Genomic DNA, 115,343 nt, shown 5'->3' with positions numbered 1-115,343 from the left:
CCCCAACTTTGCAACATCAATTCGAAAACGAGTTGGAATTCAAAACTTAAACAATTAAATATTACAATTATGAACGCAGTAAAATTAATCGGAAACGTAGGACAAGATGTAAACGTGATGAACTTTGAAAATGGCAAAAAAGCAAGTTTCAGCCTGGCCACCAATGAAAGTTACAAAGACAAAAACAATCAGGAAGTAAAGAATACCACCTGGCACAATGTAATAGCCTGGGGCAAAACCGCCGACGTATGTCAGAGCCTGCTTTCGAAAGGCAAGCTGGTGCAAATTGAAGGTAAAATCAGCTACCGTCAGTACATCAATGCTCAGAATTTCAAGGTAAACGTAACCGAGATCGTCGCTTTCAAAGTGGAAGAGTTTAAACCCGAGAAAAAATAAGATAACTGCCAGCAATCAGCTGCAAAATTGCACATTATCACATTAATCATTAGCATATTATTAATTAACACATTAGCACATTAGAATCATGAATCAGGTAAAATTAATCGGCAACGTGGGCAGTACCCCCACCATCAAGGTATTCGAAAATTCAAAACTGGCGAGCTTTAGTCTCGCTACTAAAAACACCTTCCAGACCCGAAATCAGGAAGAGAAAACCACCACCCAATGGCACAAGATTGTGGCCTGGGGCGAAAATGCCAAAAAGGCTGAGGAACTAATCGAAAAAGGAAAGTTGGTAGAAATCGAGGGCAGCCTCCAGACCCGCAACTATGTGAATCAGTACAATCAGAAGGTGTATATTACAGAAGTGGTGGCCTACAAGATTACTGAGAAGGCTTCTGAAAAGAAAGAAAGGAAGTTTTTTCTCTGAAACAAAAAAAGAAAGTCTTCGTGCTTCATTCTGTGCTGGTCCGAAAAATGGGCTTTACCGGAATGGCACGGAGATTTTTCTTTAGGTAGAGTATATTGTGTAAGAAGTTACACAAAAAGCACAAAGATTACATTGGTTTTTTTGGAAGGAATTCTTGTTGGTAATGTGCTAATTAATAATGGGTTAATGTGCTAATAAATAATGTGCTAATGTGCTAATGGGTTTTTGGAATCGTAGGTTGGAATCCCAACTTAATGTTCTTCATTTCTTAATTTACATTAATATTTCAGAAAAATAGGAGAATTGTTTTAACATGAAGGGCATTAAGGGATAAGATCATTAAGAAATATGTCTTTGAGTAATAACTGGAACCCCAGCAATGCTCTTCATTTCTTAATCTATCTTAATGTTTCAGAATAATTGGAGAATAAATTAACCATGAAGGGATTAAACTCATGAAAGAAAATGCCTTTGCGAATCTTCGTGGCTCCTTTGCGTTTTTTGTGGTTTTATTGTTACGCAAAAGACACAAAGAAGACGCAAAAGGCACAAAGATTACATTGGTTTTTTTGGAAAGAATTCTTGTTGGTAATGTGCTAATTAATAATGTGCTAATGTGCTAATGGGTTTTTGGAATCGTAGGTTGGAATCCCAACTTAATGTTCTTCATTTCTTAATTTACCTTAATATTTCAGAAAAATAGGAGAATTGTTTTAACATGAAGGGCATTAAGGGATTAAGATCATTAAGAAATATGTCTTTGAGAAATAACTGGAACCCCAGCTTAATGCTCTTCATTTCTTAATCTATCTTAATGTTTCAGAATAATTGGAGAATAAATTAACCATGAAGGGATTAAACTCATGAAAGAAAATGCCTTTGCGAATCTTCGTGGCTTCTTGGCGTTCTTTGTGGTTTTATTGTTACGCAAAAGACACAAAGAAGACGCAAAAGGCACAAAAATTTAATTGGTTTTTTTGGAAAGAATTCCTACTGGTAATGTGCTAATTAATAATGTGGTAATGTGCCAATGGGTTTTTGGAATCGTAGGTTGGAATCCCAACTTAATGATCTTCCTTTCTTAATCTATCTTAATATTTCAGAAAAATAGGTGAATTGTTTTAACATGAAGGGCATTAAGGGATTAAGATCATTAAGAAATATGTCTTTGAGAAATAACTGGAACCCCAGCTTAATGTTCTTCACTTCTTAATCTATCTTAATGTTTCAGAATAATTGGAGAATAAATAAACCATGAAGGAATTAAGGGCATGAAGGAAAATGCCTTTGCGAATCTTTGTGGCTCCTTGGCGTTTTTTGTGGTTACTCTTTATTCTCGCAAAGACGCTAAGACGCAGAGTTTATTATAGTAAGTAACCGAGGAAATGCATATTCCCGGTTTTTATAAGATGAAAATACCAAATCGTAAATCCAAAATCAAATCAATCGTAAATCGTTAATCGTAAATCGTTAATCGTTAATCGTAAATCCCAAATCGTAAATCTTTCTTTTTTTAAAAAACATAAAATATTCTCCCTCATTTTTCCGTTAAGAAGGCACTATAAACTATTACAAAAAAACGACACACCATGCGAAAACACCACGCTTTGCTTTTGCTATGTTTATTTTTTATCCAGGCAAAACTTTCGGCACAAACCAACGCCACCATTAGCGGCTATGTCCGTGAAAAAGGTTCAAAAGAATTACTCATCGGGGTAAATGTGTATGTTCCCAGCCTTTCAACGGGCATCAGCACCAATACTTACGGGTTTTATTCCCTCACTTTACCCAAAACAGACTCTCTAACCCTGGTTTTTTCATTTGTGGGTTATTCCAAAAAAAATGTAAAACTACCTTTTAACCGCAATCAGGAATTTAATGTAGAGCTGGAATCAGACCTCGTGCTTGACGAGCTCATCGTCAATGCCCAAAGACAGGAAAATGCACTTTCAGAAACTCCTCAGATGAGTAAGATTGATATTCCTGTCAATCAAATCAAGAAGATTCCAACCTTGTTGGGAGAAAAAGATGTGCTGAAGGTGATTCAGTTGATGCCCGGCGTGCAAAAAGGCTCGGAGGGCTCCTCCGGATTGTATGTACGTGGGGGTGGCCCCGACCAGAATCTGATCATACTCGACGACGCCAACGTATATAATGCCAGCCATTTGTTTGGGTTTTTCTCTACTTTCAACGGCGATGCCATCAAAAGTGTGGAGCTCACCAAAGGCGGATTCCCTGCACGATATGGTGGCCGGCTGTCGTCAGTAGTCGAAATGAACATGAAAGATGGCAACAAACAAAAGCTAAGCGGGGAAGGTGGAATTGGCCTGATCTCCTCCAGATTGGTGTTGGAAGGCCCCATAAGATTAAACAAAAACAAACCGGTGAAAGCTTCCTATATTGTTTCGGGCCGAAGAACCTATCTTGATATTGTTTCCAGACCCTTCATTGCTGCCCAAAATAAAAAATCGGGTATAGATGGAACAGGAGGTTATTTCTTTTATGATTTGAATGCAAAACTAAACTTTGAGCTGGGTAGTAAGGACAAATTGTATCTGAGTGGATATTTTGGCAGAGATATTTTTTCTATCAAATCCAATTCAAGCACCGAGACTTTCAAAAACGGAATCAACTGGGGCAATGCTACGAGTACGCTCCGATGGAACCATCAGTTTAATCAAAAACTTTTTGCCAATACTTCCCTGATATTCAGTGACTATCGGTTTAATATTTCGGGAGAAGAAAAAATAAAAGACACAGAAAACGACAGAGAATCCAGCTTTCTGATCAATTATCAGTCTGCCATAAGGGATTTTTCATTGAAATATGATCTTGACTTTTTCCTCAATCGCTATCATACTATTCGCTTCGGTCTGCAAACCACCGCTCACCATTTTACACCTGAGGCCAGCATCCTGAAAGACTCCCAAAGCAATCTAAATTTTGAAAATAAAAAAACGCTCAACACCATAGAATCAGGAATTTATATCGAAGACACCTGGCATCCGGTGGAAAATATCAAAGTAAATGCCGGGCTTAGATTTTCACATTATCTCACCGACGGCAAGCAGTACTTCAAACCGGAACCCAGAATATCAGCTTCTTATAAGTTAAGCAAAGACATGGCCCTGAAGGCATCGTATGCCGAAATGAACCAATATTTACATTTGCTTTCCAATACGGGCATCGGATTGCCCACCGACCTGTGGGTGCCATCGACTACCAAAACTCCGCCCCAACATTCACGGCAGTTTGCTATGGGATTGGCCAAGGACCTCAATGAAGCCAAAGGCATCAGCATCACGCTGGAGGGGTATTATAAAAACATGAACCGGATCATCAACTATAAAGAAGGGGCCAGCTTCCTGGAAATAGGTTCACCCGAAGTCACCGATAAAAATAGCTGGGAAGACAAGATTACCTCCGGCAACGGGGAATCTTACGGGATAGAGTTTTTGCTCCAGAAAAAGATCGGTAAGTTTTCGGGCTGGGCGGGATATACGCTTTCCAAGACAGTCTGGAAGTTCCCTGAGCTCAACTTCGGGCAGGAGTTTTTCCCGAAATACGACAGACGGCATGATATCTCTCTTGTGGGAATCTATGAAGTCAGCAAACGCATTACACTATCTTCCACATGGGTTTATGGTACAGGAAATGCCCTCACGGTGCCAATTTCTGAATATTCGGCTTATGTTAATGGGGGTAGTTCTAACCCCGGATGGACCAGTAATGGCGTTTTTCCTTACCAAGTGAATGAATACGGCGGAAAAAACAGTTTCAGAGCAGAACCTTACCATCGTCTGGATTTTGGGATTCAGTTTCATAAACAGAAAAGACGGCATGAACGCACCTGGGACTTTAGTTTGTATAATGTCTATAATCGCAAGAATCCGTTTTTCTATACGGTCGGCTCCAATCTGTCCAATAATTTCTTTGGAGGAAATAATTTCCAGAATATTGACCAAAAAATGGTCTTGAAACGCTATTCTTTGTTTCCGATCGTACCTTCTTTCAGCTATAACTTTAAATTCTAAATTCCCATGAAATCAAAATATTTTTCTTTCGTAAATATTATAAAGGTACGTTTCCTGAAAGTACTCTTTCCTGTCTTTTTGGGCAGTTTGCTTTTTTCTTGTGAAACTATCATTGACGAGATCGACCCTTCGAAGTTTCCAGGTCTGGAACAAAAACTCGTGATGGCTTCATTTATTTGTCCGCAGGATACCGTTCTGAGAGTTTTTTTAAGCAAATCTTTGCCTATTTATTCAGAGATTCCGAAATATGAGCCCGTGAAAGTGCTAGGTTCTTCCGGTGATTCCATGTTGTACTACAGAAATATTATTTATGTAAAAAATGCTTTGGTAGAGATCAGTGATGGGGTAACGAAAGGGACTTTTACGATGAATCCCACAAACTATGAGTATGAATTGAGAGGTTACAAGATTGTACCGGGAAAAACATATACCCTGAAAGCAACTGTTGAAAACTTTAAAGTAGAAGCGACTGCAACTGTGCCAAAGGAAGTACCCGAGATAGAAAATCTAAAGATTACGCAATTTACAAATTACAATCAAGGCTTTCGTGCCGATACAGTAAATGGATTTAAAATGACTTTCGATTGGAAAGACCTTCCTAATCAGGAAAATTATTACAAGCTTTTTGCCGAATACAGTAATTATCAGAAATATCCTAAAGAGTTTGCTGCCGTTACTAATCATATAGGAATAATAAAAAACTACAGTTCTTTTTTCTGGAATAAAAGTGAGTTAAACGATGAAGAAGACCTTATAAGCGACAACCTGGTGGATGGGAAAACGATATATAGCCCTACAGGTCAGGGATATGAAGGATTTAGTACTTATTGTAACAATAATGGGTGCTTTAAATCTGAAATTTTAAAAAACATGCCTCAGCTATTTGATATTCAGCTATGGAATATCAGCAAAGAAATGTATTTGTATATGAAGTCGGTACGGCAGTCTTCGGGAGCGTCGGACAATCCTTTTTCTGAGCCTGTGCCGGTGTTTACCAATGTCAAAAATGGTTTGGGGTGCTTTGCTGCTTACAATAAAAGGGTGATTGTGATGGAAAATAAGTTTTGAACCGGGCTTTGGAGGAGAGTGAAAAGGTTTGGGAAAATTCAATTCCGGAAAAATCTTTTTCTCTTTTCATAATCTGGAAGAACTATTTTTGTAAAGTCCTACCAAAACCTCACCCCAACCCTCTCCAAAGGGAGAGGGAGCTCATTCTGCAAATGAATATAATTGCAGTTTAAAAACGGTCAATGTTATTTTGGATTAGATAATTAATTAATAGTAAATTCCAAAAGAACTATTTATGTAAAAACCTACCAAAACCTCACCCCAACCCTCTCCAAAGGGAGAGGGAGCTCATTCTGCAAATGAATATAATTGCAGTTTAAAAACGGTCAATGTTATTTTGGATTAGGTAATTAATTAATAGTGAATTTCAAAAGGGCTATTTATGTAAAATCCTACCAAAACCTCACCCCGACCCTCTCCAAAGGGAGAGGGAGCTCATTCTACAAATGAATATAATTGTAGTTTTAAAACTGTCAATGTTATTTTGGACTAGGCAATTAATTAATAGGGAATTCCAAAAGGACTATTTATGTAAAATCCTACCAAAACCTCACCCCAACCCTCTCCAAAGGGAGAGGGAGCTCATTCTGCATATGAAAAAAATTGGAGTTTAAAAACGGTCAAAGATAATTAGGAATTGACAAATCGTCAATCAAACAAATCCTGCCCCTACCCCAAAGGGGGAATGGTTTATTGAAAAATCGTAAATCGTAAATCCAAAATCGTAAATCAAATGCCTTTGGGAATCTTCGTGGTTCCTTTGCGTTTTTTGTGGTTTATCTTTATTCTCGCAAAGACGCTAAGACGCAGAGTTTATAATAGTAAGTAACCTGGGAAATTCTCATGCTTGGGTATTTATAATGTGAAATCAAAAATCGTTAATCGAATCAATCGTAAATCAAATCAATCGTAAATCCCAAATCAAAAACCATAAATCTACTCAAATTATGCTTCCTAGCCCCTCTCCTCTGGAGAGGGGTACCCGAAGGGTGGGGTGAGGTTCAATCAAAATATTTCTCCCTTCCACCTCCCATTCATTCGGCAGAATATTTAATTTTGAGAAAAAACTATCAATCGATGAAACTCTTCTCAACCGAAACTTATATCAACAGACGTTCCGCCCTGAAAAACGCCGTGGGCTCAGGCCAGATATTGATTCTGGGCAACAACGAGTCGCCCATGAATTATACCGACAATACCTACCGCTTCCGGCAGGACAGCAACTTCCTGTATTTCTTCGGTATCAGCCTTCCCGGTCTGGCGGCTTGGATTGATATTGACAAAAACGAGGAGATCATCTTTGGGCACGAATACACCATCGACGACATCATCTGGATAGGCCGGCAGGAGCCGCTGCATGTTTTGGCCAATAAGGTAGGCGTCAACACGGTGTTTGAGCCGGAAAAACTCGCAACTAAAATCAGTCCGGCGGTGATGTACCTCCCACCCTACCGTCATGACAATAAGATATTGCTCAGCAATTTATTGAATATAAGTTTGGGCCAGCTGGCTCCTTCGGAATCGCTGACCAAGGCCGTCATCAGCCTCAGGATGCACAAAGCCCCTGAGGAGATCGCCGAAATGGAAAAGGCCGTCAACATCACCCGCGAGATGCATCTGGCCGCCATGCGTGCCACCAAAGGCGGGAAATATGAATACGAGGCCGTGGCCAAAATCATGGAGACCATGCACCGCCACCATGCCGAGCTCAGCTATCCTGTGATATTCTCAGTCAACGGACAGACCCTCCACAACCATTACCACGGCAACCTCATGGAGAAAGGGCAACTGGCCCTCAACGACTCAGGTTGCGAGACCGACATGTGCTATGCCGGCGACATCACCCGCACGTTTCCTGTGAACGGGAAGTTTAGCGAGGCCCAAAAAGAAATATATACTGCCGTGCTCGATATGCTCGAAAGCAGCACTGCCCTGCTCAAACCCGGCCTGATGTACCGCGACGTGCATATCAATGCCAACCGCATCCTGCTGGGGCATCTGAAAAACATTGGTCTGGTCCATGGCGACGTTGAAGAAATGCTGGCTGCCGGTGTGGGCGGGCTATTTATGCCGCATGGCCTGGGGCACAACATCGGTCTGGATGTACACGACATGGAAGACCTCGGCGAAAACCTCGTGGGCTACCGCGAAGGCCTCGCCCGCAGCACCCAGTTGGGCTTACGATCGCTCAGGATGGCCCGTGAGCTCGAAACCGGCAATGTGATCACCGTGGAGCCGGGCTGCTATTTCATACCCGAGTTGATAGAAAAATACAAAGCCGAGGGCATATTTAAGGAATATGTAAACTATGCCCAGCTGGAAGCCTACTATGACTTTGGAGGCGTGCGTATCGAAGACAATGTGCTCATCACCGACACCGGCCACCGGGTATTGGGTGAGCGTATCGCCAAGACTATCGCAGAAGTCGAAGCCGTAATGGCCGGGGGATTTTAAGGATTTCTTTGTGTTTATTTTGTGCAGGTTTTTAATACCGCAAAGCACCCAAAGAAAATATCTTAATGCCCTAATGGTAATAATATTATGGGCACACGGTTAAACACCAATGAGACACAGATAACTTTGTGTCTTTTGTGCCTGCTTTGTGGTTTTTGTGTTAGGCTTTATTTTACCACTATTCTTAATGCCCTTTATTCCTTAATGGTAATGGCACACGGATGAGCACGGATATGACACGGATTACTTTTAACCACCATGTCAGCCTGACCACATTATGGCGTGGCGAAGACCACGATAGTTAAAATTCGAAAAAGAAGGAAAAAAAATTATATTTTTGAAGAGAAAATCCCAAAACCGCTTCTTAAAGAAGGGGTGAAGAATGCTTCTATCGTTTCAAAAAAAATATCATCGCAAAATATGAAATAATTAATAAAAAACTTTGCGGCTAAATGGAAGAACTTCAAAATTTTTTCTTGTTATAAATTTAATAAGTTTAATTTACTAAAAATAAAATGGTAAAAAAAGTCATAATCATACTTAAATTTTCTTTAATTTCAGTTCATTGCTTTTCTCAAAATATGGATCTAAATTTTTTTTTAAAAGAGGTGATAACCAAAGATTTTGGTAAGATTAAATTGATGAAAATAAATAAAAAAGATATTTTAATTGATTACCAAACATGGATAAGTCACGGAAAAATTACGAATAATTCAAAGGTTTCCTCCATAGAAGTAACAAATTTTCAAAATTTTACAATTAATAAAGAATCATTGACTAAAGAGTTTAAACTTATTGAAATTATTAATTCTTACCCTCCTATCAATGAAAAAATAACTATAATCAATTCTAAGGAAAAAGAGGTTTTTCATACCTATGTAAAATATACTTTTATGTTCAACAAATATCCTGGCATCCTCCTATTTAAAATAACTAATCCACTTTTCAAATCAGATATAGTTAAAACTTTTAACGATAAACCATATATCGATTTTGCCGGAAAAAACGGATATCTTGTAAAAATAAAAATTGAAAATGATGAAAATATGGCTCACTTGGCTGAAAATCCTGATGAAAACAATTCTCTTGTTGACCCACTTTACAGAGTAAAAAAATTATTGGATAACAATAGGCTAGATGAAGCAGAACAGGAACTTATAAGATTGAATCTAAAAGAAGGAAACGAATACTTAGTTGAAATTTGGAATATACAAAATAAACCAGAAAAGGTAATTGAATTATTGAATAATGCTAAATTTTTGACGCCAAGAGAAAAAATAAATTTGTTACAATCATATATTTTAACCAATACTATTGATTATAAATTTGCTTTTGAGGAAAACTATAGAACAATACAAGGAGCAGAAGAGAGGTTTATTTATAAATTCTATTGGACTATATTAAATTTAGAAAATGATGCTAATCCAAATTTAACATCATTTTTTGAAGTTACACCTTATATTGAAAATCGCAAATATAGATTGCATAATGACAAAATGACTGATTATATAAGAAGTCGTCTGATAACAAATGATGAAACAAAATATAAATTATTACAAATTTTACGAGTAATTAGAAAAAGATGAAAAATACAACTTTACTATTTTTGTGCTTATTAACTTTCAAAGGCTATTCCCAGTTTATTAATAAAAAAACACCTGATGGTTATTACATTGAAGCCTCCAATGGACATTCAATGATTTATAATAGTGACTTTCACCCACATTTAGATAGGAAGTTTAAGTATGTCTCCTTATCATTTGACTACAATGAAAAATTTAATTTCATTAATTTTTCAAATGATGGTGTAAAAAGAGGTGTTTTAGATAAATCAGGTAAAGAAATAATTCCACCTGTAAATGGTAAAATAGTCCCATCTGCATCTGTAATTAAAGAATGTTTTATTTACAGTAATGAAAAAGGGAAAGTAGGAATTGTCGATAGAAATTTTAAATATCTTGTACCTGGAATTTACAGTCGTATTTACGATTTTTATGATAAAAAATACTTTAGCTCTGAAGGTGAATTTAAATACAAATATAACCAAATTGGCTATGTAGTAGATATTAATCAAAAAGTTGGACTATTGGACCCCAATTTCAAAGAAATTCTAAAACCTGATTATCAGGAAATAATAAGTTACAATAATCAATTAATATTGAAAAAGGACAATAAACATGCGATTTGTGAATATGATGGCAAAATTCTTACTGATTTCAAATATGAAGAGATAAATATTATAGGTCATAATTACTACATCGTTGGGGTAGAAAACAAAAAAGGAATTGTAAATACAAAGGGAGAATATTTACTGCCGCCAGTTTATGATAAAATTACTCCTAATTTTCATTTGGAATATCAACGAATTAAAAACGATAAATTGAAAGATTCAATTGTAAGTAATGAATTTACTTTAATTCAGCGAGATAAGCAATTCGGCTTATTAATCAATAACACTGAATTCTTAAAATGTCAATATGATTCAATCTGGAAGTTTAATAATGCAAATTTATTGGGATTTTCTAAAGACTTTAAGCTAGGATTTGTTAATCTGGCAAATAATGAAATCTTCCAAACTAATTATTACCAAATTAAAGAACTTAATACCTATAAAGACCCTTTAATATCAGTTAAACAAGGTAATAAATTTGGTTTGATTAATTATAAAAATGAGATTGTTCTAAAACCCATTTATGACTCAATTGAAATCTCAAGGACAGGGTATTTGTTAAAACTAAATGGCAAATTTGGAAAATTTGATGATGCACTAAATCAAAAAATTGAATTTAACTACGATAAAATTATTGAATGGAATGATAGTTTGTACACAGCTTACGATGAGCAAAAATCTTATATTTTTTTGAACAAAATAAAAATTTTCGAAACTGAAAGATATGATGAAATTATTCCGAATTTCTCCAATTTTCATTATCAAAATATAGAAACATTAAAATTTATTGATATTAAAATAAATAATCTGGTTGGAAGAATGAAAACAGATGGTAAAACAATGTTCAAGCCAAAGTTTCAGTATGTATATTTTGGAACTGGTCATAATGGAATTGAATGCTTTGCAGAAAACGGGAAATATGGGTTAATTGATTCATTAGGAAATATTTTAGTACCACCAATTTCAGATGACATAATCTATGGTCGCGAAAAAAATGTTACAATTATTTCACAAAACAGTAAACAGATATTATATAACTTCAATAATGGGAAAATTTCAAAAAATAAGTACGATAAAATTGAATATTCTTACCCTCATCATATTATTCAAAATGGAAACAAAAAAGGCATAATTGATAACAATGGAGATGAAATTCTTCCACCTTCCATGGAGGATGTTAATATTTATGAATGGTACTCAATTATTAAAAAAAATGGAAAGTATGCTTATCGAAATCATAATGGGACAATGATTACAGATTTTGAATTTGATGATGGTTATACGTTTTACAAAAACCTTTGCCCAGTGCTTAAAAACCAGAAATTTGGATTAATTGATTCTACTGGTAAATATTTGGTCGATTTCATTTATGATAAAATGGAAAATTTAGGAAACAATTACTTTAAAGTAAGTCAAGATGGTAAATGGGGTGTAATTAATACCGAAGGCAAACTTATTTTAAATTTAAATTACTCAGAATACATAGAGCCTATATGTAGGAGTGGAAATTGCTATCCAAATAAAGACATAAAATATTTGACAGTAATTAATTTGAATACTTCGAAAACAGGTTTGTTTGATTTAAATGGGAAAGAACTTCTTCCAAGTGAATTTGAAAATATATACTATTTCAATAATGGTTTTATAGTAGATTCTGAATTAAAATCTAGTTATTATGATTTCAATTTAAACCCAATCTTCAATAAAAATGAAGAAATAAAAATAAATAGGATTGACGAAACTTATCTAGCAATTTCGAAAAACAATAGTTCACTTAAAATATATGATGCTTCTAAAAAGAGGTACGTTTCAAATACTGAATATAATGATGTTCGTTCAGTTTATTTATCGCAATATACCAAAGTCATTTTTTATTTAATACAAGATAAATGGGGTTTAATGAATTCAGCCGGTGACCTCATTACTAATCCAATTTTTGATGATTTTAACATCAAGGAAGAAACTATACTAGTAACAAAAAATGGGGTAAAAGGAAAAGTCGATTTGAAAGGTAATTTTACTAAGTTTGAATAAATAATTTTATATCGGTTAAAGATTCAATGTCTAAAAATAACATTTAACAATTAGCCTGATTATCGGGTGGCTAAATCACATGCCATATAGTATTCTTTTTTTGACAAATATGAAATTTCACATTATTTATTAATTAATAAAATTTTTCTAGTAATTATTCCCTTAGTCCAATCCCAAAATCAACTCTCTTTATAATTGCAACAAGAGACCCAAAAATGAAATCATATGAGGGTAATTTGAATTCAAATTTGGGTAAAATGAAGTTAAATTCGAGAAAATTGAAGTCAAATTCGTGGAATTCGATGTTAAATTCGTGGAATTCGAGATCAAATTCGTGAAATTCGAGATCAAATTCGTGAAATTCGAGATCAAATTCGTGGAATTCGAGATCAAATTCGTGGAATTCGATGTTAAATTCGTCGAATTCGATGTTAAATTCGGCGATTTCAATGTTAAAATCGACGAATTCGATGTTAAATCCGTGAAATTTGAATTCAAATTCGACGAATTCGATGTTAAATTCGTCGAATTCGATGTTAATTTAGCACAATTACCACTCCTTTTTAGGTTAATTGAGAACAATTTGTGCTGTATTACCCTTAGGATTTGTCGTTAAGAAAGTAAATTAGACGCTAATAGTCAGCATTTTAGCAGAAAAAATATTTAAACTTCAGGCCTAAATGCAGATTTTGGCCTCTTTTTCTTTTACCTATTTAAGTCAATTCATTGATAGAGACCCAAAAATTAAATAACCGGCTATTTGTCCAGTTTAAATGGTGCCAGGGCTTCTTTGGCGATATCGAGGGTCAACTGGGTGGGGGAATTGCAGTCACAATTGCTCAACCCAAGCACATAAAGGTCTTTTTCGGGGATATAAACACCCATAGTTTTAAATCCAAACACACTGCCGCCATGCTCGTAGCTTGTAAATCCGGCTAATTCTCTAATATGCCAGCCATACCCATAGGTAAATTCCTCACCGTTGTTGAGTCTATTCCTGGAAAAAACCTTTTTCATGGTACTTTCACTCAGCACTTTGTATTGTTTGAGGGTGTTTTGCCATTTCAGCATATCTTCGGCGGTGGCCATGAGGGCTCCTGAGGCATAGGGAACACTGAAATGTATGGCGGTCTTGTTTACATAACCGGTTTCTTTCTTATGGTAGCCATAAGCACGGTTTTTTATTATTTTGCGGTCACTGGCATAACCCGATTGCTCCATCCCGATCTTCCTGAACAGGTGCTCTGTAACAAAATCCTCATAAGTCTGCCCTGAAACCACCTCGATGATGTGCCCCAGTATCACATACCCTGAATTGTTGTACTCAAATTTTTCGCCGGGAGAAAACTCCACAGGTTCGTTTTTAAAGAAATCGAGCAACATGGCAGGGCTCATTTCCTTTTGGGCTATGTCTTTGATGGTTTTCATTTTGGTGAAGTCTTTGATACCTGATGTGTGCGTCAACAAATGATGGATACTGATGGCGGAGCCGTTGGGAAAGTCGGGAATATACTTCGAAATCGTATCTTCGGTACTGAGTTTTCCCTGCTCCTGAAGCATCATAATGGCCACAGCTGTAAACTGCTTGGTCATAGAACCCAACTGAAACACATTCCCGGTATGCATCTCACTTTCTGTTTCGAGGTTGGCCATGCCGAAGCCTTTCAGATAAACAGGCTTCCCATTTTTTGCAATCATAAATACTCCGCCGGGTCCGGCAGGATCTTTAAATACCGTTTTAATCATGCTGTCCACCTTTGCTTCGAGGCCCTGGGCATTAGTATGTGGACTCAATCCAACTGTTATCATCAACAAAAGGGCGGCCCGGGAAATTTTAAATAGCTTTTTCATAAGGTATTGTTTTAAATAATGCTTTTCGGCACAAAGATAGATGTGAAACCATGTACTATGCAATACACTATACTAAATTTATTATAGATGGCCGAAATACCTGATGAAAAGAGGAGCTTATATAATTTTTAATTATTGAAAAGAATTGAAAGCTAAAATAAGATAAGTTTTCATTTCTAAAAACAAACATTATGAATTGAAAAAATATCCGGATTCCCAATCTGTAAGAAATTCTTTTACCCTTCCGGATAATCAAAATCTAAATTGATGAATAGTTATGCCGGTTTTTCTAGCAAGAGTCTGCCGGTTTTAAAACTATATCATCTTCAATATTTTGAGAATTGGTAATTTTCTAATAATTTTAGATTGATTCTTTCAGGAAATTTGTGAAAGAAGAAAATTATTAAATTTACCAAAACAAATAAACTATGAAATCTTACAAACTCATTTACATGCTCAGCCTTATTTTCCTGACGACTTCCATTTATTTAATCATTCAATATCCTGACTCGGGCAGAACTTATCTTATCGCCGGACTTTTGGCATTGATTGGTTTTGTGGCTAATATTTTTGGCTATGCTTTGAAGAAGGCTTGAGTAGCAATTGAAATATTTGTCAAGTATTAGTTTAATCTGTAAACTTTGACTGTTACGATGAATTTTAATCACTTTATAAATAATACTTTTTTCATCATATTAATCTGTTAGGTAAAATTGAATAAATATTAAAGCGAGTTATCAAATCACAATTTTCAAAATGTTATACGTATTTTGGGGTTTATTAAATTTAAGTATCTTTTTGATATTCATTACTTTATGCTTTGAAGCTACGAAAGCCATAAGTGCAAAGAAAGGAAACGGAATAGCCTTTGTATTTGTATTGGGTCTGCTCTCATTGGCAGGGGGGCCAAATGTGGAGGATAATAATTTGGAACCCAACACCAACAAAATAAAAACCTGGGAATTTATATCGGAAGATAGTTTGAAAAAAATTACCTCTTCCCAGTTAATTATAGTCTTGGAAAACAACATTATTTCAAAAATTGAATTGGGAATCAAATACGGCAAAGAAGGTCTAACAAACATTCCGATAAGTGCCTATTCCATCACCAACGGTTTTATAAGTGGCACCAAATGGAAACCTGAAGCAATCCATTTGATGAAAACCGAGGATAATAATAAATTTGAATATGAAGTAGCTGGAATTTTAGATTGGAAAATCCTGGGAACTACCATCTATTCGCAATGGAAAGAATATAAAGGTGTTTCGGTGGTGAATTAATATATTTTATTTAACATTAAATCCCTTCTAAAAACTTCCATATTTCTATAATATAAAATTTTCCATATCTTCGCAACCGGCACTGTGGCTTATTTGAGCTACGGTTAAACTTCGGCCAATACTATTCAACATGAGAGCAATTTGGTTTATATTCTTTTTTTGGGTTTCCGTCAATGCCATGGGGCAAACTAAAGTTTACACTGATGACATCCGCCATTTTTATGAGGCGTTTGACAGCGTCAATCTCCAAACCGATAAAGCCTTGCAACTGAAAACGGTGCAGACCCTGTATGTAGATCGTGCCAGCCAGGGTCTCAAAGATTTTATGGCCCTGGGCGGGGGAAATACCCAAAGATGGCTCAACTACATGATTTACAATAAAAAGTATTTGCAGGAAATCCGGCCCAATCTCGAAAGTATCTCCGGGCAGATACCCGAAATCCAATCCCGCCTGAGCCAGGTAAAAGCGGTTTATCCCGGCTTTAAAGACGGCAACATCTATTTCATAGTAGGCTGTGGCCTGGTGGGGGGTAGCCCAAGTAAATCTACCCACAGCCTGATACTTGGTGCTGAGGTATTGGTTAAAAAGAACGCCCAATGGGCCATACCTTCGGCCATTCATGAGTTTATCCATTTGCAGCAAAAAGATGGTAACGGGCAGTTGCTGACCCAGACCCTCAATGAAGGCGTGGCGGAGTTTCTTTCAGAGCTGTTTTTTGAGCAGGAGCTGGCCGGCAATGGCTACGCACCGCACATTGTTTTTGGCAAAAGTCATGAAGCAGAGGTATGGAAACAATTCAAAGCCGATATGTTTGTAAAAAACCGGGGATTTATGGGCTGGCTCTATGGCTCAAAGGCCATCGGAGGCAAGGAAGTACAAGACCTGGGCTATTTTGTAGGTTATAAAATCTGTAAAGCTTTTTATGAAAAATCCTTAGATAAAGCCACTGCCATCAGGACCTTACTTGAGCTGGATCTGAGCTCTGACGAAAGTATCCGGGCATTTGTGCTAAATTCGGGCTACGGTAGCCCGGCAGACAGGGAATATATAGAAAAGGGCGGCTTTACCGAACAAAAGGAGGAAAGCAAAATCGAGAAAAAATTGTACGGCTACCAAATCAAAGGAAAGCAGGTGATATTTCAATTCAGCCCTCCGCAGGTATTTCTGGACAGATTCAAGGGCGATATCGGAAGGGTGTCGGTGGCGGGGAGTTTTAACGACTGGAATCCCGGAGCAGAGCAATTCAGATTGAAACGCATGGTGGGAAACAGATTTGAGTTGGTACTGCCCAAAGAAAAGCTGAAATTGGAGAGCCGGCCACAGTTTAAATTTGTGATCAATGAAGACATCTGGATGCCGACACCGGAAACGGCTCTGAATGTAGATGAAAGCTCCGGGAATCTAGTGATTGAGCAATGATAGGTAAATTTGATTTAGCGTTTTATTAACTTTTTATTTTTCCTAATAAATCCTAAATTCGAATATTAAAAACTTTACATCAGAAGTTGTAATTGCATTTATCACTATGAAGAATCACATTTGGATACTTATTGGTTTTTTTTTCACATTTATTTCCTGTAAAAAAAGAGAGGATAAGTCCTTTGGTGAACCCTGCTCAATAGTGCTCAATAATGTGGCATTTACCCGTTCACTAAACGGTGCTATGAATGTCAGCCGGGCAGAGAAGAGCAGACTGATAATGAACGCCATCGAAAAAACTGACTATTTCAATGAACCCGATGGCTCCAATAATTATGGCAACGCCCCTGTTTTACTGACAAAAGTAGATAACCAAAAGCCCTTTACATTTACGGCTAAAATCTCCCCTACCTGGCAGGAAACTTATGATGCCGGAGCCTTGTATGTTTTTCTGAACGAAAAACGCTGGTTTAAATTTGCCTTTGAACGCGACGAACGCAAGCTCAGGAGAATGGTCACCGTCAAGACCACCGAAACCTCCGACGACAACAACCATGATGTGGTGGACAGCACGAGTGTATATATGAAAATGTCATCTGACAACAAAACCATAGGTTTTTATTATTCTACCGACAAAGCCAACTGGCAGCTGGTACGCTTATTCAGGAATGAATATCCGGCCGAAACCTGGATTGGCATCAGCAGCCAGTCGCCCATGGGAAAAGGTAACCAGACTGTCTTTGAGGATTGTTCCCTTACCCAAACCAGCATTAAAGATTTCAGGATGGGGATTTGAGTTAAAATGTTTTGGGATACCTAAGAGGACACGGCTTTTTGTTGTGTCTTTTTTAACACAAAGCTTATTAAAACTTTATTCTTGATATAAAAAGCCTTTCAACCTCCTGTGTACCTTATGCAGTATTTCCTAATGTGAGACCCCGATATCCTTTTAAAAATCTTAATTCATTTGTTTACCTTATTACCAAAACTTACTTTAGCAAAAATTTAGCTACAAGGATGAAAAAAATCTTTTTTGCCTTATTTTTAGGCCTGAACCTAATTGGAATCGCCCAAACCGAAATTGTCATGAACCCATCAAATACTTCCGAAAAACAAAAATCGGCTGAGATTTACATCACCCAGTTAATATATGTAATTCCCGGCCAGGAAAAAGTTTTTAATCAGTTTGAGGATATTGCCATCCCTCAAATATCCAAATACAATGGCAAACTGCTGTTACGGACACGTGTTGAGCAAAAGGCTGTCATCGAGCAAAATATGGAAACGCCTTATGAGATTCATCTGGTGGTGTTTGCTTCGCAGCAAGATTTTGAAAACTACATGAAAGATGAAGAAAGAAAGAAATTTCTGCATCTCAAAAACCAATCGATCAAAGCAGCAGTTTTGATTCAGGGAATTAAACTTTGAAAATACCGGGCTGGTAAGCAGTGATAAAAAAATCTGTAGAAAAATCCTATTTTTGTAATAAATCTAAAACCTTAATTAAAAAATGCTTAAAAAGCTTCTGACCTTCTCAATTGTTGTGTTTTTCATTTTTGCATGTGGTAAGTCTGACCAACCTTGTTCTCAGAAAGTCTGGTATCTAGACCTGGATAAAGATGGTCTTGGCGATAAAAACAAAACTTATAAGGATTGCGAGCAACCTATTGGATATGTCGATAATGCCAACGATGACAATGATCAACCCATTACCACCCCCATGAAAGAATTTCCGGAAAAAGGATACACTACTCCGAAAACTTATGCGGGCATGGAATTGGTATGGGCCGATGAGTTTGAGGGAACGAGTCTTGACGAAAAATACTGGAACTATGAAACAGGTGACGGCTGCCCCGGCAACTGTGGCTGGGGAAACAATGAACTGGAATATTACAGAAAAGAAAATACTACTTTGAAAGACGGCCATCTTTTTATTACGGCCAAAAACGAGACTTTTAACGGAAAACAATATACTTCTTCCCGACTTACCACTCAAAACAAAGTGAATGTAAAATACGGAAGGATTGACATCAGGGCAGCCCTACCCAAAGGAAAAGGAATATGGCCTGCTTTATGGATGCTGGGCAAGAATATCAATACGGTAGGTTGGCCAAAATGCGGTGAAATTGACATCATGGAAATGGTGGGTGGGACAGCTACTGATAATGAAACTCATGGCACTGTACACTGGGACAATAGTGGCAGCCATGCCCAATACGGAGGAAGTACAAAACTTCCTTCAGGAATATTTAACGATGAATTCCATGTTTTTTCTATCACCTGGGATCAAAAGTTCATCAAATGGTACCTCGACGACAAGCAGTTTCATGTAATCGACATTAGTCCGGCAGGACTAAGCGAATTGCAGGAAGAGTCTTTCCTGATTTTTAATGTGGCAGTTGGCGGAAATTGGCCCGGTAGCCCGGATGCCAATACCACTTTTCCACAAAAAATGATTGTAGATTATGTAAGGGTTTTTAAATAATAAAATCCTTGATATGTCTTATCTAGAAAAAGAGACTGTATTTGCATTAAACTTTCTAACAGTTTAATATTTTATAAATAAAAATAGGCCTTTAATCTACCTTTAGAGGTTATTTTGTTAAAAAAACACCCAATTACATTCTTTGTGTCGGCTGCCGCCTGGGCCTTCATTTTTTTTCGAAAAAAAACGAAGCAAAAAAAACTGCACCCTGCAAACTCACACACTCAAAATTCTCATAAACATTTATTTATATAATTTTACTTTCTCCAATTGAGAATTCTGATTGTGTTCAAACAGTGCAGGCTGTTATAAGGTCACATTTTTTTTAATTTATCCGTTTGAAAGTAAGAAAAACAATTCTGCTTATGATTTCCGATTTTTATTTTCATAAAAAAACAAAGAATCAGCTCAGACTCAATGGCAGCTTTCTTTCTCTTTTTCCGGTAAGATTAAAAATGGCATTGCCCAGGGCCGGTGCAATCGGAGGAAGGCCCGGCTCACCAACACCTCCGGGTTTTTCACGGTTTTCTATGATGTGAACTTCCATTTCGGGCGTTTCGCTGTTTCTGAGAATCAGATAATCATGATAGTTGCTCTGTACACATTGATTATTTTCAAATCTGATTCCCGGCTTGGTAGCAGCCTGAATTCCCATAATGATATTGCCTTCGGTTTGTGCCACAACATTATCGGGGTTTACATACATGCCGCAATCAATCACTGAAACCACTTTCTTTACTTTTATTCCTTCATCTGTTTTTACCACCGTCACACAAGCAGCCGAAATACTGTCGAAAGACCTGAAAATGGCGATTCCTTTTGCTGTACCCGGAGCTGAAGGGGTTTTATAAGCTGATTTCTCCACCAATACATTCAGGACATTGGTAAACCTCGGAGCATTTTTCAATAAACCCAATCTGAAATCCAATGGGTCCTTACCGGCAGCCAGTGCCATTTCGTCGATAAAACATTCCTGGCCCCAACCAAAATTGGAAGCATAAACACTTCTCCACCATACAATAGGAATACTGGTTTTAACCCTACTATAGGATACTTTATTTACATCTATACTATATTCATGATTTTCCTGGCTTAGCTCACCGCTTAGCCATGGATCAGCCTGGGTAGAAGGTAAGCCATTATAAACCTGACCTAAAATTGATTCTCCGATTGCCTGATGATGAAAAGCGGTTGCCTGACCATTTTCGATAACCCCCTGCATTTTGCTTAACATTCCAGGACGAAAGGGTCCCTGAGAGATGTCATCTTCTTTACTCCAAATCAATTTAACAGGTTTTTTGATTTTTCGGGCTATGTCACAGGCTTCCATTAAAAAGTCCATGTAAGCTTTTCTGCCAAAAGAACCTCCCAAAAGCGTTACGTTGATTTTTACTTTTTCGGGTGAAACCCCCAAATAACGGGAAACTTCGGAAAGAGCTCCATCAGGTCCCTGAATCGGTGCCCACACTTCCACACTACCGTCATCTTTGATGTGTACGGTGGCATTTTCAGCTTCAATGGCCGCATGAGCAAGAAATGGAGTCTCATACACGGCTTCCAGTTTATTTTTTGCTTCGCTGAAAATCGCATCAAAATCACCATGCTCTTCTGCCCTTATCCCGGGTTTATTGGCGGCAGCATAGGCTGCTTCAAAATATTCATCTGTATTTTGATTCAGATATTTATCGCGGTTGGCTTTCCAGTCCACCAATACTTCTTTGGCGGCCTTCATGGCTGCCCATTGATTGCCGGCGATCACAGCAACTGCCTCTGATTTGCTATGAGGCATAGCCCGCTCGATTTTAATAATATCCAGCACTCCGGCGATTTTGCGGGCGTTGGTATCATCCATTTTATTGATAATATCATGAATTCGCGGCGAATGGATCACTTTTGCATAGACCATGCCGGGTATTACGGCATCAATACCAAATACGGCTTTTCCACTTACTCTGTCAGGTACGTCAAGGCGTTTATTGTATTTACCCAGAATCTTAAATTCCTCAGGTGATTTTAGCTTAGGGTTTTTAGGTACTTCATAAGTTGCTGCCAGATCGGCGAGTTCGCCAAAACTAAATTTCTTCCCGGTCGATTTCTGAATTATTTGACCATCCTCAGCATAAAAATCGCTGATTTGACCTTTAGCTTTTTCGGCGGCAGCTTTGATCAGCATTTCTTTGGCTGCGGCTCCTGCTTTCCTTAAATGCATCCACAATCCACGTACGGTGCTACTTCCGCCCGATTGTTGAGAACCATATTTTTGCCTGCCGTCAGACTGAATAACTTTAACTTTTTCAAGGCTAACTTCAAGTTCTTCAGCTATCAACGAAGGTACCGCCTGAGTTGAACCCTGCCCCATGTCGGGACGACTATTGACCAGGGTAATGAGTCCGGTATTATCAATGATGATAAATGGGTTGATTTCCAGCGAAAAACTAGCCGGATTCACTTTCTTTAAAAGGGTTTCTTTGGCAAAGGTATCCAGACCAATACTAAGGCCGAATCCCGCTAAACCCAATGTTTTTATAAAATCTCTTCTGGCTTTCATAGTTTAATTTCACCCCGTTACTTGTAGAAAGGAGGCGTTTTATATTTAAATGTTTTTTAACCTCGAAAATGAAAAATTAATTAACACCTGCTGCTCTTTTTATGGCTTTGTTGATTCGCTGATAAGTTCCGCACCGGCAAAGGTTTCCTTCCATTGCAGCTTCGATGTCTTCATCATTAGGTTTCGGGTTGCTGTTGAGCAAAGCAACTGCCGACATAATCTGACCCGATTGACAGTACCCACATTGTGGAACCTGCTCCTCAATCCAGGCTTCCTGCACAGCATTTAAAACCGGCTCTGCAATACCCTCAATAGTAGTAATTTTAGCTTTTTTCGGGATTGAACTAAGCGGCAACTGACAAGAGCGAACGGCCTGACCGTCGAGATGGACAGTACAGGCACCACATTGGGCCATTCCACATCCAAACTTTGTACCTTTCAGATTTACCAGATCTCTGATAGCCCAAACCAAAGGCATATCGGCTTCAGCATTGAGCTTATAGACTTTTTTATTGATATTAAGATTGTAGGTTGGCATTTGAGGTTGAATTGTTTTGAGTAAAAATAAAGAGAATTTTAATTTAAATGAAATTTATCACATAAGTTTTAAATTAGAACTTACTATTTAGAACTAAAATCAAAATATTCCTGTAGTTTAATTGTTACAATTTAAATTTGCATTTACCACTTAATATTTTTTGAAAAAGATCATAAATGATACATTCGGCGGCCTTTCCCGCGAAGTTTGGTTGTTGTCAGCGGTTATGTTTATTAACCGTAGCGGCACCATGGTCATTGCTTTTATGAGTGTTTATCTGACTCAGGAGCTGCATTTTAGTCTTACCGATGCCGGATTTATTTTGGCCGCTTATGGCGTCGGTTCTCTCACCGGTACATGGCTTGGAGGCAAACTGACAGATATTTTCGGAAATTTTCCTGTCCAGTTTTTTAGCCTTTTAATTGGAGGAATCATGTTTTTGGTGACTGTCCAGACCCAACATTTCCCAACATTAATTATTCTGGCTTTTTTGCTTAGCGTAACGGGTGAAGCCTATCGGCCCGCAAACAATGCATCTATCGCAGAGTTTTCCAATCATCAAAATTTTACCCGATCGGTTTCTTTGGTTAGGTTGGCGATTAATCTGGGTTGGTCAATTGGTCCGGCATTGGGTGGTTTTTTGGCAGCAATAAATTATAAATGGCTGTTTTATGTGGATGGCTTTACCAATATTATGGCAGCAGGTCTGGTACTATTATTTTTAAGAAAATCTCATAAAAAGCGGGAGCGAAAAAAAATTAAAGATGCTGCCCGGGAATCTGTTTTAAAAGATCGGGTGTTTGTGGTTTTTATTGTTTTCGTAACACTCTATGCAATAGCATTTTTCCAGATATTCACCATTGGCCCTTTGTTTTTTAAGCGGGATTGTGGCTTTTCAGAACAAGAAATTGGATTACTTTTGGGAATTAATGGTCTTTTGGTTGTTTTGATAGAAATGTTTTTAATCACAAAAATCGACGGAAAATATCAGAAACTCAGGCTAATCAGTTTTGGGGTATTTTTGGTTGTTATCAATTTTGTTTTTTTTGCATTTACCCATAATTACTGGTTGCTAATGCTTGGAATCGTCTTTGCCACTTTCTCAGAGATATTTGCCATGCCTTACATGAATACTTTTAGTCTGGAAAGGGCAACGCCTCAAAACAGAGGAGCTTATTCCGGACTATATTCTATGACCTGGGCCATTGCAAGCGTGTTTTCACCATTTTTGAGTACCCAGGTTATTGACAAGTTCGGTTTCCGATCTTTATGGTTAGTACTCGGAAGCATCAGTTTGGTGTCTATGATTGGATTTGTTTTTATTGGGAGATATTTGAGAAGAAACAAATAGATGAGCTTTTATTTTTCAACCTTGAAAAAATCCCTTTTTTCACTAATTCTCTTTTTTATGATATTACCTGAAATTGTATCAATTTCAATTTGTGATACTATTTTATAATTATAAAAGGTAGTATCCATAGTTTCAATATCATTATAATAAGCATCAATGTTAGTAAGTCTAAATTTTGTGCTACTAATTTTCTGAGGAGTTATTTCCCAAAAATCTTCTGCATCACCACCTATTGAATATAACAAAAAACTAGAGATGGGGGTGTATTCAGGTTTTTTAAAATTTATAACATGAATTGCATCCTTGTATGTATAAATATCAGTAAAAGCTATGGAAACAACTCTTTCGTTTTCAAACATTTTACATAAGGTTTTTAATTGATCAGCTCTTTCAAAGTATGTACTGTCGATAGTTTTAGAATATAGCCATTTGTAATTACCTACTTTTAAGAAGTTGATATTTGGATTATTGTTCTGTATTGTTTTGTATAGATTATTAAAGTCAAAATCACATAGAGGCAAACCCTTCCAGGTATTTACTAATTCGCCTTTTCTTTTGTCTTTAAATTTGACTTTATTTTCTTTATTTAATGATTCAGTTTTTTCAGAATAATTAATATTGTTACAGCTAAAAATTAGGGCTAAAATTATGACTGGAAAAAGAGACTTTAATTTCATTTTGTCATTGTTAGATTAGTATTTTTTTAATTATCAAATTTATGATAATATGTAGTTATTTTTTCCATTTTAATCTAAAAGGACTCTTTTATTTAATTTCTTTATTCCAGTTTATTGAAATCCTAAAAAATTATTCATCCATAAGAAAATCAAGTTATTTTCTTTAGTTTTTATGCTTTCAGAAATGAATGCCCAATTTCATATTAAAACCATCACTATTTTAGAGAAAAAATGGCGGTATTAATCCTATAATACCTCCTAATCTTTCACAAAAACGGTGCAATTACCAGAGCTATCACCGAAATAAGTTTAAGCAGAATATTAAGCGAAGGACCAGAAGTATCTTTGAATGGGTCCCCAACGGTATCACCTACCACCCCGGCTTTATGGGGTTCTGATCCTTTAAAATATTTTTTGCCATCTATCTCAAATCCTTCTTCAAAAAGCTTTTTGGCGTTGTCCCAGGCACCTCCTGCATTAGATTGGAAAATAGCCATCAATACACCGCTGGCAGTTACACCTGCCAGCAAGCCACCCAACATTTCCTTTCCACCTAAAAAACCAACCAAAACCGGCGAGACCACTGCGATTAGGCCGGGCAATATCATTTCTCTGATTGAAGCCTTTGTTGATATTTCCACACATTTACTATAATCGGCTTGACCATGGGCATCATCAAAAATCTTTTGGTCAGAAGGATTCCAGTCTGAATATTCTGTTTCACCATTCCTTCTGATGACCTCCAGAGCAGCTTTCAATGGGGGAATTTCAGCAAACTGTCTTCTGACTTCTTTGATCATATCCATCGCTGCTTTTCCAACTGCATTCATTGATAATGAAGAAAAAAGATAAGGTAACATGCTTCCTAAAAACAATCCTACGGTAACCATAGGTTTTGAAACATCAATACTTGAAATATGGGCAGTTTGCATAAAAGCTGCAAACAATGCCAGGGCAGTAAGAGCGGCAGATCCTATTGCGAAACCTTTTCCAATTGCAGCCGTTGTATTTCCAACAGCATCAAGTTTATCAGTACGATGACGCACTTCTTTGGGCAATTCGCTCATTTCAGCGATACCACCGGCATTATCTGAAATGGGACCATAAGCGTCAACTGCAAGCTGAATACCTGTATTGGAAAGCATACCCACCGCTGCAATAGCGATTCCATAAAGTCCTGCAAAATGATGAGCACCAAGAATGGCTATCGACAAAACCACAATAGGCAAAGCGGTTGATTGCATACCTAAACCCAGGCCTGCAATAATATTAGTAGCCGATCCTGTAATAGATTGACGGGCCAAAGCTTTCACCTGGCGGGAGTCAGAACCGGTGTAGAATTCGGTAATAATACCAATGAGCAATCCCCCACCCAATCCAAAAATCACAGCCCAGAAAACCCCTGTATTGGTAAACGTAAGCCCGGCAGCATCAACCCATTTGTCTGGCAACATGGCCTTTGTAATAAAATAAGTTGCTATCAACATTACCGCTGAAGAGAGGAATTCTCCGGTATTTAAAGCTTTTTGAGGATCGCCCCCTTCTTTTACTCTTACAAAGAAAGTACCTGCCACTGAGGTTAAAATACCAACACCACCCAAAACCAGTGGTAACAAAACAGCATTGAGGCCTCCGTAATCATTGGTATTTTCAAAACCGGTCAAACCTACAAATGCTGCTCCCAATACCATTGTACCTACAATTGCCCCCACAAAGGATTCAAAAAGGTCAGCACCCATTCCGGCAATATCGCCGACATTGTCACCAACGTTATCAGCAATCGTGGCTGGATTCAGAGGGTGGTCTTCAGGAATACCCGCTTCTATTTTTCCTACAAGGTCAGCACCAACATCAGCGGCTTTTGTATAAATCCCACCTCCCACTCTCGCAAAAAGTGCAATCGATGAGGCTCCGAATGAAAACCCGGTGATAACATTAATAACTTTCAAGGGCTCCCAGCCCAAATCAGAAAAAATAATAAATAGTGTGCCCAAACCCAGAATCCCCAAACTTACTACTCCTATTCCCATCACACTGCCTCCCGCGAAAGCAATTTCCAGTGCCTTTCCCAGACTATCACGTGCTGCATTGGTAGTTCTGACATTGGCTTTAGTAGCAATCCTCATTCCGATAAAACCTGCGGTACCCGAACAGGCCGCTCCAATCAAAAAAGAAAGAGCTATCAAATAATGCGTGCTTTCCTGATTGACTGCACTCCAGGCCAAAAGGGCTCCAACCACCAAAACAAAAACAACCAAAACACGGTATTGAGCTTTTAGAAATGCCATCGCACCTGTTTCTATTGCCAGAGCGATAGTTTTCATGGTGTCAGTGCCGGCATCCTGTTTTATAATCCAAAATGATTTTATAAGGACGAAAAGTAAACCCAGAACACCAAAAATGGGAATGAGATAGATGAGCGATTGTGCCATAAAATTATTCAGTTATTGATGAAGAAAATAAAAGATTTATCAGGGTTAAGAAAACCCTTGGTGATGATTTGGGAATCTGATTTTGATCCCTGTCTCATAGATTTATTATTGGTATTTATTTGTATTTCCGGTACGAATATAACATGAATATTTACAGAAAAAATGAAATAAGAACACGTATAAAGATGATTTTAATCGTGTTTTTAAAATACAAATTCAGGAAATGAATAATGGATTTTGATCCTGATATTATCAAATTCGAAATAGAAAAAATTGGTAGAAAAATTTTCTTCACATTTAATTAAAAATCTTTTAGTCTGACCAGCTTCCTTTATTTTAAATCTTACAAAAGGAAAGCCTTATACAGTAGTTTTTAAGACAATTAGTATTTCGGTAAAATGTAAAAAAACTTGTTGGAGACATTACAAAAGAAATGCTTCTCGTGTTTTCATAAATGCCTGATATAGAACAATAAAATATTAAAGATTTTCTTGGATTTTAATATTTACAAGTGTATATTTTGGAATAAAACTTTTGCTTTAAAAAGTATTTTCAGAAAAAATTTAAAATTAAACCTTTACAAAAAATGGATAATCATGAAGATGAATGTTGTCCTAAATTTGATGTAGAAAAATGGGACAGGAAAACATTTGAATGGAAAAACAAACCTTTTATTAAAGAAACAATTCCTGCTTTCTTTCATATACCTTTTCCCTGTATGATTGGGAAAAAGATAAGGAAAATGTACGCATTGGTGGAAAACGCCGGAGCATCTATTCCCGATGTACACGATGCATTAATTTTATTCAGGGACCCCACCGCCTTCAAATCTGAGATTTATTATGCTGTTACCAAGTCGGTTGATGGTGCCAATAATACCGATATATCTGGGACCTTTGAGGCAAGGGTTTTTGATGGCCCCTATCAGGCAGCACCCAGGTTTATTTCGGAAATGGAAATATATTTGAAGGAAAAAAATCTACAGGCAAAAGACTATTATATGCATTATGCCTATTGCCCAAAATGTGCGAAGAAATTTGGTCACAATTATATGATTTTGTTTGCTTTAGTTTAATATCAACATAAATTGTGAAAAATAAAAAAATCCCTGGAGATCATATCTGGCGGTAATATTTGTATGTTTTTTTAAAAGTAAAAAAGCGGCAACATTTTTGATTTCATATTTTTAAAAGTCAAAATAAAATCATGCAAAAAATTCTCCCACTCATCTTTATCCTGGTAATTTCTATATTAAAAGTCTCCGGTCAAAAAGTAATCACAAAAGGATATTTTATCAAAGAAAACGATGAAAAGATAAATTGCTGGATAATAAATCGGGACTGGAACAGTAATCCCGTTGAATTTGAATATAAACTCATCGAAAATGGGAATTTCCAAAAAGGAAGTATTAATGATATAAAAGAATTTGGTTCTCCGGGAGTTTTCAGATACATCAAGGCTAATGTAGATGTAGATGTATCAAGCAATGATATAGATAAGTTGACCGAAACCCGTGACCCTGTTTTTGAAAAGAGACAGGTCTTTCTTAAAGTATTGGTGGAAGGCAAGTACCACCTTTATTCTTATATCGATGGCCCTCTGAAAAAGTTTTTCTATACCGAAAAAGAAAATGGCATTCAGTCACTGATTTATAAACAATATTATTTGAGCTCAAATAATCTGGTAAAAACAAATGCTTTTTTCAGACAACAACTTTTTTTGAATGTGAACAGTGCTAATAAACCCATTGATAAGTTTGCAAAAATTGAATATAAACTTCCGGATTTAATTCGATATTTCGAAGTTGAAAATAGGCTTTCAGATGGTACAAGCCAAAATTATGAACCGGCATCAAAAAGAGATTTGTTTAATTTGACCCTTAGACCAGGGATAAATTATAATTCGCTTTCATTTTCAGGTATCCTTTTTTTCAATGACAAACTCAATTTACATGCAAAACCGGTATTCAGAATAGGTGCTGAAACAGAATATATTTTCCCATATTTCAATGGAAAAGGAAGTGTAATTTTTGAACCTGCCTTTCAAAGGTTTCATGCAAAAGGCAACTTTAAAAAAGGCTACCCTTATGCCGCAGGCCAAATCAAATACCAATCTATTGAATCATCAGTCGGTTTAAGGTATTATTACTTTCTAAATAATGGTTCAAAACTCTATGCGAATGCCTCAATAGTTTATGATACCCCAATAGGAGTTTCGAAATTGTATTTTTCGACCATTAATGGATCCGAGGTAAATAATCTGTATCTTGAAAAATCAATTCATTACAGCATTGGGGTAGGCATAAAAACTAAAAAGAGGTTGGTTTTCGAATTAAAATATCACACTCCCCGTGATGTAGTAAAATCATATTTTTATTGGAAATCCGGGTATTCCGGAATTTCGCTTGTTGCCGGGTTTAACCTGATCTAAGTTTACGAAGGATTTTAAAAGTAAAATATTATTGGGTGAAAACAAGGATTCTAAATTTGTCTGAATAGTATTTCATAATTTCGAAAGAAATTTATGATTTTTAGTCAGTTGCGTGTACATTTGGATACAAAACTGTTAATTATGAGACTATTACTTTATCTTCTTATTTTAATTCCGGGATTGGTCAGGGCACAGGTATCGCTCGAAGAAAAAATCGGGGAAGTCATGACCAAATACAAAGCTGTGGGCCTTTCAGTTGCAGTGGTAAAAGACAATAAGCCTTTTTACCAAAAAGCTTTCGGTAAGCAAAGTCTCGAAACCGGACAGGCCTTGAAGGAGAATAGTATTTTCAGAATTGCATCTATCTCCAAGTCATTTTCTGCAACTTCTGTAATGCAGATGGTAGAAGATGGCAAACTTTCTCTCAACGACGACATGTCAAAACTCATGGGTTTCCCTGTAAGAAATCCCAAATATCCGTTTGCGGTAATTACCCTCAAAATGGTACTGTCTCACACTTCTTCTATCAACGATTCGCAGGGATATTTTCAGCTAGACGTCATCAACCCTGATAAAAACCCAAATTGGGAAAAATGTTACAATAATTATGCTCCGGGTATGGGGTATGAGTATTGCAATCTTAATTTTAACATGGTGGGCTCCATCATAGAAAAAACATCAGGCCTGCGTTTTGACCAATATGTAGTAAAAAACATTCTGAATCCACTGAATATTTATGGTGGATATTGCGTGGATTCCTTAGACCAGAAACTCATTGCCAGTATTTACAATTACGATACCCTTTCCCAGAAATATATATTGTCAGATGGTGCATATAATCCGCGAAGGGAAGAAATCCGAAATTATGTTTTTGGTTACTCCACTCCTATTTTCTCTCCAACCGGTGGCATGAAAATCTCAGCACCTGACCTGGCACGCTACATGACCATGCATATGAATTATGGAAAGTTGGGTAAAGTAAAAATCATAAGTAAAAAAAGCTCAAAAATTATGCAAACCCCGGTTAGCGATATTGAAAGTTACGGGTTGGCATTATGGAAAACTGCAAAATTCATTGAAGGCGAGTCACTCGTGGGGCATACCGGTTCGGCTTATGGCTTGTATAGTTGTATGTTTTTTAATCCCAAAAAGAAATTCGGAATTGTGGCGATTACCAATGGCTGTAAGGAACCAGAAACCGATAGTTATAACCAGTTTCTGAAAGAAATCGCCAATATATTATATCAAGATTTGGTTAAATGATTTATTAAAATCAGAAAAATCAAAGCCTAATTTTTCCAAAAACCGGCAGGTGATCAGAAAACTGGTTTTTAAATACTTTTATTTCATCTACTTTCCATTTGTTGTTTTTTGAAAGAAAAATAAAGTCAATTCTGGTATCAGGGCTATCAGCAGGAAAGGTATTTTGAGGTTTTCCAAATTGAACAGCAGCATCATTAAAAAAGCCGGTTATATATTGATATTCAGGAGAATCCGGAGAAAAATTAAAATCTCCGGCAAGAATCATGGGTTTATTTTTTTGAACATAATATTCTACAATTGTCTTTAGTTGGGCCATTCGGTTTTCGGAATATTGATGGCATAGGTGTGTCCCCAGCAGTATGACCGATTTTTTTCCAACATTTTCTTCGGTAGCAATCATCGACCGCACTTCTCCTCCTTTTGGATTAGGAAGTTTTTGCCTGAAAACAACATTGGGTTTTCTTAATAGCAGAGCTTCACCATAACTGCCTCCACTAAAATCTATGGCTTTTGAGAAATAAGAAACTCTTTGAGTCAAAGTACCCAAATCTGCTGAATTATCCACCTTTTTTCCGAATACCCCGGCTGATCGATTAGTCATACTATCCACTTCCTGCAAAAACACCACATCGGGATGGGTCTCTTTAATTAATTCTGAAATATCACTTACGTTACTTTGTCCTTTTTTATAAGGATTTTCATTATGGTAAATATTGTAAGTCAGGACCTTGATGCTTGGTTTTATGCAAGAAATGGAAAGAAAAAATAATGAAGGAAAAAGTAAAAATCGCATTAAATAAAGGTTATTTTTGAAACAATTTAAAAAGATAAAATCATAATCTCTCATTTTTCGAAAATAAAAAATGAAGAAATTCCTTATAGCCATTTTGTTTTTGATTTCGATACATTCTTACGGCCAATCCTTATTGTTTAATCCCACTTTTTCCAATTCCGACTACAACCATTTTAAAAATCCAATCGGTTTAGAAATCGCATACTTTCATCCCATAAAAAAAAGGGCTCAAATGGGTATATCTTTCAATCAAAACTTCTTTCATAAAACCTTTTCATACAATTACTCATCCTTAAACGATGGAAAATCATACCAAAGAACTGTAAAAGCAAAAAATAACATTAGCAGTATTGCTTTGTCGTTTGAAATAGACTTACTCCAAAAAAAGAACTCAACTTTGTTTTTAGGACCTATGATTTCATTGAATAATCTGGAAAGAGATGAGCTGATCCTTGATGTTTTAAGTGAAAAAATTTCAAATACAATTTCTGCTTCTACCATAAATAAGACAAAACCCAACAGATTGGGTACCGGCCTAAATTTCAAATTTCACCAAAGACTCAACAAACAATTTGGGATATTTGCAAAAATTAATCCGGCAGTTATATTTTACCGGAATCCGGATTTGGTTGGAACACCAGACCCGTCAATAATTTCTTTAACAAACTTTGGTATCGGGATAAATTATAATTTTCAAAGAAAATAATATGGAAAAATTTGAATACAAAATACTGAATATCAGCCGTCAACATTTAAAGAGAGAAAAATTCCAGGAAGAGTTAATTGGTCGCTTAAACGACCTGGGAGAATTGGGCTGGGAAGTAATAACCATTGAAGGCCTCACCGAAGCCTCATTGCTGATGCAGGCCGGTCACACAGGTGAAATATTGTTTATTCTGAAAAGAAAGAAGGTTTTCTAACAAAAAAAGGACGTTATTAATTTTTAACGTCACTGAATTTCTGATTCTTGATTTTTTCCTGAAGTTTGATAATTCCTCCCAAAAGAGCTTCGGGACGGGGTGGACAACCCGGAACATACACATCTACCGGTATGATACGATCGACACCCTTCACAACATGATAACCATGCTCCCAATAAGGACCGCCACAGTTGGAGCAGCTTCCCATTGAGATCACATACTTGGGATCGGCCATTTGTTCATATAGCCTTTTGATACGGTCGGCCATTTTAAATGTAACCGTTCCTGAAATAATCATTAAATCTGACTGGCGGGGTGAGTTTCTTGGAAATATGCCAAACCTTTCCAAGTCATAATTTGATGCAAATGTTGCCATCATTTCTATAGCACAGCAAGCCAAACCAAAACCCATAGGCCAGAGACTATTGGCTCTGGCCCAGTTGGTTAGCTCGTCTAGAGAGGTAAGAATCACCTCCCCTTCGCCGGTTTTTATTCTTTCGTGAGCCTCAAGTGTTTGTAAATCCATCAGTACTTTTCATTTAGTTTTCGGTACATTTCTTCACTCACCGGTGACTTAAATCTATTCTCTTTTTGTCGGGGCGAAATCCAGTCCAAATGGCCTTTTTTCCAGGCATAAACCAAACCCAAAGCCAAAATCAAAACAAAAATAAGCATCTCCACGCCTGCATATAAAGCCCACAGTCCATTAGATTCAGTGATAAGACGGGCATCGCCAAATACTGTTGCCCATGGGAACAGCAATACCAATTCCACTTCGAAAAGCAGGAATACAAGGGCGACAATATAAAAACGGATATTAAATGAAACGTGTGCTGTCCCTTCGGTTTCTTCACCGGATTCATAAATTGCATTTTTCTCGGGGTTTGGACGGGAAGGACGCAATATCCTCGACACACCCAAAACCAACACTACCAATAATAGTGATGCCAGAAAAAACAGCAATACAAACCCAAACTGTGAAATCATAAACCGATTTTTTACAAAATTATAGTATTAATGCCTGTTCCCATAATTTATAGGCATTTTCATACTTTTCTTTTTCAGTACTTACTGGCTCTATCGTTTTCAATATTTTCAAACCGCTCATAGCTTCTTTGATATCAGCATACACTTTGGCACCCACTCCGGCACCCAATGCTGCACCTTTAGCTCCATGGGTATCGTACATTTCGACAGGAACCTGAGTTGTATTAACCAAAGTTTGAGTAAACACATCACTTAAAAACATGTTGGCTTGCCCTGCTCTGATCACATTTGGCACTACACCCAGGCTCAGCATAATATCAAAACCATATTTAAATGAGAACACAATACCTTCCTGTGCCGCCCTGAAAATATGAGCTTGCTTGTGGGTATTAAAATCCAGACCGAGCATCTGAGCACCCATGAGTTTATTTTGAAGCATCCGCTCGGCTCCGTTACCAAAAGGCATCACAATCAGGCCATCGGAGCCTACAGATATTTTGCGTGCATCTTCGTTCATTTCCTGATATGATTTACCCCCTGCAACCTGTTCTTTTATCCAGCGGTTCAAAATACCTGTACCATTGATACAAAGCAAAATACCAATTCTTGAAAGGTCATTATCGCCATGATTTACATGGGCAAAGGAGTTGATTCTTGAAAGCGGATCATAGCTGATTTTGTCACTAACTGCATAAACAACACCTGAAGTACCGGCAGTAGCGGCAATCTCGCCCGGATTTACCACGTTTAATGAAAATGCATTATTGGGCTGGTCACCCGCTTTATAGGCTACAACCGCTTCTGGACTTAAGCCCAAACTTTCAGCGATGTCAGCTTTGATATTTCCATGGGAAGCAAAAACCGGAAGAATAGTTGGGATAATATCTTTTGTAAATCCAAAAGCTTTCAATACATCCTCTGAAACCTGATTTTTAGGAAAATCCCAGAAAATACCTTCAGAAAGACCCGAGGCGGTAGTTGTTATTTCTCCTGTAAGCTTCATAGCGAGAAAATCACCAGGAAGCATAATTTTATCACATTTTTCGAAAACATCAGGCTCATTCTCTTTAACCCATGCCAATTTAGCTGCCGTAAAGTTACCCGGAGAGTTGAGCAAAGAACCCAGGGCTTTTTCTTTACCAATGGCCTCAAACGCACTTTCACCGTATTTGATGGCCCGACTATCGCACCAAATGATTGAGTGCCTTAATACTTCCTGATTTTTATCGACCATAACCAGGCCGTGCATTTGGTATGAGATACCGATTGCTGTAATTTTCTTTCCATCAATTTTTGCTGATGCTATTGCTTTTTTGATGGCTTGCTGAGAATATTCCCACCAGGTTTGAGGGTCTTGTTCGGCCCATCCTTTCTGGTGTGCGATTATTTCTGCTTCGATTTCAGGATATTGTGCCGAGGCTACTTCCTGGCCGGTAGCACTTTCAACGATGGAGGCTTTTATAGACGAAGTTCCGAGGTCTATACCTAGTAAAAACATTATTTTTTATATTTTAGAATAAATGAAATGGTAAATTCAATTTAAAAAAAATCAATCAGGAAAACCACTTTTATCGATTCCCGGGATAATTTTTATTGCGTTTTTATAATATATTTTCTTTAATACATCGTCAGAAAGCCCAATGCCATACATAGGCCAGAACGCATGATATTTTTTATGATATTGAAAATATTCGTCCTGAGTTTCCAGAACTCTAAAATAGGTGGCGTATTCTGAAGGCACCCATGAATCTTTTCCAAAGAGAATCTTATCCTGCCATTTGGTAAAAAACTTATTGGCAGTATGGGGCTGGCGACCAATTTCAGCAATCACCGCTCCAATTTCAACATACATATTGGGCATTGCTGTTAAGAGGCTGTCAAGTTTTCCCAAGTCATTGGGGTACCAACCCATGTGAGCAGATATAAAAGTGGTTTTTGGATTCCTTTTGATAATATTATGCTGCTGCTCAATAATTTGCTCAAAACTAAAATCCCCTTTTTCCACATCTCTTTTTCTACCTGGATGTGTTTTTAGCTCCAACCAACGTTCATTAAACTGATTTAAAGGCTGCCAAAAAGATGCGGGGTCACCCGAATGAATCAAAACAGGAATCCCAAGCTCACCGGCTTTTTTCCAAACCGCATCAATCCTCGGATCATCTATTTTTACCAGACTTCCATCTGTATTTTTTACACTAAAGCCTAGATTCTTATAGATTTTCAGTCCTTTGGCACCTCTAATTTTTACATCATCTTCCAATAATTTTGCTGCTTTTTCCGACCAGCCAGCTTCATTTATCGTATTGAAATCTACATTTGTAAAAATCACAAATCTCCCGGGATACAATTCAGCATTTTTAATATTATCAACTAAGGATTGTGTCGATTTTTTCTCATCATTGGTCCAGCCCCTACCACTCAGATTTACCATGATTTTCATATTGAGGGCATCCATATCCGGCAACAACTTATCGGTGTTTTCTCTGGCCTCACCCATTGCAAACTGGTGATTATGAACATCGATGAAGGGAAATTTTGATTTATTTTTTGGGTTTTTCTCAACTATCAATGTTGACTTGGGGTCATATTCTTCAAAAGTGAGCTGCCCTTTATTGTCTCCAATGGAAATCTGCTGAGCATTTGAAAAATTAACTATAAGTATAAAAGAAAAGACTAATTTCAATATTTTCATATTTGAATGGTTGAATTTCCTGTAAATATAATCAATGATAATTTTTTTGAACCAGTTTTGTATATCCAAAAAAAAGAAAACCGATATTATTTCCTGAAATAAATCTATTATTTTGAATAAAAATCAAATACTTGATTCCGAAATTTTTTAGTAAAAAATGAGTAAGGTTTATTTGTAAAAACATTCTTTCAAAATCAACCACAGCATGAAAAACATTTATTCTATATTTTTTTTATTTCTATTTACAAATTCTCAATTAATAGCTCAAAAAAACTACTTATTTACCTATTTTATTGGAAATGGCGAAGATGGCCTGCATCTGGCCCACAGTACTGATGGGTTCAATTGGACAGCCCTCAACCAGGGGAAATCTGTTTTGAAGCCAGAAATTGGAAAAGACAAACAAATGAGGGATCCATGTGTGATAAAAGGTGCCGACGGCAGGTTTCACATGGTCTGGACCAGCGGATGGCATGATCAGATAATCGGCTATGCAAGCACCAATGACATGATAAATTGGTCAGAACAAAAACAAATACCGGTCATGAGCCATGAACCCACCTCCAAAAACGCCTGGGCACCTGAAATATTTTATGACAATAAACGAAAGAAATATCTGATATTGTGGGCAAGTACCATTCCGGGAAAGTTTAATTCTATACAAGAATCAGAAAAAGAAAAAGGATGGAATCATAAAATGTATTTTTACCGAAACTACTGACTTTAATGTATTTACACCTACGAAACTATTCTTTAACCCTGATTTCAGTGTGATTGATGCCACGATTTTAAAAAAGGTAAGAAAATTTTGGATGATTCTAAAAAATGAAAACCCCAACCCACCGGAAAAAAATCTTAGATTAAGTAAAAGCAATAAAGCCAATGGTCACTATTCAACAAAAGTATCAGAAAAAATCACAGGCGATTACTGGGCGGAAGGCCCTACCACCTTACAAATAGATGGTTATATTTATGTGTATTTTGATAAATATATTAACCATAAGTATGGCTGCATTAGGTCCAAAGATATGAAAACCTGGGAAGATGTTTCTGAAAAATTAAACATGCCCAAAGGAATCCGCCATGGCACTGCCATTGAATTGTCAAAAAAAGAAACAGACAAAATTTTGAAACAATACCCATAAAAAAAGGCTCGAAAAGAGCCTTTTTTATATTAAATGTTTTTTTATCTCAAGCCACTGTTTATTTTCTCCAAAATATCCAACCCGGGACATAATTCTGCTTCGGTAAGCGTGTTTAGTGGTTTCTCTGTAGTATTTATCAATTCATTTAATTCAATAGAATCATTATCAATATATAATAACCCTGTCAGGATTTCATTTTTATCATGAGCCACCTGTAGAGCACTAATAATGGAAAGTTTATCTTTTGGATCCCAACTTTGGTTGAGTTTGTTTAATTTCAGAAAAGTACCATCGTGTAACTCAACCATATCCTCGCCTTCATAGCTGGCTGTAATTTCCTCTTTAACAGGCACAAAATCAATACTTGAAAGTGCCTCATTGTGCTCCCTTACATAATCATATGATTTAGTAGATCCGGTATTGTTGTTGAAGGTGACACATGGCGACATCACATTGATAAATGAAAACCCTTTATGATTAAGAGCTGCTTTGATAAGTGGCACCAATTGCGACTTGTCTCCACTAAAACTCTGAGCCACATAGCTTGCTCCCAACTGTATTGCCAATGCACACATATCTATACCTTCAAATGTGTTGGGAATACCACCTTTTGAGATAGAACCATGATCTGCAGTGGCAGAATCCTGTCCTTTGGTGAGACCATAACATCCATTGTTCATCACGATGTAGGTCATATTTAAATTTCGTCTTACAGCATGAGCAAATTGTCCAAATCCAATTGAAGCTGAGTCACCATCGCCGGAAACACCGAGATAAATCAGGTCGCGGTTAGCCAGATTGGCTCCGGTTGCCACTGAAGGCATGCGGCCATGAACCGAATTGAAACCATGTGAGTTGTTCAGAAAATAGGCCGGAGTTTTTGAAGAACAACCTATTCCCGAAAGCTTGGCCACTTTATGAGGCTCAATGGACAATTCATAACAAGCATCAATGATGGCTGCAGATATTGAATCATGACCGCAACCCGCACAAAGTGTTGACAATGAACCTTCGTAGTATTGTCTTGAATATCCCAGTTTGTTTTTGGGAGACCTGGGATGGATAAACTTTGGTTTTATATATGACATTTCAATCTCAATTCAAAAGTTAAACAATTTGATCAATAATAAGGTGAGCAGTGATAGGAGTCCCATCATAATTGAGCACCCTTCGCAGCTTTTTAGGATTTTCTTCCAGTTCATTGATTAACAATGTCCGCATCTGAGCATCACGGTTTTGCTCAACTACATACACTATTTCGTGATTCTCCACAAACTGAGCTACTTCGTCAATAAAAGGAAAACCTCTCAAACGCATAGCATTTACATTCTTGCCGGCAGCTTTTAATTCATCAATTGCTTCTTCGGCAGCATATTTTGAGGTGCCAAAATAAATTAAACCAATATCTGATTTCTCTTCACAATTGTAGTATTCGGGCAATGGAAGCATTTTGGTAGCCGTTTTTATTTTTCTGACCAGCCTATCCATTATTTTCACATAAGTGGGAGAATCTTCAGAATATGCAGCTTTTTCATCATGAGATGAACCACGGGTAAAATACGCCCCTTTTGATGGATGGGTTCCCGGAAGGGTCCGGTAAGGTATTCCATCGCCATCATCGTCCTGATATCTTCCCCAATCTTTATATTCTTCCAATTGCCCGGCATTTAGCACTTTTCCCCTGTTATATTTTCGGTCAGGATTCCATTTGAAAGGTGACGTCATGTGTTCGTTCATCCCCAAATCAAGGTCGGTAAGCATCAAAACAGGTGACTGTATTTGTTCTGCAATATCGAAACAGTCTGCCATCATCTCAAAGCATTCGGTTGGCGTTGAGGGAATTAACAATACATGTTTGGTATCCCCATGAGAAGCATAAGCTGCCATTAATAAATCAGACTGCTGTGTACGGGTAGGCATACCTGTCGAAGGACCTGCACGCTGAACATCAACCAAAACTACAGGGATTTCTGAATAATACGCCAAACCCAAAAACTCGTTCATTAAAGACAGACCAGGCCCGCTGGTTGCCGTAAATGCTCTTGCACCGTTCCAATTGGCTCCAATGGCCATTCCGATTGCAGAAAGTTCGTCTTCAGCCTGTACCACCGAAAAGTTATTTTTACCGGTTTCAGGATCTTTTCTGAACTTATGGGCATATTTTTCAAAAGAGCTAATCACCGAAGTAGATGGAGTAATAGGATACCAACTCACCACAGAGGCACCGCCGTAAACTGCTCCCAGACCAGTTGCTGCATTGCCATCAATCATGATTGCATCTTTTACCAAATCTCTTTTTTCTACCTTAAATGGCAATGGAAAACTAAAATTTTGTTCAACATAATCACTACCCAATTTTAAGGCTTTCATGTTGAGTGAAACAAGCTTTTCTTTTCCTTTAAATTGTTCAGAAAGCAAAACTTCAATCGCTTCCAGACTGATATCAAGTAGCTTAGCCAAAGCACCCACATACATGATGTTTTTGAGCAGTTGTTTTTGACGGGGATCAGAGAACTCGCGGTCACAGGTTTCCATCAAAGGGATACCTAAAAAATGTATATCTGCTCTCCAATGACTTTCGGGCAAACTCTTAGTGCTGTCAAATATCAGATATCCACCAGATTTTACACTTTCTATATCTTTTTTCAAACTTTGTGGATTGACACTCACCATGAGATCAATTCCGTCTTTTCTTCCCAAATATCCTTTCTCGCTTACCCTAACTTCATACCAGGTGGGTAATCCCTGAATATTTGACGGGAAAATATTTTTTCCGGAAACCGGCACACCCATTCTGAAAATTGCTTTGCCAAGTAAGTTGTTGGCACTTGCCGAACCCGTACCATTGACGTTGGCAAATCTTACTACAAAATCATTAATTCCACTCATATCATCAAGCCGAAACTCCGGCTTTTGCAGTTTTATAAATAAATTTCTTCATATCCCAGGCCGCTGTTGGGCATCTTTCAGCACAAAGACCGCAATGCAAACAAACATCTTCGTCTTTTACCATCACTCTTCCTGTTTTTAGTATATCTGATACCAAAATATCCTGAGAATCATTTATCGCAGGTATTATCAATTTGTTTCTTAATGCGGATTCTTCTTCCTCATTATCTATAAAATTGATACATTTTGTAGGACATATATCGCGGCATGCATCACATTCAATGCATTTGTCTTCTGTAAAAACAGTCTGAATATCACAATTCAGGCATCTTTCAGCTTCTTTCAGTGCAGTGTCGAGATCAAAGCCCAATTCCACCTCTTTTTTGAGGTTGGAGAGTGTCAATTTTTTATCGGCCATTGGCACAATAAAACGCTGGTCATGATTGATATCATTTCCATAGCTCCACTCATGAATTCCCATCTTGGTACTCATCAGATTTACATGAGGCAATGGTCTTTCATTTAAACTTTTACCCTGACAAAATAAATCAATAGATATTGCGGCCTGATGACCTTGTGCTACTGCAGTAATTACATTTTTTGGACCAAATGCTGCATCTCCACCGAAAAATACGCCCGGAATAGTTGAGGAAAGTGTGTTTTCATCCAATACCGGCAATCCCCATTTATCAAATTCAAGACCCAAATCATTCTCAATCCATTCGAATCGATTATCCTGTCCAATGGCAATGATTACATCGTCAGCTTCAAAAAATGCATCGGGTTCACCGGTAGGAACCAGGGTGCGTTTTCCTTTGGCATCATATTCGGCTTTAACCAGCTCAAAATACATTCCTTTAAGTTTTCCGTTTTCTGTCACGAAACTTTTAGGGACGTGATTCTCAAAAATTGGAATATCTTCATGCATAGCATCTTCGATTTCCCAAGGAGAAGCTTTCATGGTTTTAAAAGGGCTTCTTACCAACACTTTTACTTCGCCTCCACCCAATCGGCGGGAAGTACGGCAACAGTCCATCGCGGTATTTCCTCCACCCAGAACCAGGACTTTACGACCTATTTTACTAATATGTTCAAATGTGACATTGGCTAGCCATTCGATACCTACGTGGATATTGGCTTTTGCATCCCATCTTCCTGGCAAATCAGGCAAATCCTTTCCTTTTGGAGCACCTGAAGCCACAAAAACGGCATCGTATTTTTTCTCCAGCATTTCTTTCAAACTGGTCACATAGTTGTTGAAATGCTTGACAATACCCATATTTAGAATCAGGTCCACTTCTGAGTCCAGCACTTCATCTGGCAAACGGAAAGAGGGAATTTGAGTTCGCATCATGCCACCACCTTTGGAATGGTCATCATAGATATGGATTTCATATCCTAAGGGTGCCAAATCTCTGGCAACGGTTAACCCGGCAGGACCTGCACCAATAATGGCAACTTTTTTTCCGTTTTTCTGTTCGGGAATTTCGGGAATGTATTGAGAAATATCATCTTTGAAGTCTGCCGCAACTCTCTTGAGGCGGCAAATGGCAACAGGCTCCTCTTCAACCCTACCTCTTCGACAGGCAGGCTCACATGGGCGGTCACAGGTACGACCCAGAATTCCGGGAAATACATTGGATTCCCAATTGACCATATAAGCCTCGGTGTATTTTCCGGCAGCAATAAGTCTGATATAATGAGGAACCGGCGTGTGTGCCGGGCAAGCATATTGACAATCAACTACTTTGTGATAATATTCAGGATTCTGAACGTCGGTTGGTTTCATGTACCGAAAAATATAATTTTTTGTTTAAAGTTTTGTTGTTTTCCAAGTAGCCTCAAATATAGAAGGCAAGTCGAAATAAAAAAATATTAATGATCAATTATTCATATTTTTAACGCAAAAAAGTCAATATTGTATAATTAATTGCCTGACTAATTATTAAGGTTGGAAAAAAGTGTTTTGAATTGAAATAATTTTCCATTAGTCCTTATAATTTATTTATTCTAAAACTCAAATTTTGGACCAGACTCAATGTTTCAATAAAATATAAAAAAACTACGGATAATATTCAATTGATTTCCTGTTTTATTGGGTTTTTTATAAATACGAATAATTTCCACATGATTCAATTTTTATAAATTCTGAATTTTTTTTGGATTTGGTCTATGGAATGTTTTATCTGACAAACCAAAACATAAAACCAAAAATCCCTATTTTTGCATTTTCCAAAAAAACAGAATGATTGATCTACGAAGCGATACCATCACAAAACCAACACCAGAAATGCTCGAAGCCATGTTTTCGGCTGAAGTAGGTGACGATGTGTTTGGTGATGACCCCACTGTTAAAAAACTCGAACAAAAAGCTGCCGAAATGTTTGGTATGGAAGCCGCAATGTTTGCAACTTCCGGGACTATGACCAACCAAATTGCAATCAAAGCTCAGACTTTCCCAGGTTCTGAGGTGATTTGTGATAAAAACTCTCACATATATCTGTATGAAGGTGGTGGTGTTGCTCAAAACAGCCTTTCGTCGGTAAAACTTTTGGATGGGCAACGTGGACGAATTACGGCTGGACAGGTTTTGGCGGCGGTCAATAATCCGGAAGATATTCATTTGCCCCTAAGTACACTTGTTTCTCTTGAAAACACCATGAACAAAGGTGGCGGGGCTATTTATGATTTTTCTGAAATAAAAAAAATTAAAGAAGTTTGTATAGAAAAGCAACTCAAACTTCACCTTGACGGTGCCCGGCTGTTTAATGCACTAGTGGAAACTCCTGAAAGCCCAATTGAATATGGTCAGGTTTTTGACACCATTTCAATATGCCTTTCAAAGGGGCTCGGAGCACCAATAGGTTCTTTGCTTTTGGCTAATGTAGGCACGATTAAAAAAGCCCGGCGAATCAGGAAATCGATGGGAGGAGGCTGGCGTCAGGCGGGTTATTTGGCAGCTGCAGGTATTTTTGCTTTAGAAAATAACATCAGTAGGCTAAAGACCGACCATGAAAATGCCCGAAAATTGGGTGAAATACTTAAAAGATGTCCTTTTGTCAAAGATATTTTGCCCATAGATACCAATATTGTAATATTTGAATTAGAACCTGCGTTTACACCTGCAGAAGTGCTGAAAAGAATGTCAGAAAATGGTATTTCTGCCGTTCAGTTTGGTCCAGGTCATATTCGTTTGGTGACTCATTTAGAATTTAAAACTGAATTTCTAGAAATTTTTGAAAAAGTTGTAACCCAAAAAATCTCCTGAATGCTACGTAAAATCCTTTTTTTATCTTTGATAACTTTCAGTATTGCAGAGGCTCAATCTGAATATAAAAATTCGATTAAATTCAATACTTTAGGGCCATTGTCACAATTATATTCGGCCCAATATGAGTTAGCATTAGGCAATCACCTGGCTTTTGCCAATACTTTTTTTTACCGACCCAAAAAGTTAATTCCAATAGGTGAAACTGTCGATAATCTCGCCAAAAAACATGGTTTGGGAATCACAGGCATCAAGTTTGAAAATATATTCATGGACGAAGCCAAGCTGGGTATCAAAGGATATTCGCCTGAAATGAGATTTTATTTTGGAAAAAAGAAAAACAGGGTCTTTGCTTCGGTAATTGGTCAATATGAAGATTTTGATATGACTGTTCCGGCAAATTTAGCCGTAAAATATAAAGGGATTACCGCCGACCTCAAGGTGCCTGTTGACTTTACTTTCAAAACCTATTCTGCGGGTATTTTGATTGGGAAACAATTTAACTGGCGTCGTTTGGGGATTGACCTGGTGGTAATTGGACCACATTTTGGAAAAGCAAAAGACTTTTATGCCGTTGCAAGTAATGCTGCCCTGGCTCAACTCAATGATGAAGAAAAACAATATATTCTGGACAAAATAAAGGAACGATTCGGGCTATCTGATACCTATTTTTCCAGATCATTAATTGATGACAAAGCAGAAATAAAATCAATAAAACCAATACCTTATTTGGGGATAAGAGGCCTGGGATTAAATTTATTTTATAGATTTTAAATTATCCTTTTTAACTTAAAATAAGCAAAATTAAGAGCGACACCCCGCCGGTAAAATATCTCAATTTCGGTTCCTTCCTTTTTGCTCAACAAGCGGTATATATCGTTGATTGTCTGTGTTTTGGCGTGCTTGTTATTGATAAAAATAATCTCGTCATTTTCTTGCAAGCCAGCCAAATAAGCCTGTGATCCCGGCGTAACAAAAGTAATAACAAATTTATCGAGATTTTCGCCTTTAACTCTAACCTCAAGGCCACTCATATCATGTTCAAAAGTCTCACGATATTTTGATTTCAGAGGTTTCATTATCAGGTATCCCTTTTGATAATTGAAAGTCAGAATAAATCGTCGTAAAAATTCACCTCCGATACTTCCCTGGCGGTTATTGATTTCATCTCCAAATTTCATGCTGAAAGCCAGGCTATCAGGAAAGGAGGCCAAAACATCACTGAATTCAAAATTTCCGATTTTAAATTTCCCTATTCTGCCTATGTGACCGTCAATGTTACCATTGAGTCCACGACCTAAATTGGCACGTATAACTTTATCGGGAAGGTAAATGGGAGGATTATCCTGTGTATTAAGAAGTAGTGCATGACCGGCTCCTGTATCAACTAACAGTCGCAATTTTTGAAAATCATGGCCATTTTGAGCTATTTGAAGATCCTCCAGGTATGGTTTGGACTGGGTTACAATCAATGGATATACATCGCCCATTGATTTTCTTATTTTAAATCTGGAAGGTTCTTCAAACCAAATATTCTTACTTCCAAAATCTATTTTGACAACAAACCGCTCAAAAAGGTCATGTCCGAATATACCATGTACGGTGATTCCCATGTATTCTGATAACTTGAGAAGATCCTCATTGAGTACAACCATATTTTGCTTGATGGCCTGTATCTCTCCAATATCTATTTTATGACCCAGAGAGACTTTGCCTTCCAGATAGTCCTTTTCACCTGCACCATTTATTCTGACGGTACGTGTAACATTTAATTTTAGTTTTTTGGCAATGGTTTGGTCTGTAATAATAAAGGAGCTTACTCCTGTGTCAAATATAAAATTGAGTGTATCTGATTCATCAACACGAACTTTTATAATTATAAGATTGGAATAGATTTCAAATGGAATACGGGCAGTTACTTGCCTTTTTCCTTTAAAATGAAAGCCAAATAGCTCATTTCTTTGTTTTTTCTGGGCAAACACCTCCATGCTCAAAATCATTAAGATTACAAGCCAAAAAAACATGGGGTATTTTATTTTCCTGAAATTCATATTTTCATGAGAAAAATACAATTAATAATCAGAATAAACAAGTTTTTTGATTTAAAAGGTGCATTTTATGGAAATTATTTTATTTGAATAATTTTTGAAAATATTATTCAGAAATTTGCATAAATATTTGATGAATGAAAGCAGATTTAAGAAAGTTAACAAAACAGGAACTGGAAGGATGGCTTAAAGAAAAAAACGAGCCCAAATTCAGAGCCAAACAAATCATGGAATGGCTATGGCAAAAATCTGTAACTGAGATCTCTGCCATGACCAATCTTTCTCAAAAACTGAGAGAAATGATGTCTGAGGAATTTGAAATAAGGCCGGTTACTACTTATAAATCACAGTTTTCCAGCGACGGAACCATAAAGTCAGGATTTAAACTATATGACAAAAATTTGGTTGAAGGTGTTTTGATTCCTACCGATACCCGTATGACCGCTTGTATATCTTCACAGGTGGGTTGCTCGCTTACCTGTAAATTTTGTGCAACCGGATATATGAAAAGAGAACGGAATCTTGATGCTGCCGAAATCTATGATCAGGTGATTTTGATAAAAAATCAGGCTCAGGAACATTTTAATGCACCTTTGACAAATATTGTATATATGGGAATGGGTGAACCATTACTCAATTATGAGGCAATGATTCAGTCGGTCAATTATATTACATCACCAGATGGGCTCAACTGGTCTCCGAAACGCATCACCGTCTCCACCGCCGGCATTGCCAAAATGATCAAAAAACTTGGAGATGACGAAGTGAAATTTAATCTAGCTCTATCGCTTCATGCAGCTAATGACGAAAAGCGTAACCAGATTATGCCCATCAATGAATCAAACTCGCTAAAAAACCTTGCCGAAGCTTTAAATTATTTTTATAAAAAAACAGGAAACATTATTACTTTCGAATACATCGTATTTAACGGTTTCAATGATAGCCTTGATGATGCCAATGATTTGTTGAAATTTTGGAAAAAAGTACCCGCAAAGGTCAATATAATAGAGTACAACCCTATTTCAGAGGCCGACTTTAAAAACGCTGAAAAAGACAAAATTGAAGAATTTGCGGCCTTTTTGGAGAAAAACAGAGTAAATGTTCACATACGCAGGAGTCGCGGAAAAGACATTGATGCAGCATGCGGGCAGTTGGCAATTAAAGAAACTTAACAATTTGGTAACATTGGGAAACGAAAATCGTTGGTTTGCTTCAAAAATTATTCAGACATTTGCACCACCAATATGAAATAGTAAAACCTCTTTAAATAAACTACTTATGTTTGGATTAGAAACCGACGTTTTTTTACTTTTATTTTTTGCACTTTTAGCTGCCAGTTTTTTCGAATTTATCAATGGTTTTCACGATACTGCCAATGCAGTTGCCACTGTGATTTATACCAATTCCCTCAAACCCACCCAAGCAGTAGTTTGGTCGGGACTAATGAACTTCATCGGGGTTATAACCGGTGGTGTCGGAGTTGGAATGAGTATTGTCAATCTATTGCCTGTAGAGTTATTAATAGACCAAAATGTCTATCATTCGCTTTCTATGGTCATGGCAATGCTGTTCAGTGCCATCATCTGGAATTTCGGAACCTGGTATTTTGGTTTGCCCTCTTCGAGTTCTCATACTTTGATTGGTGCAATTATGGGAGTTGGACTTGGATATGCTTTATTACCAGGGAATGCTACCGGTGCCGCAGCCATTAACTGGGATAAAGTTAGAGATATTTTCACAGGTCTGTTAATGGCACCATTGATTGGTTTTACATTGGCTGTGGTATTGATGTTTATTTTGCGAAGATCAGTAAATAAAGACGTAAGAAACCAGATATTTTCAGAACCGAAGAAAAATCAGGCTCCTCCTTCATGGATCAGAGGTGTTTTGATTTCAACTTGTACATTGGTGAGTTTTTTCCATGGAAAAAATGACGGACAGAAAGGTATTGGTCTGATGATGTTGATATTGATTGGTGTTTTACCTTCATATTTTGCCATTACAAGTGCAAAAAAACTAAAAGAAATTGAGCCTGATTTGGTTAAAATAGAAACCATTGTTTCAAAAATAGATACCGTTGGTTTGGGAGTTTCTGAAATGAAACACATCAATGAAATCAAATCCAATGTGGCTTATTTGATGCCCGTCGTGAATCAGACTTCAAATGACACGCTGGGAAAACTCGAGTTACGTGGAGCCATTTTGAAAGTTTCGAGCAACACAAAAAAACTGCTTTCAGATGAAAGTGTGAAACTAAGCAAGGAAGACAGGGAATCACTTTCAAAAGCCGCCGTTAAAGAAGAAAAAGGAATTAGAAAAGCTACTGATTTTGCTCCATTCTGGGTTATTTTACTTATTTCCATTTCATTGGGACTTGGTACTATGATAGGCTGGAAAAGGATTGTGGTTACGGTGGGTGAAAAAATCGGAAAATCTCATTTAACTTATGCACAAGGTGCGTCTGCAGAGTTGGTTGCTGCCATTACCATTGGTTTAGCTTCCGGTTTTAAATTGCCGGTAAGTACCACGCATACTTTATCTTCGGGTATTGCAGGATCGATGGTGGCATCGAAAGGTATCAAAAATCTTCAGCCCGGAACCATCAAGAATATTGCCATAGCCTGGCTTTTAACCTTGCCAGTTTCGATGATTCTTTCAGCAGCTTTGTTCTTGTTATTTAGAATGTTTGCAGGATAATTTCTCAAAAAGTAATAATAAAAGCCACTTTTAGGAGTGGCTTTTTTCGTTTTATATCATTCCTGAAAATATCATTAGACAATATGGTTTTGAAAATGAAACCGCATATTGATTTTTTTAAGTTTTTTTTGACTTTAGAGATAAAAAAAAAATAAGAAACTTGATGCTATTTCTTTTGATGACTTATTTTTGAAAATCTTAAATCAAATAATTGAAACTCGCCGATATACATATCCTTGATTCTATCAGCCCTTTGGCACTTGACCAATATCTCGAAAAAGGGTGGTTTAGGTTAGGTCAAAATATGTTCACCACCAATTTCCTTACTTTTGATCAAAAACAATTTAGTGCTCTTTGGCTCAGAGTAAAACTTAGAGAATTTGAATTGTCTCCAACTCAACAAAAAATCATTAAAAATTGCAAAAATTTTGAAGTTAGGTTCTCCGAATTTGTCCTTACCTCAGAACTCGAAAACCTTTATTATAACTACCGAAATTCAGTATCTTTTACGGCGGTGAGTTCTTTGCAAACCTTACTTTTGGATCAGCAACTTTTTAATATTTTTCAAAGTATGCAGATTCAGGTCTTTGATAAGGGCAAGCTTATTGCAGCCGGGGTGTTTGACATGGGTGAAAAAACGGCCCAGGGAATTGTAAGTTTTTATAATCCTGAATATAAGAAATATAGTCTTGGGAAATTTCTATTATTGCAAAAAGTACTTTTCCTGAAATCCAAAAATTACGATTTTTTTTATCCGGGATATTTTGCTCCGGGCTTCAAATCATTTGATTATAAACTTGATATTGCTCCATCGGCTTCAGAATATCTGGATTTGGAAAACGGGAAATGGACTTCTCTAATGGATTTTAATCCGGTGTCATTACCACTGAGAAAAATCGAGAAAAAGTTAAAATTGCTTTCAATAGAGTTGGGATTGCTAGGGGTTCAGCATGATTTGTTGAAATATGATTTTTTTGATCTCAACATGACCAGAGAATACAAAGAGTATAAGTTGCTTGATACCCCGAGAATCCTGCTGCTGCCCTCATTTCCGATGCATGAGGAATGGTTGGTAACTTATAGTATTGTAAATAAAAAATATGAGTTTGTGGTCGCTCAAAAGGCCTTTCAAACCAATTTGGAAATGCAGGAGGGTGTTTATAACAAATTCCTGCTGAGACCCGTCAGAATATTATTTTCAGACCCTGAAATACATGGATTCCTTGAAAAATGGATCGATGCTTTTTCCTGATCAGAAATTGAAAAATTTTAAGGATTTTTAGATTTATATACAAAAAAGATAACGGCCACAAAAAATAAAGCAATTTTATAGAATGTAGAAATGTCTGCTTTCTGGTAAAACTTCCTATTTTCTCTCAAAAAATATATAATTTCACTTATCTGAGAATCACTCAACCAAGATGGTAAAGAGAGTGTTTTAAATCCAAGGTTGTTGCTATTTATTCGATAATATTTAATGGTTACATCTGGCATAATGCCCAATTTTTCTACTCCAAATTTATCCAATAAGTCTTCAAGTTTTTCTTCGTTTACCGATGGAATCGAAAGCTGATTTTTTGAAAATTTAAAATATGGAAATATGGATACCACCAATAAGGCACAGGAAATTAGTAGAAACAGTTTATTGTCCCAGTTACCAATCGTTATCAAAATAAAGAGTGGTAAAGAGCTTGCCAAAAAAGTATTTTTTGCGAAGGCAATTTTCTTATTTGAAATGTCTCTGACGATATGAAAAATTGAAAAAATTATTACCAAAAAAAGTAATGTAGTTATCCGAATATCTAATAAAGCCATCTATAAATTTTATTTTTTCAAAACTAATTACTAAAACCCTAACTTTCAACTTACTGAAATAAAAATCAATTCTAAATCAAACTAAAACATGACCAAAACTATTTTATTTTGCTATTCTATAAATCTACATTTATATTAATAAAATGCAAGAAATCAGACCCTTTTCCTTTTATTTTATATTGAATTGTGAAGATTGCTTCGTTTTTGTAAATTATTGATAACCAGAAAAATATTATAATTATGGCAGCATTTGATACCAACCATGTACGCAACATCGCCTTGCTTGGGCATGCCGGCTCAGGTAAAACTACCTTTGCCGAAAGCATGCTTTTCGAATCAGGAACCATCACCCGCAGAGGGTCAGTGTCCCAAAACAATACCGTAAGTGACTACCACGAACTGGAACAAAAACGCGGTAGCTCGGTTTTTGCCTCTTTAATGCATACTACATGGCATGACTATAAAATCAATATTCTCGATACTCCCGGTTACGACGACTTTGTGGGTGAGGTAATAAGTGCCCTCAGAGTGGCCGATACAGGCGTGATGCTGCTAAACGCCGAAATGGGAGTAGAAGTAGGAACTGATATTATTTGGGAATATACAGAGAAATTTAAAACACCGATGCTCTTTGTGGTTAATCATATCGACAAAGCCAATGCCGATTTTGACCGCACACTCGCCGAGGCTAAAGCTCACTTCGGACCTAACGTAGTGGCTGTGCAATATCCTGTAAAACCAGGTCCCGATTATCATCAGATGATTGATGTACTCAATATGGTAATGTATGAATACAAACCAGGCGGAGGAAAACCAGAGAAAAAAGCAATTCCGGCAGATGAAAAAGAAAAAGCCGAAAAATTACATCAGGAGTTGGTGGAAGCTATCGCTGCCAACGACGAAGGTTTGATGGAAAAATACTTTGATCAGGGAGAATTATCAGAGGAAGAAATGAAAAATGGCCTTCATACTTCTATGATCAAGCATGACATCTTCCCGGTTTTCTGTACTTCTGCCGAGCAAAATATGGGTGTTGGACGAGTTATGAGTTATATCGACAACGTGTGCCCTTCTGCCAGCGAAATGCCACCTCAAATCACGAAATCAGGAAAAGAATTAAAATGTGATCCCAATGGCCCTGCTTGCATATTTATTTTCAAAACTATCATAGAGCCACATATTGGCGAGTTGAGCTTATTTAAAGTTTTCTCAGGAAAAGTAAAAACCGGCTCAGAGTTGGTAAATGAAAATACCGGCGTAACCGAAAAACTCAATCAGCTGCTTTTGGTCGAAGGTCACAACAGGATACAAGTAGATGAATTGGTTGCCGGTGACATAGGGGCTACCATCAAACTCAAATCTACCCATGTCAACAATACTTTGCACGAAAAAGGTGCGAACCTGGAATTGGAACCAATACAGTTTCCTTACCCTAACATGACTTTGGCGATTTCAACTGTCAATCCAAGAGATGAAGAAAAATTGTCAAATGCCCTCCATGTGATGATTGAAGAAGACGCCTCATTTTTCTACGAAGTTTCTCCAGAGTTAAAACAAACTTTGATTCATGTGCAGGGAGATCTTCATCTTAGAATGGTAGAATGGAAAATTCAGAATATCCATAAACTCGAAATCCATCTCGAAAATCCCAAAATCCCTTATCGTGAAACTATCCAGGCTCCAGCGGAGGCTGTATATCGCCATAAAAAACAAAGTGGTGGTGCCGGACAGTTTGGTGAAGTTTCCATAAAAATCGAGCCCTGGTATGAAGGCATGCCTGACCCTAAAGGACTGAATGTAAGAGGCAGAGAAGAAATAGAACTAGATTGGGGCGGTAAACTTGTATTCTTTAACTGTATTGTGGGTGGAGCCATTGATGCCCGTTTCTTACCGGCCATTTTGAAAGGTATAATGGAAAAAATGCACAATGGACCATTGACCGGCTCTTACGCCCGCGATGTACGTGTAAGTGTTTTTGATGGTAAAATGCACCCGGTAGATAGCAATGATATTTCATTCAAAATCGCCGGTTCACAAGCATTCCGTCAGGCATTTATTGATGCTCAACCTCAGCTTCTGGAGCCAATGTATAAATTGGAAACAATATGCCCTGCTGACTATGTTGGAGCAGTGATGGGTGATATTCAGGTTAGAATGGGTATCGTTGAAGGTATTGATGCTGAAGGTAAATTCCAGAAAATTACCGCCAAAGTACCCCTTTCCAATATGCACGATTATTCTTCTACATTGAGAGGTATCAGTCAGGGACGTGCCAAATACAGTATTGAGTTTTCTGAATATGCACCTGTTGCTTATGATATTCAGAAAAAACTTACTGATGAGTACAATAAAAAACACTCTGAAGATTCAGAATAATATTTTAGAAATTGTCTGAAAAATATGATTGACCTACTTCCATTTAATAATTTGGAAGTAGGTTTTTTTAAAAAGTTTCTGAAACTATTTTTTTGAAGAATATTAAAATAAAAAACAACATTTTCAGATCTCTAATAAAATCCATCATCAATTTTCAAAAACCCAATTTCAAAAAAACAGCCAGGATATTTTTCCTCTGGTAATTAAAAAACGGTTCAATTTTCCGGAAATCACAATGAACCAATCTTGTACAACTTCGCCCACTATTTTAGGCACAGTTATTTATTCTTGATTTTACTTAAAAAAATTTGAATCTTAGATGGCAATTTTGAATATATTCAAATTTTATAATTTTTTGAGCTTATTAAAGACCTTCATTTATGCATTTTTGTCCTACCTATCATCACTTTCTCAATCTCTTTGCGGTTCATGAGTTCTTTTCTGGATTGTGAGTTGGCAAACATCCAGGCCTGATCATCATAATGTTTATTCATGAAATAGCCCGATTGTCCTGTTGGATTGATACTTGTACCACTCTCCGGATTTCCAAAATCTACAATTCTTCTTAAAGCCGGTCCATATACTATATTATACAATCCGGTTGAATCAACCCTGAAATCAAGATTATTGATGGTATTTTTGCCTCCCGGTGCAGGAATTGGACCCACATTAAAGAATTTTCCTACCACAGGCAAAATACCCATCGGATGAGGCTGTGTCAGGGTATGGATTTTTTTCCATTTCCAAGCATTCATATCGTTCCCCAACTGTTTTTCAAGGTCGTCAACGGCCTTATTAAATGCACCGGAAAGTATTTCTTTTCTGCTCTCTTTTTGCGAGGTATTGCGGTTATCCCACCATTTGGAAACATCATTTTTATATAATCCTACCCTACCGTGTTCCCAAAGCATATTTAATCTTAGCAAATCAAAATACTGCTCTCCTATTTCATCTTTCATCAAATATTCATCAACCCTATAAACAAATCTGTAATAAATAGCCGGTTCAATATCCTCTTTATCATGTGAGCCATCCCATTTTTTCAATATTGCCAAAGCTTTTTTAGCACTTTCTGATTTAATATCACCTTCAAAAACGGGAATTATCTCTTTCAACAAATCCACATCAACCGGATTGGTCACATCGTTGATTACTTTTCTTACTTCGGGTTCAGTCCAGTTATTTTTATCGGTATAAATCAGACTTTTGATTCGGGCAGCTCTGTCAACCGGAACATAGTATCCCGGATAATAACTTCCATTTCGGGCTTCGGGTTGATTATTGGCCGAATAAAGCACCCCACTGTCAGGGTTTAATATCTGGGGATTTTCAGTAAAATCATGCCATCCAAGCGGTTCATCTTTGCCACTGCTACCATCTAAAACAAGTTTTGAATTGACATGAGGTGCCCTCTTTATAAGTTTTGCGGTAGCCCACCAGGCAATATTGCCTTCGGTATCGCCCCACATCACATTGAGCCCGGGTGAATGAATCAATTTCACCGACTGTTCGACTTCTTTAGCATTTTTTGATTTTGCCATTCCATAGCATGCCTCCATATTTCTGGAAGGAAATTTATGATAAGTCCAGAATACAGAAATGGGTGATTTTTCATCAGTAAATGGTGCCGCCACTTCTTTGTTGGTCATCACATCACTGATAAGCACACCATGACGTGACTCCCTGACTGAAATAGCCACATCGGCTTCTCCTTTTACCTTTATGGTTTCATTTCTGGTTTGTAAATTCTCCCATTTATCTTTAAACCACACCTGATTGGCATTTTGTGGATTTACTTTCTCTCTGTAAAAATCCATTTCATCATTCAAAAACATCGTTAAACCCCAGCCACCATGGTCGTTATGACCCAGAAATGCAAAAGGAACACCTGCCACGAAATTTCCATAAAACTTAAATCCGGGGCATTCCAAATGTGCCTCATACCAAACCGAAGGTTGGGAAAAAGCAATATGCGTGTCATTGGAAAGTATAGGTTTGCCTGATTTAGTTTTTTTACCTGAAATCACCCAGCCATTGGAGCCATGAAGAGGTGGAGCAGGTACTTTTTTCTCTATTTTAGCTAGGAAATTATTTAGATCCAAAAAACTATTTTGAGCTATTTTGTCAACAGGGATTTTTGGATTGTCAACTGTTGAATTTATCCCCAAATCAGAAAGATAATCGCCACCAAGTTTTTGATTTACATAATCTGTTATTGCTTCTCCACGAAATGCTTCCATGAAAGTATATGACATATAACCCACAATGATTTCACAATCTTCGAGGGTAAATTCTGCTTTTTCAATGCCTGCCAAAGTAAACTCCACAGGCGTTTTGCCCGATTTTATAAATTGATTGATTCCTTTTACATAAGCATTTGCATTCTTAACAAAGCCTGCATCGGGATGCGATTTATATACTGAGTCTATCGTTTTTTTAGCATAATTTCTAAGTCCAAGTGACCTGAAAAACTTATCTACATCGACTACTTCTTTTCCAAAAATCTCTGCAAGCCGACCATCACCCACTCTTCTAAGCACTTCCATTTGAAATAATCGGTCCTGAGCATGCACATAGCCAAGAGCATACCAAAGGTCTTCCTCGTTTTGAGCATAAATATGCGGAATGGCATAGTCGTCATACAAAACTTCAACTTCAGACTTTAGACCGGGCATATTCACTTCAGCATTGTAGTCGGGTTGTAGTGATTTTAAAAAGAAATAAATTCCGGTTACGGAAGCAATAATAACAAAAAGTAGCATCCAAAGGAGGCGTTTGATCCATTTCATGGTATTCAGTTTTACAGGTTGATATAGCAAAGTACACCATGTTTAAAATGATTACAAAAAAAATATCTCGAATTTTGTAATTTGCTACCATAATTTTGGAATAAATAGCTGATTCCATTCACAAATCTTCGAAAATTTAATGAAAGACGTGAAACTTCTTGTAAAAAGTGGCTATGATAATTTGGGAAATCAATACAGAGAACACTTTGAAAAAGAGAAGAATATTCATTATCAAAAATGGTTGGGTATTATTAAAAATAGCATCCAACCAGGAAACCGAATTATTGAATTAGGCTGTGCCGACGGCATTCCAACAGCTAAATTTTTAAGTCAATATTATCAATATTTGGGAATTGATATTTCTTCCAAACAAATTGAAATAGCAAAAAATAATGTACCAAATGGAGATTTCATGGAGGCTGATATGTCTAATCTGGAATTTCCAAATAATGAATTTTCAGGAATCATTGCTCTTTATTCTATCATTCATTTGCCAATTTCTGAACAACCAAATTTGTTACGTTCAATATATAGTTGGCTAAAACCACAAGGTATTTTTATGAGTATTTTAGGTGCTGAAAGCTGGACTGGCACTGAAGAAGACTGGATAAAACCTGGTGTAAAAATGTATTGGAGCCATGCTGATGCAAGTACCTACAAAAATTGGTTTAATGAACTGGGGTTCATCCTGTTAGAGAGTTATTTTGTTCCGGAAGGCAATTTGGGGCATACATTTTTTCTCTTAAAAAAACCATAAAAAAATAATTAAACCGAATATGAAAATTTAGATTTTGGCATGAAAAAGCTATTTTAAAACTTAAAAGCATTTTAGTAAAAAAAGAATTACTATATAATATAAATTTCACTATTTTTGGTAAAAAAAATTACCATGAAAAAACTAATCTTTTCAATTACAATCATCTCATTATTAAGTATTTTCAAAGCTTCTTACGCTCAGGAATTTACTGATGTGCTTGAAAACAAAGCCGTAAATATTGATGGCGTGGACTATTTTTATGTAATCACCAATGAAAGTAAAGTCAAAGAATATAACCGCTTTGAAGTTACAATTTCGGCCAAAAATGTGAGCGGTTGCCAACTTATTTATATCAATCAAAACAAAATATTGTCTTTTTTTGAAGGCGACCCCTCGGCAATTGCCCGATTTGAATGTATCAATGCAAATGGAAAAAGACTAACATCAAAAGGTGGAAATTTAAAGGCAAAACCTTTCTATGTACCCTATTCAAGAACTGAAAAAACTGCCGATGGTAAGACCAGAACCATTAACGAAAATATTCAGGGCGGGTATATCTTCCCGCATGGCAGAACAATTTCGAATAGCTTCATAATACTTACAGATGAGGGTCGTCCAAGGTTCAAGGTCAGAACACAGAATTTCACTGACCTTACCAACACTGCCAACTGAATTCCTTAATTTTTTGTCTTTTTTGTAAAGTTTGGTGAATCTTAATATCTTTGGTTCTCAACCTTTTATTAACACTTGTATCTCAACAGACGAAACTTCCTTAAAATCAGCGGAGCGAGCTCCTTGTTACAACCCATGCCTGGTCTAAGCTTTGGCAAAAATGATGAAATAATTATAGGTCACAATAGCCACAAATACAAAGTAAAGATAGGCTGGGGTATATTGGATGCAGGTAAAAACCCCGTGAACGACTGCCATGAGATGGTTGAAGATGCGAAAGGCAGGCTTATTATGTGTACCAATGAGACCAAAAACAATATTTTGATTTATGATAAATCGGGAAAATTGCTTGAAACCTGGGGCAATAGTTATCCCGGAGCTCATGGCCTTACGATTTTTAATCAGGGTAGCGAGCAGTTTCTTTTGATTTGTGACAATGCAAGAAATCAGGTCATTAAAACTGACCTAAAAGGACGTGAAATTTTCAAAATAGAATATCCAAAGGAAACCGGCGAATACCAATATCCGGGGCAGTTTGTCCCTACAGAATCGGCAGTAAATCCAGTGAATGGCGATATATTTGTGGTAGATGGTTATGGTAAAAACTTTGTGATTCAGTACAATTCCAAAGGAAAATATATCCGTCATTTTGGTGGCAATGGTGACGCCCCAGGCCAGTTTAAATGCAATCACGGCATTCTGTTTGATACCCGCATCAAAAATAAAACCACCCTTATTATCACTTCCAGACAGCAGCAGTGCTGGAAACAGTTTGACCTCAATGGCAACTTCCTTTCGCAGATTGACCTACCCGGTTCCTTCATTTGCAGGCCGGTATTAAAGGGTCAAAATCTCTATGGTGCGGTTTATCGCTCCACTTCGGAGAGTATTGCTGACTCGGGATACATTCAGATTCTGGATAAAAACAATAAGGTCATCTCCTCACCAGGTGCCACAGAGCCAAGCTATGTCAACGGCAAACTGCAAACTCAAAGCAAGCAAGACCCCGCCCGTGTATTCCTTCATCCCCATGATGTGTGTGTTGACTCTGACGAAAATCTGTATATTCCGCAGTGGGCCTCTAAGAAAACCTACCCTATTAAGTTGGAAAGAATATAAGTAGTTTTCGCAGCTTTTCACTGAGTTCGTAGTATGGATTTAGGCCAATAAGTTCCTGAATTCTAGGTTATTGTTTATATTTATGCCTTTTAGGTTCTAAAAAGATTTTCTATTCCTCCAGAAAAAATAAAAAGGTGTTCCCGAAAAAATCAGAAATAATCCAAAAAGTGCCTCTTTGGGTTGATTAAAAATGGTGATTATCAAAAGTATAATGCAGAAAATCACAAAGATGGCAGGAATGAAAGGATATAAAGGAACCCGATAATTTCTTTCCTCATCAGGAGCTTTAATCCTTAAAATAATAACCCCGAGAGCAGTGGCTCCATAATAAATAAAGGATGCAAACACCAGCATATCAGTGAGTTGATCAAAACTACCTGACCACACCAATAGCACGGACCAAAACGCCTGCAACCATAAGGCCACATCGGGCGTATGATAATTTTTATGCACGGAATCTGCCTTTTTGAAAAACAAACCGTCTCTGGCCATGGCGTACAAGATCCTTGCCGACATTAGTATGGAGCTATTGGTGGAATTAAGCGTAGTAACCACTATCAATCCTGCAATGAAGACTCCGCCAACGCCCACCCAAAGCGTATTGGCCACTTCTATTGCGGCTATTTTATTGGGGGAATCATTCAAGCCAATGAAATAATCGATTGGAAGGGTGTAGGCAAATACTACATTCAGCATCACGTAAATCAAAATAACTATCAAAGTGCCAAAAGTCAGAGCCAGCGGAAGGTTCTTCTTAGGATTTTTAACCTCCTCACCTATGTAACCAATGTGATTCCAGCCTTCGTAGCCCCAAAAAGCACCCAAACTCGCAATAGTCATGGCTTTCAGTATTCCCCAACCTTCCAGTTTCGAATGGTCAAAATTTAGGCTTTTTTGAGTTAGATTTGTCCAGCTTCCGATTCCTGAGCTTAATCCAAAACTATAAAAATCAGAACCGCGGCAAACATGAGATAGGTCAAGCCATTACTTAGTTTTTCGGCTACGGTAACTCCACGGAAATTGAACCAGGTCAAAACTAAAATCAATCCTGAAGCAAGGATTTTTATGGAAGCATTTTCAAGAAAATTTATTCCAAAAAGATTAATCTCATAAGCAATTACCGGAAAGTGTACCAGACTATTGAGAGATTCTGCGAAAATATAGGCCAATGCAGCAATGGCTGCTGATTTCATGACCGTAAAATTGCCCCAGCCATAAGTAAACGCAAAAAAACGACCGTAAATCTTTTGAAAATATTGATATTCGCCTCCGCTATTGGGATACATACTGGCCATTTCGGCGGTAGAGAGTGCTCCAAACAGACTAATAATCCCGGCCAAAACCCAGCATAGAATCAACAGAATAGGTGAACCCAGCTCAGCTGACATCGGGGCTATTTTCTTAAAAACCCCCGATCCCACAATCACACTCACCACCAAAATACTGGCAGACCTTAATCCTATTTTTGCTTCGAGTTTAGTCATTTTATTTCTAATTGGCTATATACTTTCTGCCGGCGGCATTTCATTTGTTTTTCTCAAATCCAAATCCAGGCTTTTTATTGATTCTTAAATACCCGTCATCTATGCTAAAACCACCATTCACCAAGTCCTCAGCAAGATCAAAACTTCCGTCAAGGTCAATGTACTTGGTATTAGGACAACAATAGGCAGCATGTAGTGCCGCTGTAATGCTGACTATACTTTCATCATTACAACCCCAAAACAAATCTATGCCCGCATTTTGGGCAATGTTGGCGATTTCAAATGCACCTATTAAGCCTCCGCACTTCATAAGTTTGATGTTGTAAATCCCAAATGGTTTTGGCTCGGAGGCAAACATCAAAGCATATTTGGGGTTTTTCATCGACTCGTCACCACACAAAATCTGCCTGATTTCGTTGTCGATTTTCATCAAATCTTTTTCTCTGCCTACTGGAACAGGCTGCTCTATCAATTCCAAACCCAGTTTTTCGGTATTTCTTACAAACTTTAAAAGTTCATTTACATTGTAACCCTGGTTGGCATCAACTCTCACTTTAAAGCTATTGCCGTATTTTTCATGGATTTTTTTCAAACGCTCAATGTCTTCTTCAACATTGTGACCGGTTTTTACTTTCAAAATTCTAAAACCCAGATTTTTAAACTTCTCGGCTTCTTTCAGGGTTTCTACCACATTCATAATGCCAATGGTGACCGATGTGGGCAGGGATTCTATTTTTTGTCCATAAAAGTCAGATATAGAAATACCCAGAAATTTCCCGAAAGTATCATGAAGGGCAATATCAATGGCAGCCTGCGTACCAGGTAAATTTGGAAAATGTTGATGCGTTTCAAAAATTATTTGTTTAAAATGTCGGATATCCCGGCCAATAAGGTTTGGAACAAACTCTGTATTTAAGTTACCCAAAGTTTGAGCTGACGTCTCCCCAACTACTTCTTCAGCAGGACTTGCAGAACCAATTCCAATGATTCCATTTTCAAGCTCAATTTCTAAAAAAACCAGCTCTACATCTGTAAAAGTGTTATAAGCGATAGTGTAAGGCTTGGTAAGTGGAAGGTGTTTTAGATAGGGTTTTATGTTTTTTATTTTCATTTTTTACCTCACCGATACGTCGGACCGCCCCACCCACTCTCCAAATGGAATGCTGAGGATATTTAATAAATTTATTTCAAAGCTTTCAATACGGGCAATAGTTTTTCTACCCCTTCCTGAATGGGTAAAAGTACAGGTATTTTTAGCTTTTCCTCATAATACTTCTGAAAATCTATTGCTTCGGCATCACTACATTTTTCAGTATGAAGAGCCAGGGCAATCACTTTTGAGCCAAGTTTTTCTATCAATTCTATTTCCGATTCAACAGAGGGTATTTCGCCCCAATGCTCATCATCGTCAAAATATTTACGTTTGGGTGAATGTAGCAAAACCACAAATTTAGCATTTCCTGATATAAGATATTCAAAACCACACGGCCCGCTTGGGTTTCGCAGAGAAGATTGGCCTTCCAGAAAAATAAAATCAGCTTCGGTTTCTTTCCAGGCAGATACTATTGCATTTTCGAGTTCACCCGACACAAAGTCATTGAGGGTAGCGTCAAAAATAAATCCGTATTTCCCGCCTTGTAGCCAGCCGGTTTGGCCGGTATATACCATTTCAGCTTTCATGGTATTTTTCTTACACATCTGTGTGAGCATACGGGCGGTGGTACGCTTACCCATGGCACAATCCATACCCATCACAGCGATGATTTTGGATTTTACTTTGAAAATATCACCCGTCCAAAAACTCAGGTCTTCCCGCTTTTTGGGTCGCCTGACATCTGTGAGACTAACGCCATAAAAATCAGCAAGCTCTACCAATTCGGGCTTTTCATTGAGGTATTCATGCAAGCCATTTACGATAGAAATTTTAGTTTTTATCGCTTTCCTGATGATCTGAAACATATCTTTTGGCAAAACTCCACCGACTGTTGCCACGCCAATCACAAGGGTTTCTATGTTTTTCAGATTATCAATAGCCTCCTGAAAATCGGCAAAAACAGGAATATTTCTATGTTTTCCATCCAAAATCACACCGGCGTCTTTTCCGGCTGTTTCGGGGCAGTCTACCACCCCAATAATCTCAAATCTTTCGGTACCCCGTATCAGTCCATGGGCGGTTTTCGCATCATTTTTTACTAAAAGACCATTGGTCAATACTATCGCTCTACTCATTTATCTGTCTCTTTATCAAAACCCCGGGGTAAATCCCTGTGGGTTTATTATTTTCCAAAACTAATTCTCCGTTTACCCAAACTTTCATAATTCCACTGCTCAATGCTTTCCCATCTTTAATATCAGCATTGTCAATCACTGTTTCAGGATCAAACAACACCAGATCGGCATATCTGCCGGGCTCAATGATTCCACGGTCTGAAATCCCAAGATTTTCAGCTGTAAGTCCGGTCATTTTGTAGATAGCCGATTCCAAAGATAATAGTTTTTGCTCTCTAACATATCTTCCCAAAACCCTTGTGAATGTACCATGACCACGAGGATGCCCTGACGATGAACCATCAGAACATATATTGGTCTGAGGCCATTGAAGAAAATTGGCCACGTCGGTATCGTCCATGGCTTTGGCCATGATGGTTTCTATCCCTTCATCAAAATCAGGATATTTTTCTTCAAATGCAGCTGCTTCAGCTATCAGTTTCATCAGCGTTTCTGAAGGCTTTTCATTTCTGATTTCTGCAATTTCCGAAATGGTTTTTCCGGCAAAGGTTTTTTCGGGAGCATATCTTACCAAAAAAGACATAGAAGGATCAAAAAGTTGATTTACAGCAAATTCCGCACTTTCCGGATTGGTATAGTCCCTGTTTGGAAACAAAACTCTGAGTGTAGAATTCCAAAAATTATAAGGATAGCAGTCTGCAGTAATATTGATACCTTCTGATCGGGCTTTTTGAAGTTTGGCTAGTACTTCCACAGATTTCCCCCACTGATCTTTTTTAGCAATTTTTATATGAGATATCTGTACAGGCATCCCGGTTTGTCGGCCAATATTTATGATTTCATCCATGGCTTCCACAAAATTCACATCTTCACTTCTGATATGACTCATGTATCTACCTCCATACTTCGCAGCCACTTTTGCGAGCTCAAGCACCTCGTCTCTATTAGAAAAAAAAGCCGATTCATATTCTAAACCGGTATTAAGTCCTAATGATCCTTTTTTCATTTCCTGCTCCAGATAGCCTTTCATTTTTGCTAGTTCTTCGGGTTTAGCGGTCCGAAACAGACTCTTCACACCCATCGCTTTACCCCTCAGTGTGGAATGACCGGTATAAGAAGCCACATTTATTGCAACCGGATAGTTTTTCAGGTCAGATTCAAGAGTGTCCATAGGATAGCTCCCTCCATCCTGACCAATCACGATAGTCGTAATTCCCTGATTGGTAGCAGGCAAACCAGCAGGGTTTTTACTCAACCCTCCATAGTGATGACTATGCGAGTCAATAAAGCCGGGAGCAAGCACCTTACCCTGGCCATCTGTAACCTCCTCTTCTTCAAACGATTGTAGGTCACCAACTTCCGAAATCTTATTTTCCAAAATCCTTACCGACGTCATTCGGGAGGCTGTCCCGGTTCCATCAATTAAATTGATATTCTGAATGAGTTTTGAAACAGGTATTTTAACTTTTTTCCCTTCTAAAATATCAGGAATCAAATCAACCGCCTTTTCATTGCTGCCATTGGTCAAGACGATAGTCACCGTTTGCTTTTTCTCATTGATTTCAATCCAATTATTAAATCCTACCCAGTTACCGGTGTGACTGATTATATTTTTGTCGAGTTCCCATCCAAAGCCATAATCTTCTATGCTTCCATCGCTTAATTTTACCGGTGTGGTGGCTTCCTTCCATGTATCTGATTTTACCAGAGTTTTGAGTTTTTGAGCCCATATCAACAAATCCTCAGCCGAACTGTAAATATTTCCATCACCTACTACTCCATCCAACCTAATCAGGTCATTTAAAACATATTTTCCGTTTTTCCTCTCAAAACCCAAAACTCTCTTTTTAGAGCGGGGGTCAGGCTTTTTCATATTCAAATAAAATGCATAGGTATTTTTCAAGCCCAAAGGAATCACTATCTGTTGTTGAAAGTATTCTTCAAAAGACATGCGGGCATTTTTTTCTACAATTGAAGCCAACAAAACGTATCCGGTATTGCAATATTCCCATTTTTTACCTGGGGCAAATCCGGTTTTGGGTTTATACTGGGCCAAAAGCTTAAGCATTTTGGCATTGCTGAGCGTGTCCAAAGTATTAAGATATTCATCAGCCAGATCAAAGTACTCGGGCAAACCGGAAGTATGAGTCAAAAGATGCCTGATGGTGATTTTGGGATAAGGAAAAGCAGGTAAATGCTTGGAAACAGGGTCATCAAAATTGAGCAATTTCTTATCCTTTTGAATCATAATAAGCATGGCCACAAACTGCTTTGAAACCGACGCCAGATTAAATGAGGACTGAAGATTCAGTTTTTGATTTTGTCCCAAATCAGAATAGCCAAGAGCTTTTTGATAAGAAATTTTTCCTTTTTCGACTACAAGTACCACACCATTGAATAAAGCTCTTTTATTGAGTGTAATCAATGATTCGTCAAGTTTTTTGAGATTTTCATTTTGGGCAAAAATCTGACTAGAAAATAAAAGGAGAATTAAGAGGTTTCGGGTTAACATAGCATTTGATAAAGTTCCTGGGGTCAAGATAATCGAAAAAGGACAATTTAGAAAATTTGAATTATTAATTTCCGGCAAAAGGTTTAGGAGAAAAATTAAAAACAAAATATTAAATGGTTTAAATTTGACCAAACTACTTTAAACTATGAAAAAAACATTTACTATCTTTTTATTTTTGAGCACCTTATATTTCAATTTACTTTATGCTCAATCCAATGGATATTATCAGGAAAAATACCGGCCTCAGTTTCATTTTACTCCTGAAAAAGGCTGGATGAACGATCCAAATGGGCTGGTTTATTATGCCGGAGAATACCATTTATTTTATCAGCATTATCCCGATAAAACTGTTTGGGGGCCTATGCATTGGGGCCATGCCATTAGTAAAGATCTGGTACATTGGGAGCATTTACCCATCGCTCTTTTTCCCGATTCTCTGGGTTATATTTTTTCGGGGAGTATCGTGGTGGATGAAAAAAATACAACAGGATTTCAAACCGGAAAGGAAAAACCACTAGTGGCTATTTTCACGTATCATGACATGGAAAAAGAAAAAGCCGGCAGAACTGACCGCGAGTCGCAGGGGATTGCCTATAGTCTGGACAAAGGCCGCACCTGGACCAAATACTCAGCTAACCCGGTTTTGCCTAATAAAGGTGATGTGGATTTTCGTGATCCTAAAGTATTTTGGCATGAGCAAAGTCAACATTGGGTGATGCCACTGGCTGTAGGACAGCATCTCGAGCTTTTCACTTCACCCAACCTTAAAGACTGGACTTTTGCCAGTTCTTTTGGAGAAAATGACGGTGCACATGGAGGTGTATGGGAATGCCCGGACTTCTTCCCAATAAAAGCCGCTGACGGTATCGAAAAATGGATCTTGATTCAAAATATTGGTCGGGGAGCTATAAATGGAGGTTCTGGTACTCAATATTTTGTAGGGCATTTTGATGGAAAAACATTTAAAAATGATAACCCTCCAGGCACTACTCTTTGGCTGGATTATGGTGCAGATAACTACGCCGGGGTAACCTGGTTCAACGCTCCCAATAAGGAAAGAATATACATTGGTTGGATGTCAAACTGGGACGATTACGCCCAAAGTACACCCACCAGCACCTGGAGAAGTGGTATGACTGTGCCCAGAAAACTTTCACTTTACAAATCGGAAGACGAATACAAACTTTCACAGTTACCTGTATATCAATTCAATACACTTCGAAATTCAGGTAAAATGATTGGAAAAATGGAAATTAATTCTGAAATAGAAATAGATAACCAACATATTTATAAAGAACTGATTTTAGATTTCGATTTAGAAAAATCTTCCGCAGGAGAGTTGGGTTTTATATTGAGAAATTCGAAAAACGAGCAGTTGGTTTTTGGTTATGACAAAATCAAAAAGGAAGTTTTTATTGACCGTACTCAAGCAGGAATTTCCGGATTTTCTGAAAAATTCCCTAAAATTCATTCGGCCCCAATGACAGATAAAAAGCTAAAAATAAGAGCTTTGATTGACAATGCTTCCATCGAGGTTTTCGTAAATGATGGCAAAATAGCCATGACTGATTTGTTTTTCCCCAATGAATATTTCACTAAAACCTTTCTTTATGCCAAAGGCGGAAAAGCAATATTGAAATCAGGCAATATTTACGATCTCAAAAGAATCTGGAAATAAGGCTTAGGAAGTTTCTTCCAGATATGACAGCCCAACACTCAAAACAAAAAGTAGCGTATAAACTATTGCCAACCAGGTCTTTCCAAGATTCCAAAAGGCCAATGTTCCGGTAGAAAAAATCAATAATTTGAAAATATTGAGCATAGGATACTTTAATCTCATTCCTGATTTTGGTGCTGCAAACAATGCCCAAAGTATTACTAAAATCATAAAACAAAGAATGGCAATTCCCCATTTAGCCAAAGTGATTTTACCTTGAAAATACCCCCAATACCCCACTCCAAAAAACAAAACCAGCTCCAATCCAAAAGCCAATGGATGATTGATTAACTTGATAATTTGCATGTTATGATTTTTTAAAGCAAATCTAAATAATTAATTCAAAAAACAGAATTTGCTCTTCCAAATCACATTAAAAAAAATTAGTTAATCTAATAATTTAATTTTTTAAGTCTAAATCCGAATTTATTTTGGTCCCGAAAAAAGAAATCAGATATTTATACCCAAAAATAAAAACTGAAAAAAAACTAAATAATGCATTCCAAAAGCCTGCTTTACTTGTTGATTTATTTGTTATTCGTTTCCAAAATTTCTGCTCAAAAGAATAAAAAACTTTCCGGAAATCCGATATTCGCTGGCTGGTATGCTGACCCTGAGGGAGTTATCCTGGATAATAAATTTTGGGTATTCCCAACTTTCTCTGCCAAATATAAAGACCAGGTATTTTTAGATGCTTTTTCTTCCAATGATTTGGTAAACTGGACAAAACATCCAAAAATCATCGATACTTCTGCCATTAAATGGGCTCATATGGCCATGTGGGCTCCAAGTATTGTAAAAAAAGACAATAAATATTTTCTGTTTTTTTCTGCAAATGATATTCAAAGTGCTGAAAGAAAAGGTTTTGGAGAAAATAACCCCGACAAAGATGATAAAATTGGTGGAATTGGAATTGGAGTTGCATCAAGACCTGAAGGACCATACATGGATTACCTGGGCAAGCCGCTGATAAATCATTTCTACAATAAAGCCCAGCCAATTGACCAGTATGTTTTCCTGGATAAAGATGGCCAGTATTATATTATTTATGGCGGTTGGGGACGATGCAATATCGCAAAGCTCAATGATGATTTCACAGCATTGGTTCCCTATCCCAATGGTGATTTGGTGAAGGAAATCACGCCAAAAGGTTATGTGGAAGGTCCTACCCTATTTATTAGAAAAGGAAAATATTATTTGATGTGGTCAGAGGGTGGCTGGACCAATGGTACATATAAAGTAGCCTACGGAATTTCTGATAATGTTTTTGGGCCATTCGAGAAAAAAGGGACAATTCTGGTTGCTGATGAAAAAGTTGCCACTGGTGCCGGACATCATTCTGTTATCAATATTCCAAATACGGATGATTGGTATATGGTATATCATCGTCGGCCTATTCCAAATCTGGATCGTGACCATCGTGTAGTATGTATCGACCGGATGTTTTTCAACGAAGACAATACCATCAAAGACATCAAAATGACTTTTGATGGAGTAGAAAAAGTAAAATTAAAATAGGCTTTTGAAATTTTACTTCAAATTATTTCAACTTTATACTGTAAGCCTGAATCAATGGTGGGTTTTCGGGCGACATCGTGAAACTCACCTCCACTTTTCCTTTTTCACATTCTATCAAAAACTTACCTCTGAGAGCATTTTCAGGAACTATCTCATTGATTTTTAAAACCTTACCTGCTTTTTCAAAAATACCTTCTGCTTCGGCTTTGAGTAAATCAGGGAAATAATCAAGAAAGAAATTTTCGGCAAAAATCCCGGTCTTTTCAGCTCCTTCCCAGGATGGCAACAGGGCCATCAACTCATTTTGTCTTTGTTTCAATATCGGGGAAACAGGGAATGGAATGGGGGATAATGCCGCTTTTTCGATAATAAAAGGGAGAATCTGATTGTTCATCAAAGCAGCACCGCCATAGGTTCCGTTGGTAAATGTCACAATCCCGATGCCATAGTTGGGCAGAATCTTCCAGTCTGAACCAAAACCCGGTAAACCACCCGAATGCCCCACTGCCCTGATTTGGTTGCAGTTTTGGTCGATTCTCAGGCCATAACCATAAAACGATACATTACTGCAAGGCTCTCCGAAAGCAGTATAACCACGGTTATTGAGGCTGTTAAAATTGGCCGGAAAGTGCATTTCTCTTAAAGAACTTTTCTTCAAAATTGCTGATGCCGCAGCTTCAAATTTGTACGCATCCTGATGCAAGGCCATGTATTTTGAAAAATCCTGAATAGAAGTCAAAACTCCGCCCATAATGCCATACGCTCCGTCACCTTCAAGCGGCTGCTCAATGTATTGCTCCCTCAGCCACCGGTAGCCCATTACCAACTGACCAGCAGGTACTTTTGTGTAGTCCCAATAGGTATCATTCATTCCCAGAGGCTTCCATATTTTGTTGATGATATAACTTTGATAACTCTGTCCTGATACGTTTTTGATGATTTGACCCAACATGGCAAATCCCATATTGCTGTATTCATAGGCAACTCCGGGTTCGTTGGAAAACGAAATTCCTTTCTTAAACATTTTCAGCATTTCGGCTTCAGAAATTCCTAACTGGCGGTCGCCCCAGGGATTATCTTCCGGAAAACCCGCCGCATGGGTAAGCAAATGTCTGACCGTGATTTCCGGTGAATCTTTAGAATACTTTTGGCCTTTTATTTCAGGAATATATTTCCAAACCGGGTCATCTAGTTTAAGTTTCCCTGCATCACGAAGCTGTAAAATCGCCACAGAAGCGAAGCTTTTTGACATGGATGCAATCCTATAAACTGACTGATTATCAGCAATCTTATTTGCTTTATAATTTACAACTCCGCTATTGGTCTGATGTATAATTTTGCCATCCACCAAAATCGCATAGGATACACTCGACAAATGATTCTGTGTTCGGAACGCCTCAAATTTAGCATTGATTTCGGGGATGAGGGTCTGGATTTTTGCAGCACGGTCAGTGGTTTGGGCAAAAATGTTGATTGAAAGAAAAAGTAATAGTATAGGTTTTTTCATTGATTTCAAAAATTCTAATAAGTTAAAACTCAAACGATGAAAAGGACAAATTAAATTCAGTAAAACTTGATTTAAAAAAACTAAAAAAAACTAAGATTTGCGGTTTTTAATTGATGGTAACAAAATAATTTGTGCAGTTTTAACTGATTCAAACTTGGTATCGCAAGTAACCAATGGAATATTTGAAATTTGAGAACTAGAAGCAATGATTGCATCCATAAGCTTCATTTTAGTGGAAAGTCTTATTTTTATAGCGGTTTCTCGAATTTCATTATTAAGTCGGACAATAGTTAAAGTAGAAAGAAAACGTTTTAATTCCTTACGTTGAGTGGAATTAAAATCGGGTTGACATTGAATTTCCATTTCCGTAATTTCAGAAATAAAAATGGATTTGTTCTCTACCAGTTTCATTTCCAAATTTTCACCTAATAAAAAATTAATAAGGGTATTGGTATCTAGAAAAATGGCAAACTCATTCATCACCTCAAATCTTTTTGAAATTCGAGACTATCGCCTTTAAAAGGAAATTTCCCAATGAAATCCTGAGGTTTTAAGGGTTTATTGCTTTTCTTAAGTTTGGAAAAAACCGCTTCGATTTCAACCTTTTGAGCATTAGCAGGAATTTTTACTGTCATCAAGTTTTATTTTTAAACAAATATAAAGAATTTTTATCTTATTAAAACCTGGAAATGAATTGAAAAACCTATCTGATTCAACTCCTCAAAATAATAAATGCATTTTTCTATTATTTATAGTTCTATTATAACGAAACATTCCAAAAACCTAAATTTGAATAAATCTAAATGTATGAGAAATTTATTTCTTCATGATGTAGTCAAATAACATCATTACTTATCTATTTTTTGGGGGTTTTTAATAAATTGCCCCAAAATCTATTTAATCTAAAAATGAAAAGACTTTTATTGCTAGTTTTCATTATTATATCAATTTCTGATATTCTTAATGCCCAGCAAAAAACCTATTGTAACCCTATCAATGTGGACTATGGATATACACCCATACCCAATTTTAGTGAATGGGGGCGTCACAGAGCCACTGCCGACCCGGTGATTGTAAATTATAAGGGTGATTATTATATGTTCAGCACCAATCAATGGGGATACTGGCATAGTTCTGATATGTCCAACTGGACTTTTCATTCCCGCAAGTTTCTTAGGCCCAAAAACAAAGTATATGACGAATTGTGTGCCCCGGCGGTGGGAATAATCGGTGACACCATGGTAGTTTTTGGTTCTACTTATACCGGAGAATTTACTATTTGGATGAGTACCAACCCAAAAGCCAACGAATGGACCGCCTTAGTAGATGATTTTGAAATCGGCGGCTGGGATCCGGCATTTTTCACCGACGATGATGGCAAATTTTATATGTACAACGGTAGCTCAAATCGATACCCTTTATACGGTGTTGAACTTGACCGAAAAACCATGCAACCCAAAACCACCAGAAAGGAAATGTATTTTCTGGAATCATGGAGATATGGCTGGCAGCGATTTGGTGAGTATATGGACGACACTTTTTTGGATGGTTTCATTGAAGGAGCCACAGTAAATAAGCACAATGGCAAATATTATCTACAGTACGGTGCTCCGGGAACCGAAATGAGTGGATACGCCGACGGTGTTTTGGTTGGAAAAACGCCGCTAGGCCCCTGGGAAGCTCAGCCTGACCCATTGAGTATGAAAGTGGGCGGTTTTGCCCGTGGTGCAGGACACGGTGCATCATTTCAGGATAATCAGAAAAACTGGTGGCATGTATCTACCATTCAGCTTTCTACCAAAAATAATTTTGAAAGAAGAATCGGAATTTGGCCTACGGGATTTGACAAAGATGATGTGATGTGGTGTAATACCGCCTTTGGTGATTATCCGCATTATCTACCTTCTCAAGGTTTGGATATAAAAAAGACATTTACAGGATGGATGTTGCTCAACTACAATAAACCTGTGGAAGTTTCCTCAACTTTGGGTGGATATTTGGCCAACAATGCCGTGGATGAAAGCATGAAAACCTATTGGTCTGCCTCCACAGGAAAATCCGGTGAATGGATTAAGACAGATTTAGGTAATATTTCTACTGTAAATGCCATTCAAATAAATTACGCTGACCAGGATGCCGATTCTGCTTTTTTAGGTAAAATACAGAATATCAAACATCAATATAAACTATGGTCAAGTGTGGATGGCAAAAAATGGACGATATTGGTCGATAAATCCAATAACCAAACCGATGTACCTCACGAATATGTGGAGCTTTCGGTTCCAGTCCAGACACGGTTTATCAAGTTGGAAAATGTATCCATGCCAACCGGAAAATTTGCCATAAGCGGTTTAAGAATTTTTGGAAATGGCAATGGTGCCAGGCCTGATGCCGTGAAAGACTTTATGGTATTAAGAACCGAAAAAGATAAACGCAGTGCCTGGATTCGCTGGAGACCTGAAAACAAGGCTTTTGCCTACAATATCTACTATGGAACTGCACCGGACAAGCTCTACAATTGCATTATGGTGCATAATGCCAATGAATATTGGTTTAGAGGTATGGATAAATTTAGTACCTATTATTATTCCATCGAGGCCATCAATGAAAACGGAGTTTCGGAACGAACAAAGATGATTGAAGTGAAGTAACTTAATCTTCTGATTTCAAAGCATTTAATTCAATTTCTGAGGTATCTGATAGTTTGGTAAGATCGAGTAAATAAGTATCTCCGGTTGACTCAAGAAGCATCGGCTTAAATTTCCTGCCCATTTCTATTTCGTCGAATAGGTAGGATTTCCGGCTATGAATATAGTCAGCAAAAGTATCGTTTGTACCTTCAACCGAAACCAGAATTTCTGCGTCAGAGGCTTTAAGACTTTCGGGTGTTTCGCCAAACAATACGCTCTTTTCAGTGATTGGATGAACCAACGTCCAGGACATTGCAAAAAACTTCACTTTGCTTCTTTCCAGGTCTAGTCCATAATATTTCCGTTTGACCATACCGTTTTCTATTTCGTTTCTCGAAAAAATCATACTTGCCTCCACATTAATAAGCTGATTGCTTTTTTCATTGGCCATCCTGACCATCAAACCATTGATATCAAGATATGGGGCAATTATGGCTTTTTCAGAATATAAAATTCGGGGTACCGGCCTCGAAAACCTTCCATAAAGTAAACCCGTAAGAATTGAAAAAGATAATAGACCCAAAAATGCTTCCACCGAAGCTATGATATTGGTGATATATCCAACAGGACTAACCCTTCCATAACCAACCGTAGTCATGGTTTGACTAGAAAAAAAGAATGCTTCCCAAAAATCGGAAAGTCCATGGCTTTTATCTACTCCCATCAGGTTTTCTATCCCGATATAATAATAAACTATTCCAAAACTGAGATTTACAGTGAGATAAAAACCTAAAGCCACAAATGCGAATTTAGGCCATGACATGGTGATCAGTTTATGGTACAGATTCACCCTGGCTTCCAGGGATTGTCCTATTTTTTTTACATTAAAATTTCCGCTTTGGTCAATCAGACGTGCAGTTGTACTGGTGGCATTGGTTCCAAAACCACTGTCTTCTCTTTGTTTTTCTCTTTCTACAAGGGTATTTCTGCGTAATCTCACTGTTTCAGAATTTTGAATTTATTATGCTAACACAAAATCTTAAAATAAAGTTGAAAAGTATTTATTCTCTATTTTTTTATTTTCATTAACAAAAAAACCAAACAGGCATAAAAAAGTATTAGTATTTTTGCAGCCAAATCTAATTTACAAGCAATTAAATGTCAAAAGTTCTTATAATTGGTGCAGGAGGTGTAGGTACTGTTGTAGCTCACAAATGTGCCCTTAATTCTCAGGTTTTTTCTGAAATCATGCTGGCAAGTCGTACTGTCTCAAAATGCGACCGCATAGCGGCAGATATCAAAGAAATGCATGGTGTAAGTATCAAAACTGCTCAGGTTGATGCCGATAATGTACCCGAACTGGCTGCTTTGATTCGTTCATTTGGCCCAAAAATGGTCATTAATGTTGCTTTGCCATATCAGGACCTGACTATTATGGATGCATGTCTGGAAACCGGTGTGCATTATATGGATACCGCCAATTACGAGCCAAAAGACGTTGCGAAGTTTGAATACAGCTGGCAATGGGCCTATCAGGAGAGATTTAAAGCTGCAGGCCTGATGGCTTTATTGGGTTGTGGTTTTGACCCGGGTGTAACGCAGGCCTATACTGCGTATGCAAACAAGCATTATTTTGACGAAATGCATTTTCTCGACATCATTGACTGTAATGCCGGAGATCATGGCAAAGCCTTCGCAACTAACTTTAATCCTGAGATCAACATCAGAGAGATTACTCAGCCAGGTCGTTACTGGGAAAATGGGGAATGGATAGAGATTCCGGCAATGTCTATTCACAAACCCATCGATTATCCTAATATTGGACCAAAAGAATCTTATGTTTTATATCATGAAGAACTTGAGTCTTTAGTAAAAAACTTCCCGACCCTAAAAAGAGCCAGATTCTGGATGACTTTCGGTCAGCAATATATTACGCATCTTCAGGTTTTGCAAAACGTGGGCATGACCAGCATTGAGCCTATTAAATTTCAGGGAATGGACGTGGTTCCATTGGAGTTTTTGAAAGCAGTATTGCCCGCTCCGGAATCTTTGGGAGAAAACTACAGCGGTCAAACCAGCATAGGTTGCCAAATCAAAGGTATCAAGGATGGAAAAGAACGAACCTATTACGTTTGGAACAACTGCCATCATGCTGAGGCTTACAAAGAAGTAAAATCTCAGGCAGTTTCTTACACTACTGGCGTTCCGGCCATGATTGGAGCCATGCTTATGCTAACCAATGAAGAGTGGATGAAACCGGGTGTTTATAATGTAGAAGAACTCAATCCGGATCCGTTTATGGAACTGCTAAATATACATGGTTTGCCATGGAATGAAAAGGTGGACATTGACTTACCTCATGAATATTGAGAAAATTTAGGAAATATTAATTTTGCCCCGATTCGAGAGAATTGGGGCTTTTTTTTTTCGATTTTCAAGATTTCTGTTATTTTTTTTGCAAATACAAAAAAAAAGTTTCACTTTAGGGCAACTTTTTTATTTTTTTAAAAAATAAATACTGAATGCACCGAAAAATAGTTTTCTATAAAGATTACTTCAGTATTTTCTTTAAAACCCTTTCTTTAAAGGTACAAAAGAAAATTATCTGGACATTTGATTTAATTGAGGAACAAAAATATATCTCTGAAACCTATTTAAAACACGTTGAAAACACTAATGGACTTTATGAAATCAGGGTTCAATCTGCCAATGATATTTATCGATTTTTTTGCTTTTTTGATGATGGAAAATTGGTAATAGTTGCAAATGGTTTTCAAAAAAAAGATCAGAAAACTCCGAAAAAAGAATTAGAAAGAGCTTTGAGAATTAAAAAAGATTATGAAAATGAAAAATGAAAATTTATTGACTTTAGAGGACTTCAAGGAAATTCATTTTGGCAAAAGTGGTACACCTAAACGAGATGAACTTGAAGCCGGTTATGAAAATTTCAAAATAGGTGCAATGTTGCAGGAAGCTCGTCTTGAAAAAGGTCTTACTCAGGAGCAATTAGCCCAAAAAGTTGGAACAACTAAATCGTATATTTCAAAAATTGAAAATGATATCAAAGAAGTAAGATTATCTACCCTTCGTAAAATAGTTGAATTAGGACTTGGTGGAGAATTAAAACTAAATATTCAAATATAAGGGATTGATTTTCAGTCAAACAAAAAGCCCGAATCCTCTCAGAATCGGGCTTTTTTATTTAAAATCTATTATTTATCTCAACAAATTCAACAAATACTGACCATAACCTGATTTCACCAGAGGCTGGGCAATTTTTATCAATTGATCTTTGTCGATAAAGCCCATTCGGTAAGCCACTTCTTCAATACAACCCACTTTTAGACCTTGTCTTTCTTCAATAACCTGAACAAACTGACCTGCTTGCATCAAAGAAGCAAAAGTACCGGTATCTAACCAGGCGGTTCCACGGGTCATTACGCCCACCTTTAGTTTTCCTCTTTCCAAATAAACCCTGTTAATATCAGTGATTTCCAATTCTCCACGTGGTGAAGGCTTGATGTTTTTGGCAATATCAACTACTTCATTATCATAAAAATACAATCCCGGCACAGCATAATGGCTTTTTGGCTTTTCAGGTTTTTCTTCAATACTCAATGCATTAAATTCTGAATCAAATTCTACCACACCATATCTTTCAGGATCATGCACAGGATAGGCAAAAACCACTCCGCCATCAGGGTCATTGCAAGATTGCAAAAGCTTACTTAAGCCACTGGCATAGAATATATTATCGCCCAATACCAAAGCCACTTTATCATTTCCGATAAAATCGGCACCGATGATAAATGCCTGAGCAAGACCATCCGGACTGGGTTGCTCGGCATATTCAAACCTACAACCTACCTGTGAGCCGTCTCCCAAAAGTTTTTTGAAATGTGGCAAATCATGAGGAGTAGAGATAATTAATATCTCGTTGATACCTGCCAACATCAAAATTGACAATGGGTAATAAATCATGGGTTTGTCGTAAACAGGCATTAGCTGTTTTGACACTGCCAGGGTAAGTGGATGAAGACGTGTGCCGCTTCCGCCGGCAAGAATAATTCCTTTCATATTTTACTATTTTTAACCTCACCCCCTGCCCCCTCTCCCCGGGAGATGGGAAATTACAAAGGGAAATTTATTTTTTTAATACAGCGATACTCTAATATTCATTAAAATACAAATAGAAAACCAGTTTAGCTGGCTTCGTACATTTCCTGATAGTATTTCTCGTAACTTCCTGAGGTAATATTGTCGATCCAATCCCAGTTGTCAAAATACCAGTCCACGGTTTGAGCCAGACCTTGTTCAAAAGTAACTGATGGCTCCCAACCCAGCTCATTCATGAGTTTGGTGGCATCAATGGCATATCTTAAATCGTGACCGGCACGATCTTTTACGTAAGTGATTAATCCTCTTGAAGTTTCGGGAGCATTGCCCAACTTCTGATCCATAATATCACATAGCAAATGTACCAAATCAAGGTTTTTCCATTCGTTATTTCCACCAATATTATAGGTTCCGCCATTTGTACCTCCGTGGAAAATAACATCAATGGCACGGGCATGATCTTTTACAAAAAGCCAGTCTCTTACATTTTCTCCTTTTCCATAAACCGGAAGCGGTTTTGAATTACGGATATTGTTGATCATCAATGGAATCAATTTCTCAGGAAAATGATTGGGTCCGTAATTGTTAGAGCAATTGGAAACCACAATTGGCAATCCATATGTATTGTGATAAGCTCTCACAAAGTGGTCAGAGCTAGCTTTTGAGGCCGAGTATGGTGAACGAGGGTCATAAGAAGTGGTCTCAAGGAAAAACTCCTCAGGATTGTGCAATTCGCCATAAACCTCATCGGTTGAAACATGGTAGAACCTCTTGCCCTCCATATTACCTTTCCAGATGGTTTTGGCAGCATTGAGCAGATTGCAGGTTCCGATTACATTGGTTTTTACAAATGCCATCGGGTCGGTGATAGACCGGTCCACATGAGACTCAGCAGCCAGGTGGATTACTCCATCAAACTGGTATTTTTCAAAAAGCTGATTGATGAAATTCTCATCTACAATATCGCCTTTCTCGAAAACATAATTAGGAGCATTTTCAATATCTTTCAGATTCTGGAGGTTACCGGCATAAGTCAGTTTATCCAGATTAACAATCTGATATTGTGGATATTTCGTCACAAACAATCTCACTACATGTGAACCAATGAAACCGGCACCACCGGTAATACAAATTTTCTTCTCGAAACTCATTTTCAGTTATTTTTAAGTTTTTGTTCCCATCTCCAGGCATCTGCCAGACTTTCGTCAAGAGATATTTGGGTTTTCCAATTCAAGATTTTTTCGGCTTTAGTTACCTCGCCGTATATTTTTTCCACATCACCGGGCCTTCTGGGACCGATTTTGTAGTTAAGTTTCAAATCGTTTACTTCTTCGAAAGTATTGATCAATTCCAAAACCGAATTACCTTCACCTGTACCCAGATTGAAGACATCATAAGAATTGCCTGATTTGCTTTTCAAAAGCTCCAAAGCAGAAACATGAGCTTTGGCCAAATCAACTACATGAATAAAATCACGGATATTGGAGCCGTCAGGAGTATCGTAATCATTGCCAAAAACTGTCAATTGCTCTCTTTTACCAATGGCCGTTTGCGTGATAAATGGCACCAGGTTGCTGGGTACTCCATTGGGCAATTCACCGATTTCTGCAGTCGGGTGTGCACCGATTGGGTTAAAATACCTTAGAGCAACAATATCCATCTTTTCGCCGGATTTGATTACATCTTCCAAAATATCTTCACCGATGGCCTTGGTATTTCCATAAGGTGATTCGGCTTTTTTCTTTGGGGTTTCTTCCGTAACCGGAATATGATCGGGCTGGCCATAAACTGTACATGAGCTACTGAATACCAGGTTTTTAACTCCGGTTTCTTTCATCACTTCCAAAACGGTAATCATGGAACCAAGGTTATTCCTATAATATTTCAAAGGGTTTGCCACAGATTCGCCCACCGCTTTGTAGGCTGCAAAATGAATGATTCCCTCTATTTTTTCAGCCTCTACAACTTCTTTTAGTTTATTAAAATCGTTGCAATCAAATTCATAAAAAGAGACATCAAAACCTAGGATATTTTTCAATCCTTTCAGAACTGATTTTTCGGAATTACTGAAGTTGTCAACGATCACAGGTGTGTAACCGGCATTAACTAACTCTACAACAGTGTGTGAACCAATAAATCCGGCTCCGCCGGTCACTAAAACTTTCATAATCCGTAAATTTTTACAAAAATAAGAATACTTTCAAAAAAAGACTTGTATTTACATTTTTTACTTCTAATATTGAGCCAAAATTACATGCTTATGTCTTTTCCTAATATAAAAGCCATGGTTTCGTTGCTTGACGATACCGACAACGAAGTTGTGCAAATCGTTGAAAATCAGATAAAAGAACTCGGAAATGTAGCCGTTGAATTGCTCGAAAAAGAATGGGAGCAAAATGGACTAAATCCGGTGATTCAAAAAAAAATCGAAAATCTTGTTCATCAGATCCAATTCCAGAAACTGGAAAAAGAAATTTTAAACTGGAAAAACGATGGGGCTTATGATTTATTGACTGGCCTTTGGCTCATTGCAAAATACCAATATCCCGACCTCGAGATTGATCCTCTCAGAAAGGAAATCATCAAAATCAAGAATGAGATTTGGGTCAGAACTCAGGAAAAAATGCACCCGGCAGATATGGTAAAAGTAATCAACCATGTGCTGTTTGATGAGCAGGGTTTTGAGTCCAATACCAAAAATTTCCACTCATCCAGTAACTCCATGTTTAACCTTGTTTTGAGTCAGAAAAAGGGCAATCCGGTGGCATTGTGCAGCTTGTACATACTTTTGGCCGAAAAGCTTAATCTGCCTATTTATGGTGTAAACCTCCCCAATCTTTTCGTTTTGATTTTTGATTATCCCGGCTATAAATTTTATATCAATGCCTTTAACCGCGGGCAGATTTTTGTAGAAAAAGACATTGATGAGTATCTGAAACAAATCAAAATTGAACCTGAACCAAAATATTATAAGGCCTGCTCCAATCAGGATATCGTAGTCAGAATACTCACCAATCTTTCATTTGCATTTCATAAAAATGGTGAAAAAGAAAATCAGGCAGAAATAGACCGTCTGCTGGAGATTTTCAGGGATTAGGTTTCCAACTGTTGTTGCTTTGATTTACATCAGGCAGCACACCCCTCGGGTCAAGACTAACTTTTTCCAGTTCGGTAGTCGAAGGATAATGGAAAGTCCATACTTTATTCTTCATCCATACTTCAACCGGCAGTTTCACTGTCACAGGTTCCTTATCTTTCTCTTTAATGCTCACTTCTGCCGGCATTGGCATTTGTTCCATGTTTTCGATACTGATTATTGCCCCGTCAGCAGCCCGACCATTACGATATCTGACTTCTTTTACCGACTGATCCAATTTATAGCTATTGATAAACCAGGACTTCCAAAACCAACCCAAATCTTCCCCCAGCACATCTTCCATGCTATGGAAAAAATCAAAAGGTGATGGATGCTTAAATGCCCAGCGATTAATGTATTCTTTCATGGCAAAATTGAGCCTGTCCTCTCCTACCACAGCTTCACCCAACATTTTCAGACCAATCGCAGGTTTGAAATATGCCAAAGTACCCAACTCAAACTCAGTGATGGCATCGGGAGAAGCCAATATAGGTTTCTGCATACGCATTAAACCCGCCAGTTGTTGCGTTTTCTGTGGTTTGTAATATTCTCCGTTATTGAAAGCTTTGGTGGAAAGTCCGTTGATATAAGTGTTAAAACCCTCATCCATCCATGCAAATTTCCGCTCATTGCTTCCCACAATCATCGGGAACCAGGTATGTCCAAATTCATGGTCAGTTACATCAAACAGCTCCTGACCATCACTTTTGGCACTACAGAATACTATGCCCGGATATTCCATCCCACTCACGATTCCACCCACATTGGTTGCCGCAGGGTAAGGAAACTCAAAAAGTGTTTTGGAATAAAACTCCATGGAGTGTTTGGTGTATTCTGTTGACCTTCCCCATGCTGCTTCACCACCGTTTTCAGCAGGATAAACCGACTGCACCAATATTGATTTTCCTGAAGGTAAAACAGCCCTGGCCGCATCCCAAACAAAAATATCAGACACCGCAAAAGCTACATCGCGGGTATTTTCACATTTAAATTTCCAGGTATTTAAACCTGATTTTTTATTATAAGTCTCGTCTTTCTCCAGGTCTTCTTTGCTGATTATCATCAAGGTTTTGTCAGATGCTGAAGCAGCCTTGAGTTTGGAATAAACCCCTTTAGAGAGCACTTCCTGTGGGTTGATTAGCTCTCCAGTACCTACCACCACGTGTTTGTAAGGCACAGTGATTTCGCACTCTGTATTGCCGTATTCCAGATAGAATTCGCCGGCCCCAAGGTAAGGGCTGGTGTTCCAACCTTCCAGATCATCGTACACACACATGCGTGGATACCACTGGGCAATCTCAAAAATCTTTCCGTCTTTGGCATTGTAAATTCCGCAACGGTCTGAGCCATTGGGCGGAATCTTAAACTCAAAATCCATGGTCACCACAGCTTTCTCTGATGTTTTCAGCGGACTACTTAGAAAAACCTGCATACGGGTGTCGCTGATGACCGTTTCTTTCAATAACGAAGGCCCCGATTTGCCTTTTTTTCCGATTTTGTTTGCCTGTACGTTATTGATATTATAGCCACCTTCAAAGTTTTTGAGGCCATATCGACCTACTGACATAGGAGTGGCCTTTGAGCCTCGTGATTCCTGAGTAAATCGGTTTTGGTCGAGCTGTAACCATAGAAAATCAAGTGGATCGGGAGAATTATTGATATAAGTAATCTCAACAGTTCCTTTTACGGTTTGATTCTCCGGATCCAGGGTTGCTTTGATAGCATAATTTGCCTGATTTTGCCAATATTGCGGTCCCGGTCGGCCGGCTGCACTGCGATAAACTGTTGATGGATGAAAGTTAATCAGTGGGTCAAACACATCGGTTGGATTATAAATCGAAGTTTTCTCCTGAGCCATTGACGCCATCGCCATGAGTGAGAAGATAAGCACTAAAACACGGGTTTTCATATATTTATAGTTTATGATTTTGGTTTTTAAATCTCTGTGAATATTGTCGGAAAAACAAAGTTCGGGATAAACACCTTATGTAAGCATAAAACTGCCAAAAATTTGAATCAAAACTCACTACCCGGCACTCCCTCAAGCCTTCGGATGCGACTTTTTATAAACTTCTTTCAATTCGGCTATCGTATTATGCGTGTAAATCTGCGTAGCGGCAAGGTTGGCGTGGCCCAGCAGCTCTTTGATAGCGTTGAGGTCGGCACCGTGGTTGAGCAGATGCGTGGCAAATGTATGCCTCAGCACATGAGGCGACTTCTTGGAAATCGTGCTCACCAGCTCCAGATAATGTTTGATTTTCCGCTGCACAAACACCGGATACAGCTGTTCATATTTATCGGTTAAAACCAAAAACTCATTGCTTATCCCCGCATCCTCCAGCAGTTTAAGATAAATATTAATGCAATCTATCACTTCCTGGTTGAGCGGAATCACCCGGTACTTATTTCTTTTACCCAGCACCGTGATTTTCCGGCCAAAGCGGTCATAATCTTTGGTTTTGAGGCCAATCAACTCAGCCAAACGCATGCCAGTGCCATAAAAAAGCTCCAACAGCAGGCGGTCCCGCTGTCCACCGAAATCAGGCTCAAATTCCACCAGGTCAAACAGGTTGTTCATGGCGTCTTCTTCCAGATACACCGGGAGTTTTTTGGCGGTTTTGAGGGCTTTGACCAGTGCCGTAGGGTCAGATTTTACTTTTTGATTTTTGAGCAAATATTTAAAAAAAGCCCTGAGAGAAGCCATTTTGCGGTTGATGGAGCGGTTGTCAAGCTTTTGTTCCGACAGGCTCACTACCCACTCTCTGATGTCGGCTGCCTGAGTGTCTTGTATCAAAAGGCTGAGGTCGGGCGAATAAAATTGCTGAAACTGCTCCAAATCAGCCTTGTAGGCCGTGTGGGTATGGGGGCTAAGCCTCCGCTCGTTTTTGATATGGGCTAAAAAAAATCGACCAATTTTATTGGAAATAAGGTTTCACAACAAAATTAGTCGAAATATGAAATAAACAAAACACCTTAGTCGTCAATATGACCGTAGGTAGTTTGCTTGTACGATGCTCTGATGACTTCAAATCTGCGTGAAACAGACTTTTTCTCGAAGGCCTGGCGTCTCCTAAGTTCTTTCAATACTCTTGTTTTCTCAAATTTCTTTTTGAAACGTTTCAGAGCTTTATCGATTGACTCGTTTTCTTTTACTTGAACATGTAGCATAATTTACACCTCCTTTCTTTTTTTTTCGGACTGCAAAGGTAAGGAGATTTTTTTAAATTGAAATATTTTGTGGGAATAAATTTGAGGGGTGTTTTTTTTCTAAAAGTTTGTTTTGAATAAGTAAAAGAAAAATATTGCCTTTAGAAACCAAAAAACATTGCTTCTTCGCATTTAACCGAAGAAAAATTGAAATCATGTCCATTTTTTACCACTAAATCCCCAAATGGAAATTTGATTTTTGTCACATCATTATTTTAAACTTAATTGATTGACAACATGAATCGTAGAATTTTCATTGGAGCCGGTTTGGCTCTGAGCTCAGCTGCGGCTTTGGGCAAAAAACTTTCGGGCAAAGACCCCAAAAAAGGCTTTGTGGTAAAGGCGGGCAAGGACCGCTTTGAGCAACCCATCAAATACCGTGGTGTAAACCCCAACGACGTAAAAATCTCAGCCAAAGACTCCGGAGGGCAACTGACGGTGTTAGAATATGTCGGTTTCGAGAAAATCGGCCCGCCACTTCATGTACATTTTGACCAGGACGAAACCTTCTATGTGATCGAGGGTGAATATCTCTTTGTGCTTGATGGTGAGCGGTTTAAGCTTTCGGCAGGCGACACGATTTTTCTTCCACGCAAAGTGCCACATACCTGGGTGCAGTTGAGCGATAAGGGCAAACTGGTGTATTTTCTGCAACCCTCCGGCCAAATGGAAGAGTTTTTCAAAAAAATGAACACTTTGCAAGGCCCTCCCACACCAGAGTTGATTCAGGAAATCCATCTGGCTCATGGCATGAAAGTGGTTGGCCCACCTATCGAGCCTTGAGCCTTTTCTAAAAATCAAGATAGCCTAGTAACTTTACCCGAATGCAATGGGTCAATCATTTCAGAAAAAAAACCTATATTGAGCATTCAAAGCACCCGATGTTGGATTTGGAATCAAAAAATTAAAACAGGACGACATGCCGTTTTTCAATGACCTGAAACCCTGCCCGGCTTTGCAACCGTATGTTTGGAGGTATCGGTTTATACATTTTTCGTTTACCGATACCTCCCTGCCACCGGCCAAGGCCTACCCTCCCCGCCCGGAGGTCACGCTGAGTTTTTACCCGCGTGATACCGAGCAGGTGAGCTATTCCGACGGTCGCTCGCCCACACCTGTTCGGGCGGCCCTGATCGGGCAGCAGAGTGTAGTGAGCAACCGCCTGGTGGGTAAAGAGTTTGTGTTGATTCAGGTAGTTTTCCAGCCCGGTGGATTGTTTCGGCTCATTGGCTTACCTGCCAGAGAGATTAACAACGAATATCTTGACGCTCAGGCGGTGCTGGGCAGCCAGTTGAGAGAGGTCAACGAAAAACTGATGAATACCGAACATTACCCCGATATGATTCCGGTAGTGGAAGATTTTCTGATCAAACTCAGCCGAAAAACGCCCTATACGCACCGCCCGATAGACAATTTCACGATGAAGATGGTCAATTGCCCCAATAATATTTCCCTCGATTGGATGGCACACGAATCCTGCCTGAGCCAGAAACAGCTTGAGAGAAACTTCAGAGAGCGGGTGGGTGTAAATCCCAAATATTTCTGGCGGATTATCCGGTTTGACCGGGCCTTTAGGCTAAAAAATGCATTTCCAGACAAAGATTGGCTAAGTATCGCCCTCGAATGCGGGTATTATGATTATCAACATCTGGTCAAAGACTATAAGGAATTTACGGGCATGAGTCCGGCGGCATTTTACTTTCAAGACACACAATCGCCTGAGCGGGCATTTGGGATAGTGGAGAAGTGAGGGTTTCAAAGATGGTATAAAAATTGTGTTATATTTCAATGTAATTTATTTCACAATTTATTTTATTCAAAAATTTCCAAATTAAATTAAATCCTATTCCATATTTTTCATAAAATGAGAATCTACAAGTATAAGAAAAACTTACCTAAACGGATATTAGCAACGATAATTGACTATTTAATAATATTTTTGATTACCTATGTTTACATCGAGGTATTTGGAAAAATCAATGATGAAGGTGTAAAAGTAGTTTCCAATTTATCTGCTCTGCCATTATTTTTAGTTTGGTTTTTTTACATAGTTGTTATCGAAGCTATTTATGGTGGAACGCTAGCTCATCAGGCACTTAACTTAAAAGTATTGACAAGCAAAGGTCATGAAATTGATTTTGGAAATGCAATAAAACGACGTTTACTTGATCCAATAGATTTAATTGTCCTTTTTGGTTTACCTGCATTCATTTTTGTTTCAACCACCGAAAGGCATCAAAGGCTTGGAGATTTATGGGCTGATGCTGTGATAGTTGACATAACAGATATGGAACAATACTGCGAATCTTAAGTCACAATTCAGCTGAGTCGTAATTTTTAAAATATTTTAGTTAAAAAAATCTATTTCATCTCCCCCACCCACTCTTTAGCAATCATTCTGGCAGTCTCCACACCAGGTTTTCCGGCCCGGAAGCATAGTTTCCAGAAACTGTCTTTGGATTCAAAGTCAGGATTTACAAAAACCTTGTGGCCGTATTGCTCTTTGAGTTTGGCCGAGAAATCAATATCAGCACTGCGATGGAGAAATTCCTCCAGCTTTTCTTTGAGCAACACGTCCGGGTTTTTTATTGCATTCCATCGCCCGAGGTCGGTTTGGTACTCAGCGGCTTTTTGTTTGTATTCCTCTTCATAAGCTTGTTTTTGAAACGTCTCCATTTCCTTCATTTGTTTCTTAAACTCAGGATTGTTAAGCTGTTCTTTTAATTGCTTTTGAATTTTCAATGTACTTCCCAAAATTTCCTGAAGCTGTTTTTTCATGGCAGCGTCTTTGGTTTCGGCAATTTGCTTTCTCAGAGCTTTTTCACCTTCCAGGGCATTTTTCTCCCCCTCTTTTTCCTGATTTTCTCTTTCCGCCTTTTCTCTAGCCAGGCGTTGTTCAGGCGTTTCGGGTTTTTCAGGTTCCTGTTCTTTCCACCAGGTGGTGTAGCGGCTTTTAAAATCTTTATACAAAAAAATAATTACCTCCCTCTCAACATCATCTGATTCAAGATCAAATATTTACAACTAAACAATACATGCAAATATTTAATTTATTGGAAATAATATCTCCTTTGGCTTGATAATTGTGAAAAGTGATTGTGTAGATGCTTTCTAATTCAAAAATTATGATATTAAAAAGAATTTTTATTCTGTTTAGTGCAACAATCCTGATCTTTTCACACGACCGGGTCTTTTCACAAAACCAATGGGCTTTTCTAAAAGGTCATTTAAATTCCAGTATTGATTACAACAGTCACTATTCGATTTTTGGCGAATATAATCCCCTAAATTTCCCCAGTTCAAGAGAACATTGCGGTTCTGGAATTTTCAATAAAAAAATCTTAATTTATGGAGGTGATGGAAGTGGTGCAGGTTCTGATATTTGGTCATATGATATCAATGCAAAAGCTTGGGCAATAATTTCAAATAGAGGTCAATACGAAGTTTTTACAGATAAATTTAACGAAAGTACTGTTGCTCACCCGGGAGATAGAACCCGAATGGCATCCGTAATGGATAAAGACGGATATTTTTGGTTTTTTGGTGGCGAAACAAAAGATTTAGGATTCCATACCGGATGGAGTGATATGTGGAAGTTTAATCCTACCACAAAAAACTGGACATGGATGGGTGGAAATACCTCTCATTCCTCATCGGGGAGTTATAATGTACCCGGCACACCAGATTGGCCCAGGGCAAGATATCGGGTGAGAGGATGGTTTGACAAGGATGGTAATTACTGGATATACGGAGGCGTTTATTATGACGGGATTAATCCGCCGTTTCCTTTAAATGATATGTGGAAATATAATGTTGCCACTAAAAACTGGACTTGCGAAACAGGTGACTGTAATACTTTACATTGGCCGAATACCCCAGGAGGTGTTTATCCTGCAACTATAGGAGAGTCGTCTGTTAGTTATAAACCAAGAGCAAGGTGCGATTATGGATATTGGCAGGATCTGGAAGGTAATTTTTGGTTTTTCGGAGGAAATAATGGAGATGCTCATTCAATTGGATGCACACTTGCCGATACCTGGAAATACAACCCTACAACAAAAGTCTGGACCTACATGGCACAAGAAACTAACCCTTCAGTCGATTCGCCAGGCCCTCAAATTGAGCCTCTATGCTGGTTGGGAAATGATGGTTTACCCTGGATGCGACTAGTTAATCGCTCTATATATAAGTTTAAAGATGGAAAATGGCAAAACTTACATTTCGAAACTGATTATGCCTGGGAACCTCCAATAATCGTAAATAACCAAACTTACAATTTTAATGATATTAATCAACCAGGCTCGCATTTTACTACATTTAATCACATAAAAACTGATAGTTTAGTATTTCTTTTTAACGGTTTTGGCCGGGATCTTGGTAGCCAACCTTCTTATACCGGTGCTTTGTGGGCATATTCTTTGGAGCCAAAGGGAACCCCAAATCTTGAAATTTCAATAATAAAAGATGATTTTGACCCAAAAGGATCTTCACCTTATACTTTTTCTAACCGTGAAATATTAATCAAAAATAACGGGGCAGATACTGCGAAAAATGTAGTTATTACAATCGGATTGGCTCCAACAAACAGCTATTCTGCATTTAAACTTCAAAATTTGAAAGTTTATGATTCAAACAATGTACTCATAAACAACATTTCCACTACTTCACTTCCGTTTGTGGCAGATGACATTATAAATGGACCTTCTTGCAATTTTAATCCGAATGATTATAAATCAACAGTTAATATTTCTATTCCCAAAATAGAAGCAAATGGTTCGGTAAAAGTCAGTGTCCAAACTGACCATTGTATGGCTAATTTTAGTAACCTATCTAATTCTCAATATTCATGGAACCACTGGGGGACAAAGGCAAAATATAAAGATAGGCAAGGAAAAAGTTTTCTCACCAGTGAGATTTACAATAACAACTCTAATAGCTTGGATTCCTACGCATGGCACCTATTTCAGGTACCTATGCCATCGCTTAATGCAACTCCAGGGTCAAAAATATTTGAGATTGAACTTGGATCAGGAACTATAGGAAACCCTAATAACGATCAGGATCTTGGAACTAATTATCCTCATGCACAGGCAAGAATCGACCTCTCATTACCTCAGGGCGTATTTCTGGCAAATGGAAGTTTACAAGATATTGTTGGTGAATATGCGATAAAAAATGGTTCAACTGTCCAATTGGTCCAAACCAATGCCAGCGATATTAGCTACGGATTAACAGGTGCAAACAATACTCAATCTTACATCATAAAATTTCCGGCAGGTCATTACCTTCCTATTAGACGAGTCAAAATTAAGCTACGAGCAAAAGATAATTCTGAAAACCTTTCAGCAATTAATACCTTGATAAGGACAACTTATAATAACACTTATGCTAAAATGAATTATGGATGGAAACCGGCAATTAAATAATATTAATTTCCTGAAGTAATACAAAATTCTTATGTATCAATAATGAAAAAAACAATAGCTTTTATAATAATTACTGTCTTTTTTTCTCTTGCATTTTATAAAACAAATGCAAAAAAAACATTCATAATATCGAAAAAGAAAGGAATTGAAATGGAAAAAAATATCCAGGGGAATCCGGATAATCATTCAATTGCACAAATCTTGACTTCTAAGGTTTTGATAAATCAAAGCGTTCTGGCAGGATGTAAACTCACAGCGGAACAAATTAATGGTCAAACAGAAATTAGCTATGAATACGACAATCAGGACAGATTAACCGTTAAGAATTTTGTGAAACTTAATTATAAAGAGGTTTTTAATTATGACACCGATGGCTATTTGGTAAAAATCACCAATAATTCAAGTAATCCTTTTTCAATTGATTTTGTTTACCAAAACAACAGACTTGTTTCAAAAACAATAACCCACCATTATATTTCAACACCCCAAAAATTTACGTATGAATACAATGAAGCTGGCCAGTTGGTAAAAATGAAAGAAGAAATGCTAACTACGACTGTTACTGAATTTATTAATGGAAAAGCTGTAAAAATAACTTAACCATTTATTTTGTATGAAGTGAACAATTTAGGACTTGTCACTAAAGCAAAAAGTACAGGAGGTACACAAACTGAAAATACCTACAAATACGATAAAAACAACATGCTGGTTTTGCATGAAATCTTTTCAGAGCCCGGAAAGAAAATTATGTATAGTGAATATAAAATTTCCAAAATAAAAAAATCAAATCTTGGCGATGAATTTGTAAATACTTTCAAAGGGTTTCCTCAATATGTGGATCCATTTGGTGAAAAAACCTTTTATGTGAATGGAATTACAAAATATTCAACAAATTCAGGGACAGGTATGATGGTAAAAGCTTTTTCCAGCGATAACACCCTTACTATTGATAACACTGGTAAAGTTTTAAATTCTATAAATACAAATGATGTAAGTAGCCCAGTAAGAGTATATTTATATTCAGGCTGTAATTGATTGAAAGGTAAGAAGAAATAGTATTTTCATTTAATTAAAAAAATCTAAATACTAAATTTCCAAACTCATTGATTATTCCTAAATATTTTCAATTTTTTGTGTAACTACATTTAAAACCTCCATTCCCCTCAGCAACTCCATTCTATCATTCCCTGAAATATAGGTTAAATCGTTATTTATATCTCTACTTTCCCTAAACTTACTGACCTTGTAAGCCTGGTCAATTGATATTTCTTTTACTTTTTCATTTAAAAGATCTTTCCTTACGAAAAAGGAATTATTTCCTGCTTTATTACAGCCAACTAATGCATAGCCTTTCTTATTTGCTAAAAAATTTAATGCAGGAAGGGATGCACCGAAATATAAATTACTATAGTGAGCCTTTGTCCTATAAAAATCTTTCCTATAAGGCGTTGATATTAATCTTTCATTTCCAAATACACTATTGTATTCCATTATTAATATAGATGGATTTAGTTCTGAAAAGTCAATTTCTTCAAGGATATGGTAGTCATTACCATCAATATGAAGAAGCCCCAAGTTTGAAAAACCAGAACTTCTAATCAAATCATTAACATTTTCTTTATCAATAAATGCAGCTTTTTGATTCAAATCATATCTCCAATACCATGATTGATAATACAGATTCTGCATGGACTCTTTCGAACCATCCATCACAAAACCACTCCAATTATTATTCATCAACAAAAAACGAGTATTGGATTCATAATAACTTTCTACGCCAAATTCAATAAAAGTTTCATTTTCAATTTTAATATTTCGTATTAAATATTGAATAATCCCGTCATCTCCGAATTGGCTAAAAATTTTAAATTCGTAATCATTGATATTAGTAGAATCAATCAACAGCTGTTGGTTAGTTAAAATGGTTCCCAAGGCTAGCATCGATGTTTCTACATTGGGATCATATGTATTTTTTACCGAAACACCAATTACACTACCAATTCTGGATATAAAATTTTTAAGAATATTTTTTAACATTTCTTTCAAATTTTTAAATTAAAAACTTCATTTAAATGAACTAATTAATCCAAAATTTAACAAATGCGAGGAATATGGACTCTTCTCGTATAGTTATTTTAGATATAATATTTTGATCAGCAAAAATGAATTGCTGAAATGCAAAACAAAATCTAAACTAAATCCCTTATGATGATTTTTGACAGAAAAAAAATTGATTAAAATCTTAATATATTTTTTTCAGTCTTTCCATCAGCACAATATTTCCGGCGATTAAAAGGAAACCATAAAACAGGTCTTCTACCGGGATAGTCCACATTCTAATTCCAAGATTTTCACTGTTGTTGTACCATACTACGGGCTCATCAATAAAACTTCCGGTCAGTATTCCATTTGTCAAAAGAAAAAATGGTATGACGAAGATATAGGCAAAAATTATCGCAGATAAATCGATTTTCTTATACCAGGTTATCAATAAAAAAATTAACAAAAATAAGGAAGTGTAAAAGGTGTAATTTCTTTCAAAAAACAAAAAAAAAGCCACTAAACAAATGAAAATCAATGAGTAATGCAAATGCATACTGAGTTTATAGAATGGGTTATTTTTTAGGAAATATTTGAGTGAGAAGTAAATAAAAATACTGGAATAAGGAATAAAAAAGAAAAACAGTATTTCTTCAATAGGCAAATTATACACAAAAATCCCTGAAAGATAACGCTCGTTAAAACCCCAAACACCAATTTTTGTAAAAATTATATCCCAGACAACAAAGAAGGATGCCATCAAAAACAATGACGGAAAAAGATATTTCCATTCCTTGTAAAAGGCATGTTTAGGATAAAAACTTGCCACAAAAGGAAACGAAAGTGTAAATATATCAATTGCCAAATAGAGAAATTTCTCCTCCATCAAAAGTACTTTTTAAAATATTTGAATGGCACAAAAAGCATCCCGAATACCTCCCCTTCTTCTTTCCCAATATGCTTGTGATGTACTTTATGGCCTTTTCTTAAAGCCAATAGGTAATTATTCTTTGTATTGGAAAACAATTTGATTCTCTGATGAATCAAAATATCATGTACAAAGAAATATGCCATACCATAAAGCATGATTCCTAATCCAATAAAAAACTTAAAATTTAGTTCCGGGTTTAGCCCAAAGTAAAATAGAGCAATGCTGGGGATAGCAAAAATCACAAAAAATGCATCGTTTTTTTCGAATACATGGTTGTAACCCGGCTGATGATGATCTTCATGCAAATACCACAAAAACCCGTGCATTACAAACTTATGTGTGAGCCATGTGACTCCCTCCATAATCAGAAAAGTAACCAAAGTAGTCAAAACAAAAATGTACCACATATCAAAAAATGTTTAATCTATATCTAAAATATGAATTCACCAATATCATCATTTTTACAGGATTCGGAATTCTGATTCTTTCAAAAAGCAGTCGATTGGCGTTGGTTCTTTCAATCTTCTTTAATAGCGAAAGATAATACATGTAAGCCGTTAAAACACCAAACCTACTCGTACTTGGCAACAATCTTATTCCTTTAATAGCTTCTTTAAAATCCTCTTCAATTTCTAAAATTATTTCTCTTTTCTTATGTTCTGAAAAGCTATTGAAATTTACGTTTGGAAAATATATTCTGCCGAGACTTTCGTAATCATGTTTGGCATCTCTCAGAAAATTAACTTTTTGAAATGCAGAACCCAATTTACTTGCAAAACCTTTTAATTTTTCATAGCTATTTTCATCACCATTAACAAAAACTTTCAGGCACATAAGGCCTACCACATCAGCCGAGCCATAAATATATTGTTCGTATTCGGCCGTAGTATGATATTCTTTTTTGTATAAATCAGCCCGCATACTTGCCATAAAAGCATCGACTAATTCTTGCAATTTATATTGTAGCACTATTTTCTGAAACGCATTCAGAATCGGATTCAGGCTGATTTTATCTTCGAGTGCCTGTTGGTAATCATTTTCAAAATTATTGAAAAGTTTTTCCTGGTCATATCCTTCAAACGAATCAACGATTTCGTCGGCTAACCTCACAAAACCGTAAATTGCATAAACCTGATCTCTGACTGATGGAGCCAGCATATTAATCGCCAACGAAAATGACGTACTGTACTTTTTTGTCACTCTTTTAGAGCAATCAAGGCTTGTTTCATCAAAAATGCTTTTCATAGTTTCAATAGTTTAATAATTTTTTCACTTACTATTTTTCCGCTAATCAAAGCCGGAGGTACTCCCGGTCCGGGAACGGTAAGCTGGCCGGTAAAAAACAAATTTTTCACTTTCCTGCTCTGGAGTTTTGGTCTGAATACCGCCGTCTGAAAAAGTGTATTGGCCAGGCCATAAGCATTTCCTTTGTAGGAATTGTAACGGCTGACAAAATCACTCACACAAAACGACTTTTTAAACAAAACCGAGCTCCGCACCTCTTGCTGAGTCAGCGATTCCAATCTATCAATTATTATATCAAAATATTTCTCACGTTGTGTGCCGTTATCTTCAAGGTCAGGGGCAATAGGTATCAGAAAAACACCTGCTTCTTTACCATCCGGTGCAAAAAAAGAATCGGTTTTAGATGGGAAACTGGCATAAAACAAAGGTTTTTCTGGCCATGCCGGGGTATCGTAGATGTCTTTGGCGTGGTCGGCAAACGGAACATCAAAAAACAAGGTATGATGCTCAACATTCTCGATTTTTTTATCAAAACCCACATAGAAAAGCAAAGATGAAGGAGCAAAAACCTTCTTTGACCAATACTTCTCTGAATACATTCTATACTGGTTATCAAGCAGCTGCTCAGTATGGTGGTAATCGGCTCCGCTTAGAACCACGTCGGCTCTAATCTCATTTTGATGAATAATTACTCCTATCGCCTTACCATCTTCAACAATTATTTTCTCAACCGGGCTATCCACAAAAAATTTAACACCCAGCTCTTCAGCAAGATTTTTCATGCCTTCGGCTACGCTATACATGCCTTTCATTGGGTGAAATGTACCGTATCCAAAGTCGGCAAAGTTCATGAAATTATAAAATGCAGGGGTATCTGAAGGCTTTGCACCCAGGAACAAAACCGGAAATTCAAGAATTTGAATTAGTTTTGGATTCTTAATTTTTGATCTGACCGAATCCGAAATAGATTTAAAAAACAAAGGCAACCTTTTGGCAGTTTCCAGGGAAATCAGTTCAGTGATTGAATCGCCGGGTTGATATACCAGGTCTTTAATAGCAATGTCATAATTTGATTCGGCATCCTTAATAAATGCCCGCAGTTTTTGGCCTGCTCCGGCTTCTGTTTGTTCAAATGTCTCAATTATTTTTTCAAGCTGACCGGCAATATGTATTGACTCTTTAACACCAAAATAAACCTGATAAGCGGGATCTAATTTTTCGAGTTGATAAAATTCTTCAACCTTTCTTCCAAAATCTCCAAAAAATCTTTCAAAAACATCAGGCATCCAGTACCAGGTAGGTCCCATGTCAAAATTGAACCCCTGATGCTCGTATCTCGATGCCCGGCCACCTATGCTTTCATTTTTTTCATACACACTTACGTCCATCCCGGCTTTTGCCAGGTAAGCCGCAGAGGCCAGGGATGAAAATCCCGATCCGATGATTATTATTGATTTTTTCATTTTGTTTAGCAAAAGTAACATTTCATTAAACAAAAACAAATTTATTCAGAGATTTTTTTTATTAATTCCTGAATATTTTCAAAGGGGTTAACATTTTCAAGGTTAAAGTCACTTACAAAGCGGGCTTTATAACCTCCAATCCAAAGTTTATGTGATTTATTGTTCAAAATACTCTTTTGAAAATCAACCAGATAGTCTTCCAGAATTTCATCTTCAGGGTAAATTGTAAAATAACTTATAAAATGAATTCGGGCAGATTTGTTGGCTAATTCAACCAAATCTCCAACTGGAATAGATTCTCCGAGGTAAATTGTGTTTTTTGAAAGTAATTTTAATTCAAAATTGACGGCCAGAAGACCAATCTCGTGTATCTCCTTATGTGGAAGAAACAACACATAAATATCATCATCTTCGGCATTGTTAAACTCAAGTTTTTCAATATTCAACAACAACTTTTGCTTAATCAAATTACTTATAAAGTGCTCATGAGCAGGATTTAAAGACCCTGTTTGCCACAGCAATCCTATTTGGTACAGAAAAGGAAAAAATGTATTGTAAAGAATTTCTTTGAATGATTTTTCCTTAATCAAAAGTTGATATGTTTCCGAAAAAAGTCTCGTATCAAAATTAAGCATCGCGAGTATCATGTTATTGATTGCGTAGCTTTCAACTTCATTTTCCAATACATATCTTTTTACCGTAGAAGATATCTCATGCCGGGGCATTTCTGCAATGTGCGAAATTTTCATACCCTGATTAAGCAAAAAAACTACATTAAATAGCTTTTGAAGACTTGCCAAATCATAGCTTCGGATATTGTTCTCATCTCTAACCGGGCTAAACAATTCATATCTTTTTTCCCAAATCCTTAAGGTGTGGGCTTTGATTCCGGATAAGTTTTCCAAATCTTTTATGGTAAAACTCGATTGAATGTAGTTTAACATATTTTTACTTTACTTAAACACAAATGTACAAAAATTCAAATAATTATTTTTTTATTTACTGCCGTTTAATAAACTTTGGCTTTTTTTATCCGTAAACATTATATTATTTTAGAAATGGAAACTATTTTGATAACTGAAAACTAAGAAAAAGGTTTATTTGCTTTTGTAATTGACCAAAAAACAACAATTTTTACTAAATTTGCCTTAACAGAAACCAGGCGTTTGTACTTAAATGAGTGAGGAAAATATAAACTACGACCCATCAAACCAAAATGAAGTAATTGATGACATGTTTGAGAAGTATTTTCTCGAATATGCTTCATATGTAATCCTCGAAAGAGCTGTTCCGGCTATTGAAGATGGTCTCAAGCCTGTTCAGAGAAGGCTTCTTCACGCTCTGAAAGAAATGGATGATGGCCGTTTCAACAAAGTAGCCAACGTAATAGGCTCTACAATGCAATATCACCCTCATGGTGATGCGAGCATTGGCGACGCTATTGTCAATATTGGCCAAAAGGAACTTTTACTTGATATTCAGGGTAACTGGGGAGATATCAGAACGGGCGATTCAGCTGCTGCTCCAAGATATATAGAAGTGCGTTTGTCAAAATTTGCACACGATGTATTGTTTAATGAAGACATCACCGAATGGCAAATGTCTTACGACGGACGAAAAAGAGAGCCCGTGACTTTACCCGCAAAATTCCCATTGGTTCTTGAAATGGGTGTGGAAGGTATTGCAGTTGGCCTTTCAACTAAAATAATGCCTCATAATTTCATAGAATTATGTGAAGCCACGATAAAATACCTTAAAAAACAGCCATTTACACTTTATCCCGATTTCCTAACAGGCGGTTTGATTGATGTTTCAGGCTACAATGATGGTGCCCGGGGCGGGAAAGTAAAAATGAGGGCAAAAATCAAAGAACTTGACAAAAAGACTTTGGTTATCACCGAAATTCCTTTTTCTACCACCACTGGCGGCTTGATTGAATCTATCATCAAAGCCAATGATGCCGGAAAAATCAAAATCAAAAAAGTTGAAGACAATACAGCCAAAAATGTAGAAATACTTATTCATTTGGCTCCCAATACCTCCACCGACATCACCATTGACGCTCTTTATGCATTTACCAATTGTGAGGTTTCGGTGTCTCCCAATGCTGTAGTAATTATAGACCAGAAACCGCATTTTCTTGGTGTAAGTGAAATCCTGAGGTATTCTGCGGACCAAACCATGCACCTGCTCAAACGCGAGCTGGAAATCAAAGAAGCGGAACTTAAAGAAAGGTTACTGTACAGCTCACTAGAAAAAATATTTATCGAGAACCGCATATATCGGGATATCGAAGAATGTGAAACTTTCGAAGCAGTAATTGATACCATTGATAAAGGTTTGGAGCCATACAAAGGGCTTTTTTATCGGGAAATAATCAAAGAAGACATACTGAGGCTTACCGAAATTAAAATCAAACGTATCTCGAAATACGATGGTTTCAAGGCAGATGAGCTGATGAAAAGACTGGAAGAAGAACTTGCCCAGGTAAGAGATAACCTCGAAAATCTTGTTAGATACACCATCGAATTTTATCAGGATTTACTCAAAAAATACTCAAAAGGAAGAGAAAGGCGTACCGAAATTACCCAGTTTGGCGAGGTGCAGGCTGCTGTAGTGGCTGCCAACAACCAGAAACTCTATGTGGATATGGAGGGCGGTTTTATCGGTTATGGTCTCAAAAAGGATGAATTTGTAATGGATTGCTCTGATATCGACGATATTATTACGTTCAGAGCAGACGGGAAGTTTTCGGTGGTCAAAATCCAGGAAAAAGTATTTGTTGGAAAAAATATAATTCATTGTTCAGTTTTCAGAAAAAACGATGAACGGCGGATATATAACGTAATATACCTTGATGGAAAAGAAGGAAGAACTTTTGCCAAACGGTTTGCTGTTACAGGCATCACCCGCGACAAAGAATATGATTTAACCAAAGGCTCAGCCCGGTCAAAAATCCTGTATTTCTCTGCAAATGAAAATGGCGAGGCCGAAACCGTAACCGTCAATCTCACTGCCAGTTCCACTGCCAAAAAGAAAATTTTTGATTTCGATTTTGCTGAATTATTGATAAAAAACCGCTCAGCAATGGGCAATTTGGTCACTAAATATTCCGTAAGGAAAATCGCATTCAAATCTGCCGGAAAATCTACTTTGGGAGGTGTCGATATATGGTACACACCAACATTGGGTCGCCTCAATAAAGACGAACATGGCACATATTTAGGCAATTTTGGTGCTTCTGACAAAATATTGGTACTATACAAAACCGGTGAATATGAAATCACCAATTTTGAACTCACCAACCATTATGATCCGCGTCAGGTACATACTATAGCCAAATACAACGAAAAAGGGGTGGTTTCAACCATTTATTATGATGGTGACCAAAAGAACTATCATGTAAAGCGGTTTATTATTGAAACTTCTACTTTAGATAAGAAATTCTTGTTTATCACAGATCACAACCGGTCTGAAGTTTTAATGATTTCGTACGATAAAAAACCAAGAATTGAAATAAAACTCAAACGTCAGCGTAAATCAGATGTAGAAACTGAACTTTTCAAAGTGGAAGAAATGATTGAAGTCAAAGGCTGGAAGGCACTTGGCAACAAGATAAATTTTGAAAAAATAGTTGATATAAAAATGCTCGAACCGGAAATTGATACTGAGGATGATGAAATCATAGAAACAGATGAAATTTCAGCGGAAGAGTCAGATACCCAAAATTCTGAAGTAAATAATAATTCAGATATTCAGGAAGAAGAAACTAAAAAAGATTCGGAATTAAATATTAATGAAGAGCCTGGTAACCAGGAAGATGATGCTCCGAAAAATTCGGATGATCAAAAACCAGATAACCATGAAGGCGAACAACTAGGCCTCTTTTAATTAGAAACCATGCGTAAATATACCAGATTTGTATTCACGCTAGCTACCTTATTATTCCTGCAGATGTCCGTATTCTCGCAGGGTGGATATTTTTTTGCCAAAGGAAAAATAATTGATAAATATACCCTCCTGCCTTTAAGCAATGCTTACATAAGTATGCCTTCTATCGGTTATGGTACTGCTCCTAATCTTGACGGCGATTTTATTTTTCAATATCCAAAATTAAGCCGCGATTCACTGGTTGTTGTTTCTTTGGTGGGATACAAAAGTCTGAAAATGAAAGGTACAGACCTCAGACTTGAAGATAATGTATTTGAGCTGGAACCTATTCCGCTTTATGACGCACATTATGGGCTTTCTGATGTCAGGATAATGCTCCGGGCAGCGGTTGACAGCATTAAATCAAACTACAATTCTAATCCTTATTATCAGCTTGGGTTTTACCATGAGCAAGTTGACTTACCCGGGCTTGGAGCTATTAAACTCAACGAAGGTGTAGTAAGGGTAGAAAGATTTCCCGGACAGAAAGATAAATTGGAAAAAGTTAAACTACTTAGAGGCCGCCGAATTGAATGGAAAGGCCAAACCAACAAAATCAATGGATGGGGATTTCAAAACGGAACCGAGCTGGTTTGCAGGTCTTTAGAAACCGGAATACCCGATTTTCTGGAGAAAAAACAAATGAAAAAATACGATTTCAGGATAGATTCTCTGATGACAACTTTCGAAGAAATTCCCCTATTTGTAATACATTTTTGGCCATTAAACAAAGGAAAAAAAGGTGGAAAAAATGGAAAAATACTTCTCGATCCTGAAACTAAAGCAATAATCCAGATTGAATATAAATTGGTTGAAAAAAGTGTCAACGATCTTTTAGATAAAAAAGCCGGACCTGTAAAAATTGATGGAAAGTCTGCCGAAATGATATTTCAATACCGGAAATTTAACAATAAATGGTCTCTCCAGGAATCTAAAGCAATTTTTGGGGTAAATTTTGAAGACAATCTTGATAAAAAATATAATATTTCCACAAAAATAATGATGCGTTATGTGGCTTTTGAGAATCTTAAATTGCTAAAATCAAGCATTTACGAAAACGAAATATTAACTTCCACCAATAATTTTATTGCCACAAACTCCGTAAATTCTGACTATTGGCTTCCATACAATTATTTACTAAATACACGAGAAGCCGCCACTCTTTCAAATACTGTCCGTTAAGTATTTTTTTAAATATTATTACATTTGACATGAAAACTATTTCGGCAAAAAAGATATTTTCTGAAGGAAAAATCCTTGAAAACAAGGAACTTATCTTGAAAAACGGAAAGATAATTTCTATATCAGAAATAGATCAGAAAAGTACTTTTGATTTTGAAAATCTTGCTCCGGCACTGATAGATCTCCATATCAATGGCGGTGAGGAATATCATTTTACCGCCACTCCTACCCCGGAAACTTTGGCTGACATCGAAAATTCTGCTGCCAAAAATGGAGTCGGCTATACGCTTCCAACTTTGATCACATCAAGTTTTGAGAATATTGAAAAAGGATTACAGACTATTGATAAATATCTACAGCAAAATCCTGATAGCGGTATTTTGGGAATGCATCTGGAAGGGCCCTTTTTATCAGTTAAAAAAAGAGGTGCACATTTAGTAAAATACATTCAAAAACCTGATATTGAATCCATTAAAAAGATTTCAGATATTTCTAAAGGTTTGATAAAAATGCTCACTATTGCTCCCGAGGAATTTGATGAGGAGGTTTTGGATTTTCTGATTTCTCAAAAAATAAAACTCTCCGTCGGACATTCCAATGCTAGTTTTGAACAAGCCCAAGCTGCATTTGGTAAAGGAATCAGCCTTGTGACACATCTTTTCAATGCTATGTCACCTTTTGGTCATCGGGAACCCGGTTTGATTGGAGCAAGTTTGTACAATCAAAACGTATATTCCCCTATTATTCTGGACGATGTTCATATTAGCAAAAAAACTGCTGAGATTGCCTACCGTTTAAAAAAGGAAAAATTGTTTCTGATTTCAGACGCTTTATTTCAAAATCATAAAAAACAAAGTTTTACCTGGGAAGAATTTGACGCAAAACTGATAGATGGAAACTATGTAAATTCTGATGGAAATCTCGCAGGAGCTACCATTTCACTCGCCGATGCGGTAAAAAATGCTGTGGATTGGCTGAAAATACCGATAGAAACCGCCCTGAATATGGCGACAGGAATACCTTCACAAGTTATAGATTCGGATAGAAAAATTGGTAAAATAGCCATTGATTACGAAGCAAAATTTTGCTCTTTCAATAACCAAATTGCTGATTTTAAAGTAATTAATTAATTTTCATTTATTTCTGAAAATATAATATATATTTTTAATACAATATTTACTATTTATTTTAATATTATTGTTATTTCAATTCTTATATATAGAATTATAATTTTAATTTATAATGAAAGAAGAGATTTTGGAAGCATTAAACCTGGTAAAAACTGGAAACTGGGATGATGCCCATCAGATAGCACAATCACAGGAAGGCGAGCCTGATTACGACAGACTACATGCATTTTTGCATCGAATGGAAGGTGATGAGTGGAATGCGGCATATTGGTATCAAAGATGCAATACTAAAGTTCCCAAAATAAGTCTGGAAGAAGAACTGAAATACCTTCTTGATTATTTCTCTAGAAAATAAAAATAGCTAAGGGCTGGTTATAGAGACACATCCCCCAGTCTTTGCTGTAAATACTGAACCAGCTTTTGATTCAAAACCAGGAAGTAATTCGAGCGAATTACTGGCATCAAAAACAGAAATTGTATTTTCGAAAACCTGTGCACTTAATATAATCTTTTCAGAACTCTTCAAGTCAATATTTGTTCCGATTTCAATCTTTCTGGTAATAGTATAAATATTTTCACAGGGATTTGAAGTTTCTATTTTCAAAGTATCCTTAAAACATCCTTTTGTATCTTCTACATGAAATACTGTTCCGTTAATGGGTGGCGACAAAATAACAGAATTAGTAGGTAAGTTTTCAGAAACCCAATTTGATGGCTCCTTATAAGGACTTTTTAATTCATAAGTGATTGTACCTGAAGCCACATTAAGTGTTTGAGTCCTGTTTACATCTTTAAAAATAGTAAATTTATCCACTATTGTACCCGTTTCACTTATCATCTTAAAATCCAGCCTGTCACCTTCAATTTCGAGAAAACCACTGCCGCCAATTGTTTTTTCTGAAAATGGTAAAGCCGGATGAGGGAAATTTGCCTGACCACTGGGTGACCACCCGGCAGAACCCGCTACTGCATAAATTGTTCCCTTAACGGATCCATCAGATTTTTTATGATAAGGACATGAATCTGCTGAACCGTCAAACTTTCCAGAGGAAGTACTAACCAGGTGTTGTGTCGGAGAAAATGACAATGAATTCCCAAAATGACCTTTCATTAATTTACTACGCTCATAAGTATGCGAATGACCGTTAAGCACCAAATCTACATTATATCTTTCTAAAATGGGAATTAAATTGGTACGGATAGCTGCCAAATCGGCTTCAGTATCGCTATTATGCGAACCCATTGTATAAGGTGGGTGATGCCAGTAGAGAATCGTCCATTTCTTTGTATTAACGGCCAAATCATTTTTTAACCAAACAATCTGGGGCAAAAGTGTGTCAGATAAAGAATGGGCTGTCGAACCGAGCTCTTTTCCAAAAGAATCCATCGCAATAAAATGCACATTCCCAATATCATAAGAGTAGTATTCTTTTTGGCCTGAAGGCACGCCACCCATTTCGCCGTTCTTAACCTCTGAAAAAATCTGATAATAAGGCACATTATGATTTGAACCATTGGCCGATCCGGAATAATAATCATGATTTCCAGGCACCGGATATATGGCGGTTTGTTTCATAATCCGGTCGTTTTGATATACCCCAAAAAACTTATTTTGAAATTCAGTATCCAAGCCCGTCGAATAGGCATTGTCGCCTAAAAGCAGCCAGCCGTCCATATAATCTGATCCAATATAACTAAGGAATTGGTTTTTAACCCTTGCTTGCATTGCGGTCTGAGTTCCGCAATCTCCGGTGACCCAAAGTTTTATTTTTTGCTCACTTCCAGCCAATTGTGTTGTATAGAAAAAATTATCTGCCGAACCTTCCAAAATCTGAGTTCCGTTGAAAACTGCGTAGTAATATTTTGAATAAGGCTGAAGACCTGTGATTTCTATATTATGCTCGGTATTGCTTCCGATTTCAAAAAACTCGTTGGAATAAACACCTAAATTGTTACCGATTTTTATACTAGCCAAAACCGGTGAATCAGTTCTGAACCTTATCTGGATTCCTGTTTGAGTACGTTTTTGTAAATAAGGTCCTCTGATTATGGTCTGAGCAAAGGAAATTGAACTCCAAAAAATAATAAAAAATATTAATTTTAATTTTCTCATTTATAGACAATTCGGATTAAAAAGTCCGACTAATAATTTCAGAAAGTTAGGATAAAAAAATATATCCCCAAAAAACTTCGGGGATATATCCGGAATAAAAAAATATAACGTTTAGGGAAATCCTCAATCAAATAAGTCCTCAACTTCAGCCAATTGAAGGCCAAAGGCATCTGCAACACCAGCGTAAACAACTTTTCCGTTTACTATATTCAATCCTTTTTTGAGTTCATTATTTTCAGCACAGGCTTTTTTCCAACCTTTATTGGCAAGGTCTAAAGCGAAAGGCAAAGTGGCATTGGTCAAAGCCATAGTTGAGGTATAAGGTACCGCACCAGGCATGTTTGCTACACAGTAATGAACCACATCGTCGATGATATAAATCGGATCCTGATGAGTAGTTGGATGACAAGTTTCGATACATCCTCCCTGATCAACAGCCACATCCACCACAACTGTACCTGGTTTCATGAGCTTTAACATATCTTTAGTAATCAAATGCGGTGCTTTGGCTCCTGGTATTAGCACTGCTCCTACTATCAAATCAACATCTTTGATAGCGGCTTTGATATTGTATTCGTTTGACAAAATTGTGGTAACATTAGCAGGCATGATATCGGACAAATGTCTCAACCGTGGCAAACTTACGTCCATAATCACAACTCTGGCCCCAAGGCCAGCAGCCATTTTTGCAGCTTGGGTACCTACAATTCCTCCACCCAAAATCAAAACTTTTCCTGTAGGAACACCCGGAACACCACCCAAAAGAACTCCTTTGCCTTTTTGTGGTTTTTCAAGATACTTGGCTCCTTCCTGAATTGCCATACGCCCGGCCACTTCTGACATTGGTATCAAAAGCGGCAGAGAACGATCGGCTTTTTCGACTGTTTCGTAGGCGAGACATACCGCACCGCTGCCAATCATGGCTTGGGTGAGCACTTCTGAAGACGCAAAATGAAAATAAGTAAACACCAACTGATCTTTTTTAATGAGCTTATACTCTGACTCAATCGGCTCTTTTACTTTCACAATCATTTCTGCTATGTGATAAACCTCTTCAATTGTTTCAAGAATTGAAGCTCCGGCAGATTTGAACTCTGCGTCACTAAATCCACTGTTTATCCCTGCATCTTTTTGAATAAAAACCTGATGTCCGTATTTTACTAACTCCATCACTCCTGCGGGAGTCATAGCAACACGATTTTCATTGTTTTTAATCTCTTTAGGTACTCCTACTATCATTTTAAGTTTGTTGTTAATGTAAAGCGACAGAAAACATTAAAGAATATTTTCATGTACAAAATTATATTATAAGAATATTTTTTGTCATACTTTGAATAAATAAAGATATTTTTTTGAAAACATAGTAATTTTCAGAAATATTTTCGAAATTTATATTCATAAAATAAACTTTTAAGTATTTTTTTCTGATGAAATATCGCCTTGATGAAATAGATAAAAAAATCCTGAAGTTGATTCAACAGGATTCAACGCTCACTTTTAAAGAAATTGCAGAAAAAATCAATCTTTCACTTACTCCCGTTCATGACAGAGTTAAGAGAATGGAAAATGAAGGAATCATTGAAAAATACGTTGGGATTCTTAACAAAAAAGTACTTGGCGTAGGACTCACAGTGTTTTCTCACGTAACTTTGATAAAACAGACCAAAAGCGTTTCAGAGATTTTTGACAAGGCAATAGCCGCATTACCTGAAGTGGTGGAATGTAATTTCGTATCAGGAAGTTTTGATTATTTACTGAAAATAATAGTACCTGACATGGAGGCATATCATACTTTTCATCAGGTAAAATTATCTTCAATTGAAGGTGTATCTTTGATCAACTCTTTCTTTGTGATGTCGGAAGTGAAAAGCACCACTGAGATTCCTTTTCTTTAATGCTGATCCAAATTTTCGCAACCCAGCCAATCTTGTTCCTCATCAATGGGTTGACCATCAGGAGCAATTAGGTAGTTAGTTTTAGTTTTCTCAAAATCACTTTCTGGTTTTCTGATGATATCTAAAATCAACATTCCAAAACCACCGGCCTGAGATTGCTTATTGACTATCCGGTTTTCAATTGATTTCAATTCTGCTGCAATATTGGATTTAGCCTCTACATTACACTGATTATCAACCAAAACCATTTTTAGACTATAAACATATTGTTCGGCAACCACTCTTTTAATTTGTCCGAAATAGTTGTTTTTATAAATATCTGATTCATTTAAAAGTCTTTGGGTCAAAAGATTTAGAACCTCTGCCAGGGATGGTAGATTTTTATCATAAATCTGCTGTGTTGCCAATCTGGAAATCCTTTTGGGCTCAAGTATCAGGCTTAAAGTCAACTGGGCCGAACTTTCAGCAGGTGCCAAAACATCAAATGTCATTCCGGTTCTGCGTTTGAAAACCTCTCGGTTGTTAGCCGGATATCTGAACGGTCGGGGTGGAATTAAACCAAGCAATTGTTTAGGCATGGCCAAAAAATCAGGTTCAAGTGTTTGTACCAGGGCTTTCAAAGACTTCCTTTGATCATCAGCAGATACCGGCTTAAAAATCAACTGATTGTCACCTTTTAGTGCATTGGAATAATATGCTCCGGCAAGCGATTTAGAAGCCGACTGTACCTGATACCGGTGCAGCATATACATGGGCACAAAGACTTCTTCAATTTGTGCCAACGGTGTACCATCTGGTATTTTTTTATCATCAAACTCACTCAATACTACTTTTCTCATTTCGATGACACGTGTCAGCTCTTCTGTGGCATTGGAACCATTGTCCCATAAGTGCGTTTGAGGGTGAACAGAACCGTCAGGGCGTGCATCCTGATCGGTTAAAAACTGAAGTCTTTTTTCAAAAAGATTTTTCACAATCCGTTCCAATTCCATTTTCTCATTTACACCTTTAGGAAAATCCTGATAACCCCAAATAATTGAAGATTTATCATATTCACCAATACCCATGCTGTAAGCTTCATCGAGTTTAACTTTGCCATCTTTCAAATAAACCAGTGGATGTGGATAATCCATCACCGAGGCCCGGCCGTTGATGCTTGAAATATAATTATGAGGTAAACCCAGCGTATGACCAATCTCGTGAGCAGAAAGTTGTTTTAATCGGTCAAGTGCCATTTTTGTTAACAATGTATCAGATTTTCCTGGCGAAAAATCACCTGCTAAACCCTGAGCCAGCAGATAATCCTGCCTTACACGCAATGAACCCAGAGATACTTTTCCTTTCAAAATCTCCCCGGTACGCGGATCAATAATACTTGTTCCATAAGACCAGCCTCTGGTACTTCTATGTACCCATTGCACCAAATTATATCTGATATCCATAGGATCTGCATCGGCAGGGAGCATTTTGACCTGAAAGGCATCTTTGTATCCGGCAGCTTCAAAAGCCTGATTCCACCAGGTAGCACCTTCAAATAGTGCTGATCTGATGGGCTCCGGCACCCCTGAGTCGAGATAATAAACTATTGGTTTTACCGGCTCACTTAACACAGCGTTTGGATCTTTTTTCTCCAGTCTATGTCTTGAAATTAGCTTTTTCTGTATAGGAGCGTTTATGGGTGACGAATAATCGAAATAATCAATTCCAATATAACCAATTCTAGGGTCAAATTCCCGGGTTTTAAAACCGGGTTCCGGCAGTTTTACAAACGAATGATGCTGATGCATGCTCACATAATCTGAAGTAGGAACTATGGAATTAATATACTGTCCCGGATTGCTACTGGCATTGGCCATTAAAGTTATAACAACCTGAAATTCTGTGTTTTGTGGAAATGATTTACACATCGGTGAATAAATTCCTGATCTTAATGCATCAAAAGAAAAATTGCCTTGTTTTGTCGAACTTAAGGTCTTTCCCGCTTCAATTGCATCTCTTAGTAAAAAAGGAGTTAGGTCTATTATATAGTTTCCATTAATATTTTTCAGTATTTCGAAACCAAACCATACAGATTTAGCAAAAGATTCTTTCACTGCATTTTTTTCAAGAATATCATTGGAATTGGCCCGGTATTGATAATTAGGTTCAATTAATAGAAGTTTGTTTCCTGTTTTTTCGAATTTAAGAATATGCTCCTGTCCCAGCAATCCTCTGTCAAGACCAATATCGTTGGAGCCCAAACCTTCTGCCAGACTAGGATAATAAAGAAATTCCTCACCAATATTTTTGACTTCAAGGAATACTTTACCCTTTGCTTCATTCCAATAAAAGGTAAAATAGCCTTCATTTTTTTGGGTATCTTTTAATATATCTTCCTGGGAAAAAACAGGTAAAATACCGGTTACACAAAGAAACAGAATTTGTAATAATTGCTTTTTCATAAATAAATAAAGCTATTTAAAATTGGTTTCCAAAAAAATCAAAACTCATTTCTTTTTAAAAATCTTTTCTCCCGCTTCAACTGCTATTTTCAACGAGTTTTCAGGTGGTGGAACAGGGCAAATATATTGTTCGGTATATACACAATAGTAATTTCGGGCACGGTTAAAATCAATCTCAAGTTTATCTCCTTTCAATGCTTCTTTTGGCAAATTTATGTACCTGCCTCCTCCATATGTGGTTTTCCCATTTGTTAAATCTTTGAATGGCAGCAGATAACTGGCCTCTTCTTCAAATATCAATACCTTAACATTTGAATTTTCGAATTTAAAACTTGCCACACCTTTTAGCTGAGCCACTTCAGTAGTTGAATCTGTCATCAGCATTTCAAATTCTCTTCCACTGTTTTCCGGAATAAATTCAGCTTCTATTACCCATTTTTTTTCTGGTGTAAAAAAATCAAAGCCATCTCTATTTTCTTCCAATACCAGCCGGTCGGCACCATTGATAATGCCATTTTTATAATCTTCAAAAGATTTCAGTGTAAGGTCATGAAAATCAGGGCTACCCGAAAAAGAATATGCTAAAATTCCAATTACAGCTACTGCCAGACCGATTTGAATGTAATATTTTCTTATCATTTAAAGGAAAAATGAGATAACTTTGCGAATTCATAAAAGTAATAAAAAACTCCTTATGAGTTTTAAGTTTTTATCCAAAAATAAGCGATAATGTTTACTGGAATAATAGAAAATACAGCAATTCTGAAGGAATTAAAAAAAAATGAGAGCAATGTCAGTTTCTATTTTGAAAGCTCAATATCTTCAGAATTAAAAGTGGATCAGAGCCTTAGCCATAACGGGGTTTGTCTTACAGTGGAAGAAATACAAGGTAACCAATACCGGGTAACAGCCATTGAAGAAACTCTAAAAAAAACTAATCTATCGTCCTTAAAACCCGGAGATACAGTAAATCTTGAAAGAAGCATGAAATCAGATGCACGATTTGATGGCCATATGGTGCAGGGGCATGTAGATCAGGTAGGCGAATGTGTTTCAGTGGAAGACCAGAATGGGTCTTGGAAAATAAATGTAAAATATGATGGAAGTACAGGAAATATGACCGTGGAAAAAGGATCCATCTGTTTGAATGGAATAAGTTTAACAGTTTTTGATTCAGAAAAAGACAGTTTCGCTGTAGCAATAATCCCTTATACATGGACTCACACCAATCTTCAACATATAAAACCCGGTGATAAAATAAATCTTGAGTTTGATATTGTTGGAAAATATCTTGCAAAAATGTTTGCCCCATTTGCAGAAAAGCTCAAATCATAAAATAAAGTTTTTTTACAAGAAGTAAAATAATATATCCTTCAATTCGTATGAGATTTGGTTTTTACTTTAAAATCGAATTAATTTGTTGAAATATTCAAAACAGGTATAATGCCCAAATACAGCACTAATACTAAAACAGACGTAATTGTTCACCTTGGGATTGTAATCTCAGTGATTCTCATATTTTTCTTTTCTTTTTTCTTTATTTATTTACCCTGGAGTACCAACCATGGAGAATCAGTTAAAGTACCCGATCTGAAAGGATTGAGTATTGAAGATGCTGAAAATCTTCTCGACAACGCTGATCTGGATTTTGAGGTAAGTGATAGCATATTTGTTCCTGGTGCAAAACCCTTGAGTGTGCTTTCAAATTATCCTAAATCAGGAGCCAGAGTAAAAGTTGGAAGGAAAATATATCTTACTTTAGCCGCCATGTCGGCACCATTGGTGAAAATGCCAAATATCATTGGAAGATCAACTTCAAGTGCTCAAAACCAACTACTTAGCAGTGGTTTATTATTTGGCGGAGAAGAAGAAATACCAGCTTTGGAAGAAAACACTGTTTTGAAAATTAAAATCAATGGCAGTGAAATAACCCCGGGTTCAGAAGTACCCAAGGGTTCCAAGGTTATTTTGGTAGTTGGAGATGGATATGGCAACCAGATGATTGATGTTCCGAATGTATCAGGAATGGCTTATGACGAAGCCGATATATATCTTTCGGGATTGGGCCTTTCAGTAGGATCAGTCCTTTATGAACCTTCTGAGCAAGCTGAAGGAACTGTAATCAGGCAAAAACCGACCCCTGGTGATGGTGAAAAAATAAAAATTGGATCACCCGTAAATCTGTGGGTTTCAGGAACCGCACCTGCCAGCACAGAAAATCCTCAAAATCAATAAGATAACCAACAAATTTCTATTTAATTATCATATTTTTCAAAATAAAAAAGTTTATTTTTTGTTCAAATGAAACAGAATTTTGATATCACAGTTGACCTACTCAGGGAGATGTTGGAAAGCGGAGAAAATATCAACTTACTTGATGTCAGAAACCCTTCAGAATATGCTGAGGACAACTTAGATGGCATTTTGATTCCTTTAGGCGAGTTGCCGTATAATCTGGAAGAAATAGAGCATCTAAAAGGCCAACACATTTATATCCATTGCCGCAGTGGTGCAAGAAGTGCTCAAGCCAAAGAAATTTTGATTTCAGAAGGTTTTGAAAATGTCCACAACGTTTTAGGTGGCATTACTGCATATAGAGAACTGGATTAAAAAGCTTATTTATCCTTGTATTTTTTTAGAGTAATAGTGAATGTAATTTGCTGTTATTTCTTGTTTTTGGTGTCGATTAATATGGTCACCGGACCATCGTTTTGAATTTCAACTTTCATGTCGGCACCGAAAACACCCTTTTGTATGTCTTTTCCAAGTAATTCGGAAAGACTTGAAATCATTTTTTCATATAGAGGAATAGCCTGGTCAGGCCGTGCTGCTTCAATGAAAGAGGGTCTGTTTCCTTTTTTGGTGGATGCTAAAAGTGTAAACTGAGAAATTAACAAAATATTACCGTTGACGTCTTTGATATCAAGATTCATTTTATCGTCCTGATCGGAAAAAATCCTTAATCCGATAATTTTTTTAGATAGCCAATCCACATCTTCGAAATTATCTTCCTGCCCGATGCCCAATAAAACATTTAATCCATGAGTTATTTCGCCTGCCACCTGATTGTCAATTATTACACGGGAAAATGTCACCCTTTGAACTACGGCTATCATCAGAGATTTAACAAATAATAAGCAATCAGAAAATAAGTAGTAATACCAATAATATCATTGGCAGTAGTAATAAATGGGCCCGAGGCTATTGCTGGATTTATGCCTAATTTATTGAGTAACAAAGGAGTGACAGTGCCCATAAACGAAGATAATAGTACAACTGAAATAAGAGAAAAACAAACGACCCAAAAGATCTCGGGTTCACCTTCGATCATCACGAACGCCCCTGCAATTAATCCAACAACTATTCCATTGATAATAGCTACTTTCAAAACTTTTCCCAGTCTCTCCCAAATACCCAGGCTTAAGGCTGATTTTTCGGCTAAACTTTGCACAATCAAAGATGAGGTCTGGATACCCACATTGCCGCCTGTGCTTCCCATCAATGGGATAAACATAGCTAAAGCAGCAACCCTTGCCAAAGTTTCTTCAAACTGACTGATTACCGTTGCCGCTAGTAAGCTTCCTATTACTCCAACTACTAACCAGGGAATCCTTGACTTGGCCAGTTGCCACACAGAGTCATCTTCTTCCGCTTCACCTGTGATACCGGCCATCACCTGGATATCTTCCTCAGCTTTTTCGGTTATGAAATCGACCACATCATCAATGGTTATAACACCGAGAAGCCTTCCTAATGAATTGACCACCGGAATGGCTTCCAGGTCATATTTTTGCATGATTTGAGCAACTTCATCACCGCTTTGGGTGGTGTCAACATACACGATATCATCTTCAAAAATATTCTCAATTTTTGAATTTTTTCTGGCCAAAACAATCTGCTTCAGCGATACAATCCCTTTCAGTTTTTGTTCATTATCAACAACATATACAGCATAAACCTTATCTACGTTTTCGGCTTGTGCTCTTATTTCTTCTACACACTCACTTACAGTCTGGCTAATGTTGACTTTTATTAGCTCTTTCTGCATTAAACCTCCGGCAACATCTTCAGGGTAATGCAATAAATCAAGGATAAATCTTGCATGCTCTCTGTCTTCAAGCATCGCAATTACCTTTTCCCTTACTTCTATCGATTCTTCATTAAGCAAGTCAACCGCGTCATCCGAATCAAAAAGGTTTACATATTTAGCAATTTCGGCAACAGTAAATTGCTCTTTTATGAATTTTTTACGGTCATCAGTCTCAATGTTGGAAAGAACTTCGGCACCTTTTTCGGTGTCTAAAAGACTGAAAATATAATGTGCATTGACACCATCAAGTTCATATAGTATTGAGGAGATATCTGCAGGAAATAGTTCCTCCAGTTCGGAAACCAGAAATTGCTTATTATCAGCTGAGATAGCCGCTTCCAGCGTTTCCAGGTAGTCTTTTGTGAGCTCAAATGTTGCCATTTCCGACCTGTGTTTAAATATGTTGCAAATTACAAACTATAAATGCTTTGAAACAAGGATTAGAACTATTTTGAATTTATTTTCCGAAAAAAATAAATTTCAATTTTATTCATGAAAAAATATCCGTTTCACTCTTTCACTTACACCGGTCAGAATTTCATAAGGTATGGTATCAATCATTTTTGCCAGTTCTTTTATTTTGGGGGTTTCTCCAAAAATAATCACCTGATCTCCCACTTTGCAATCGGCATCTGTGACGTCGATCATAGTCATATCCATACACACATTTCCCACTACGGGACATATTGTGCCGTTTACATTAACTTTCCCGACTCCCCGGCTAAATCCTCTGTCATAGCCATCGGCATAGCCAATGGCTATAGTGGCAATTTTGGAATCCCTAAGAAGTACGCCTCTTCTGCTGTAACCTATTGTCTCGTCTGACTTCAGGGTTTTAATCTGAGATATTGTAGTTTTTAGTGTACCTACTACCTGCAAAGCCTCTTGTTCGATTCCCGCGGCTTCTACTCCATATAAACCGATTCCCAATCGCACCATCTCATATTTTGCTTCAGGAAAACGTACAATACCGGCTGAATTACAAATATGGCGGTCTGGCGTATATCCTATTCCCAGGGTGAGTTTTTTTGATAAAGTCTCAAAATTTGAGATTTGCATTTTTGAAAAATCATTATGCTCTGCTTCGTCGGCTCCAGCCAGATGGCTAAAAATAGTCCCAACTATGATTTTTGGATTCTGATTCAGTACCTTCACTAATTCTTCCAAATCTTCCTCAATAAACCCGAGCCGATGCATACCGGTATCCAGTTTGATGTGAATCTTTGCATCGGATTCGGGATAAACCAAATTTTTAAATTTAATATATTCTTCCAAAATTTTCAGGCTGTAAATTTCGGGTTCCAGTTGATTTTCAAATACTTTATGGAATGTATCCGGGTCAGAATTTAGCACCATAATCGGCAACTTTATCCCATTCTGCCTTAGTGTAACTCCTTCATCGGGATAGGCCACAGAAAGATAATCAACACGATGGTATTGCAGCCAACTGGCCACTTCCATACTTCCGCTACCATATGCAAAAGCTTTAACCATAACCATAATTTTGGTCCCTGAACCTATCTTTTCCCTGTAATAATTAAGATTGTGTGTTAGGGCATCCAGGTTTATTTCAAATACGGTTCCATGTACTTTCTTAATAAGTTTATTTACAATTTTCTCAAATTCAAAAGCCCGTGCTCCCTTCACGAGAATCAATTTATTTTGAAGAATTTCGAAATTAAAAACTGTTAAATATTCTTCTGTTGAGTTAAAAAACATGGTAGGAAAACCCTCAAAAAATGCCATATTTTTAAATATTTTCGGGCCAATTCCAATCAATAAAGACAAATTTTGTGATTTTACCAAACCAGCTACTTCTGCATATAAATCATCTTCTTTTTGTCCGGCTTGCAAAATATCACTGATAATCAACACCTTATTTCGACTGGTATGGTATTGACTCATAAAATTGAGTGCCATTTTTAAGCCTCCAAGATCATTATTGTAAGAGTCGTCAATGATATAGTTGTCTTGTGTACCCTGCTTCAATTCCAGACGCATGGCCACAGGCTTCAATGTTTTGAATTTTCCAAAAAACTTATCTAAATCAATGGTTTTTTCCTTTGAAAGTATTAGACCGGCATAAGCACAATGGATGGAATTTTCAATTGAAGCACCGTCAAAAAATGGTATTTCAAATTCGTAAATATCACCTTCAAAATACAATTCTATATGACTTCCCGTATCAGAAGCTAATATTTTCACTACCTCACCACCCGAATTTTGAGCCGACCATCCAATAAGATTAATCTTCGGATTTACCGCCTTAAGGAACAACAAAATTTCTTCATTCAATTCCTTATAATCTTTGCAATAAATGAGTGTTTCAGAATTTTTAAAAAGCCGCAATTTCTCTGTAATTTTCTGTTTGAGACTCCTGAAACCTTCATTATGAGCTGTGCCGATATTAGTAAAAATACCAATTTCGGGTTTTATGATTTCCTGCAGACTTTGCATTTCGTTTTGTAATGAAATACCTGCTTCAAAAATTCCCAGATTGTTTTTTTCCGACATTTCCCATACAGATAAAGCTACACCAATCTGAGAATTGTAACTTCTGGGGCTTTTTACTATATCGAAAGTATCTTCCAATAAAAAACTTAGCCATTCTTTTACGATGGTTTTGCCATTGCTACCTGTTACCCCTACCACCGGATAGGAAAAAGTGCTTCTTTTTTGAGTTGCCAGCTCCTGTAAAGCCTTGATACTGTTTTCAACTACCCATACTTTTATTTCATCTCTTTCAAGAAATGATTTTAAAGCAGGCTGAACTGCCAATACTGTTTTTTCAACTACAAACTCCCGCAATCCCTTATTATACAAATCATTAATAAAACGGTGACCATCATGTCTTATGCCTTTTATTGCAAAAAACACACTTGTTTTTGGATCAGAAAGGAACCGGCTGTCAGTAAGAAAGTATTTCGCCGAGGTGTTGATGGGTCCGAAGCTAAGAGCCATTATATTTTGTTACATTTTTTTGCAAAAATAGGGTTTACAAAATATCTAAAAGATTATCACAGAACTTTTGTTTTTGAATGGGACAAACAACCTAAAAACAAGTTTGCTCTCATAGGCATTTTATGCTAGTTGGTCAATATAAGTTTGGAGCAGATTTTGATATTCCAGGGTTTCTTCCTGACTTTTATTCTTACTCCATCCCAGCTCTGTTTCCATTAATTTTATCACTGTTTCGACCGAATCAGAAGTAATTTTCCAGTCCAAAATCTCCCAACGAAGTCTTTGTGTGAAAAAATCGCGTGGCTTTACAAGCATTTCATATCTTACCGAATAAATCACTTCGGCTTTAATTGCAGGTTTTTGAGGGTGAATCCTTTCCATCAATGATGGTTCTTTTCTGGCAATTGACAAAACCTCCATCGTTTTATCCCCATAGGTTTTCTGCAAATGCTTGAAAATATCAGATTCCACATCTACCGGCTTGGGTTGTTTTTCATAGTTCTCACTTCCAACCAGGGGATATTCCTGCGTTTTACATTTTGTTTCAATACCCAATATTTCACAGACCTTATCTGTAGCATCCTGAGCCATCAATCGATAGGTTGTCCATTTCCCTCCCAAAAGGCTCAATAAGCCAGACTTTTCGTCAAATTCAACCTCATGATCTCTTAAAAGACTTTTCGTGTTGCTATTTTTCAGATTGGTTTTTGCAGAAAGTAATGGCCTGATTCCCCCGAATCCTGCTTTGATATCTTTTATTTCAGGTAGCTTTTTTACATAATTTTTTAGCGTGTCCAAAAGAAATTCAGCTTCACTTTTTTCCAGAATTGGTTCTTTTTCAAGTGTTTTGTAAGGGGTGTCTGTTGTACCAATCATTACCGATTTTTTGAACGGAATCACAAAAATCAGTCGTCCATCTTTGGTTTTTGGGATTAACATTGCCTTATCACCTTTAAAAAACTCCCTTGAAAGTACCATATGGACACCTTTTGAAGGGATTATTCTTGGCTCTTCCTCTGGATTGGCCGCCAATCTCAATTCATCAGCATAAGGCCCGGTACAATTGATTATTAATTTACTTTTTATTTCAAAAAAATCATCCGATAATTCATCTTTTACAGAAATGCCGGTAATTTTTTTATTAGGATCCAAAATAAAACTCTGCCAGGAAACATAATTCGAAACAACAGCACCAACTTTTTGAGCCGACTGAACAAGTGCAAGGGCAAAGCGGGCATCGTCAAGCTGGCCATCGAAATACATTACTGCACTATGAATTTTTTCGCTCAAATCAGGCGACAAGAGTTTAGCTTCTTTTTTGGAAAGCCATCTGGCTGCTGGCAGATGGTCTTTTTGAGCAAACAAACCATATATTTTTAAACCTATGGTGTAATAAAGGGCTTCGAATGCACTAAAAACAGGAGTGATAATTCCTAAAGGTTTTGAAAGGTGCCTGGCATTAGCCAAAAGGTATTTCCTCTCCTGTAAGCCATGTTTTACCTGTTTCAACTGACTAAATTGCAATTTAGTAAAGGCTTGCTCAAGGTATCTTACTCCGCCATGTATGAGTTTGGTTGAGCGGGATGAGGTTTGGCAGGAGAAGTCCCCTTTGTCAATAAGAGCAACTTTTAAACCTCGAAGTGCTGCATCGAGGGCCACACCGCTACCACTTGCACCGGCACCTACCACCAAAAGGTCAAATTCTTCACTTTTTAACCTTTTTAAGTTTTCTTCTCTTTTCATTATTCAACCTGAGCCACACCGTGCCCGGTATTTACAACATATATTTCAGGTACAATCCCAAATTTTTCTGCATATAAAACCGAAATTTTCGATTTAAAGCTTTCTTCTGAATCTTTTTCTACCAGATTAAGCGTACAACCTCCAAACCCACCTCCCATCATTCTGGCACCTAATACTCCATTAATCTTCAATGCTTCATTTTGAAGGAAATCCAATTCTTCACAACTCACTTCATATTTTTTTGATAATCCATGATGAGACCCATTCAGCAAAATTCCCAGTTTTTCCATTTCGCCTTTTTCAAGTGCTTCTGTCGCATCAAATACCCTTTGAATTTCCTCCAGTACATATTCACATCTTTCATATACTTTGGGGTCGTCCAATTTTTTCAAAATCTCAATTTGAGGAAGTTTTACATCTCTGAAAGATTTAATTTCTGAAAAATTCTTTTTTAATTCTTCCAGGCCGGTTTCGCATTGATTCCTGCGGATATTATACTGTGAATCGGCCAAAGTATGTTTTACACCACTATTAACCAAAATAAATTCATGATCAGTAAACTTTCCACTTACATATTTATGGGTAAAATCCAGGCAATCTAATTGAATCAATTGATCTTTTTGAGAAAAAATTGAAGCAAACATATCCATTATGCCACATTTTACACCTACATATTTATGTTCTGTTTGCTGGGCGATTTTAGTAAGTTTGAGTTTATCAAAACCACAATCAAACAAAATATTCAAAGCTGTCCCTATTCCGGCTTCTACAGCAGCCGATGAAGAAAGACCTGCTCCATTTGGGATGTTACCACCAAAGCATACGTTAATTCCGGAAGAAAAATGGATTCCATTTAAAGAAAACT

General features: G+C 37.3%; 95 protein-coding genes and 2 pseudogenes (1 of these 97 running past the window's edge). 50 read left to right on the top strand and 47 right to left on the bottom strand.

Annotation, left to right across the window (positions count from 1 at the left end):
• The first annotated feature begins 69 nt into the window (after positions 1-69).
• The 7 genes from ssb (at position 70) to IPP61_14805 (ending at position 12,589) form a co-directional block, all read left to right on the top strand.
• Positions 70-396, top strand: coding sequence for a single-stranded DNA-binding protein (gene ssb / locus IPP61_14835; GenBank protein MBL0326433.1), 327 nt, complete (start codon positions 70-72; stop codon positions 394-396).
• Positions 397-484: 88 nt separating this feature from the next.
• The gene (locus tag IPP61_14830; protein ID MBL0326432.1) at positions 485-829 is read left to right on the top strand and encodes a single-stranded DNA-binding protein; all 345 of its coding nucleotides are present in this window, start codon (positions 485-487) and stop codon (positions 827-829) included.
• A 1,589-nt stretch (positions 830-2,418) separates the two neighbouring features.
• Positions 2,419-4,863: a TonB-dependent receptor gene (locus IPP61_14825; GenBank protein ID MBL0326431.1), complete on the top strand. Its 2,445-nt coding sequence runs from the start codon at positions 2,419-2,421 to the stop codon at positions 4,861-4,863.
• A 6-nt stretch (positions 4,864-4,869) separates the two neighbouring features.
• Positions 4,870-5,931, top strand: coding sequence for a DUF4249 domain-containing protein (locus tag IPP61_14820; GenBank protein ID MBL0326430.1), 1,062 nt, complete (start codon positions 4,870-4,872; stop codon positions 5,929-5,931).
• A gap of 1,077 nt (positions 5,932-7,008) precedes the next feature.
• Positions 7,009-8,385, top strand: a complete 1,377-nt coding sequence (locus IPP61_14815; GenBank protein MBL0326429.1) for an aminopeptidase P family protein — start codon at positions 7,009-7,011, stop codon at positions 8,383-8,385.
• Between the two features lie 581 nt (positions 8,386-8,966).
• Complete coding sequence (locus IPP61_14810; GenBank protein MBL0326428.1) at positions 8,967-9,971, top strand: hypothetical protein; 1,005 nt, start codon at positions 8,967-8,969, stop codon at positions 9,969-9,971.
• The gene (locus tag IPP61_14805; GenBank protein MBL0326427.1) at positions 9,968-12,589 is read left to right on the top strand and encodes a WG repeat-containing protein; all 2,622 of its coding nucleotides are present in this window, start codon (positions 9,968-9,970) and stop codon (positions 12,587-12,589) included. Before IPP61_14810 ends, IPP61_14805 begins: the two co-directional genes overlap by 4 nt.
• Positions 12,590-13,345: 756 nt before the next feature.
• On the opposite strand, the gene IPP61_14800 is transcribed toward IPP61_14805, so the two are convergent.
• Positions 13,346-14,398: a beta-lactamase family protein gene (locus IPP61_14800; GenBank protein MBL0326426.1), complete on the bottom strand. Its 1,053-nt coding sequence runs from the start codon at positions 14,396-14,398 to the stop codon at positions 13,346-13,348.
• Between the two features lie 470 nt (positions 14,399-14,868).
• On the opposite strand from IPP61_14800, the gene IPP61_14795 reads away from it, so the two are divergent.
• The 6 genes from IPP61_14795 to IPP61_14770 all read left to right on the top strand — a co-directional run bounded on the left by IPP61_14795 (position 14,869) and on the right by IPP61_14770 (position 19,626).
• Positions 14,869-15,036, top strand: coding sequence for a hypothetical protein (locus IPP61_14795; GenBank protein MBL0326425.1), 168 nt, complete (start codon positions 14,869-14,871; stop codon positions 15,034-15,036).
• A gap of 160 nt (positions 15,037-15,196) precedes the next feature.
• The gene (locus IPP61_14790) at positions 15,197-15,721 is read left to right on the top strand and encodes a hypothetical protein (protein ID MBL0326424.1); all 525 of its coding nucleotides are present in this window, start codon (positions 15,197-15,199) and stop codon (positions 15,719-15,721) included.
• A 130-nt stretch (positions 15,722-15,851) separates the two neighbouring features.
• Positions 15,852-17,141, top strand: coding sequence for a hypothetical protein (locus tag IPP61_14785; GenBank protein MBL0326423.1), 1,290 nt, complete (start codon positions 15,852-15,854; stop codon positions 17,139-17,141).
• Between the two features lie 106 nt (positions 17,142-17,247).
• Positions 17,248-17,937, top strand: coding sequence for a DUF1349 domain-containing protein (locus IPP61_14780; GenBank protein MBL0326422.1), 690 nt, complete (start codon positions 17,248-17,250; stop codon positions 17,935-17,937).
• 290 nt (positions 17,938-18,227) lie between these two features.
• Positions 18,228-18,569 carry a DUF1330 domain-containing protein gene (locus IPP61_14775; protein MBL0326421.1) on the top strand — a complete coding sequence of 114 codons (342 nt, stop codon included), beginning with the start codon at positions 18,228-18,230 and terminating at the stop codon, positions 18,567-18,569.
• 82 nt (positions 18,570-18,651) lie between these two features.
• Positions 18,652-19,626: a glycoside hydrolase family 16 protein gene (locus tag IPP61_14770; GenBank protein MBL0326420.1), complete on the top strand. Its 975-nt coding sequence runs from the start codon at positions 18,652-18,654 to the stop codon at positions 19,624-19,626.
• Positions 19,627-20,029: 403 nt separating this feature from the next.
• On the opposite strand, the gene IPP61_14765 is transcribed toward IPP61_14770, so the two are convergent.
• Both IPP61_14765 and IPP61_14760 read right to left on the bottom strand, forming a co-directional pair.
• Positions 20,030-22,174 (bottom strand): xanthine dehydrogenase family protein molybdopterin-binding subunit, encoded by a 2,145-nt coding sequence (locus IPP61_14765; GenBank protein MBL0326419.1) that lies wholly within the window; start codon positions 22,172-22,174, stop codon positions 20,030-20,032.
• Positions 22,175-22,250: 76 nt separating this feature from the next.
• Entirely contained in the window at positions 22,251-22,712 is a 462-nt protein-coding gene (locus IPP61_14760) for a (2Fe-2S)-binding protein (GenBank protein MBL0326418.1), read from the bottom strand.
• Positions 22,713-22,872: 160 nt separating this feature from the next.
• Here IPP61_14760 and IPP61_14755 point away from each other — a divergent pair, with 160 nt between their 5' ends.
• Entirely contained in the window at positions 22,873-24,063 is a 1,191-nt protein-coding gene (locus IPP61_14755; protein MBL0326417.1) for an MFS transporter, read from the top strand.
• A gap of 8 nt (positions 24,064-24,071) precedes the next feature.
• On the opposite strand, the gene IPP61_14750 is transcribed toward IPP61_14755, so the two are convergent.
• Together IPP61_14750 and IPP61_14745 are read right to left on the bottom strand one after the other, a co-directional pair.
• Positions 24,072-24,740, bottom strand: a complete 669-nt coding sequence (locus IPP61_14750) for a hypothetical protein (protein MBL0326416.1) — start codon at positions 24,738-24,740, stop codon at positions 24,072-24,074.
• 266 nt (positions 24,741-25,006) lie between these two features.
• Complete coding sequence (locus tag IPP61_14745; protein MBL0326415.1) at positions 25,007-27,172, bottom strand: sodium-translocating pyrophosphatase; 2,166 nt, start codon at positions 27,170-27,172, stop codon at positions 25,007-25,009.
• A 586-nt stretch (positions 27,173-27,758) separates the two neighbouring features.
• On the opposite strand from IPP61_14745, the gene IPP61_14740 reads away from it, so the two are divergent.
• The 3 genes from IPP61_14740 to IPP61_14730 all read left to right on the top strand — a co-directional run bounded on the left by IPP61_14740 (position 27,759) and on the right by IPP61_14730 (position 30,865).
• Positions 27,759-28,247, top strand: a complete 489-nt coding sequence (locus IPP61_14740; protein ID MBL0326414.1) for a hypothetical protein — start codon at positions 27,759-27,761, stop codon at positions 28,245-28,247.
• 131 nt (positions 28,248-28,378) lie between these two features.
• Positions 28,379-29,602 carry a hypothetical protein gene (locus IPP61_14735; protein MBL0326413.1) on the top strand — a complete coding sequence of 408 codons (1,224 nt, stop codon included), beginning with the start codon at positions 28,379-28,381 and terminating at the stop codon, positions 29,600-29,602.
• 141 nt (positions 29,603-29,743) lie between these two features.
• Positions 29,744-30,865: a beta-lactamase family protein gene (locus IPP61_14730; GenBank protein ID MBL0326412.1), complete on the top strand. Its 1,122-nt coding sequence runs from the start codon at positions 29,744-29,746 to the stop codon at positions 30,863-30,865.
• A gap of 19 nt (positions 30,866-30,884) precedes the next feature.
• On the opposite strand, the gene IPP61_14725 is transcribed toward IPP61_14730, so the two are convergent.
• Positions 30,885-31,658: an endonuclease/exonuclease/phosphatase family protein gene (locus tag IPP61_14725; GenBank protein ID MBL0326411.1), complete on the bottom strand. Its 774-nt coding sequence runs from the start codon at positions 31,656-31,658 to the stop codon at positions 30,885-30,887.
• Between the two features lie 70 nt (positions 31,659-31,728).
• Here IPP61_14725 and IPP61_14720 point away from each other — a divergent pair, with 70 nt between their 5' ends.
• Positions 31,729-32,364 carry a hypothetical protein gene (locus IPP61_14720; protein ID MBL0326410.1) on the top strand — a complete coding sequence of 212 codons (636 nt, stop codon included), beginning with the start codon at positions 31,729-31,731 and terminating at the stop codon, positions 32,362-32,364.
• Between the two features lies 1 nt (position 32,365).
• Positions 32,366-32,578: a DUF4177 domain-containing protein gene (locus IPP61_14715; protein MBL0326409.1), complete on the top strand. Its 213-nt coding sequence runs from the start codon at positions 32,366-32,368 to the stop codon at positions 32,576-32,578.
• Between the two features lie 16 nt (positions 32,579-32,594).
• On the opposite strand, the gene nuoB is transcribed toward IPP61_14715, so the two are convergent.
• The 4 genes from nuoB to IPP61_14695 are packed head-to-tail and all read right to left on the bottom strand — an operon-like array spanning position 32,595 to position 36,257.
• Entirely contained in the window at positions 32,595-33,104 is a 510-nt protein-coding gene (gene nuoB / locus IPP61_14710) for an NADH-quinone oxidoreductase subunit NuoB (protein ID MBL0326408.1), read from the bottom strand.
• Entirely contained in the window at positions 33,104-33,565 is a 462-nt protein-coding gene (locus IPP61_14705) for an NADH-quinone oxidoreductase subunit A (GenBank protein ID MBL0326407.1), read from the bottom strand. The genes nuoB and IPP61_14705 overlap by 1 nt, the downstream gene beginning before the upstream one ends.
• Before the next feature lie 19 nt (positions 33,566-33,584).
• Positions 33,585-35,063: a carbohydrate kinase gene (locus IPP61_14700; protein MBL0326406.1), complete on the bottom strand. Its 1,479-nt coding sequence runs from the start codon at positions 35,061-35,063 to the stop codon at positions 33,585-33,587.
• A 51-nt stretch (positions 35,064-35,114) separates the two neighbouring features.
• A complete protein-coding gene (locus IPP61_14695) occupies positions 35,115-36,257 on the bottom strand; it encodes an amidohydrolase family protein (protein MBL0326405.1) in 1,143 nt (380 codons plus the stop codon).
• Between the two features lie 205 nt (positions 36,258-36,462).
• Between IPP61_14695 and IPP61_14690 the strand changes: the two are divergent.
• Positions 36,463-37,402 (top strand): annotated as a pseudogene (locus IPP61_14690) (glycoside hydrolase family 43 protein).
• 41 nt (positions 37,403-37,443) lie between these two features.
• On the opposite strand, the gene IPP61_14685 reads toward IPP61_14690, so the two are convergent.
• The 3 genes from IPP61_14685 to IPP61_14675 are packed head-to-tail and all read right to left on the bottom strand — an operon-like array spanning position 37,444 to position 42,080.
• Positions 37,444-38,490 carry a 2-oxoacid:ferredoxin oxidoreductase subunit beta gene (locus IPP61_14685; GenBank protein ID MBL0326404.1) on the bottom strand — a complete coding sequence of 349 codons (1,047 nt, stop codon included), beginning with the start codon at positions 38,488-38,490 and terminating at the stop codon, positions 37,444-37,446.
• Between the two features lie 19 nt (positions 38,491-38,509).
• Positions 38,510-40,291, bottom strand: a complete 1,782-nt coding sequence (locus tag IPP61_14680) for a 2-oxoacid:acceptor oxidoreductase subunit alpha (protein ID MBL0326403.1) — start codon at positions 40,289-40,291, stop codon at positions 38,510-38,512.
• 4 nt (positions 40,292-40,295) lie between these two features.
• Positions 40,296-42,080 carry an FAD-dependent oxidoreductase gene (locus IPP61_14675; protein ID MBL0326402.1) on the bottom strand — a complete coding sequence of 595 codons (1,785 nt, stop codon included), beginning with the start codon at positions 42,078-42,080 and terminating at the stop codon, positions 40,296-40,298.
• Positions 42,081-42,536: 456 nt separating this feature from the next.
• Between IPP61_14675 and IPP61_14670 the strand changes: the two genes are divergently transcribed.
• Both IPP61_14670 and IPP61_14665 read left to right on the top strand, forming a co-directional pair.
• On the top strand, positions 42,537-43,559 hold the full coding sequence (locus IPP61_14670; protein ID MBL0326401.1) for a threonine aldolase: 1,023 nt from the start codon (positions 42,537-42,539) through the stop codon (positions 43,557-43,559).
• Entirely contained in the window at positions 43,560-44,333 is a 774-nt protein-coding gene (locus IPP61_14665; protein MBL0326400.1) for a DUF3575 domain-containing protein, read from the top strand.
• Here the strand turns inward: IPP61_14665 and IPP61_14660 are convergent.
• Positions 44,330-45,583: an aspartyl protease family protein gene (locus IPP61_14660; protein MBL0326399.1), complete on the bottom strand. Its 1,254-nt coding sequence runs from the start codon at positions 45,581-45,583 to the stop codon at positions 44,330-44,332. The two genes, IPP61_14665 and IPP61_14660, sit on opposite strands and share 4 nt — an antisense overlap.
• 161 nt (positions 45,584-45,744) lie before the next feature.
• Between IPP61_14660 and rlmN the strand changes: the two genes are divergently transcribed.
• The 3 genes from rlmN (at position 45,745) to IPP61_14645 (ending at position 49,556) form a co-directional block, all read left to right on the top strand.
• Positions 45,745-46,779 carry a 23S rRNA (adenine(2503)-C(2))-methyltransferase RlmN gene (gene rlmN, locus IPP61_14655; GenBank protein ID MBL0326398.1) on the top strand — a complete coding sequence of 345 codons (1,035 nt, stop codon included), beginning with the start codon at positions 45,745-45,747 and terminating at the stop codon, positions 46,777-46,779.
• Positions 46,780-46,885: 106 nt separating this feature from the next.
• Positions 46,886-48,304, top strand: coding sequence for an inorganic phosphate transporter (locus IPP61_14650; GenBank protein MBL0326397.1), 1,419 nt, complete (start codon positions 46,886-46,888; stop codon positions 48,302-48,304).
• Positions 48,305-48,515: 211 nt separating this feature from the next.
• Positions 48,516-49,556 (top strand): hypothetical protein, encoded by a 1,041-nt coding sequence (locus IPP61_14645; GenBank protein ID MBL0326396.1) that lies wholly within the window; start codon positions 48,516-48,518, stop codon positions 49,554-49,556.
• Positions 49,557-49,573: 17 nt separating this feature from the next.
• Here the strand turns inward: IPP61_14645 and IPP61_14640 are convergent, their stop codons facing one another.
• Entirely contained in the window at positions 49,574-50,002 is a 429-nt protein-coding gene (locus IPP61_14640; protein ID MBL0326395.1) for a hypothetical protein, read from the bottom strand.
• A 357-nt stretch (positions 50,003-50,359) separates the two neighbouring features.
• On the opposite strand from IPP61_14640, the gene IPP61_14635 reads away from it, so the two are divergent.
• Positions 50,360-52,495, top strand: a complete 2,136-nt coding sequence (locus tag IPP61_14635; protein ID MBL0326394.1) for an elongation factor G — start codon at positions 50,360-50,362, stop codon at positions 52,493-52,495.
• Positions 52,496-52,869: 374 nt separating this feature from the next.
• Here the strand turns inward: IPP61_14635 and IPP61_14630 are convergent, their stop codons facing one another.
• Positions 52,870-55,284 (bottom strand): penicillin acylase family protein, encoded by a 2,415-nt coding sequence (locus tag IPP61_14630; protein ID MBL0326393.1) that lies wholly within the window; start codon positions 55,282-55,284, stop codon positions 52,870-52,872.
• A gap of 139 nt (positions 55,285-55,423) precedes the next feature.
• Between IPP61_14630 and IPP61_14625 the strand changes: the two genes are divergently transcribed.
• The 3 genes from IPP61_14625 to IPP61_14615 all read left to right on the top strand — a co-directional run bounded on the left by IPP61_14625 (position 55,424) and on the right by IPP61_14615 (position 57,832).
• Complete coding sequence (locus IPP61_14625; protein ID MBL0326392.1) at positions 55,424-56,041, top strand: class I SAM-dependent methyltransferase; 618 nt, start codon at positions 55,424-55,426, stop codon at positions 56,039-56,041.
• Positions 56,042-56,173: 132 nt separating this feature from the next.
• Positions 56,174-56,713, top strand: a complete 540-nt coding sequence (locus tag IPP61_14620; protein ID MBL0326391.1) for a hypothetical protein — start codon at positions 56,174-56,176, stop codon at positions 56,711-56,713.
• Between the two features lie 135 nt (positions 56,714-56,848).
• Positions 56,849-57,832 carry a 6-bladed beta-propeller gene (locus IPP61_14615; GenBank protein ID MBL0326390.1) on the top strand — a complete coding sequence of 328 codons (984 nt, stop codon included), beginning with the start codon at positions 56,849-56,851 and terminating at the stop codon, positions 57,830-57,832.
• A gap of 96 nt (positions 57,833-57,928) precedes the next feature.
• Here IPP61_14615 and IPP61_14610 read toward each other — a convergent pair.
• From IPP61_14610 to IPP61_14595, 4 genes and pseudogenes are all read right to left on the bottom strand, one after another.
• Positions 57,929-59,316 (bottom strand): annotated as a pseudogene (locus tag IPP61_14610) (amino acid permease).
• 40 nt (positions 59,317-59,356) lie between these two features.
• Positions 59,357-60,427, bottom strand: coding sequence for a dipeptide epimerase (locus IPP61_14605; GenBank protein ID MBL0326389.1), 1,071 nt, complete (start codon positions 60,425-60,427; stop codon positions 59,357-59,359).
• Positions 60,428-60,498: 71 nt separating this feature from the next.
• Positions 60,499-61,545 carry a DUF1611 domain-containing protein gene (locus IPP61_14600; GenBank protein ID MBL0326388.1) on the bottom strand — a complete coding sequence of 349 codons (1,047 nt, stop codon included), beginning with the start codon at positions 61,543-61,545 and terminating at the stop codon, positions 60,499-60,501.
• On the bottom strand, positions 61,538-64,057 hold the full coding sequence (locus IPP61_14595; protein ID MBL0326387.1) for a serine hydrolase: 2,520 nt from the start codon (positions 64,055-64,057) through the stop codon (positions 61,538-61,540). The genes IPP61_14600 and IPP61_14595 overlap by 8 nt, the downstream gene beginning before the upstream one ends.
• Positions 64,058-64,202: 145 nt before the next feature.
• On the opposite strand from IPP61_14595, the gene IPP61_14590 reads away from it, so the two are divergent.
• On the top strand, positions 64,203-65,735 hold the full coding sequence (locus IPP61_14590; GenBank protein ID MBL0326386.1) for a glycoside hydrolase family 32 protein: 1,533 nt from the start codon (positions 64,203-64,205) through the stop codon (positions 65,733-65,735).
• A 3-nt stretch (positions 65,736-65,738) separates the two neighbouring features.
• Here IPP61_14590 and IPP61_14585 read toward each other — a convergent pair whose 3' ends face one another.
• Entirely contained in the window at positions 65,739-66,080 is a 342-nt protein-coding gene (locus IPP61_14585; GenBank protein ID MBL0326385.1) for a YrdB family protein, read from the bottom strand.
• A gap of 189 nt (positions 66,081-66,269) precedes the next feature.
• On the opposite strand from IPP61_14585, the gene IPP61_14580 reads away from it, so the two are divergent.
• Positions 66,270-67,292, top strand: coding sequence for a family 43 glycosylhydrolase (locus tag IPP61_14580; GenBank protein ID MBL0326384.1), 1,023 nt, complete (start codon positions 66,270-66,272; stop codon positions 67,290-67,292).
• Between the two features lie 22 nt (positions 67,293-67,314).
• On the opposite strand, the gene IPP61_14575 is transcribed toward IPP61_14580, so the two are convergent.
• From IPP61_14575 to IPP61_14565, 3 genes are all read right to left on the bottom strand, one after another.
• Positions 67,315-68,799: a beta-lactamase family protein gene (locus IPP61_14575; GenBank protein ID MBL0326383.1), complete on the bottom strand. Its 1,485-nt coding sequence runs from the start codon at positions 68,797-68,799 to the stop codon at positions 67,315-67,317.
• A 90-nt stretch (positions 68,800-68,889) separates the two neighbouring features.
• Positions 68,890-69,279, bottom strand: a complete 390-nt coding sequence (locus IPP61_14570; protein MBL0326382.1) for a PIN domain-containing protein — start codon at positions 69,277-69,279, stop codon at positions 68,890-68,892.
• Positions 69,279-69,434, bottom strand: coding sequence for a hypothetical protein (locus IPP61_14565; protein ID MBL0326381.1), 156 nt, complete (start codon positions 69,432-69,434; stop codon positions 69,279-69,281). The genes IPP61_14570 and IPP61_14565 overlap by 1 nt, the downstream gene beginning before the upstream one ends.
• Before the next feature lie 273 nt (positions 69,435-69,707).
• Between IPP61_14565 and IPP61_14560 the strand changes: the two genes are divergently transcribed.
• Positions 69,708-71,450 (top strand): family 43 glycosylhydrolase, encoded by a 1,743-nt coding sequence (locus IPP61_14560; GenBank protein ID MBL0326380.1) that lies wholly within the window; start codon positions 69,708-69,710, stop codon positions 71,448-71,450.
• 1 nt (position 71,451) lies between these two features.
• On the opposite strand, the gene IPP61_14555 is transcribed toward IPP61_14560, so the two are convergent.
• Entirely contained in the window at positions 71,452-72,429 is a 978-nt protein-coding gene (locus IPP61_14555; protein ID MBL0326379.1) for a potassium transporter, read from the bottom strand.
• Between the two features lie 158 nt (positions 72,430-72,587).
• Here IPP61_14555 and IPP61_14550 point away from each other — a divergent pair, with 158 nt between their 5' ends.
• The 3 genes from IPP61_14550 (at position 72,588) to IPP61_14540 (ending at position 74,573) form a co-directional block, all read left to right on the top strand.
• Positions 72,588-73,799, top strand: a complete 1,212-nt coding sequence (locus IPP61_14550) for a saccharopine dehydrogenase family protein (protein ID MBL0326378.1) — start codon at positions 72,588-72,590, stop codon at positions 73,797-73,799.
• A gap of 152 nt (positions 73,800-73,951) precedes the next feature.
• Positions 73,952-74,284 carry a type II toxin-antitoxin system RelE/ParE family toxin gene (locus IPP61_14545; protein MBL0326377.1) on the top strand — a complete coding sequence of 111 codons (333 nt, stop codon included), beginning with the start codon at positions 73,952-73,954 and terminating at the stop codon, positions 74,282-74,284.
• A complete protein-coding gene (locus IPP61_14540) occupies positions 74,268-74,573 on the top strand; it encodes a helix-turn-helix transcriptional regulator (protein ID MBL0326376.1) in 306 nt (101 codons plus the stop codon). Before IPP61_14545 ends, IPP61_14540 begins: the two co-directional genes overlap by 17 nt.
• Positions 74,574-74,645: 72 nt before the next feature.
• Here IPP61_14540 and rfbA read toward each other — a convergent pair whose 3' ends face one another.
• From rfbA to galE, 3 genes are all read right to left on the bottom strand, one after another.
• On the bottom strand, positions 74,646-75,506 hold the full coding sequence (rfbA, locus tag IPP61_14535; protein ID MBL0326375.1) for a glucose-1-phosphate thymidylyltransferase RfbA: 861 nt from the start codon (positions 75,504-75,506) through the stop codon (positions 74,646-74,648).
• 125 nt (positions 75,507-75,631) lie between these two features.
• Positions 75,632-76,696, bottom strand: a complete 1,065-nt coding sequence (rfbB, locus tag IPP61_14530) for a dTDP-glucose 4,6-dehydratase (GenBank protein MBL0326374.1) — start codon at positions 76,694-76,696, stop codon at positions 75,632-75,634.
• A gap of 2 nt (positions 76,697-76,698) precedes the next feature.
• Complete coding sequence (gene galE, locus IPP61_14525) at positions 76,699-77,712, bottom strand: UDP-glucose 4-epimerase GalE (protein MBL0326373.1); 1,014 nt, start codon at positions 77,710-77,712, stop codon at positions 76,699-76,701.
• A gap of 93 nt (positions 77,713-77,805) precedes the next feature.
• Here galE and IPP61_14520 point away from each other — a divergent pair, with 93 nt between their 5' ends.
• On the top strand, positions 77,806-78,642 hold the full coding sequence (locus IPP61_14520) for a transglutaminase family protein (GenBank protein MBL0326372.1): 837 nt from the start codon (positions 77,806-77,808) through the stop codon (positions 78,640-78,642).
• Here IPP61_14520 and IPP61_14515 read toward each other — a convergent pair.
• From IPP61_14515 to IPP61_14505, 3 genes are all read right to left on the bottom strand, one after another.
• Entirely contained in the window at positions 78,632-80,590 is a 1,959-nt protein-coding gene (locus IPP61_14515; GenBank protein ID MBL0326371.1) for a M1 family metallopeptidase, read from the bottom strand. The two genes, IPP61_14520 and IPP61_14515, sit on opposite strands and share 11 nt — an antisense overlap.
• Before the next feature lie 132 nt (positions 80,591-80,722).
• Entirely contained in the window at positions 80,723-81,595 is an 873-nt protein-coding gene (locus IPP61_14510; GenBank protein MBL0326370.1) for a tyrosine-type recombinase/integrase, read from the bottom strand.
• A 59-nt stretch (positions 81,596-81,654) separates the two neighbouring features.
• Positions 81,655-81,849, bottom strand: coding sequence for a 30S ribosomal protein S21 (locus IPP61_14505; GenBank protein MBL0326369.1), 195 nt, complete (start codon positions 81,847-81,849; stop codon positions 81,655-81,657).
• Positions 81,850-82,125: 276 nt separating this feature from the next.
• On the opposite strand from IPP61_14505, the gene IPP61_14500 reads away from it, so the two are divergent.
• The 3 genes from IPP61_14500 (at position 82,126) to IPP61_14490 (ending at position 84,199) form a co-directional block, all read left to right on the top strand.
• Positions 82,126-82,671: a cupin domain-containing protein gene (locus IPP61_14500; GenBank protein MBL0326368.1), complete on the top strand. Its 546-nt coding sequence runs from the start codon at positions 82,126-82,128 to the stop codon at positions 82,669-82,671.
• Between the two features lie 136 nt (positions 82,672-82,807).
• Complete coding sequence (locus IPP61_14495; GenBank protein ID MBL0326367.1) at positions 82,808-83,638, top strand: AraC family transcriptional regulator; 831 nt, start codon at positions 82,808-82,810, stop codon at positions 83,636-83,638.
• Between the two features lie 114 nt (positions 83,639-83,752).
• The gene (locus IPP61_14490; protein MBL0326366.1) at positions 83,753-84,199 is read left to right on the top strand and encodes an RDD family protein; all 447 of its coding nucleotides are present in this window, start codon (positions 83,753-83,755) and stop codon (positions 84,197-84,199) included.
• A 50-nt stretch (positions 84,200-84,249) separates the two neighbouring features.
• Here the strand turns inward: IPP61_14490 and IPP61_14485 are convergent, their stop codons facing one another.
• Positions 84,250-84,858: a hypothetical protein gene (locus tag IPP61_14485; GenBank protein ID MBL0326365.1), complete on the bottom strand. Its 609-nt coding sequence runs from the start codon at positions 84,856-84,858 to the stop codon at positions 84,250-84,252.
• 155 nt (positions 84,859-85,013) lie between these two features.
• On the opposite strand from IPP61_14485, the gene IPP61_14480 reads away from it, so the two are divergent.
• From IPP61_14480 to IPP61_14470, 3 genes are all read left to right on the top strand, one after another.
• The gene (locus tag IPP61_14480; protein MBL0326364.1) at positions 85,014-87,314 is read left to right on the top strand and encodes a hypothetical protein; all 2,301 of its coding nucleotides are present in this window, start codon (positions 85,014-85,016) and stop codon (positions 87,312-87,314) included.
• Between the two features lie 150 nt (positions 87,315-87,464).
• The gene (locus IPP61_14475) at positions 87,465-87,914 is read left to right on the top strand and encodes a hypothetical protein (protein MBL0326363.1); all 450 of its coding nucleotides are present in this window, start codon (positions 87,465-87,467) and stop codon (positions 87,912-87,914) included.
• Between the two features lie 18 nt (positions 87,915-87,932).
• A complete protein-coding gene (locus tag IPP61_14470; GenBank protein ID MBL0326362.1) occupies positions 87,933-88,349 on the top strand; it encodes a hypothetical protein in 417 nt (138 codons plus the stop codon).
• Between the two features lie 78 nt (positions 88,350-88,427).
• Here the strand turns inward: IPP61_14470 and IPP61_14465 are convergent, their stop codons facing one another.
• The 6 genes from IPP61_14465 to IPP61_14440 all read right to left on the bottom strand — a co-directional run bounded on the left by IPP61_14465 (position 88,428) and on the right by IPP61_14440 (position 93,937).
• Positions 88,428-89,351 (bottom strand): hypothetical protein, encoded by a 924-nt coding sequence (locus IPP61_14465; GenBank protein MBL0326361.1) that lies wholly within the window; start codon positions 89,349-89,351, stop codon positions 88,428-88,430.
• Between the two features lie 205 nt (positions 89,352-89,556).
• A complete protein-coding gene (locus IPP61_14460) occupies positions 89,557-90,240 on the bottom strand; it encodes a lycopene cyclase domain-containing protein (GenBank protein ID MBL0326360.1) in 684 nt (227 codons plus the stop codon).
• Positions 90,240-90,692 carry a sterol desaturase family protein gene (locus IPP61_14455; GenBank protein ID MBL0326359.1) on the bottom strand — a complete coding sequence of 151 codons (453 nt, stop codon included), beginning with the start codon at positions 90,690-90,692 and terminating at the stop codon, positions 90,240-90,242. Before IPP61_14455 ends, IPP61_14460 begins: the two co-directional genes overlap by 1 nt.
• A gap of 1 nt (position 90,693) precedes the next feature.
• Positions 90,694-91,530, bottom strand: coding sequence for a phytoene/squalene synthase family protein (locus IPP61_14450; protein ID MBL0326358.1), 837 nt, complete (start codon positions 91,528-91,530; stop codon positions 90,694-90,696).
• Positions 91,527-92,993: a phytoene desaturase gene (crtI, locus tag IPP61_14445; GenBank protein ID MBL0326357.1), complete on the bottom strand. Its 1,467-nt coding sequence runs from the start codon at positions 92,991-92,993 to the stop codon at positions 91,527-91,529. The genes IPP61_14450 and crtI overlap by 4 nt, the downstream gene beginning before the upstream one ends.
• 41 nt (positions 92,994-93,034) lie before the next feature.
• A complete protein-coding gene (locus tag IPP61_14440; protein MBL0326356.1) occupies positions 93,035-93,937 on the bottom strand; it encodes a MerR family transcriptional regulator in 903 nt (300 codons plus the stop codon).
• Between the two features lie 232 nt (positions 93,938-94,169).
• Between IPP61_14440 and IPP61_14435 the strand changes: the two genes are divergently transcribed.
• From IPP61_14435 to IPP61_14420, 4 genes are all read left to right on the top strand, one after another.
• Positions 94,170-96,884, top strand: coding sequence for a DNA gyrase/topoisomerase IV subunit A (locus IPP61_14435; protein ID MBL0326355.1), 2,715 nt, complete (start codon positions 94,170-94,172; stop codon positions 96,882-96,884).
• Positions 96,885-96,893: 9 nt separating this feature from the next.
• On the top strand, positions 96,894-98,105 hold the full coding sequence (locus IPP61_14430) for a hypothetical protein (GenBank protein MBL0326354.1): 1,212 nt from the start codon (positions 96,894-96,896) through the stop codon (positions 98,103-98,105).
• A gap of 29 nt (positions 98,106-98,134) precedes the next feature.
• Complete coding sequence (gene nagA, locus IPP61_14425; protein MBL0326353.1) at positions 98,135-99,235, top strand: N-acetylglucosamine-6-phosphate deacetylase; 1,101 nt, start codon at positions 98,135-98,137, stop codon at positions 99,233-99,235.
• Between the two features lie 112 nt (positions 99,236-99,347).
• The gene (locus IPP61_14420) at positions 99,348-99,590 is read left to right on the top strand and encodes a hypothetical protein (GenBank protein ID MBL0326352.1); all 243 of its coding nucleotides are present in this window, start codon (positions 99,348-99,350) and stop codon (positions 99,588-99,590) included.
• Between the two features lie 6 nt (positions 99,591-99,596).
• On the opposite strand, the gene IPP61_14415 is transcribed toward IPP61_14420, so the two are convergent.
• Positions 99,597-101,348 (bottom strand): metallophosphoesterase, encoded by a 1,752-nt coding sequence (locus IPP61_14415; protein ID MBL0326351.1) that lies wholly within the window; start codon positions 101,346-101,348, stop codon positions 99,597-99,599.
• Between the two features lie 123 nt (positions 101,349-101,471).
• Positions 101,472-102,587 carry an alanine dehydrogenase gene (ald, locus tag IPP61_14410; protein MBL0326350.1) on the bottom strand — a complete coding sequence of 372 codons (1,116 nt, stop codon included), beginning with the start codon at positions 102,585-102,587 and terminating at the stop codon, positions 101,472-101,474.
• 188 nt (positions 102,588-102,775) lie between these two features.
• Here ald and IPP61_14405 point away from each other — a divergent pair, with 188 nt between their 5' ends.
• Complete coding sequence (locus tag IPP61_14405) at positions 102,776-103,243, top strand: Lrp/AsnC family transcriptional regulator (protein MBL0326349.1); 468 nt, start codon at positions 102,776-102,778, stop codon at positions 103,241-103,243.
• Here IPP61_14405 and IPP61_14400 read toward each other — a convergent pair.
• Positions 103,240-105,684, bottom strand: a complete 2,445-nt coding sequence (locus tag IPP61_14400; GenBank protein ID MBL0326348.1) for a zinc-dependent metalloprotease — start codon at positions 105,682-105,684, stop codon at positions 103,240-103,242. The two genes, IPP61_14405 and IPP61_14400, sit on opposite strands and share 4 nt — an antisense overlap.
• Before the next feature lie 45 nt (positions 105,685-105,729).
• Entirely contained in the window at positions 105,730-106,323 is a 594-nt protein-coding gene (locus IPP61_14395) for a DUF1684 domain-containing protein (GenBank protein MBL0326347.1), read from the bottom strand.
• 90 nt (positions 106,324-106,413) lie between these two features.
• Here IPP61_14395 and IPP61_14390 point away from each other — a divergent pair, with 90 nt between their 5' ends.
• From IPP61_14390 to IPP61_14380, 3 genes are all read left to right on the top strand, one after another.
• On the top strand, positions 106,414-107,019 hold the full coding sequence (locus tag IPP61_14390; protein MBL0326346.1) for a riboflavin synthase: 606 nt from the start codon (positions 106,414-106,416) through the stop codon (positions 107,017-107,019).
• A 108-nt stretch (positions 107,020-107,127) separates the two neighbouring features.
• Positions 107,128-107,919 (top strand): PASTA domain-containing protein, encoded by a 792-nt coding sequence (locus IPP61_14385; GenBank protein MBL0326345.1) that lies wholly within the window; start codon positions 107,128-107,130, stop codon positions 107,917-107,919.
• 66 nt (positions 107,920-107,985) lie between these two features.
• Positions 107,986-108,294 (top strand): rhodanese-like domain-containing protein, encoded by a 309-nt coding sequence (locus IPP61_14380; GenBank protein MBL0326344.1) that lies wholly within the window; start codon positions 107,986-107,988, stop codon positions 108,292-108,294.
• Positions 108,295-108,347: 53 nt separating this feature from the next.
• On the opposite strand, the gene IPP61_14375 is transcribed toward IPP61_14380, so the two are convergent.
• From IPP61_14375 to galK, 5 genes are all read right to left on the bottom strand, one after another.
• Positions 108,348-108,800, bottom strand: a complete 453-nt coding sequence (locus IPP61_14375) for a D-tyrosyl-tRNA(Tyr) deacylase (GenBank protein ID MBL0326343.1) — start codon at positions 108,798-108,800, stop codon at positions 108,348-108,350.
• A complete protein-coding gene (gene mgtE / locus IPP61_14370; protein ID MBL0326342.1) occupies positions 108,800-110,155 on the bottom strand; it encodes a magnesium transporter in 1,356 nt (451 codons plus the stop codon). The genes IPP61_14375 and mgtE overlap by 1 nt, the downstream gene beginning before the upstream one ends.
• Before the next feature lie 105 nt (positions 110,156-110,260).
• Complete coding sequence (locus IPP61_14365; protein MBL0326341.1) at positions 110,261-112,735, bottom strand: bifunctional UDP-N-acetylmuramoyl-tripeptide:D-alanyl-D-alanine ligase/alanine racemase; 2,475 nt, start codon at positions 112,733-112,735, stop codon at positions 110,261-110,263.
• 120 nt (positions 112,736-112,855) lie between these two features.
• Positions 112,856-114,478, bottom strand: coding sequence for an FAD-dependent oxidoreductase (locus IPP61_14360; GenBank protein ID MBL0326340.1), 1,623 nt, complete (start codon positions 114,476-114,478; stop codon positions 112,856-112,858).
• Positions 114,478-115,343, bottom strand: partial view of a galactokinase gene (gene galK / locus IPP61_14355; GenBank protein MBL0326339.1) — the 3' portion only. Its footprint extends 322 nt past the window's final position; only the last 866 of its 1,188 coding nucleotides appear in the window; the start codon falls outside the window, past its right edge; its stop codon occupies positions 114,478-114,480. The genes IPP61_14360 and galK overlap by 1 nt, the downstream gene beginning before the upstream one ends.

Source organism: Cytophagaceae bacterium (assembly GCA_016722655.1).
Classification (GTDB): domain Bacteria; phylum Bacteroidota; class Bacteroidia; order Cytophagales; family Spirosomataceae; genus Leadbetterella.
Note: the sequence above shows the minus strand (reverse complement) of the source record. Positions and strands in the feature narration are given on the sequence as shown.

Bases quoted from the DNA above. Each gene is read 5' to 3' on its own strand.
- IPP61_14365 (MBL0326341.1), bottom strand. From the start codon at position 112,735: ATGGCTCTTAGCTTCGGACCCATCAACACCTCGGCGAAATACTTTCTT.
- IPP61_14395 (MBL0326347.1), bottom strand. From the start codon at position 106,323: ATGATAAGAAAATATTACATTCAAATCGGTCTGGCAGTAGCTGTAATT.
- IPP61_14565 (MBL0326381.1), bottom strand. From the start codon at position 69,434: ATGACAGTAAAAATTCCTGCTAATGCTCAAAAGGTTGAAATCGAAGCG.
- IPP61_14575 (MBL0326383.1), bottom strand. From the start codon at position 68,799: ATGAAAAAACCTATACTATTACTTTTTCTTTCAATCAACATTTTTGCC.
- IPP61_14580 (MBL0326384.1), top strand. From the start codon at position 66,270: ATGCATTCCAAAAGCCTGCTTTACTTGTTGATTTATTTGTTATTCGTT.
- IPP61_14810 (MBL0326428.1), top strand. From the start codon at position 8,967: ATGGATCTAAATTTTTTTTTAAAAGAGGTGATAACCAAAGATTTTGGT.
- IPP61_14590 (MBL0326386.1), top strand. From the start codon at position 64,203: ATGAAAAAAACATTTACTATCTTTTTATTTTTGAGCACCTTATATTTC.
- IPP61_14375 (MBL0326343.1), bottom strand. From the start codon at position 108,800: ATGATAGCCGTAGTTCAAAGGGTGACATTTTCCCGTGTAATAATTGAC.
- galE (MBL0326373.1), bottom strand. From the start codon at position 77,712: ATGAAAGTTTTAGTGACCGGCGGAGCCGGATTTATTGGTTCACACACT.
- IPP61_14605 (MBL0326389.1), bottom strand. From the start codon at position 60,427: ATGAAAATAAAAAACATAAAACCCTATCTAAAACACCTTCCACTTACC.
- IPP61_14730 (MBL0326412.1), top strand. From the start codon at position 29,744: ATGAGACTATTACTTTATCTTCTTATTTTAATTCCGGGATTGGTCAGG.
- IPP61_14700 (MBL0326406.1), bottom strand. From the start codon at position 35,063: ATGTTTTTACTAGGTATAGACCTCGGAACTTCGTCTATAAAAGCCTCC.
- rlmN (MBL0326398.1), top strand. From the start codon at position 45,745: ATGAAAGCAGATTTAAGAAAGTTAACAAAACAGGAACTGGAAGGATGG.
- IPP61_14790 (MBL0326424.1), top strand. From the start codon at position 15,197: ATGTTATACGTATTTTGGGGTTTATTAAATTTAAGTATCTTTTTGATA.
- IPP61_14405 (MBL0326349.1), top strand. From the start codon at position 102,776: ATGAAATATCGCCTTGATGAAATAGATAAAAAAATCCTGAAGTTGATT.
- IPP61_14805 (MBL0326427.1), top strand. From the start codon at position 9,968: ATGAAAAATACAACTTTACTATTTTTGTGCTTATTAACTTTCAAAGGC.
- IPP61_14505 (MBL0326369.1), bottom strand. From the start codon at position 81,849: ATGCTACATGTTCAAGTAAAAGAAAACGAGTCAATCGATAAAGCTCTG.
- ald (MBL0326350.1), bottom strand. From the start codon at position 102,587: ATGATAGTAGGAGTACCTAAAGAGATTAAAAACAATGAAAATCGTGTT.
- IPP61_14360 (MBL0326340.1), bottom strand. From the start codon at position 114,478: ATGAAAAGAGAAGAAAACTTAAAAAGGTTAAAAAGTGAAGAATTTGAC.
- IPP61_14570 (MBL0326382.1), bottom strand. From the start codon at position 69,279: ATGAATGAGTTTGCCATTTTTCTAGATACCAATACCCTTATTAATTTT.
- ssb (MBL0326433.1), top strand. From the start codon at position 70: ATGAACGCAGTAAAATTAATCGGAAACGTAGGACAAGATGTAAACGTG.
- IPP61_14520 (MBL0326372.1), top strand. From the start codon at position 77,806: ATGTCTTTTCCTAATATAAAAGCCATGGTTTCGTTGCTTGACGATACC.
- IPP61_14740 (MBL0326414.1), top strand. From the start codon at position 27,759: ATGGATAATCATGAAGATGAATGTTGTCCTAAATTTGATGTAGAAAAA.
- IPP61_14400 (MBL0326348.1), bottom strand. From the start codon at position 105,684: ATGAAAAAGCAATTATTACAAATTCTGTTTCTTTGTGTAACCGGTATT.
- IPP61_14750 (MBL0326416.1), bottom strand. From the start codon at position 24,740: ATGAAATTAAAGTCTCTTTTTCCAGTCATAATTTTAGCCCTAATTTTT.
- IPP61_14490 (MBL0326366.1), top strand. From the start codon at position 83,753: ATGAGAATCTACAAGTATAAGAAAAACTTACCTAAACGGATATTAGCA.
- IPP61_14515 (MBL0326371.1), bottom strand. From the start codon at position 80,590: ATGAAAACCCGTGTTTTAGTGCTTATCTTCTCACTCATGGCGATGGCG.
- nagA (MBL0326353.1), top strand. From the start codon at position 98,135: ATGAAAACTATTTCGGCAAAAAAGATATTTTCTGAAGGAAAAATCCTT.
- IPP61_14650 (MBL0326397.1), top strand. From the start codon at position 46,886: ATGTTTGGATTAGAAACCGACGTTTTTTTACTTTTATTTTTTGCACTT.
- IPP61_14715 (MBL0326409.1), top strand. From the start codon at position 32,366: ATGGAAAAATTTGAATACAAAATACTGAATATCAGCCGTCAACATTTA.
- rfbA (MBL0326375.1), bottom strand. From the start codon at position 75,506: ATGAAAGGAATTATTCTTGCCGGCGGAAGCGGCACACGTCTTCATCCA.
- IPP61_14615 (MBL0326390.1), top strand. From the start codon at position 56,849: ATGCCTGGTCTAAGCTTTGGCAAAAATGATGAAATAATTATAGGTCAC.
- IPP61_14800 (MBL0326426.1), bottom strand. From the start codon at position 14,398: ATGATAACAGTTGGATTGAGTCCACATACTAATGCCCAGGGCCTCGAA.
- IPP61_14630 (MBL0326393.1), bottom strand. From the start codon at position 55,284: ATGAAATGGATCAAACGCCTCCTTTGGATGCTACTTTTTGTTATTATT.
- IPP61_14475 (MBL0326363.1), top strand. From the start codon at position 87,465: ATGGAAAAAAATATCCAGGGGAATCCGGATAATCATTCAATTGCACAA.
- IPP61_14500 (MBL0326368.1), top strand. From the start codon at position 82,126: ATGAATCGTAGAATTTTCATTGGAGCCGGTTTGGCTCTGAGCTCAGCT.
- IPP61_14780 (MBL0326422.1), top strand. From the start codon at position 17,248: ATGAAGAATCACATTTGGATACTTATTGGTTTTTTTTTCACATTTATT.
- IPP61_14795 (MBL0326425.1), top strand. From the start codon at position 14,869: ATGAAATCTTACAAACTCATTTACATGCTCAGCCTTATTTTCCTGACG.
- IPP61_14380 (MBL0326344.1), top strand. From the start codon at position 107,986: ATGAAACAGAATTTTGATATCACAGTTGACCTACTCAGGGAGATGTTG.
- IPP61_14660 (MBL0326399.1), bottom strand. From the start codon at position 45,583: ATGTTTTTTTGGCTTGTAATCTTAATGATTTTGAGCATGGAGGTGTTT.
- IPP61_14695 (MBL0326405.1), bottom strand. From the start codon at position 36,257: ATGAAAATATTGAAATTAGTCTTTTCTTTTATACTTATAGTTAATTTT.
- IPP61_14735 (MBL0326413.1), top strand. From the start codon at position 28,379: ATGCAAAAAATTCTCCCACTCATCTTTATCCTGGTAATTTCTATATTA.
- IPP61_14680 (MBL0326403.1), bottom strand. From the start codon at position 40,291: ATGAGTGGAATTAATGATTTTGTAGTAAGATTTGCCAACGTCAATGGT.
- IPP61_14600 (MBL0326388.1), bottom strand. From the start codon at position 61,545: ATGAGTAGAGCGATAGTATTGACCAATGGTCTTTTAGTAAAAAATGAT.
- IPP61_14825 (MBL0326431.1), top strand. From the start codon at position 2,419: ATGCGAAAACACCACGCTTTGCTTTTGCTATGTTTATTTTTTATCCAG.
- IPP61_14675 (MBL0326402.1), bottom strand. From the start codon at position 42,080: ATGAAACCAACCGACGTTCAGAATCCTGAATATTATCACAAAGTAGTT.
- IPP61_14560 (MBL0326380.1), top strand. From the start codon at position 69,708: ATGAAAAGACTTTTATTGCTAGTTTTCATTATTATATCAATTTCTGAT.
- IPP61_14625 (MBL0326392.1), top strand. From the start codon at position 55,424: ATGAAAGACGTGAAACTTCTTGTAAAAAGTGGCTATGATAATTTGGGA.
- IPP61_14725 (MBL0326411.1), bottom strand. From the start codon at position 31,658: ATGCGATTTTTACTTTTTCCTTCATTATTTTTTCTTTCCATTTCTTGC.
- IPP61_14435 (MBL0326355.1), top strand. From the start codon at position 94,170: ATGAGTGAGGAAAATATAAACTACGACCCATCAAACCAAAATGAAGTA.
- IPP61_14830 (MBL0326432.1), top strand. From the start codon at position 485: ATGAATCAGGTAAAATTAATCGGCAACGTGGGCAGTACCCCCACCATC.
- IPP61_14595 (MBL0326387.1), bottom strand. From the start codon at position 64,057: ATGTTAACCCGAAACCTCTTAATTCTCCTTTTATTTTCTAGTCAGATT.
- IPP61_14540 (MBL0326376.1), top strand. From the start codon at position 74,268: ATGAAAATGAAAAATGAAAATTTATTGACTTTAGAGGACTTCAAGGAA.
- IPP61_14465 (MBL0326361.1), bottom strand. From the start codon at position 89,351: ATGTTAAAAAATATTCTTAAAAATTTTATATCCAGAATTGGTAGTGTA.
- IPP61_14665 (MBL0326400.1), top strand. From the start codon at position 43,560: ATGCTACGTAAAATCCTTTTTTTATCTTTGATAACTTTCAGTATTGCA.
- IPP61_14455 (MBL0326359.1), bottom strand. From the start codon at position 90,692: ATGTGGTACATTTTTGTTTTGACTACTTTGGTTACTTTTCTGATTATG.
- rfbB (MBL0326374.1), bottom strand. From the start codon at position 76,696: ATGAGTTTCGAGAAGAAAATTTGTATTACCGGTGGTGCCGGTTTCATT.
- IPP61_14450 (MBL0326358.1), bottom strand. From the start codon at position 91,530: ATGAAAAGCATTTTTGATGAAACAAGCCTTGATTGCTCTAAAAGAGTG.
- IPP61_14745 (MBL0326415.1), bottom strand. From the start codon at position 27,172: ATGGCACAATCGCTCATCTATCTCATTCCCATTTTTGGTGTTCTGGGT.
- IPP61_14390 (MBL0326346.1), top strand. From the start codon at position 106,414: ATGTTTACTGGAATAATAGAAAATACAGCAATTCTGAAGGAATTAAAA.
- IPP61_14815 (MBL0326429.1), top strand. From the start codon at position 7,009: ATGAAACTCTTCTCAACCGAAACTTATATCAACAGACGTTCCGCCCTG.
- IPP61_14685 (MBL0326404.1), bottom strand. From the start codon at position 38,490: ATGTCATATATAAAACCAAAGTTTATCCATCCCAGGTCTCCCAAAAAC.
- IPP61_14545 (MBL0326377.1), top strand. From the start codon at position 73,952: ATGCACCGAAAAATAGTTTTCTATAAAGATTACTTCAGTATTTTCTTT.
- IPP61_14415 (MBL0326351.1), bottom strand. From the start codon at position 101,348: ATGAGAAAATTAAAATTAATATTTTTTATTATTTTTTGGAGTTCAATT.
- IPP61_14430 (MBL0326354.1), top strand. From the start codon at position 96,894: ATGCGTAAATATACCAGATTTGTATTCACGCTAGCTACCTTATTATTC.
- crtI (MBL0326357.1), bottom strand. From the start codon at position 92,993: ATGAAAAAATCAATAATAATCATCGGATCGGGATTTTCATCCCTGGCC.
- IPP61_14635 (MBL0326394.1), top strand. From the start codon at position 50,360: ATGGCAGCATTTGATACCAACCATGTACGCAACATCGCCTTGCTTGGG.
- IPP61_14720 (MBL0326410.1), top strand. From the start codon at position 31,729: ATGAAGAAATTCCTTATAGCCATTTTGTTTTTGATTTCGATACATTCT.
- IPP61_14670 (MBL0326401.1), top strand. From the start codon at position 42,537: ATGATTGATCTACGAAGCGATACCATCACAAAACCAACACCAGAAATG.
- IPP61_14765 (MBL0326419.1), bottom strand. From the start codon at position 22,174: ATGAAAGCCAGAAGAGATTTTATAAAAACATTGGGTTTAGCGGGATTC.
- IPP61_14775 (MBL0326421.1), top strand. From the start codon at position 18,228: ATGAACCCATCAAATACTTCCGAAAAACAAAAATCGGCTGAGATTTAC.
- IPP61_14480 (MBL0326364.1), top strand. From the start codon at position 85,014: ATGATATTAAAAAGAATTTTTATTCTGTTTAGTGCAACAATCCTGATC.
- nuoB (MBL0326408.1), bottom strand. From the start codon at position 33,104: ATGGATTTACAAACACTTGAGGCTCACGAAAGAATAAAAACCGGCGAA.
- IPP61_14460 (MBL0326360.1), bottom strand. From the start codon at position 90,240: ATGGAGGAGAAATTTCTCTATTTGGCAATTGATATATTTACACTTTCG.
- IPP61_14770 (MBL0326420.1), top strand. From the start codon at position 18,652: ATGCTTAAAAAGCTTCTGACCTTCTCAATTGTTGTGTTTTTCATTTTT.
- IPP61_14440 (MBL0326356.1), bottom strand. From the start codon at position 93,937: ATGTTAAACTACATTCAATCGAGTTTTACCATAAAAGATTTGGAAAAC.
- IPP61_14495 (MBL0326367.1), top strand. From the start codon at position 82,808: ATGCCGTTTTTCAATGACCTGAAACCCTGCCCGGCTTTGCAACCGTAT.
- IPP61_14620 (MBL0326391.1), top strand. From the start codon at position 56,174: ATGAAAAAACTAATCTTTTCAATTACAATCATCTCATTATTAAGTATT.
- IPP61_14550 (MBL0326378.1), top strand. From the start codon at position 72,588: ATGTCAAAAGTTCTTATAATTGGTGCAGGAGGTGTAGGTACTGTTGTA.
- IPP61_14385 (MBL0326345.1), top strand. From the start codon at position 107,128: ATGCCCAAATACAGCACTAATACTAAAACAGACGTAATTGTTCACCTT.
- IPP61_14585 (MBL0326385.1), bottom strand. From the start codon at position 66,080: ATGCAAATTATCAAGTTAATCAATCATCCATTGGCTTTTGGATTGGAG.
- IPP61_14820 (MBL0326430.1), top strand. From the start codon at position 4,870: ATGAAATCAAAATATTTTTCTTTCGTAAATATTATAAAGGTACGTTTC.
- mgtE (MBL0326342.1), bottom strand. From the start codon at position 110,155: ATGGCAACATTTGAGCTCACAAAAGACTACCTGGAAACGCTGGAAGCG.
- IPP61_14420 (MBL0326352.1), top strand. From the start codon at position 99,348: ATGAAAGAAGAGATTTTGGAAGCATTAAACCTGGTAAAAACTGGAAAC.
- IPP61_14705 (MBL0326407.1), bottom strand. From the start codon at position 33,565: ATGATTTCACAGTTTGGGTTTGTATTGCTGTTTTTTCTGGCATCACTA.
- IPP61_14785 (MBL0326423.1), top strand. From the start codon at position 15,852: ATGAGAGCAATTTGGTTTATATTCTTTTTTTGGGTTTCCGTCAATGCC.
- IPP61_14760 (MBL0326418.1), bottom strand. From the start codon at position 22,712: ATGCCAACCTACAATCTTAATATCAATAAAAAAGTCTATAAGCTCAAT.